Source organism: Nonomuraea sp. NBC_00507 (assembly GCF_036013525.1).
Taxonomy (GTDB): Bacteria; Actinomycetota; Actinomycetes; order Streptosporangiales; family Streptosporangiaceae; genus Nonomuraea.
Genome location: NZ_CP107853.1, coordinates 11,268,288 through 11,383,630 on the forward strand (window position 1 = coordinate 11,268,288; position 115,343 = coordinate 11,383,630).

The following is a 115,343-nucleotide window of genomic DNA, read 5'->3' on the forward strand; positions in this document are numbered from 1 at the left end:
GGTGACCCCGACGACCAAGGACAGGGCGAGGTACGCGTACGGCTCGTAGACGTGGCCGAGCCATTCGGGTCCGCGGCCGGAGATGAGCATGCCGACGAGGCCGACCAGCAACCCTCCTGAGAAGGCCGCGACCAGATGGCGTTCGATGCAGCGCAGCCGACGGTCGTATTCGGCGAAGTCGGCGTACTCGATGGCGGTGTTGTTCATCTCCATTCCCTGGTCAAACCCTCCCCTGGCGACTTATAGGGATGACCGGGTTCAGATTATGCGACCGTACAGAAAAGGCAAATTTCGGTCATTACTTTACCAGAACAAGCAATCGCTTGGTTAGCATGTGTCCGTGTCGCTTCCCGATGAGCTCGGCGCCGTTGTCCGCGACTACCTCGCCGGCCGTCCCGGCGCGTCCTGGCCGGAGTTCGCGCGGGATGTGGGCGTCGCGGGGCTGATCGTGGCCGCGGAGCACGGAGGCGCGGGATGCGGGCCGGCCGAAATGGCGGCCGTGGCCGAGGAGCTGGGCCGGGTCCTGTCGCCGCATCCGTTCCTGCAGTCGGCGGTGATGGCCGTCGCGGCGGCCGCCGGGTGCGGGGCGTCCGACCTGCTGGAGGTGCTGGCCGAAGGGGCCGCGACCGCGACCGTGGTGCTGCCGGGTGACGGCGAGCTGCGACTGGAGGGGGAGCTGCTCACGGGGACGGTGCCGTACGCGCTGGAGGGCGAGCTGGTGCTGCTCTACGTCGACGGGCTGCTGGTCGAGGGGGTGCCCACGCGGCGGGAGCCGTACCCGACGATGGACGAGAGCCGGCCGTTGGCGCGGCTGGTCTTCGACGGCGTGCCGGTACGACGGCTCGGCGACGGCTCGGCGTGGACCCGCGTGCGGGACCTGGGCATCGCGGCGCTGGCCGCCGAACAGGTGGGCGGGGCGCAGCGCTGCCTGGAGATGGCGGTCGAGCACGCCAAGCGGCGGCACCAGTTCGGGCGGCCGATCGGGTCGTTTCAGGCGATCAAGCACAAGCTTGCCGACGTGCTGCTGCTCGTGGAGTCGGCCAGGTCGGCGGCCTCGGCGGCGGCGCGGGACGGGGTGTTCGCGGCGATCGCGGGGTCGTACTGCACGGAGGCCTATCTGGCGGCGGCGGGCGAGAACATCCAGGTCCACGGTGGGATCGGGATCACGTGGGAGCATCCGGCGCACCGCTACCTCAAGCGGGCCACGTCCGACGCGCAGCTCTTCTGCCCGCCCCAGGCCCACCGCGCCCGGCTGGCGGCGCACCTCTTCGGGCCACCCGCCTGATCCCGGCCACCGGCCTGAGCGGGTCAGCCGCCCAGGAGTTCCTCCCAAGGGTGGCGGGTGTTGGTGCGGCGGGTCGTGTCGAGGGCCTCGGCCAGGCGCCAGAAGCCCGGCCGGGAGCGTACGGTGGCCCGGCCCATCGGGTCGATCGCGCGCAACTCGAACAGCACGCCCATCACGTCGAGCACGGCCGAGCCGCCGCTGCCCGGACCCGCCTCGGTGACGAGCGAGCCCTCGTAGTCGGGGTCCCGCACCTGCTCGGCCAGGAGTAAGGCCACCTCCGACGCGTAGGGCCCGTCGCGCCACTCGATGTGCCAGCTGTGATCGGACCCCCGCCACCAGGTCAGGTCGCGGCACGACTCGATGAAGTCCGCCTCGCTGGCCAGAGCGGCCATCACCCGGCCGAACGCCTCATACCGGCGGGCACTCGTGAGCGAGAGGCTGTCGTCGCCGTGATCGGGGACCGCCGCGTCCTTCGGCCGCCTCAGCGCGTGCTTTCGCTTCACAGGCATCCACTCTGATCGCGCCCGCGCCCTTCCCGCAAGTGTTCGCTGCTGATACGCTCTACCAAGCGAGCGCTTGGTTTCCTACTGTGCCGGAGGCGCGATGACGTCCCTACGGATCAGCCTGGGGTACGAACTGGAGGTCCGCGGGCGCACCCGCGAAGTCGAGCAACAGGCGTTCCACAACGTGGTCGACCAGGTCGTTCTGGGCGACCGCCTGGGCTTCGACACCGCCTGGTTCGTCGAGCATCACTTCACCAGGGGCTTCTCCCACTCCTCCGCTCCCGACCTGGTCCTGGCCGCCATCTCCCAGCGGACCGAGCGCATCCACCTCGGGCTCGGGGTGGTGCTGCTGCCGTTCCAGTCCCCGATCCGCACGGCCGAGCGCGTCGCCACGCTGGACGTGCTGAGCGGCGGCCGGGTGGAGTTCGGGACCGGGCGCGGGGCCTCGCCGCTGGAGTACCAGGCGTTCCAGCGGCCGTTCGAGAAGTCCCGTCAGATCTGGGAGGACACGCTGGAGGCCACGCTGGCCATCTGGCGGGCCGACGGCGAGCCGATCAGCCGGTCGAACGAGTTCTTCGAGATCCCCGACGTGGCCGTCTACCCGCGGCCGGTCCAGGAGCCCCATCCGCCGGTGTGGGTGGCGTCCACCTCGCTGGAGGGGTATCTGGCGGCGGCCAAGCACGGATACAACCTGCTCGGCATGACGATGCTCAAGGGCATCGACGACGTCGCCGCCGACATCACGAAATATCGGGAATGTCTCGCCGAGCAGGGCTTCGACCCGTCGAGCCGCCGCGTCGCCCTGATGATCCCCTGGTTCGTCGCGCCCACGCGGGACGAGGCCAACGCCACGGCCGCCGACGCCGTCCTGTGGTACATCCGCCGCCAGGTCAACCTCGTCACCCCGCCCGACTACTACGACGCCCGCCACGCCACGCACCGCGTGCTCGGCCAGCTCGCGGCCGGGCTGCCGCCCGATGAGGCCATGGCCACGCTGCGGGAGCACCTGATGGTGGTGGTCGACGACGTGGAGGGCTCACGCAAGGCCCTGGCCAGGATCGCCGAGGCCGGCGCCACGGATCTCATCATCCAGGCCCAGGTCGGCGGGCTGGCGCACGAGCGGGTGTGCGAGTCGATGACGCTGTTCATGACCGAGGTGGTGCGCTGATGGCCCGCTGGCTGACCCGCGACGATCTCGGGGCCGGCGCACGTGCCGCCGAAGGGCTCCTGCTCGTCTCCCCCGACGTGTCGAGCGCCTTCCCGCTGAGCCAGGACGACCGCGCGGCCGCCGCCGGGCTGACCGTGGCGGCGCTGCGGGCGGCCGGGGTCGGTGAGCGCGACCGGGTCGCGGTGGCGCTCGCCGAACCGGCGGGCGCGCTGTGGAGCGCCGCCGCGGCCGACGTGGCGCAGGCCGCCGCCGACGTGGGGCCGCGCGGCCGGATGCGGCTGCACCACGCGCTGTCCGCGCTGCGCGCCACCACGCTGGTGGCCACCCCGACGGGCGCGATGGACTTCCTGGCCCGCCTGCACCTGGAGTTCCTCCTGGACCCGCTGGACCTCGGCCTCAGGAACATCGTGCTGACCGGCGAGATCGCCTCCAAACGGACGATCGGCCACTTGGCGGGCGAGTTCGGGGCGAGGGTCACCGAGGTGTACGCCAGCCCCTTCGGCGGCACGCCTCTGGCCTGGCGGGCGGCGGAGGAGGACCCGCTCACGCCGCTCGCGGACGGCATGCTCGACCTGGCCGCCTTGGCCAAGGACGAGGCCCCCGCCCCTGGGTCCGGGCTGGCCGAGCTGGTCGTCACCCCGCACGGGCACTCCACGCTCGGCGACGCCGTGCTCCGCACCGGGCAGGTGGCCAGGCCCGGCGGCGCGGGCATCCCCGCGCCGGACCACACCGTGGGCGAGCACGTGCTGGTCAGGGGCGTGTGGCTGGCGCTGCCCCGGATCGAGAAGGCGCTGTCGAAGATCGATGGCGTGGCCGGCTGGGACCTCGCGATCAGCCGGCAGGGGACGCTGGACGCGGCCGTCCTCACCGTGACGTTCAACCGGGAGAGCCTGGTCGGCAACCCCATGTGGCGCTCGCGGATCCAGCAGGCCGTTCAGGCGCTGACCCCCGTGTCGATCGGCGTGGAGATCGCCCGGGACGTCTCCGACACACCCCGCCCCGGCACGGTGAACGACCTGCGCGGCCACCACCTCGGCCGGGATCGAGCTCTCATCACCTGAGGGGGGACCGATGACGCCGGACTGGGGGACGCTCCCCCGCATGCTGCGCGATCAGGCGGCGCACCACCCCGACGCCACGGTGATCGCCGAGGGCGGCACCCGGGTGACGCTGCCGGAGCTGCGGGCGAAGGCCGCCGAGGTCGCCCGCGGCCTCATCGCCCTCGGCGTCGAGCCCGGCGACCGGGTGGCGATGTGGGGGCTGAACTCGGCGTACTGGGTGGCGCACGCGTTCGGGATCTGGGACGCGGGCGCAGTCGTCGTGCCGCTGTCGTCACGGTTCAAGGGCATCGAGGCCGCCCAGGTCATCGAGAAGACCGGTGCGAAGGTGCTGATCACCGGCGGGGGGCCCACGGCGGTCCCGCTCGCCGAATTGCTCCCGCCGCTGCCTGGCCTGCGCCACACGATCGTTCCTCCGGCGTCGGAGTTACGCGCCCTCGCCGTGCGGGTCTCCGCGCGGGAGGCCGAGGACCGGGCGCTCGCCGTCGGTCCCGGAGACCTGTGCGAGATCATGTCCACGTCGGGCACCACCGGCACGCCCAAAGGCGTCATGCTGGATCATGCCCAGGTCCTGCGCGGCTACTGGGACTGGTCGGAGATCGTCACGCTGAACGAGGACGACCGATATCCGGTCATCGCCCCGTTCAGCCACGGCTTCGGGCTCAACGCCGGGCTCATCGCCTGTGTCATGCGGCGGGCCACGATGGTGCCGATCCCGATCTTCACCCCGGACGCTCTCATGTCACTCATCTCGGCCGAGCGCGTCACCATCCTGGCCGGGCCGCCCACGTTGTTCCACCGGATCCTCGACGAGCTGGACCGCGGCCCGTGGGACGTGTCGTCGCTGCGCGTGGCCATCTGCGGGGCCGCCGCCGTGCCGGCGACGCTGATCACACGGCTGGTCGAGCGGGTCGGCCTGGAGCGGATGATCAACGCGTACGGGCTGATGGAAGGCACGGTCGTCTCCATGACCAGAGCCGGCGACCCCATCGAGGTCGTCGCCAACACCACCGGCAGGCCCGTGCCCGGCATCGAGGTCAAGATCGTCGATGACGACGGCAAGGAGGTCGCGACCGGCGAGCGCGGCGAGATCCTCCAGCGCGGATACGGCGTGATGCGCGGCTACTGGAACGAGCCCGCGCGGACGGCCGAGGCCGTGGACGCCGGCGGCTGGCTGCACACGGGGGACGTCGGCGTGCTGGACGAGCGGGGCAACCTCGCGATCGTCGACCGCAAGAAGGAGCTCTACATCGTCAACGGCTTCAACGTCTCGCCCGCCGAGGTGGAGTCGCTCCTGCTGCGTGAGGGGTCGCTCGCCCAGGCCGCGGTCGTCGGCGTGCCCGACTCGGCCACCGGCGAGGCCGGTGTGGCGTACGTGGTCCCGCGGCCGGGCGCGAGCGTCGACCCCGGCGGCCTGATCGCGTGGGCGCGGGCCCACATGTCCAACTACAAGGTCCCCAAGCGGGTCGTCGTGGTGGACGCCCTGCCGGTCAACGTGAACGGCAAGATCGACAAGCTGGCTCTCCGTGATCGGGCGAAGCAGGCGCCGGGCGAGTAGGTTGGAAGTGCGCCCACTGCCCCAGGAGCTGCCATGTTGCGCCTGCTGGCCGGGGCGGCCGCACGTACATTCGGGGCGCGCGCGGCCGTCGTCACCGGCGCCACGACGCTGACCTTCGCCGACCTCGACCGGTTCTCCGATCAGGTGGCCGCCGGCCTCGCCCATCGCGGTGCCCGCGTCGGCGACGTCGTGGCCCTGGCGCTCCCCGACGGGCCCGAGTTCGTGATCTGCTACGTCGCCGCCGCGAAGATCGGGGCGGTGACCGCGGGCATCGGGACCGATCGTGTGGAGCTGCTGACCCTGCTGGATCCAGCGATCGTCATCACCGTTCCGCGGGTGCTGCCGCCGCTGGCCGGGCTCGACGTGGTGACGCTGCCCGCCGAGCGCGGCGAGCGCGGACGGGACCCCTACGACCCGGCGCGGCTCGGCGAGCTGTGCCGGGCGGAGCCGCCCCCGCCGCCGCTCCCGCCCGACCCCGGCCGTCCCGTGGTGATCACGTTTACCTCGGGGCGGACCGGGCCGCCCAAGGCCGTGCTGTTCGGCAACCGCCAGCTCGAGGCTATCCGCGCCCACGGGGCCGGTGATCGATGGGCCACCGGTGAGGACGCCCGGCTGGTGCCGCATCCACTCGGGCGGCTCGGGTTCGCCACCCGGTTGCCGATATTCCTCCAGACCGGGCGGACCTGCCACGTCCTGCCCGCGTGGAGCGAGGACGCCGCGATGCGGGTGCTGCGCGAGCACCGGATCGGCGTGTTGCAGGGCAGCCCGGTCCAGCTCTCGCACATCCTGGCCTGCGGCGGTGATCTGCCCGACCTGACCCTCATTCTGTCCAGCGGCGCGCCCGCCCCGCCCGAACTGATCAGGCAGCTGCGCAGCAGGTACGGTGTGCCGGTCTGCAACCGGTACATCTGCACCGAGGCCGGGCTCGGGCTCGGCACACGGCCCGACGACCCGCCCGAGGACGCGGAGGTGAGCGTCGGCAGGCCGCGCGGCGGAGTGGACGTGTCCATCCGGGACGAGGACGGCCGTCTGCTGCCCCATGACGCGGAAGGTGAGGTGCTTCTCCGCTCGGACGCGGTCATGAGCGGCTACGTTGGCAACAGCACCGGGCAATCGGTTTTCGCCAAGGACGGGTTCGTGCGCACGGGCGACCGGGGATACATCGATCGCACCGGCCGGTTGCATCTGGTGGGACGCGTGTCTTAGGAGGCGGCGTGGCGTTGCGTGTGGCGGTCATCGGGTCGGGCCCCGCCGGGATCTACACGGCCGAGGCTCTGGTCAAGCAGTCCGCGGAGGCCGTGCGGGTCGATGTGCTCGAACGGCTGCCGACCCCGTACGGGCTGGTCCGGTATGGCGTCGCGCCCGACCACACGTCGATCAAGTCCATCGCCAACTACCTGCGGAAGGTGCTGGAGCTGCCGGAGGTCCGCTTCCTCGGCGGCGTCACGCTCGGCCCGCACGTGTCCGTGGAGGACCTGCTCGGCCGCTACGACGCGGTGGTCTACTGCACGGGGGCGATGGTCGACAGGAAGCTCGGCATCCCCGGCGAGGACCTGCCGGGGAGCGTGGCGGCGACCGACTTCGTCAACTGGTACTGCGGGCACCCCGACGTCGACCCCGGCATGTTCACGCTCGACACCTCCGAGATCGCGGTGATCGGTGTCGGGAACGTGGCCGTGGACGTCGTCCGCGTCCTGGCCAAGACCGCCGACGAGCTGCGCTCCACCGACGTGCCGCACGACGTGCTCCAGCGCCTGTCGGAAAGCCAGGTGAAGGCCATTCACATGGTGGGCCGGCGAGGCCCCGAGCACGCCAAGTTCACCCTCAAGGAGCTGCGCGAGCTGGGCGATCTGGCCAACGCCGACGTCTGCGTACGCCCGGACGAGGCCGTGGTGCTCGGCGGCGATTTCCCGCGCCAGGTCCAGGGCAACATCAAGGTTCTGCAGTCGTGGGCCGCGCGCGAGCCGGTCGGCCGGGCGCGCCGCCTCGACGTGCGGTTCTGGCTGCGGCCCGTGGAGATCCTCGGCACCGAGCGGGTGGAGGGGCTCAAGCTCGAACGCACCCGGCTGTCGGAGGAGGGCCGCGTGGTGGGCACGGGCGAGTTCGAGACACTGCCGGTCGGGATGGTGTTGCGGTCGGTCGGCTACCAGAGCGTGCCGCTGCCCGGGGTGCCGTTCTCCGAGCAGACCATGACCGTGCCGAACGAGGCCGGGCGGGTACGCGACCGCGAATACGTGGCAGGCTGGCTCAAACGCGGGCCCACCGGGGTGATCGGCACCAACAAGTCCGACGCCGCGGAAACGGTCCGTACACTGCTTGCCGATCTGGAAGGGCGCGAACGTGTTGATGGCGGCGAGTCGATCGACGTGCTACTGGCGGAGCGGGGGATACGACCGGTGACCTACCAGGAGTGGCTGGCGATCGAGGCGGCCGAAGCCGAGCTGGCCAGGTCACTCGGCCGCGGCGAGCGGGTCAAGCTCGTCGGGCTGGAGGCCATGCTCCGGGCGTGCCGTGTCTGACGAGCGTACGAGTGCGGGTGCCGTGCCACCCGGATTCACGGAGGCCTACCGGGCTCAGCAGGCCCGGTTCCCGATGCCGGAGCCGGGGTGGCAGCCGGTCCACACGGTCTACGTGCCCGCCGACCGGTTCTCCGCCCGCACCGTGGCCGACTGGCGCGATCAGGCGTTGTCCCTGGTCAAGGCGCATCTGGGCGGCCCTGACGAGCTGGCTGAGGTATTCGGCGTGCCCGGGCGGCTCGCCGCCTCCGTACAGGAGCTGGTCCTCCGTAAGCTCGCGCACGAGCCGATCGAGGACCTGCGCGTCGACTTCGAGGACGGCTACGGCGTGCGGCCCGACCCGGTCGAGGACGAGCACGTGGAGCAGGCCGCCGAGGCGGTGGCCGCGCTGCACGCCACCGGGGCGTTGCCGCGGCGGTGGGGGCCGCGGGTGAAGTCGTTCGCGGACGGGGATCCCGGCCGGTCGGTGCGCACGCTCCGCGGGTTCGTCACGGGGGTGGTCGCGCGGGCCGGGGAGTTGCCCGCCGGGTTCACGGTGACGTTCCCGAAGGTGCTGATGGAGGAATACCTGTCGCAGTTCGCGGGCGTGCTGGAGCGGCTGGAGGCCGAGGCCGGCGGGCCGCTCCGGTTCGAGATGCAGGTGGAGGCTCCGCAAACGCTGCCGTTCCTGCGTGCCGAACTGGCCGAGTCCCTGGGCGGGCGGCTGGCGGCGGCGCATTTCGGCGTGTTCGACTACACGGCCGCGCTCGGGCTGCCGCCGCACGAGCAGCGGCTGGACCATCCGGCCTGCGACCACGCCCGGCACGTCATGCAGACCGCGTTCGCCGGCACGGGCGTGGAGCTGTCCGACGGCTCGCTCGCCGCCTCCCCCGCCTCCGACCGCGTGGCCGACGTGCACGCGTTGTGGCGGCGGCACGCCGAGCTCGTACGCCACTCGCTGCGGCATGGCTTCTACCAGGGCTGGGACATGCATCCGTCGCACCTGGTGAGCCGGTTCGCCACCCTCTACGCCTTCCACCTGGCCAACTACGACTCCTACCGGGAGCGGGTGAGCGCGTGGGAGGAGCAGCGGGACGCGGGCGGCGGTGTCATGGACGAGCCCGCCACGATCCGCACCCTCGCCGCCGCGCTCCGGCGCGCCGATGCCGCCCTGCCCGAGTAGGTCAGTCGCGTTCGACCATCGCCCGCCATTGGCGTACCAGGCGCCACTCGACCGGGTCCGACCAACTGGCCCGGACCGCGGATCCCACGTGGAAGGCCCGGACGCCGTAGTCGAGCAGCACGGGCACGTGTGCCGGCCGCAGGCCGCCCCCGGCCAGGATGATCGAGCCGTCACCCGCCTCGGCCCGGGCTTTTAACACCGGCAGGCCGTCACCGACGCCGGTGGGTGATCCGGACGTGAGCACGGTGGCGAGGTTGGGCAGCAGGCGCACGGCGCGCCAGGACGCCTGGACGTCGGCGGCGTGATCGACGGCTCGGTGGAAGGTCCACGGCAGGGGGGACACGGCGTGGATCAGCGCTTCGGTGGCCGCGAGATCGACGGCTCCCGCGCTGTCGAGAAATCCGAACACGAACCCTGCCGCCCCGGCCTGCGCCAGCGCCTTGGCGTCGCGACCCAGCCGCGTCAAGACGTCGGGGTCGGCCGCGAAGTTGGCGTCGCAGCGGAGCATCACCATCTGGGGAAGCGGGCATTCCGCGGCGATCGCGGCCACCGTCTCCGGGGAGGGGGTCAGCCCGTCGGCCGCCATGTCGGCGACGACCTCCAGCCGGTCGGCTCCGCCCTGTTCGGCGGCCACGGCGTCGCGCACGTTGAGCGCGATCACCTCGAGCAGGGATCCGGTCATGCAGGAGAGGCTATATGGTGCTCTGCACCTTTCCGCCGCGAAAACCCCAAAGGCACCAACCCCCTCCGCGGGGCATCGGGGGAGAGCGCCTGGCGCGGGCTGAGGTCCTTCGAGCGGAGCGTCCGGCGACGGCAGGCATCGGGCTATGGTCGCCGAGGGGCTCGCCTCTGCGACCGGCTGAGGGCGCTTGAGGGCAGGTCCGACCAGGCGGCGGGCAGGTCAGGGAGCGGCGGGCAGGCGAAAGGGGGCCCGGCCTCCCTGAGAGTTGGAGGCCGGGCCCTGTCGAAGGTTAGGCGGTGATCAGTTCCGCGATGGTCAGGTCGCGGAAGGCCGTCGTGGAAAGGTCCTCCGAGGGGCGCTGAAAGAGGGCGCCGGAGGAGCGATGGGGCAGGTCAACCGTGCGGACGTGGCGGAAGCCGCGGGCACGGTAGTACGACTGCAGGCGCGGGTTCGCCTTGGCACAGTCGAGCCGGAGCCACGGCAACCCCGAGGCGAACGCCGAGGCGCCGGCCCAGGCGAGGAGGGCGTCCCCGAGCCCGCTGCCGGACCACGGCCGGGCCACGGCCAGCTTGTGGATGTAGAGGGCGGCACCCGGGTCGTCGCCCGGAGTCCAGAATTCGGGATCGGCGTGGTCGTCGAGGGCTATGGTGGCGACCGGCGGCGCAGACTCGTCGGGGTCGAGGTATCGAAGCTCGTCGTCGAGTACGAACAGCACCCGCTCCTCAATGAGCGGCTCGATCCGCTCGGGGCCGAACCCGTTGCGGGGCCACTGCCGCACCCCTTGCGCATAGAGCCACTCGGCGGTGTCCGCGAGCAGCGTCAGTACGCCGGGAAGGTCGTGAGGTTCCGCCCGGCGGAGCGCGAGCGGATGAAGCAGGGTGTTTGTGTGCATAAGACAACTCCCGTTGCGTTGGGTTCCTACACGAGCGCACAGCGTAATGACGCGATGTCGCGTAGGGGCGAAATGGGGCCTTAACCCGATATACATGGATAAATGGCGATTTGGGGGAGTATGCACGACTCCCCCAGGCCAGCGAGGCGGCTATTTCTCGCTGCACCCGGCCGGCGGGATCACCCCTTCATCCGAGCCCTCAACGGCTATCGAGCTCGTATCTGATCAAATGTTTGTCGGCGGGCAGTACCGACACAGCGACACGCACTGGCATGTCGGCCCCGTCGAAACCAACTCGGACATACACCATGACTGGCGTGCCGAGCTCGAGCTGGAGGCGCTCGGCCTCCTCTTGGTTGGGCATGCGGGCCCAGATGTCGTCGACGACGCGCACCTGCGCATGACCCAATTCCTCCAGCACCCGGTTCGCCCCTCGCGCGATGTCTCCGGGCCTGGCGATCTCGGAATCGGCAACCAGATCACGTGGGAAGTAGGAATCGTTGGTGTTGTACGGCTGGCCGTCCACGAACCGCAGACGGCGTCTCACCACCGCCAATTCCCCATCCGCCAACTCCAGCCTGCTGGCGATCTCCTCGACCGGAGACACGGTCAGCACCTCGATGTACTGGCTTGGCGCACGGCCTTCCTGTGCCACGGCGTAGGCGAAAGCCTCGCGCAGCTCCCCACGGGGTTGCTTCTCCAGCTCACGTTGGGGATAGATGAGCAGCGGCCGGCGGTCTCTGACCACGGTCCCGCGCCGCGGCGTGCGCGTGACGAGCCCTTCATTGACGAGCTCTCCGAGGGCCAGCCGTACGGTGTTTCTGCTCACCCCATGGTCTTCCATAAGCTGTGCCTCGGTCGGCAGCTGTGCCCCGGGGCCGAGGACACCCGAGTAGATGGCACGACGCAATTCCGCAGCCACCTGCTGATACAGCACCGACCTTGCCACTTTCACCCCTTTTGTTCCAACAATTTAGACGATCTGGTTCTAGCAGGCCACAACCCCTTGACCGAACCGCCTCCAGCGGCCCATCATCCATTCGTTGGTACAAATCCATCTAAAGGCCGGTGAGGGGGTGAAGGCCAGTGTTGCCGGTCCGCACGGGTACGCCGTACCTGCCCTGGCATAACCCTGGTGAAGCAACACGTTTACTGCGTTACGCGTTGACGCGCCAGGGGTTCACCCACACCTACCAGAGCAATCGGCATGGCACGCCCATGCAATCGGTGTCGACAGAGCTGACCGTGCGGTGCAATGACGGATCCTTTGTCTGGAACGAGGAGGGTGGCGCCCCCGTCACGCACCCCATTGATGACCCGGTTGGTGCAGCTCAACGCATCGCCGCACGTTACCGGCAGCAGGAGCTTTCACACTCCCCCATCGACTCCGTGTGCGATCACACGGCCTAGGACTCCATCCCTCGCCGGAGTCCTGGCGCCGCCGCTCACGGGGCAGGAAGCGCGTCCTGGCGGGTCCCCCACGCCCGCCAGGGCGCGCTTTCCTCCGAGGGACCAGCCGATGGATCTCTTCCTTCTTCCGCCCGCCCGGCGGCCCGCGTGGCCGCGGCCCGGCGAGCACGAACGTCTGGACGGCAGGCATGATCGTCAGCCATGGCCGCGTGGCCACGCCGGTCACCCAGTCCATTCCGCTCACGTCCGCCGCCAAGATCCAGCCGTCCGCGTTGACGTCTACTGCCTCATCATCAACCCTCGGAGCCCGAACTGGGGGCCGCTTCGCCATGGTGGGACTGATGGGGTTCGTGGGTACGAATCCATTTCCCGGACCAAGGTCGACTAGCGGAAGGATGTGCGCTGGTGCGGATGAGGATCCAGGCTCCCGGCCGGCGTCCAGTTCACCAGCGTCAGGGTCTCATCGATCCGGTCAAAGGACGCCCGCACCCGCTCGCCCGGCTCGGGGGGCCGCTCCCCGTGCCAGTTCCCGTACACCAGGCATCCCGGCACCGCCGCCAGCCGCACCATCACGACCACGTAGGGCTGCCGCCGGCCTGGCACGAACGCCTGATGATTCACGATCCAGCTCTCGACCCGCCCCTCGGGCTCCACGTCCTGCCAGTGCCACGCCTCGCTCCGGCACGCCGGGCAGAACGCCCTGGCAGGGAAACGCGTCGTCCCGCAGATGTCGCATCGCTGCACGGCGAACTCGTGCCTGGCGATCCGCTCCCACCACTCCCGCGAGTCCCGGTCGGGCTCGGGCCGATAAGCCATCACGACCTCCTGAGGATCAGCGCGGAGGTCGCCGGCAGGATGTAGCCGGGCTGGGCCGTGGACAGCGCCACCTCGGCGCCCGGCACCTGGCGGTCCCCCGCGTCGCCCCTGAGCTGGGACACCGCCTCCGCGATGTGGTTGACGCCGTGGACGTAGCCTTCCGACAGGAAACCCCCGTGGGTGTTGACCGGCAGCGGGCCGTCCAGAGCCGTGGCGCCCGAGGCCACGTACGGGCCGCCCTCGCCCTTGGCGCAGAACCCGTAGTCCTCCAGCTGGACGATCACCGAGTACGTGAAGCAGTCGTAGATCTCGGCCACGTCGACGTCCTCAGGACCGAGCCCGGCCTGCGCGTACAGGCGCGGGGCCAGGGCGGCGGCCGCGGTCACGGTCGGGTCGGCGTCAGGAGCCGACAGGTGGGACGTGCCGCCGCCCCACGCCGCGGCCGAGATCAGCACCGGCGGGCGGCGCAGCGAGCGGGCGCGTTCCGCCGTGGTGACGACCACGGCGCAGGCCCCGTCGGTCTCCAGGCAGCAGTCCAGGAGGCGGAAGGGCTCGGCGATCCACCGGCTGGCCAGGTAGTCGTCCAGCGTGATCGGCGTACGCATGAGCGCCCGCGGGTTCTTGGCCGCGTTGGCGCGCTGGGTGACCGCCAGGTGCCCGAAGTGCTCGGCCTTGGTGCCGTACTTCAGCATGTGGGCGCGGGCGTACATCGCGTACTGCTGCGGCGGCGCGACGTACCCGTACGGCGCCTGGTACTGCACCTCCGGACTCGCCGGCACCCCCCGGCCGGTGCCGCCCATGCGGAACTCGGAGCGGGCGTTGATGGCCCGGTAGCAGACGACCGTCTCGGCCAGCCCGGCCGCGACCGCCAGTGCGGCCTGGCCGACCACGGCGTGGGAGACGCTGCCGCCGCCGAACTGGTCCAGGTGCCAGGCCAGGTCCGTCAGCCCCAGCGCCGGGCCGACCAAGGTGGGCGGGGCGGAGTCACCGACGCGATGCGTGGCCAGGCCGTCCACGTCGTCCGCCGTCAGTCCGGCGTCCTCCAGGGCGGCCAGCACGGCGCGGCAGGCCAGCGTCAGGGTGCTGACGCCGGAGTCCTTGGTGAAGGGGGTGTATCCGACGCCGGCGATCGCCGTCATGTCCCGAAAATCAAGCAAGCGCTTGGCCACACCGATAACGCTATGCCGGGCATTTCGCCCATGTCAACGCATGTGCGGCGGCACAGGTCCGCACCGTGCGCGACACCAACCTGTGCGGCATTCGACTTGACATGTTTCCCCGGCCCCCCTAGCGTCCAAGCAAGCGCTTGGTAAGATAGGGCGCAGCCGGTGGACTAGGAGGCGGACCCATGAGCACACACGCTGCCCGGCTCGTCGCGCCGGACGGCTGCCGCAGCCTTCCGGCGCCGCATCAGCGCAGGATTCGCAACGGAGCCGCCATGCCGACGGGCCCTTCCCCACAAAGCGCCAACGGCCATCTGGACAGCCGGCGCTTCCGGCAGGTGCTCGGCAGGTTCGCGACGGGCGTGGTGGCGATCACGGCGCTCGATCCGCTGAACGGCGAGCCCTGCGGCCTGGCCGCGAACTCCTTCACCTCGGTCTCGCTCGACCCGCCCCTCGTGGCGTTCTGCGTGGCGCACACCAGCACCAGCTGGCCCAGGGTACGCGGCGCGAAGATCGTCACGGTGAACGTGCTGGCCGAGCACCAGCAGGCGGTGTGCGCCCAGATGGCGACCAGAGGCGGCGACAAGTTCGCGGGCCTGGAGTGGACCGGCTCCCCCGGCGGCAACCCCGTGCTGGAAGGCGCGCTGGCCTGGATCGACTGCGCGGTCGAGGCCGAGCACGCGGCGGGCGACCACATGATCGTGGTGGCCCGGGTGCTGCAGCTCGACACGCACGCCGAGGGCGGGCCGCTGGTGTTCTTCCGCGGCGGCTACGGGGGGTTCGTTGACGCTTCCTGAGCTCGGCGAGACCCCCGGCTTCCGCGAGGAAGCCAGGGGCTGGCTGGAGGAGGCGCTCAGCGGCGAGTTCGCCCCGGCCAGGGGCCTCGGCGGCCCTGGGCGCGAGCACGAAGGGCACGAGCTGCGACTGGCCTGGGAGCGCCATCTCGGCAAGAACGGCTGGACCTGCCTCGGCTGGCCGGAGCGGTACGGCGGGCGCGCCGCCTCGCTGGAGGACCAAGTCGCCTTCTACGAGGAGTACGCCAGGGCCGACGCCCCGGCCCGGGTCGGCCACATCGGCGAGGGCCTGATCGGGCCCACCATTCTCGACTTCGGCACCGACGAGCAGAAGGCCCGGTTCCTGCCGCCGATCCAGCGGGGCGAGGAGCTGTGGTGCCAGGGGTACTCCGAGCCCGAGGCCGGCTCCGACCTGGCCGGCGTCCAGACCAAGGCACATCTGGAAGACGGCCATTGGGTGATCACCGGCCAGAAGGTTTGGACCTCGCTGGCCCACGTGGCCGACTGGTGTTTCGTCTTGTGCCGCACCGAGCCGGGCTCGCAGCGGCACCGCGGGCTGTCGTACCTGCTGGTGCCCATGCGGCAGCCAGGTGTCACCGTGCGGCCGATCGTGCAGCTGACCGGGACGTCGGAGTTCAACGAGGTGTTCTTCGACGGCGCGCGCACGGCGGCGGACAACGTGCTGGGCGCTCCCGGCGACGGCTGGCGGGTCGCGATGGCCACGCTCGGCTACGAGCGCGGCGCGTCCACGCTCGGGCAGCAGATCGGCTTCCGGCGCGAGCTGGCCAGGGTGATCGAGACGGCGAAGCGGACCGGCGCGGCCGATGACCCGGTGCTGCGTGACCGCCTCGTGCGGGCGTGGCTGGAGCTGGAGATCATGCGGCTCAACGCGCTCAGGATGGTGCGCCCCGACCCGGGGCCGGAGGTGTCGATCGCCAAGCTCTACTGGTCGGAGTGGCATCGCCGGCTCGGCGAGCTGGCGCAGGCCGTCCAGGGAAAGGCCGGGCTGGTGGGCGAGCTCAACGACCTGCAGCGGCTCTACCTGTTCAGCCGGGCCGACACGATCTATGCCGGTTCCAGCGAGATCCAGCGCAACATCATCGCCGAGCGCACCCTGGGACTGCCACGGTGAGGGGAGAGGCGATGACCCCGGCGTACCCCAAGGCACACGGACTGCTCGACGGCAAGGTGACGCTGGTGACGGCGGCCGCCGGCGCCGGCATCGGCTATGCGACCGCCCGCCGGTGCGCCGAGGAAGGCGCCACGATCGTGGTCTCGGACCGGCACGAGCGCCGCCTGGCCGCCGCCGCCGACACCCTGACCGAGCTCACCGGCGTCAAGCCGCTCGCCGTCCCGTGCGACGTGACGTCCGAGGCGCAGGTGCTGGCGCTCTTCGACGCGGTGGTCGAGGCGCACGGCCGGCTCGACGTGGTGATCAACAACGCCGGACTCGGCGGTACGGCGCCGCTGGCCGAGATGTCCGACGACCAGTGGCACGCGGTCATCGACGTCACCCTGAACGGCACCATGCGCTGCACCCGGGCCGCGCTCCGCCACATGATCGATCAGGGCTCCGGCGTCATCGTGAACAACGCCTCGGTGATCGGCTGGCGGGCGCAGCGCGGGCAGGCCCACTACGCCGCCGCCAAGGCCGGCGTGATGGCGCTGACCAGGTGCGTGGCGCTGGAGGCGGCCGAGCACGGCGTGCGGGTGAACGCGGTGGCGCCGTCGCTGGCCGTGCATCCGTTCCTGGCGAAGGTGACCAGCGAGGAGTTGCTGGCGGAGCTGGCGGCCAAGGAGGCGTTCGGGCGGTCGGCGGAGCCATGGGAGGTGGCGAACGTGATCGTCTTTCTGGCCAGCGACTACTCGTCGTACATGACGGGCGAGGTGGTCTCGGTCTCCTCCCAGCACCCCTGACCGGCCCCTGTCAGGGAAAGATCAGGCTAGGCGGCAAGAGGTTCCGGATCTACTGTCCGGATTATGGGCCCACGCTCTTCCTTCCTGCTCGATGTCCTCATGACGGAGTTCGGCGAGTCGATCAAGCAAGACCCCGCCGCATTTAGGCGGAAATTTCGGAAAATGGCGGCCTCCCCCTTCGCCTTCTACCGCGGCAGCGCGTCCCTCTTCTACGCGGATATGACCGGCACGTACGCCGATGACGCCTACCTCGACGCCCCCACCAGCCGCGTCTGGATCCATGGCGACCTGCACGCGGAGAACTTCGGCACGTACATGAGCGCCTCCGGGGTGCTCGTCTTCAACGTCAACGACTTCGACGAGGCGTACGTGGGGCCCTACATCTGGGACCTCAAGCGCTTCGCCGCCAGCGTGGCGCTGCTCGGGTACGCCAAGGCGCTGTCCGACGACACGATCGGCGCGCTGGTGACCGACTTCGCCAGGGCGTACCTGGACGAGCTGGGCGGCATCGCGGCCGGCGGGGACGACGCGATCGGCTCGCTCACCCTGGACACCACCACGGGCGTGCTGCACCACGTGCTGCAGACGGCGCGGCTCAACACGCGGGTGGCGCTGCTCGACGTGGAGACCGTGATCGACGACTACGACCGGCGCTTCGCGCTCATGGAAGGGCGGACGGCGGTGGACGCGGCGACCAGGGACGCCGTGCTGGCCGCGTTCGAGGAATACCTGACCACGCTGCCCACGCAGGCGAACCCGGTCGAGCACGTGATCAAGGATGTGGCGCTGCGCAAGGGCGTGGGCATCGGGTCGGCGGGGCTGCCGTCGTACAACCTGCTGCTCGAAGGGCGCTCACAGGCGCTGGAGAACGACGTCATCCTCTACATGAAGCAGGCGGCGGTGCCGGCCGTGGCCCGGCACGTGACCGACGAGAAGGTGGTCTCCTACTTCCTGCACCAGGGGCATCGCACGGCGGAGTCGCAGCGGGCGCTGCAGGCCTACGCGGATCCCTGGCTGGGCTACACGACGCTCGGCGGGGTCGGGCAGCTCGTGGCGGAGGTGTCGCCGTACTCCGCCGATCTGGACTGGGACGACGTGAACGAGCCGGACGAGCTGCGCTCGATCATGCAGGACCTGGGGCGGGCGGTGGCGCGCATGCACTCGGTTGCCGACGACGAGTCCAGCCACGACCTCGTCGACTTCTCGACGGAGGAGGCGATCATGGCGGTGATCGACGGCGACAGGTCCGGATTTATCGGGGTTTTGGTGGATTTTGCTCACCGTTATGGGGCACAGGCCCGGGAAGACCACCAACGGTTCGTCGATCTGTTCCGCAACGGCCGCCTACCCGGCGTCTGACCCGCGGGCGGGAGCGGAGGAACCCCCGTGCGACATCTGATCGGGCTGCTGCTGGGGACCGAGGAGGACTGGCCGTCGGCGTTCGAGACCCTGTTACGGCGGCTCGGGCCGATCAAGGGGGTGGGCGAGTTCGACGTGGAGCGCGTCACGATCGAGCCGTTCGACCTGCGCGCGAAACCGCGGCACGCGCTGGTGATCGACCGGCTGGCGTACTGGTATTACCACCCGCGCGAGTGGCTCAAGAAGATCTCCATGATGGACGACGTCTACCTGCTCAACAGCCCGTTCACGTTCCAGTCGATGGAGAAGCACGCCGCCTACTGCGCGATGATGCGGCTCGGGCTGAAGGTGCCGGAGACGGTGCTGGTGCCGTACAAGAACCCGCCCGACAACACCAGGTACGCCTACACCGCGGCCCGCTACAACCGGCCCTTCGACCTGGACGAGGTGGCCGAGCGGATCGGCTACCCGCTGTTCATGAAGCCGTACGACGGCGGTGCCTGGCGCGGCGTGTCCCTGGTGCGCGACCGGGACGAGCTGCACCGGGCCTATGACGCCAGTGGCGAGATGCTCATGCACCTCCAGCAGGCCGTCCAGGGGTACGACGCGTTCGCCAGGTCGCTGTCGATCGGGCCCGAGACGATGGTGATGCGCTTCAGGCCCGAGGAGCCGATGCACGCGCGGTACGCCGTCGACCACGAGTTCCTGTCACCGGCCGCCGGCGAGGAGGTCGTGACGATCGGGAAGCTCGTCAACGCGTTCTTCCGGTGGGAGTTCAACTCCTGCGAGACCCTGGTCAAGGGCTCGGATGTGCACCCCATCGACTACGCCAACGCCTGCCCCGACGTGGCGCTGACGAGCCTGCACTACTACTTCCCCTGGGCGATCAAGACGCTGGTGAAGTGGTGTGTGTTCTGCGTGGCCACCCGGCGCAGGCCGCGGATCGACCTGGAGACGCACGACTACTTCGCGGTGACCGGGACGTACGAGGAACGGCTGGCGGAGTATCGAAGGCTGGCGGACCGCTATTTCGACACCGAGCGTTACCACGAGTTCTGCCGGACCCATCTGGGGCACCTCGACGAGGTGGTGCTGGAGTGGGTGGCCGCGCCGGAGTTCGACCGGCTGCTGGTGGACACGGTGAAGGCCACGTATCCGGCACACGAGCACGACAGGTTCGTCGAGCACTTCAGGGGGCTGCTGCGGCTCTGGGTGAAGGACCAAGGCTAGCGCGGAGGGTGCGAGCCAGGCCGGGATCCCGGCCTGGCTCGCCGGAGGGGGCTCGAGGACCAATCAGTCGACGATGTCGTCGATGCTCGCGCGGCTGCCGTAGCTCGCCGTGACGGCGTTGCCGTTGACGTTGTTGACGCTGCTCGCGCCGTGGCCGTTCACGTTGACGTTGACGACGTTGCCGAAGTTGTTTCCGGACTGGGACGAGGACCTGTTGGAGCTGGAGTTGCCCGCGTTGACGTCCGCGTACGCGGCGGCGGGCAGGAGCCCGGCGCCGGCCGCGGCCGCGGCGATGAGGCCGGTCGCGCAGAGCTTCTTCACCATGTCGATGTCCTTTCGGTCAGCCGAAGATGTATGTCACCGTGATGCCGCCGTGCGTGGCGGTCGAGGCGATGCCGTTGACGTTGTTGACGTTGGTCGAGGCGCCCTCACCGCGGTTGGCGGCCGAGACGTCGCCGAAGTTGTTTCCCGACTGGGACGAGCCGCTGCTGCCGCTCCAGTTGTAGGACCAGGAACGGTCGCCACAACGGTCGGACCAGCCGTCAGCGCGCGCGGGGACAGCAGGGAGCGCGCCACTCGCGACCGCTGCCACCATGGCCGCGGCGGCGCACACTCTTCGGATCACTTCTGCTCCTTCGCCCTCAGGGCCTTTGACCTTTCCTTGGCCCTTGGAGATCAAGGTCGATGCGAGCCTATAACTCTGCGTTGTCAATTGATAGCTCAAAGTAATCAGAATATTGTTCGGCGCATACGCTGACGCAGGATGTCAGCGACCCGGGCCTATCGTCCCCGCATGATCTACGAGCTGCGGCAGTACACGTTGCGCCCGGGGCGGCGCGACACACTCATCGAGCTGTTCGAGCGGGAGTTCGTCGAGACGCAGGAGGCGGCGGGCATGCGGGTCGCCGGGACCTTCCGCAACCCGGACGCGCCCGACACGTTCCCCTGGCTGCGCGCCTTCCCTGACATGCCGGCCAGGAAGGCGGCACTGGAGACCTTCTACGGCGGGCCCGTGTGGCAGGCCAACCGCGACGCGGCCAACGCCACGATGATCGACTCCGACGACGTGCTGCTCCTGCGCGCCCTCGCGGAGCCGCCCGCATGGGAGCGGCCGCCTGTCGGCGCGGCCGAGCTCCCGCCGTCGATGTACGTGGCCACGATCTGCCACGTCGAGGACGGCTTCGCCGGCTTCTTCGACTCGGAGGTCGCTCCGGTGCTGGCCGAGGCCGGGGTGCCGGTGGTGGCCCGGTTCGAGACCGAGCACGCGGAGAACACCTTTCCGCGCCTGCCGGTCCGTACCGGGGAGACGGTGTTCGTGTGGTTCGCCCGCTTCGACACGCCGGAGGACGAGCGGGAGGTGGACCTGCCGATGCTGAAGACACGCCTGACCGCGGCCCCGCAGCGGCTCCGCCTGCGTCCCACCGCCCGGTCCGCCATGCGCTGAGCACGCCCAGGGGCCACCCCCTGACCAAGGGGCGGGCGAAAGCTGGGGTTTTCCCTAGGAGGCACCCTGAGTCTGCGGGTACGCCGGACATCTACGCTCCAAAGGCGGTAGATCTCAGCGGAGGGCCATGGATGGACGTGCATGAGATCAGAAGACGGCACGAGGACGAGCTCCTCGCCATCCCCAACGTCACCGGCGTCTCCACCGGCAAGGGCGACGCGGACGAGGACGTGATCGTCGTCTACGTGACCCACATGGTCTCGTCAGGAATCCCGGCCGAGCTCGACGGCGTACCCGTCAAGGTCATGGAGATCGGGACCCCCACGGCCCAGTGAGCATCACCGCACCCGGAACTCCTTCCAGGTAGGAGGTGGTTGGCGTGAGCCAGCCGGAACTGATGCGCGGATCCCAGGGCTATCGCCTGTCCGACGCCGCCAAGGAGCAGGCTGCCCACACACTGATGGATCCTGCGACGCGGCCGAGCAATGTCGTGGGGTTCGGCCAGGGCGTCAAGTGGACGCACGGGGAGCCGACCGGCGAGCCGGCGCTGCTCGTCTTCGTGTCGCAGAAACTCCCGCCCACCATGCTCAGGGAGCAGGATCTGCTGCCCCGGCGCATGGACGACGGGACGACCGTCGACGTGGTCAGGGTGGGCCACGTCGTCGCCGAGCGGCTGATGGGCTCTCCCCAGGCGGTGAGCGCCCCCGCCGCCCAGTTCATGGGCGCACCCGCTCCCGCGATTCCGCGCGGCGACGGCGCGCCGGCCGACACCGGCGTACAGGTGCTCACCCGGCGCCTGCGGCCCTGCCCGTCCGGCTTCTCCATCGGCAACGTGCAGGTCACGGCGGGCACGATGGGCAGCGTCGTCTACGACTTCCTGCCCGGCGCCACCATCGACCCGCCCGCGCCCGGGCTGGGCATCCCCTCCCGGTTCTACGTGCTCAGCAACAACCACGTCCTGGCCGACTCCAACCGCGCCCCCGTGGGCAGCGCGATCGTGCAGCCGGGCCGCTTCGACGGCGGTGTCGATCCGCAGGACCGGATCGCCGTCCTGTCCAGGTTCATCCCGATCGACCTCACCCCGGCCATCCCGCTGACGAGCCACAACAACATCGTGGACGCCGCGATCGGCGAGGTGCAGTTCCAGGAGGCCACCAGGGAGACCTACTTCAACGGCGCGCCCAGGGGCTGGCGCCGCAAGGCCAACGTGTCCGTCGGCGACCTGGTGAAGAAGACGGGGCGGACGACGAACCTGACAGTGGGCCGCATCATCGCGGTGGACGCCACGATCGACGTGAGCTACGGGTTCGGCATCGGCCGCTTCCGCGACCAGATCGTCACGACCGCGATGTCGGCGGGCGGCGACTCGGGCTCCCTCGTCACGAGCCTGGACAACGTGGCCATGGGCCTGCTTTTCGCCGGGTCGGTCCAGGTCACCATCGTCAACCACATCGAGCACGTCCGTAGCCTGCTCCGCGTCGAGATCGCCGAGACGCTGGCGTAACCCGCTGAGACGCCGCAGCGGTGCGGCATCGGAGGAGAGAAGCACCATGCCTCAGTCAACCAAGGCGCCCGACCGGACCTTTTACGACGCCACCGGAGGGCAGGCCAAGTCCTTCGCGGAGTCCGTCGCCGCGCAGAAGAGCGCCACCATCAACGCCTACGTGGAGCTGCGCAACGGGTCGGCGATCTTCGTCATCGACCTCGAGATCGACCCGAACACCTATCCGTTCCAGGTCGTCAGCGGCACCATCAAGTCGGGGATCTGCGGCGCGCCGTGGGCCGTCACCAGCGGCCACCTGGGTGAGCAGCTCCTGCTGAACGCCACCAGGAAGGGCCAGGGCAGCTGCGCCGGCACCATCACCGTGGTGGGAGAGCAGCAGGATCCGCTGTCGTGGCGGGGGACGTACGGGTTCGACGGCACCGCCTCGTCGTTCCGGCACACGACGATCTTCCACGCCTGGTCGCTCAGCCCGTGAGGTCACCGGCCAGGTGGCGCCAGTAGGGGATCTCGCCGCCGCCGTCCACCCGTACCTCCGCGCCCGTCACATAGGCGGGCGCGGACAACCACAGGCACGCGCCGGCCACGTCCTCGGGCGTGGCCGGCCGGCCGGCCGGGATCGCCGCGCCCATCCGGCCGTCCCCATGCTCGCCGTAGTGGCCCGCCGCGCTCTCGGTGGCGGCCAGGCCCACGACGACCGTGTTGACCCGCACGTCGGGAGCCCACTCGGCGGCCAGGCAGCGGGCCAGGTGGTGCAGTCCGGCCTTGGCGGCGCCGTACGCGGAGGTGCCGGGCGAGGGACGGGCGCCGCTGGAGCTGCCGATCATCACGATGGCCCCGCGGGCGGCGGCGAGCAGCGGGTAGGCGTACTGCGCGACCAGCAGCGGGGCCGTCAGGTTGAGCTCGATGACGCGGGCGTGCAGGCGCGGCGAGGTGCCTTCCAGCGGCGCGTACGGCGAGCCGCCCGCGTTGTTGACCACCACGTCGAGCCGGTCGAACCCGGCCACGAGCCGCTCGACGTCTTCGGGGACCCGCACGTCCGCCCGCACGAACCGGAACTCCTTGCCCGGGGGCGGCGTGCGAGCACAGACGGTCACCTCGGCTCCCGCCTCATGGAAGGCCCGCGCGATGCCCGCGCCGATGCCCTTGGTCCCGCCCGTCACCAGGACCGACTTGCCCGAGTAGTCGTAAGTCAGGGTCACGGATGCTAACGTACCAAGCAAGCGTTAGGTGAACCAGGGAGCGAGATGGGGATCACGCTGCGGGCCGGGCCGATCGCCGAGGTCGTCGTCGATGTGCCGCCGGTGAACGCGTTGACCGTGCGGGGCTGGGAGGAGCTGGCCGAGGCCGTGCGGGCGGCCGGAGACGACCCGGGGACCAGGGTGGTCGTGTTGCGGGCCGAGGGGCGCGGGTTCAACGCCGGGGTCGACATCAAGGAGCTGCGGGACGCCGTGGGACACGAGGCCCTGGTCGGGGTCAACCGGGCCTGCTACGCGGCGTTCGCGGCCGTCTACGAGTGCGCGGTGCCGGTCGTGGCGGCGGTGCACGGGCACTGCCTGGGCGGCGGCGTCGGGCTCGCCGGGAACGCCGACATCGTGGTGGCCGCCGACGACGCCTACTTCGGGCTGCCCGAGGTGGACCGGGGCGCGCTGGGCGCGGCCACGCACCTGGCCAGGCTGGTGCCGCAGCACCTGATGCGGGCCATGGTCTACACCTGCAGAAATGTTTCCGCGGCCGAGTTGCACGCGTTCGGGTCGGTGCTGGAGGTCGCGCCGCGCGACAAGCTGCGGGACGTGGCGATGGAGGTGGCCGGGCAGATCGCCGCCAAGGACCCGTACGTCATCCGGCGCGCCAAGGAGTCGCTCAACGGCATCGACCCCGTGGACGTCAAGCGCAGCTACCGCTTCGAGCAGGGCTTCACCTTCGAGCTGAACCTCATGGGGGCGGGCGACCGGCACAGGGAGCGATTCACGTGACGGCGGTTCGCGACAACAAGGTGATGTCCGCCGAGCAGGTCGCGGGCGCGCTGGAGAGCGGGATGACGGTCGGGATCGGCGGCTGGGGCTCGCGGCGCAAGCCCATGGCCCTGGTGTCGGCGATCCTCCGCTCCCCCGTCCGTGATCTCACGATCGTCTCCTACGGCGGCCCGGACGTCGGCATGTTGTGCGCGGCCGGGAAGGTGCGCAAGGTCGTGGCCCCGTTCGTCACGCTCGACACCATCCCGCTCGAGCCCCATTTCCGGCGGGCCAGGCAGGCGGGGGAGATCGAGTTCACCGAGTACGACGAGGGGATGTTCATGTTCGGGCTGCTGGCCGCGGCACACCGGCTGCCGTTCCTGCCGACGCGGGCGGGGATGGGGTCGGACGTGATGCGGGTCAACCCGGGGCTGCGGACGGTGCGGTCGCCGTACGAGGACGGGGAGGAGCTGGTCGCGGTCCCGGCGCTGACCATGGACGTGGCCTTGGTGCACATGAACCGGGCCGACGCCCGGGGCAACGCCCAATACCTGGGGCCGGACCCGTACTTCGACGACCTCTACGCGAAGGCGGCGGCGCGCTGCTACGTCTCGTGCGAACGCCTCGTGGACACCGCCGACCTGCTGAAGGAAGGGCCGGTGCAGTCGCTGCTGATCAGCCGGTCGATGGTGACCGGCGTGGTGGAGGCGCCCGGCGGGGCCGGGTTCACCTCGTGCGAGCCGGACTACGGACGCGATGAGGAGCGGCAGCGGCGTTACGCGGAGACGGGTGTCGATGAGCAGCAGGGCTGATATCTGCGTGGTGGCGTGCGCGGAGGCGTTCAGGGGTGACGGGGAGATCCTGGCGGCCGGGATCGGCGGGGCGGTCACGGTGCTGGGGGCACGGCTGGCGCGGCTGACGTTCGAGCCTGACCTGCTCACGAACGACGGCGTCTGCCTGCTCACCGGGGACGTGCCCGCGCTGGGCCGCGCGCCCGAGGTGGTCGAAGGCTGGCTGCCGTTCAGGGAGCACCTGTGGCTGGTGCTGAACGGGCGGCGGCACGTCATGCTCGGCGCGAGCCAGATCGACCGGTACGGCAACACGAACATCTCCTGCATCGGCGACTGGGCACGGCCCAAGACGCAGTTGCTGGGGGTGCGGGGCGCGCCGGGTAACACCCGGTGCGGCCCGACGAGCTACTGGATCCCCCGTCACAGCCCCCGGGTCTTCGTCCCGAAGGTGGACATGGTGAGCGGTATCGGGACCGACCGCGGGGCCTTCGAGCTGCGCCGCGTCGTGACGAACCTGGCCGTGCTGGACTTCCGCACCCCTGACGGGTCGATGCGGCTCGCGTCCGTGCATCCGGGGGTCACGGTCGACGACGTGGTGGCGGCGACCGGCTTCGACCTCGTGATCGACGCGGATGTCCCCGTGACGCGGGAGCCGGAGCCCGAGGAGCTGCGGGTCCTGGACCTGCTCGACCCCTCCCGGAGCCGCGACCGCGAGGCGGCGGCGTGAGGACCGCGCTGACGTCCCTGGTCGGCTGCCGGTATCCGATCGTGCAGACCGGAATGGGGTACGTCGCGGGCGCGCGGCTGGCTGCGGCCGCCTCGCAGGCGGGCGGTCTGGGGGTGATCGGCGCCGCCACCATGTCGGTCACCGAGATGACCGAGGCCATCCGGCGGGTGAAGGAGCGCACGGACGCGCCGTTCGGGGTCAACATCCGCTCCGACGCCGACGACGCGCCCGAGCGGGTCGAGGTGATGGTGCGGGAGGGCGTGCGGGTGGCGTCGTTCGCCCAGGCGCCCAGGCGGGACCTGATCGCCCGCCTCAAGGATGCCGGGGTGGTGACGATCCCCTCCGTGGGAGCTCGCCGGCATGCGGAGAAGGTGGCCGCATGGGGCGTGGACGCGGTCATCGTGCAGGGTGGCGAGGGCGGCGGCCACACCGGCCCGGTCGCCACCACCCTGCTGCTCCCCCAGGTCGTGGACGCGGTGGACATCCCGGTGATCGCGGCCGGCGGCTTCTTCGACGGGCGGGGGCTGGTGGCGGCGCTGGCGTACGGGGCCTGCGGGATCGCCATGGGCACCCGGTTCCTGCTGACCAGCGACTCGCCGGTGCCCGACGAGGTGAAGAAGGTCTACCTGGCGGCGCGGGAGACCGTGGTGACGACCAAGGTGGACGGGGTGCCGCATCGGGTGCTGAGCACCCCGTTCGTGGCCTCGCTCGAACGCTCCCGTCTGGCCAGGGCCGTGGTGAACGGGGCCAGGTTCAAGCGGCTGTCCGGGTTGTCGTGGGCGGCGCTGATCCGCGAGGGCCGCCGGATGCGGCGCGGGCGGGAGCTGACCTGGGCCCAGGTGCTGCAGGCGGCGAACACGCCGGTGCTGCTGCGGGCGGCCATGGTGGACGGGCGGGCGGATCTGGGCGTGATGGCGTCGGGCCAGGTCGTGGGCGTGATCGACGATCTACCCTCATGCCGGGAGCTGATCGAGCGCATCATGGCGGAGGCCGACGCCGTCCTGTCCCGCCTCGATCGCCGCTAGCCGGACGCGGCAGGCGGCTCCACCGCTCTACCCCGGCCAGACCCCCACGATGTCCTCCGGCCCCCAATGCACGTCAACAGGCCCAACTCCGGCGGCCATCCCCGAACGGGAGACGACCACGGTCCCGGTCCGTCCGGGAACCACCCCAGGAACCTGAGCCGAGGCTTCGAACATCGCACGCAGCGCGTGTCCATCGAACTCGCCGTCGAGCCATTTCACCGACCCGGTGAAGAACACCTGCCGAGCCACCGGCCCGCGATCGGCGCCGACCAGGTCCACCTCAGGGTTGAACGACCGGTTCCACCAGCCGCCCACCACTGCGGTCTCGGGCCAGGGAAGCTCGTCCGCGGCCATCGCCAGCGAGTCGCGGATCAACGGCTCCACGGCCCGCCCCCGCCAGGCCGACCATCGTCGTTCCACACCCCGGAAGCCCACCTCGGGCCTGCCCCTGCGGCTCTCTTCCTGCGTCTGACGCAAAGCCGCCAGGTAGAGCCGGAGGTTGGAGTCCGCAACATGGTAGAGGGCGGGCTTGCCCGGCCTGGTCGACAGTGGCTCGTTCATCGCCACGACGCGCTTGTCGTGCGTGAGCTTGTGCAGGATTGGCGAGAGAGTGCCCGAGACGAGCGCGCCGCCCGGGCCGCCGGCGGTCGCCGCGATGTTCGCCTGCGTCCGGTCTCCGCTGCCGATGGCTTCCAGGACACGGTGCGCGATGTCCGGCGAGGGGAACTCCGCCATGAGTGTGGCCTCAGGAACGGCGAACAGCGGCGAGACAGGCTCGGCCGACTCCTGACGGATGAAGTCCAGCGCGGGCATGCCGTGCGGCCAGCCGCGCAGGATCCCTGGCAGACCGCCGCTCACCAACTGGGCGTCGATCGCGTCGGCACCGCTCAGTCCGGTCGCCCGCGCGGTCTCAGCGGGATTCAACGGCCCGAGGATCATCGGATCCGCCCTGCCGTAGAAGGGCCGGTCGTACGAGGTGAGGCGCTCCATCATGTGCAGATCGCTACCGAGCAGCAGCAGGACGACAGGGCGCCTGGACAGCAGCCGATCCCACGCCACCTGCAGCGACCCATCGAAGGTCGGATCCTGCTCGGCCAGCCAGGGCAGCTCATCCAACACCACGATCGACGGCGTGGCAGGCAGAACGGACGCCAGGATCTTGAACGCCTCGAACCAATTCCCTGACTCGAGCAATGAGACCAGTCCGGGGTCCTCGGGAAGGGATGATTCGGCCAGCTCCCGGCAGAACCGGCTCACGGAGTCGACCGGCGCGGCCCCCTTGATCGCCGAGAAGAAGAGGTATGGCACGGCCGCCTCGTCACAGAACTCTTGAACCAGCCGGGATTTCCCCACCTGCCTCCGACCCCGGATGGCCAGCGCGGTCCCATGGACCTCCCTCATCGCCTGGTCCAGCCGCTTGTGGAGGAAAGCCAGCTCAACGGACCTGCCTACGAAGCCGAACCCTGCCACCTCGACATCTCCTATGTAGATTGAATCTATATAGATTACATCTACCAATGACGCCGGCGTCGCTGAACCGGGTCCGCATCCCGCCACCGCCCGGCACCGCACACCCATCCCTGACGTGATCAGCTACGGCTGAAGCGCGGAGCGCCGCTAGGTGACCGGCAGGTTGCGCAGCGCTTCGCGGCGGCTCAGGCCCGTGATGCCCTTGGCCTTCACGTAGCGGACGACCTCGCCCGGATTGGTCTTGGCGTATTCGCGTAACGCCCACCCGATCGCCTTGCGGGCGAAGAAGTCGTTGTCCGACAGGCTCGGCTCGATACACGCGTACAGCAGGGCCGTGTCCGTGCGGCCCTTGAACCGGTTTTGGCACAGGATCGCGGTGCGCCGCTTCCACAGGTCCGCGTCGTGCGCCCACTCCAGCATGAGCGGCCGCATCGAGTCAGGGTAGGCGGCCAGCAGCCCGCCCATCCGGTGCGTGGCCAGCTCATCCACCAGATCCCACCAGGCGCCGGTGACGATCATCTCCTCGTACATCGGCACCGTGTAGAGGGTCTGGAAGCTCCGGTAGAGGTGGTATCCGGACAGTTCGATCGCGGCGTAGCGCTCCTCGCGGTATTCGGCCTCGCGCCACAGCGATAACACGGCCCGCCGCCAATCCGGCGCGCTCTCGAGGCGGTGGTCGGCGAACACCCGCTTGAGCGCGGCCCGCCGGGGCACCGCCTGGACGCCCAGGAACGGCATGGCGGACTTCATGTAGGCGCGCATCGCCTCCGCCTTGTCCGGTTCGGCCACGGCCTGCAGCGCCAGCCGGACCGCCTTGCCCAGGCTCATCCCCGGCGCTGCGTCGTGCGCTCGCCCGTGGCGAGTCCGTCGAACAGCACGGTGATGTAGTGCTCGGCCAGCCCGCCCGTGTTGAGCCTGCCGCCGGGGCGGAACCAGCGGACCGCCACCCAGATCGTGTCGCGGATCATGCGGTAGGTCAGCTTGGGGTCGACGTCGGAGCGGAACTGCCCGGCGAGCTGGCCCGCCTTGATCTGCGCCACCCAGATCTGCTCGACCTCGTCCTCGGCCTTGACGAGGTAGTTGAAGCGTTCGAACTGCCGCAGGTAGTTCCAGTCGTTCTGCATGACGGTGATCGCGGCCCGGTGCGGCTCCAGCGTGCCGAAGCCGATGCGGACCATCTCCGACAACACGGTGCGCGGGTCGGAGCTGGTCTCGACCGCGGCGCGGTAGCGGGCGATGAGGTCGTCGAGGAAGGTGGACAGCACCTCGTCGACGATCGTCTCCTTGGAGTCGAAGTGGTGGTAGAGACTTCCGGAGAGGATGCCCGCCTCGTCGGCGATCTCCCGTACTGTCGTGGCCTGGAAGCCCTTGCGCGCGAAGAGCTCCGCGGCGAGCTTGACGAGGTGGTCGCGGCGCTCGGACGCCGACCCGGTGGAGGTCGCGCGCTGGCGCTTCGCCGGTGCGGCGGTGCCGGAGTTCTTTCGCGTGGTCACGTCACCATTATGAGCCCACGGACAATCGCTTGCTCACCTAACCGGCCCAGCTCATCGGGCATTCCAGGTTAGACCAAGCGCTTGCTACGATGCGTAGATGAGCGAGGCGTACATCGTCGGCGCCGTCCGCACCCCCGTCGGGCGCAGGAACGGCGGCCTGGCCAGGATCCACCCCGCCGATCTCGGGGCGCACGTGCTCAGGGAGCTGATGGACGGCACGGGCGCCGACCCGTCGGCCGTGGAGGACGTGATCTTCGGCTGCGTGGACACGATCGGGCCGCAGGCCGGCGACGTCGCCCGCACCTGCTGGCTGGCCGCCGGGCTGCCCGAGGAGGTGCCCGGTGTCACGGTCGACCGCCAGTGCGGCTCCTCCCAGCAGGCGCTGCACTTCGCCGCACAGGCCGTGTTGTCGGGCACCAGCGACCTGGTGGTCGCGGGCGGTCTGCAGAACATGAGCATGATCCCCATCTCGTCCGCGATGCTGGCCGGGCGCGCGCTCGGGCACGAGACCCCCTTCGGGGGCTCGAAGGGCTGGGTCGAGCGGTACGGCACCCAGGAGGTCTCCCAGTTCACCGGCGCCGAGCGGATCGCCGCGCACTGGGACATCTCGCGGGAGGAGATGGAGCGGTACGCGTACGAGTCGCACCGGCGTGCCCTGCACGCCATCGACGCCGAATATTTCCGGCGGGAGATCGTTCCCTGCGAAGGTGTCGCCGTGGACGAGGGCCCGCGCAGGGACACCACGCTCGACAAGATGGCCGCGCTCCAACCCCTGGTCGAGGACGGCCGGCTGACGGCCGCGCTGGCCTCGCAGATCTCCGACGGCGCCGCCGCCCTGCTCATCGCCTCGCCCAGGGCCGTACGCGAGCACGGCCTGACTCCGCGTGCCCGCGTGCACCACCTGTCGGCCCGCGGCGCGGACCCGATCACGATGCTCGACGCCCCGATCCCCGCCACCGTCCACGCGCTCGGCATGACCGGCATGTCGATCGACGACTTCGACGCCATCGAGATCAACGAGGCCTTCGCCTCCGTCGTGCTGGCCTGGCTGAAGGAGACCGGCGCCGACCCGGCCAGGGTCAACCCGAACGGCGGCGCGATCGCCCTCGGCCACCCACTCGGCGCGACCGGCGCCGTGCTGGCCGTCAAGCTGCTGCACGAGCTGGAGCGGACCGGCGGCCGATACGGTCTGCAGACCATGTGCGAGGGCGGCGGACAGGCGAACGTCACCGTCATCGAACGGCTCGGTGCGTCACCATGACGGTATGGCAAACCCGTTCACCCTGGGTGTCGCCTCCGGCGAGCCGATGCCCGACGGCGTGGTCCTCTGGACCCGCTTAGCCGTCGATCCACTCAACGCCGACCCTCTGCGGCCCGGCGGCATGGCTCCGCGGGCCGTCGAGGTCCGCTGGCAACTCGCCGAGGACGAACGGTTCACCCAGGGCCTGCGCCAGGGGACGCTCCAGGCGCTGCCGACCTGGGCGCACAGCGTGCACGTCAGGGTGGCCGGGCTCAAGCCGGGCGCCGACTACTTCTACCGGTTCCGGGCGGGCGGCAACCTGAGCCCCGTCGGGCGCACCAGGACCGCGGACGACCCGGCCGCGGCGCGGCCCGTGCGGTTCGCGATCGCCAACTGCCAGCGGTATGAGCACGGCTTCTACACCGCGTACCGGCATCTGGCCGAGGAGCGGCCCGACGTCGTCTTCCACGTCGGCGACTACATCTACGAGTCGCGCCAGGCCGCCACCGTCGTGCGGCCGCTGGGGCCGGTGCCCGGTGAGATCAGCAGGTTGCACGAGTATCGCCTGCGCTACGCCCGCTACCGGACCGACCCCGACCTGCAGGCCGCCCACGCCGCCGCGCCCTGGGTGCCGACCTGGGATGATCATGAGGTGCTCGACAACTACCGGGGCAGGGGCGACGGATCGGCCGCGTTCCTGCGCCGCAGGGGCGCCGCCTACCAGGCCTACTACGAGAACCAGCCGCTCAGGGTGCGGCCGCAGGACGGGCATCTGCAGATGTACCGGCGGCGGACGTACGGGCTGGTCGCCGACTTCATGGTCCTGGACGTCCGCCAGCATCGCGACGCCGGCAGCATGCTCGGCGCCGCACAGGAGCAATGGCTGATGTCCCGGCTGCTCACCAGTCCGGTCAGGTGGCGGGTGCTGGTGCAGCCGCTGTTCTTCGCCCGCCGCTTCGTCCCAGGCCCGCCGCCAAACCTGCGCCCGGACTCCTGGGACGGTCACCAGGCCGAGCGCGCCCGCATCCTGGCCGCGACCGCGTCCGGGCTGGTCGTGTTCAGCGGGGACGTGCACAACTTCTGGGCGGGAGAGCTCAAGACGGACTTCCTCGATCCGGCTTCGGCCACGGTGGGGGTGGAGTTCGTGGGCAGCTCGATCAGCAGCCGACCGCCGCAGACCGACGGCCCCGCCGTGCTGGCCGCGAACCCCCACTTGAAGTTCTTCGACGACCGCCGGGGCTATCTGTCCTGCGTCGCCGGCCCCGACGAGCTGCGGGTGGCGGTGCGTGCGGTGGACTTCGTGGACAGGAGAGGAGCACCCATACGGACCGTGGCGGAGTTCCTCACCAAGGGAGATGGGTTGACGTCAGAAAATACCCCTAGCAAATAGGAAACTTTCCTATTAGATTGCGGGCATGCCCCAGAGCGGTGACCTGCTTCGCCTCGCCGACGCCGTCCTCTTCCCCGGTTTCGCGGGACGGACGCCCCCCGACTGGCTCCGTCGCAGACTCGGCGACGGGCTGGCGGGCGTGGTGCTGTTCTCCCGCAACATCGCCGGCCCCGGCCAGGTGGCCCGGCTGACCGCCGAGCTGCGTGCCGAGAACCCCTCGGTGCTCGTCGGCACGGACGAGGAGTCCGGCGAGGTCACCAGACTGGAGGTGGCCACCGGCAGCAGCCGCCCCGGTGGGTACGCGCTCGGCGTCGTGGACGACGTGGCCCTGACCGAGGCCCTCGCCCGGGACCTCGGCGGCGACCTGGCAAACGCGGGCATCACGATCGACTTCGCCCCCTCGGCCGATGTGAACTCCAACCCGGACAACCCGGTCATCGGCCTGCGGGCGTTCGGCGCCGACCCGGTCCTGGTGGCCCGGCACACCCGGGCGTTCGTCCGCGGCCTGCAGTCGGCCGGCGTCGCCGCCTGCGCCAAGCACTTCCCCGGGCACGGGGACACCTCCATCGACTCCCACCACGGCGTGCCCGTGGTGGCCGGCGACGGGATCGAGGCCGCGCTGGTCCCTTTTCGCGAGGCGATCAAGGAGGGCGTCAAGGCCGTCATGACCGGCCACCTCCTGGTGCCCTCGTACGACGCCGAGTTGCCCGCCACGCTCAGCCCCAAGGTTCTCACGGGGCTGCTCCGTGAGGAGCTGGGCTACGACGGGATGATCATCACGGACGGCATCGAGATGGCCGCGGTGTCGGGGGTGTACGGGATCGGGGGCGCCTCCGCCCGCGCCATCGCCGCCGGAGCCGACGCGATCTGCATCGGCGGCGAGCGGGCCGACGAGGCCGTCGCCGTCGAGGTCCGCGACGCCATCGCCGCCGCCGTGACCGAAGGACTGCTGCCCGAGGAGCGGCTGGCCGACGCCGCTCGCCGGGTCCGCGAGCTGGCCGCCTGGGCCGCCTCCTCGGGCAGCCAGGCACAGGGGCACGAGAACGGCTACTTCGGCCTCACGGCCGCCCGCCGCGCCATCCGCATCACCCGCCGCTCCACGGCCCCGATCCTGCCCCTGCCCTCGGCCCCGTACGTGGTCGAACTGGCCCCGGAGATGAACCTGGCCATCGACAAGGGCACCCCCTGGGGCGTCGGCGAGCCCCTCACCCGCCTGCTGCCCGGCACCACGGTCACCCGCCTCGCGGTCGGCGAGGCGACCGGCGCCGCGCTGGAGCGCCTGATCGGCGAGGCCGTCTTCCGCCCTCTGGTGATCGTGGTCCGCGACGCGCACCGCTACGCCTGGCAGGCCGAGGCCCTGCGGCACCTCCTCAGCGCCCGCCCGGACGGGGTCGTGGTCGAGATGGGCCTGCCCGCCCGCTCGGACCTGGGCGCCGTCCACATCGCCACGTACGGCTCCGCACGGGTCTGCGGGCAGGCGGCGGCCGAGGTTCTGACCGGTAGTGTGTGACACCGTGAATTTCGACGGCGAGGACCTCTCACGCAAAGCGCTGGCCGACCGCCTACCGCCGGACGAGCCGCACGTCTTTCGCGACTGCGACCTCACCGAGACCGACCTGTGGGGCGCCTCGCTGGCCGGGGCCCGGTTCGAGTCCTGTGTTCTGGAGCAGACCGACTTCCGCAAGGCCGACCTGGATGGGGCGGTGTTCACGGGCGGTGGCGGGATGCGGACCCGGTTCAGCGACGCCGACCTCATCGACGTCACGTTCACGGACGTGGACCTGTCGTCGGCGCAGTTCGGCGGGGCGCTGCTGACGGACGTCTCGTTCACCGGGTGCCGCATGATCGGCGCCTCCCTGACGGCGTCCCGTGGCACCGGCTTCAAGATCGCCCGCTCCAACCTGACCCTGGCCAATCTGGGCGGTTGCTCGCTGCGCGGTGAGGCCATCGAGGGCGTGCGTTTCGACGACGCCGACCTGTCGGGGTGCGACTTCACCGAGGCCACGTTCAGCGACTGCCGCTTCATCGGGACGCGCCTGCTGAACACGAAGTTCACGAAGGCCGATCTGCGGGGAGCCGATCTGGGGCAGCCGGACGACGCCAAGCTGCGGGCCTTCGCCGGCGCCATCATCAACCAGACCCAGGCCAACGCCATCCTCGCCGCCCGCGGCATCACCGTCCTCTGACCGTCGCCGTCACCTGGTCCACAACGCGTCCTGCACCGCCTGGACCAGGGCCATCAGCTCCGGCGTGACCCGGTCCTTCGACCAGGCCAGCGCGTACGTGATCCGCAGGTCGCCCGCGTCCAGCGGCACGAACCGCACGTCGTCCCGCCTGATGCTCCTGACCAGCAGCTGCGGGATGGGCAGCAGGCCCGCGCCGGCGGCCACCAGGTCGAGTGCCGCGGCGAAGTCGTCGTCGGCCACCATGCGGGAGCGGCCTGGCAGGCCGGTCCACGGGCGGGTGCCCGGTGTGAGGAGCACCTGGCCGGCCAGGTCGGCCGCGCCCGCCTTCTGGGCGGAGGCCAGCCGGTGGCCGGCGGGGACGGCGAGGTGGTCGACGGTCACGTGGAACCTGGCCGCCGTGACGAAATGGGCCGGTGCCGGGGTGGCCAGGATGGCGGCCGAGACCTGGCCGTCCGTGAGCGCTTGGGCCGCCGCCCCCCGGCCCGCGACCGTGAGCTCCACGCCGATCGGCGGGTTGCGTCCCGCGAGACGTCTGACGATCCGCGCCGCCAGCGTGCCCACCAGTGGTGGATAAGCAAGGTGAATGGTCGGGCGGGCGAGCCTGGCCGCTTCGGCGGTGAACGCCCGGGCCGATTCGAGCATTTGCTCCGCGTACGGCAGCAGCGCCTTGCCCTCGGCGGTGAGCCGCACCTCGCGGGCGGTGCGGTCGAAGAGCTTGACGCCGGCGGCGCGCTCGAGGCGGGTGATGGCCTGGCTCATGGCGGGCTGCGACATGCCCAGGTCCGCGGCGGCGGCGGAGAAGCTGAGTCGCGCCGCGACCCGCGTGAAGCAGTGGATCTCCCTGAGCATAAGCAGCATCAATACATGGTGCACGACTGTCCGGGTACTCGGCACGATCACAACGATCTGTCGTCCGACGTCACAGGGAGTTGAGAAGATGTCGCCGTTCCCCAAGTCCACCGTGCTGGGTTACCCGAGGATCGGGCCGCGGAGGGAGCTGAAGCGGGCGCTGGAGTCTTACTGGGATGGGCGCTCGAGCCGGGCGGAGCTCGACCGGGTGGGCGCCGGGATCCGGGAGCGCACCTGGCGCAGGCTGGCCGAGCTCGGCCTGGAGGGGCTGCCGTCGAACACGTTCTCGCTGTATGACCAGGTGCTGGACACGGCCGTGCTGCTCGGCGCGGTGCCCGAGCGGTATCGCGCGGCCGAGGACCCCTACTTCGCGATGGCCCGCGGCACCGAGGGGCTGGCGCCGCTGCGGATGACGAAGTGGTTCGACACGAACTACCACTACATCGTGCCGGAGATCGGTCCTGACACCGTGTTCAAACTGGACGCGAGCAAGCCGCTGGGCGAGGTGCGGGAGGCGCGCGCGCTCGGCTACGAGACGCGGCCGGTGGTGATCGGACCGGTGACGTTCCTGCTGCTGGCCGGTGCGCTGGAGCGGCTGGACGACGTGCTGGGCTGCTACGAGGAGCTGCTCGGCGCGCTGGCCGCCCAGGGCGTCGCGTGGGTCCAGCTGGACGAGCCGGCGCTGGTGGCGGACCGGACATCGGAAGAGCTGGCCGCGGTGCGGACCGCCTACGAGCGGCTGGGGGCGGTGGGCTCGCGGCCCGGGTTGTTCGTGGCGTCCTACTTCGGGGATCTCGGGGAGACCCTGCCGGTGCTGGCCGGCACGCCGGTGGAGGCCATCGGGATCGACCTGGTGCGGGGCGGGGTCCCCGTCATCGATCTGACCGGGAAGACCGTGGTCGCCGGTGTCGTGTCCGGGCGGGACGTGTGGCGGACCTCGCCCGAGCGGGCGCTGGCCGCGCTCGGCTCCGTGCGGGCCTCGCAGGTGACGGTGAGCACCTCGTGCTCGCTCCTGCACGTGCCCTACGACGTGGAGGCCGAGCCGGAGCTGGATGCGACGCTGAGGTCGCGGCTGGCGTTCGCGGAGCAGAAGGTGGCCGAGGTGGTGGCACTCGCGGCCGCCGACTTCACCGGGCCTGCGCCGGCCGTGCCCTCGGTGCCGCTGGCGGAGCCGGTGGTCGCGGAGGGACGCGGCCCGTACGCGGTGCGGGCCGCGGCGCAGGCCGCGCACCTGCGGTTGCCGCCGCTGCCGATCACCACGATCGGCTCGTTCCCGCAGACCGGCGAGCTGCGCGCGGCCCGGGCGGCGGTGACGGCGGGGACGCTGACGCAGGCGGAGTACGAGCGGCGGGTCGAGGCCGAGATCGAGCACGTCATCCGGGTGCAGGAGCGGCTCGGCCTCGACGTCCTCGTGCACGGCGAGCCGGAGCGCAACGACATGGTGCAGTACTTCGCCGAGCACCTCGACGGCTTCGCGGTCACCAGGAACGGCTGGGTCCAGTCGTACGGCTCGCGCTGCACCCGGCCGCCGATCCTGCACGGCGACGTCGCCCGGCCTGAGCCGATCACGGTGCGGTGGGCCACATATGCGCAGTCGCTTACCGACAAACCCGTCAAGGGCATGCTCACCGGGCCGGTCACGATCGTGGCCTGGTCGTTCGTCCGCGACGACCTGCCGCTGCGGGACGTGGTCTTCCAGGTGGCGGACGCGGTGCGGGAGGAGGTCCGTGACCTGGAGGCGGCCGGGGTGTCGATCGTCCAGGTGGACGAGCCGGCGCTGCGTGAGCTGCTGCCGCTGCGACGGGCCGCCCAGGACGAGTACCTGGAGTGGGCGGTGGCCGCGTACCGGCGGGCCACCTCGGGGGCCGGCGATCGCACACAGATCCACACCCACCTGTGCTACTCCGACGCCGACCAGATCCTGGCCGCCATCGACGGGCTGGACGCGGACGTGACCACGATCGAGTCCGCCCGGTCGGGGGCGCGGATCCTGGGAGCGGTGGAGTCGTTCGGGCGCGGGCTCGGGCCGGGCGTGTACGACATCCACTCGCCGCGGGTGCCGGGGGCCGCGGAGGTCGAGGACCTGCTGCGCCGGACGGTGCGGGCGCTGCCGCTCGAGCGGGTCTGGGTCAATCCGGACTGCGGGCTGAAGACGCGGACGTACGAGCAGGTGGAGGCGGCCCTGGCGAACGTGGTCACCGCCACCCGCAGGCTACGTGCCGAGCTTCAGGCGTAGCGCTCGGTGAACTCCTCGATCGTCATTCCGAACAGCACCTCGTCGTCATAGTGACCGGCGTGGTAGTGGCTCCTGCGCCGGCGGCCTTCCTCGACGAAGCCCAGCCGCCGGTGCAGGGCCAGCGACGCGTCGTTGGAGGCGTAGACCCACGCCTCGGCCTTCTGGAAGCGGCGCTCGAAGAACATGTAGCGCAGCAGGATCACGATGGCGTCGCCGGCGTAGCCCTTGCGCTGGTGTGGGGTGCCGACGCTGATCCCGTAGGCGAAGGTGCCGTGCTCGCGGGCGGCCTGGTGCGTGTTGAGCGTCCCGACCGGGACGTTGCCGTCCCTGGTGGCGATCACCAGTCTGAATTCGTCGAGATCCTTTTCCCGCTCGGCCTCCTCCGCTGCCCACTTCCTGGCGTAGGCGGCCGAGATGGGCGGATGGAGCCGCCAGCCGTTCCTGACCGCGTCGGAGTCCTCGTTGAAGGCGTGGAACGCCTCCCAGTCCTCGGGCTCCATGGCGCGCAGGCGAACGCGCTCTCCCACCCATGCCGATCTCATGGGACGAAGGAAAGCAGATCACCGCCAGGGATCGCGAGCCATTTTCGCGTCGGCCCGCTCCTGGTGCCGGTGCCCCCCGGCCAGGTCGACCCACACCTTGGCGGCGCGGGCATAGCTTCCTCTGGCGGTCTCTTGGTAACACCCATCATCGGTACGGCGCCGGACGAAGAATTCGGCGCCTTCTGAGCACAGGATGTATTCCTCGCAGCAGGATGCCTCGACCACCGCTGGGAGTCGGCTCCTAGGGGCGTGCGGTCTCCAGTCGCACATGGAGGCCCACCACGAAGAGAAGCTGTCCGGATGCCTGAGCACGATCAACGACCCACCTCCCGAAATGCGTCCATAACTATTCCGGCAGATGTGACGTTGCCTCAAGGTAGCAGTGCGGTTGCGCTGCGTTATTTCAGGGCTCCAGATGTCAGGCCTGACTGGATCTGGCGCTGGAAGACCGTGTAGACGACCAGCATGGGGAGGATGGCCAGGGTCAGGGCGGCGAACAGGGCCGACCAGTCCTGGTCATATCCGGCGGCGGTGGAGATGTCGGCGATGCCCTGGGTCAGCACCCACTTGTCCCGTTCCTGGAGCAGCACCAGCGGGAGCTGGTACTGGTTCCACTGGCCCAGGATGTTGAAGATCGTGATGCTGATGATGCCGGGCCGGGCCATCGGCAGCATGATCTGGAAGAACACCCGCGTGTGCGACGCGCCGTCCACCATCGCCGCCTCCCCCACCGCGGTCGGCAGCGTGCGGAAGAAGGCCGACAGAAAGAAGACGGTGAACGGCATCGAGTACGCGATGTAGACCAGGACCAGCCCCGCGTGCGTGTTCAGGCCGATGAACGGGCCGACGAGCGGCACGTTGCCCATGTTCTGCACGACGAAGAACAGCGGGGTCAGTGCCAGATAGACCGGGAACGCCAGGCCCGAGACGAACAGCAGGTAGACCGCGCGGTTGCCGCGAAAGGGGTAGCGGGCCAGCACGTAGGCGGCCATCGAGCCGATGAGCATGGTGCCGAACGTGCTGAACGACACCACGATGACGCTGTTGAGCATGTACTGGCCGATGTGCGCCTGCTCCCACGCCCTGGCGAAGTTGTCCCAGCGCAGTGCGGCGGGCAGCGACCAGGCGTCGCCGAAGATCTCATCCTCGCTCTTGACCGAGGCCAGGAACGTCCACAAGATCGGCACCACCGTCAGCAGCGTCCACACCAGCAGCGCCAGGTGCGTGAGCACGCCCAGCGGCCCGAGGCGCCGCCTGCGCTCCTGGCGGGCGAGCTTGCGGGAGTTCGCCACCGTCCACGAGGTCATCGTTGTCATCAGTACTCGATTCGTTCGCGTCGGGACAGGCGCAGCGAGAGGATCGCGAAGCCGACGGTGAAGAAGAACATCACGACGCCGAGAGCCGAGGCGTAGCCGAACCGGAAATACTGGAACGCGTTGCGGTAGATCTCGGCCGCCATGACCGTGGTCGAGAAGTCGGGGCCGCCGTGCTGGTCGGTCATCACCCAGACGATCGCGAACACGTCCAGGGCGAGGATGCCCAGGTAGACCCAGGCCACCTGGACGGTGTCCCAGAGCAGCGGCAGCGTGATGCGGAAGAAGAGGCTGAGGCGGCCCGCTCCGTCGATCTGCGCGGCCTCGAACATGTCCCTGGGGATGGAGGCCAGGCCGGCGGAGAAGAGCACGACGTAGAAGCCGACCGCCTGCCACACCATGACGCCCAGCACCGACCAGAACGCCACGTCCGGGTCGGACAGGAAGCCGATCGGCGAGATGCCCAGCGCCATCATCGGGCCGTTCAGCATGCCGCTGCCGTCCGGCCGGAACACCTGCTGGAACAGCACCGCCACCACCGCGACGGCCAGGACCTGCGGGAAGAAGAACACCACCCGGTAGAACTTCGACCCGCGGATCCCCGTCAGGCCCTGCGGTCCGCCCACGTTGAGCAGGAAGGCGAAGAACAGGGCGATGACGATCGTGATCAGCGGCAACAGGAGCAGCAACGCGCCGTTGTGGCTGACGGCCTTCCAGAACGTCCCGTCGCCGAGCAGCCGCTCGAAGTTGTCCAGGCCGATGAAGCGCGGCGTGGCCGTCACGCCGCGCCAGTCGGTCATCGCGATGTAGAACGCCTGGATGTACGGCGAGATGACGTAAACCAGGTAGAGAATCACCGGGGCTGCCAGGAACGAGGTGATGAACAGCCCACGGCGATACCTATTGAAGATCATTAGCGCTTGTACTTCTTGATCGAGGAGTCGTTCTTGATCTCGTCGGCCTTCTTCTGGATGCGCTCCAGGTACTTGTCGGGCGTCAGGCCGCCCGACATGAGCTGGCCGGTGGCGGCGATGGCCTCGTCCTTGAGCGGGCCGTACCAGTTGAACCAGCGGTAGTAGACGGTGTTGGCACCTGCGTCGGTGACGGCCTTGGAGGCGCTGGTGACGCCCGGAGAGATGTCCTTGCCCTCGGTGGCGCCCTTGACCACGGTCAGGGTGCGCACCAGCCCGCTGAAGTCGCCGGCCGCCTTCTTCGACAGCATGCCCCGCAGATACTCCATGCCCGCCTGCGGGTGCGGGCTCTTGGCGGAGACGATGAAGTTCTCGCCCGGCTGGGTGTGCAGGGTGCCATAGGGCATTTTGTCGGACCCGGTGACGTCGGGAATCGGGAACATGCCGTACTCGAAGTCGGGCGGTGTGGTGGTCTTCTGCTCGTTCTCCAGCCAGGAACCGGAGGGCAGCATGGCGACCTTGTACTTGTTCTGCGCGGTCTGCGTCTGGACGTGGTCGAGGCCGGTGGTGCCCTCCATGAGATACTTGGCGCCGACCTCGGCCCAGGCGGTGGCCGCGGACTTCATGGCCTCAGTGGTCCAGGCGCCGTCCTCGAGGTTGTCGATGTTGACCAGCACCTCCTTGCCACCGATCTTGGCGGCCATCGTGAGCAGCGGCTCGTACAGGTACTGCGGGAACTTGCCGGCGTAGGTGAAGGGCGCCATCTTGCCGGACTTCTTGATCGTCTCGCAGAGCGCGATGAACTCGTCCCAGGTCTTCGGGATCTGCCAGCCGTTGTCCCTGAACACCTTCTGCGAGTACCAGATGCCGTGGATGTAGTTGACGTAGCCCAGCACGCTGAACTTGCCGTCGTAGGTTCCGATCTCGATGACCGACGGGTCGATGGTGTCCCTGACCTTGGTGTTCGGGTCGTCCCACGAGGGCGCGTCGAGCAGCGGGGTCAGGTCCTGGAGCTGGCCGTCCTGGGAGAGGGCGCCGAAGTCGATGAAGTTGGCGCCCGAGTTGTCGATCACCTCGGGCGGGTTGCCACCGGCGAAGCGCGGCTGCAGGACCTTGGTGATCTCCTTGGTCGCGTTGTGCTTGATCTCGACGTTCGGGTATTTGGTCTTGAACAGCGGCTGGTGGATGTTCTTGGCGTAGTCCTGGCCGAAGCCGCCGTCGAAGATCCACACCTCCAGCGGCTTGTCGGCCGCCACGCCGAACGGGTTGGCCGCGCTGGTCGCGGCCGGTGCCGAGGAGGCCGTGGCGGTGGGCTGGGAGGCGGGTGTGGCACACGCGGCCAGCGCCCCTGCCACCGGCACGAGGGCGGCGCCGCGAAGAAGCTCGCGCCTGCTGATGCGGGGGGTGGTGGACATATCGACTACTCCTGACTTTTCATGATCCACGTCTGATTCGACCTGCGTAGCGGCTCTCGAGGGCCCTGTTGTGCTCGTCACCGCCCGTCACGTTCGCCGACAGGTAGATGGGAGGTGTCTCCCCCATCGCCACCAGCTCGTCCACCGCCTCGGTGACCACCATCTGCGCCAGCAACGCGGACGTGATCGTGGACACGGCACCATAACTGCCGCCGCCGGGCAGGTCGAGGATGGCGTCCCCGTACGGCGCGCCGTTGTCCAGCACGACGTCGGCCAGGTCGAGCAGCTTGCCGCCCGACGGGTGGCGCGAGGTCATCCGGCTGCTGTGCCTGACCGAGGTCAGCGCGATCAGCGGGTGGCCGCGGTCCTTGACGATCGTGGCCAGCTCGACGACCGTGCCGTTCACGCCGGAGCTGGAGATCAGCACGAACACGTCCTGCGGCGCCACCGGCGCCAGGCCGTAGATCTCATGGGCGATGGCCGGGTCCCGCTCCAGCTCCGGGGTCAGCACGCTCGGCGGGCGGCCACCGTACAGGACGAGGTCCCTGGGTGTGAGGCGGTTGCTGGGCACGAGGCCGCCGGCCCGTCCGGCGATCTCCATGGCGATGGCCTCGGAATGCCCGGAACCGAAAGCGTTTACAACGCCCCCGGCCCGGATCGAGGCCACGATCAGCCCGGCCGCCTGCTTGACCGGCTCGGCCTGGCTCTCCGCGACCTGATGGGCCAGGTCGAGGACCTTGGATGCGTACGTCATTCAGCCTCTTTCCACCCTATGGCTCTCCACGGCGCTGATCGTGCGCTCGAACGCCTCGTTGGTGCGCTCGTAGGTGCGTTGCGCGACCGCCACATAGACGGCGTCCAGCACGAACAGCTGCGAATGGACGGCGGCCAGCCCGCCGAGCCGGAACGTGGTCTCCCTGCTGGCGGTGGTCAGCACCAGGTCGGCCAGGTCGGCCAGCGGGGAGCGGGCGAAGGAGGTGACCGCGACCGTCAGCGCGCCGTGGCTGCCCGCCTCGGCCAGCGCCTCCATGACCTCGCGGGTACGGCCCCGGTGGCTGATGCCGATGGCCACGTCGCCCTGCTTGAGCAGCGCCGCCTCCGACAAGGCCACGTGCGCGTCGCCCGCGCTCCAGCCCGGGATGCCGATGCGGCGTAACCTGCCTTCGAACATGGTGGCCACGTTCCCGCTGGTGGAGACGCCAACCAGGAGCACCCGAGGGGCCGCCACGATGGCGTCGGCCACCCGGGCCACCAGGTCGAGGTCGAGCCCCGCGGCAGTGTCCTGGATGAGCCGGGCATCGGCGGCGGCCATGACCTCCACGGCCTTGTCGAGCGGGTCCTCCGGACCGATCTCGTGGCCGACGCCCGCGCCCCAGCCCGCCTGGGCGGCCCGGCCCGTCTCGGTGGCGAGCGCGACGCGCAACTCGGCGTAGCCGGAGAAGCCGAACGCCCGGCAGAACCTGGTCACGGTGGCGGGCGAGCTGCCCGCCCGCTCGGCCAGCGCGATGATGGTCGAGCGCGCGGCCTCGGCCGGGTCATCGAGAATCACCTCGCCGACCCTGCGCAACGCCTCCGGCAAACCGGGTAGTTCCGTTTCGACGCGCCCGAGCGCTCCTGAAGTCACGAATATTCCTTCCGAACACCCGGTCTTCTGGCGAAAATTATTCTTGCTTCTCGGTCACGTCAACCCCCAGACTCAGACCGTGACGCAATCGCTAGTGGTCGGCGTCGATGCCGGGGCCACGTCCACGCGGGTCTCCGTCCACGCGCTCGACGGGAGCCGGGTGGGATACGCGCGAGCCGGCGCGGGCAATCCCACTGCTCACGGGCTGGACAAGGCGGTGGCGGCGATCACGGACGCGCTGGGGGCGGCCCTCGGGCCGCACGACGGCGGCCGGGTGGTCGCCTCCCTGGCCGGGGTCGCCGGGCAGGTGGCCGAAATGGTGCCCGCACTGGCGAAGGTCTGGGCCGATCACGGGATCGCCAAGGGGCCGCGGTTCATGGGCGACGTGCCGATCGCCTACGCGGCGGGGTCCGCCGAGCCCGACGGCTCACTGCTGCTCTCCGGCACGGGCGCGGTCGCGGCCAGGATCAAGGGCTACCAGCTCGACGTGATCGCCGACGGGCTAGGGTGGCTCCTGGGGGACGCGGGATCCGGTTTCTGGATCGGGCGTGCGGCGGCCAAGGCGGTCGTGGACGCCTTCGACCGAGGGCTCCCCGTCGAAGCCATCGACACAGCCGGGACAAACGCCCAGGCCATCGACACCGCCAGGACAGACGTTCAGGCCATCGACACAGCCGCGACGGAGGTGCCGTACGGACCTTCGGACGCGGCGAGGGCTCCCGGTCCCGTCGGCGGCCTGCTGACGGCCCTGGTCGCCCGGCACTTCCTCGGCGACGAGCGGCCGGCCACACCGCGCGGCGTGGCGGACCGCATCGTCCGGCTGGCACAAGCCGACCACATGCGCCTGGCCGCTTTGTCCTCACTTGTCAACCAGGCCGCAGCGGCAGGCGACCCCGTCGCGCTCAAGATCACAGAGGAGGCCGCCGAGCGCCTGGTCGCCACGCTCAGGCGGGTGCACGTGTCCGGCCCGGTGGTGCTCGCCGGGAGCGTGCTCACCAGCGAAGGCCCGGTGCGGCAGGCTGTAACGGAGCTGCTAGCCGGCGAGACGGTCACGACGGCACGCGACGCGGCGGGCGCGGCGGCCTGGCTGGCGGCCCGCGCCCTGCTGCCGGAGGCCGACGCGAAGGCCCGGCACACCGCCTTCACCGCCCCGCCGGTGGCCGCTTAGTCGTCCATGTGCGCGGGCTTGGGACCGCCGTAGATGGGGTTCTTAGGCAGGCGGTCCTTGGTCACCAGCAGGCGGACGACGTCTGCCTGCGCGGCGTACGCCTCCCAGACGATCCAGTCGTCGCCGACCTCGGCCGCCCGCCAGCCTTCCGGCTCCAGCCCGTAACCCCCGCTGCGAGGATCCGGGCGCACGATCTGGAAGACCGCTTCCAGGCCACGTCGGCGCAGCTCAGTACGGACCTCGCCGACGGTCTTCTCGTCCGCCCGAAAGCCCTCCAACATTTCGCCCCGGCCCGTGGCCGGAAGGAGGTTGCGGTACCTCTCGCCGGGCTCGGCCGTGCGACCCAGCTGGATCCGGGCCCAGCCTGACCAGTCGCGGGGAACGCTGACGGTCATCGCGCAGCCGTCTTGTCCGAGCGTGCAGCCTTCCGGCGCTCGGCCGGTGTCGAAGGAGAAGGACAGGCCGTTGCTCGCGAGCGGCCCGCTCATGCTCATCCCCGCGATCTTGCCTACCCGGCTCGGGGAGGCGGGCACCACCTCGAGGTTCACGTTCAGGCCGACCGCCTTGAATCCCTCCGTGTACTTCGCGTGGTCGGCGAACGGGTCCTTGATCGTGGCGACGTACGTGTCACCGCGTAGCTCGATGTCGATGGCCGAGTTGGCGTACGAGGTGGCCGGGCCGCGCTCGCCGAGAACGGTCGGTCCGACCACGGCCGCCGCCGCGAGCCCTCCCAGCGCTACGGCTCCGACGACGAGACGGCGCAGGCGCCGAGTCCTATGCCGGGCGTGCTCCGGCACCGGCTCCTCGGCGAGGATCGCGGCGAGGAGCGCCCGGGCCCCCGCGCTGGACGCCTGCCCCGCGAGATCCTCGTCGTGGACCCTGGCGAGTCGCTTCAGCTCGTTCATGCGGACTCCATGACCACGTGGTTGACGGAGACACCGGCCAGGGCCAGCGCCTTGGACAAACGCTTGCGCGCGCGGTGCAGCCGGATGCGTACGGCGTTGCGTGAGCAGCCGAGCACCGAGGCGATCTGGGCCCGGTCCAGGCCCTCCCACGCCACCAGCGAGATCAGCTCCCGGTCGTCCTCGGACAGCTCGCGTAACGCCCGCGTGATCGTGCTCAGCTCGATGTCGCTCTCGGGTGAGCGGGCGTAGAGGTCGGCGATGTCGGCGTCGAGCGCCACGTGCCGAGCCTGCCGCCGGTGCTGGCCACGACGGTGGTTGGCCAGCACGTTCCTGGCGATCCCGTACAGCCAGAGCCTGGCCTCGCCGCCGCTCGGCAGCGCGTCGACGCGGCGCCAGGCGATGGCGAACGTCTCGGCGACCACGTCGGCCGCGTCCTCGGGGGAGTCGCAGCGGCGCATGGCGTACCCGAGTATGTGCTCGTATGTCTGCGTGTATACGGCCTCGAACCGGTCTTTCCGGTCGTCATCCACGGGCGGTCCCCATGGTCGGCCTCCTTGGTATCAGGGGTAGGGCACCCCGTACATGTCCGAGGCATCTTCAGCATTTCCGCTGATTTTTCAGCTCTTGAGCGCCCCGGCCGTCATCCCCGTGCCCACGCGGCGCTGCAGGAACAGGAAGAGCAGCAACGCGGGCAGCGTCCGCTTGTTCTGATCCTTGATGATCAGCACGTTCACGAACGCCCGCTTCCCCGCCACCGCAGCGCTCGCTGAGGCAGTTCAACAGCTTCTCGCCTAACGATGGACAGGAATCACGACGGGGAACCATGAAGACTGATGCAGCACCCTTTCGGCGCGCAACTTGAGCAGTCGTCAGCGGTCCAGGTTCGCCGTATGGCCACCGCTCTCCTACAGCGGTGCCTCGATAGAAGCCGCCACGCCGTTTCGGATGCTCTCGCCCAACAGTCCCGCGACCAACAGCGCCGTTCCCGCGACGATATGCGCGTCAGCTGTCGAGGGGATCGCCGCTGCGGCGTTTCATCGTTGGGCCTTGCCACTTGACGACCGGACAGCCCGGGATGGTCCCCGCGCGTAGGCACGAGTCCGGACCTACCACTGCCGAACACGCAACCCTGGCTGCCGTCGTGGACTGTGGTACGCATCATCGGAACTGCTCCGATCGGTCGGCGGCGCGAGATCTCGCTTACGTACAAGACTTAATTAAGTCAACATTGCGGGCTAAAGTCGATCGCCTCGTCGGAGAAGCTCCGTTCGTGCGTGGGTTGACCCGGCCGATCTCTTCGGGCCGGGTCAACCACTCAGCTGCGCCTGAAAACGCTGCCCAGATTGTGCGCGAGGCCCCGGCTGCACTTTCGTAGACGTTCGAACAAAGGAGATGCGTTCGTCCGAGCCTCCGGGCGACGTCACACGGCGGTTGCGTCCGCCGCCTCGCCCTCGGGGGACAGTGGTTCGGCGCTGTCCGTCGGACGGCCGTGGCCGAGGATCAATTCGCTCTGCAGGACGAGGACCGCCCCACCGACCGCCGCAGCGTCCGACCCGCTGACCGATGGCACGACCCGCACCCGGTGAGCCCGCCGCGCGAAGGTACGGCGGTCCACCTCCTCCTGGATCACCGACTGGTAGATAGAACCGGCGACCGCGAAACTCGGCCCGGCGAGGACGACCGTGTCGAGGTCGAACAGGGTGGCCATGGTGACCGCGGCACAACCCAGATATCGGGCCGACCGTTCGACCAAGCCTCGGGCGGCCGGGTCGCCTGCGTTCGCCGCGGCCGCGAGCCGCGCGAAGTCGGTGAGGAAGTCGTCTCCGGTCGGATCGAGCGCCAGCCTCTGGCCAAGCCCGGGCGTCGTCAGCGCCTGCCTGACCAACGCGGCCGGGCCAGCGTAGTTCTCCAGGCAACCGCGGTTGCCACAAGGACATTCGTCCCCGTTGACGTCGATGGAGATGTGGCCGATCTCCACGCTGTTCGAAGAGCTGCCGCGATATACCTCGCCTGCGATCACCACGCCACCGCCGATCCCAGTGGCCATGTAGATGCAGCCGTAGGTGCTGCGTGGCTCTACCGCCCCCATCCAGTACTCACCGATCGCGGCCGCCGCCGCGTCGTTGTCCAACAGGACCGGCAGACCGAGGCTCTCGGCGAGACGGTCCGCGATGGGGTAGCCGAACCACTCCTCGGTGGGCTGCGGGGTCAGCAACACACCAGTCCGCCGATCCTGCGGCCCATAGCTGACCAAGCCAACTCCCAGCACCTTGTCACGATCGACGGCCGCCGTGTCGAGCAGCGCGTTTACCTGCGTAGCCACCGACGGCAGACAGCGCTCCGGCGGCATCGACGACACTCCGCTGAACGACATCCTCGCGATCTGCCGACCGGCTAGATCGACCACAACGATCACGCACGTATTGCGTTCCAGTTGCACCCCGACGCTGTAGCGGGCTGAAGGATTGAGCTGGACGAGCATCGGTCGCTTGCCACCCGTCGACGCCCCCAGCCCCGCCTCGACGACCAGACCGTCGACCATGAGCTCACGCACGACCTCGGAGATCGTCGGTGCCGTCAAACCGGTCGCCCCCACGAGCTCCACCCGGCTGATCGCCCGTGCCGCCCGGATCAAGTCGAGCACCATTCCGCGGGTCTTCGTCCGAGTTGCCCAGATGGGGCTCGTCACCGTGCCACCTCCCACACCTGATGTACGAAAGCTACCTTATTTTCACCCACCGCTGGGACGAGCAGCTCCACCTCCAAGCCCTTGAGCTGGGGTCCTATCCCGACCTCTAGGCGCCGTTCTTCGTGGATATACCTTCGCAATTGACTTTCATAACTTTGCTAATTAAGCATGCTGGAGCAGCTGTCCGCATCTATCTCGAACAGAGGGATCAGATGAAACATCGTCATGCGCTGCTCACGTTCGGCGCCGTCGGAGTCCTGGCATTAGGCAGCATGGCAGCGACCACGCTCCCCTCGTCGGCTGCCACCACTGGCTGCTCCGTCACGTACACCGTCCAGAGCCAGTGGCCCAGCGGATTCACCGCCAACGTGGCCATCACCAACCTCGGCTCCGCCGCCACGGGGTGGACCCTAACGTTCGACTTCCCCAACGCCGACCAGAAGATCACCCAAGGCTGGAGCGCCACCTGGACGCAGTCCGGTGCTCACGTATCCGCCGCCAGCCTGAATTGGAACGGGTCACTGGACACCGGCGCGTCCACTTCCATCGGCTTCGCCGGAGCATGGAAGGGCGCCAACCCGGTACCCACCTCGTTCGCGCTCAACGGCACAATCTGCACCGGCTCGGTGACCACGCCGACCCCCACCACAACCACCAGTCCCTCCCCCAGCCCCAGTGGTCCAGCACCACGCCTGCGAGTGTCCGGCAACAAGATCGTCACGTCGGACGGCAAGCCTTACCGTCTGCTCGGCGTGGACCGCTCAAGCGGCGAATACGCCTGCGTGCAAGGCAAAGGCCAATGGGACGCCGGCCCGGTCGACCAAGCCTCGGTCGATGCCATGAAGAGCTGGAACATCCACGCCGTGCGCCTGCCGTTGAACGAAGAATGCTGGCTCGGCGTCAACGGCTCGCCCAGCGGCGCCACCTACCAGCAGGGCGTGAAGGCCTACGTCAACCTGCTGGTCGCCAATGGCATCACCCCGATCCTCGACCTGCACTGGACCTCGGGCGCCTACAGCAACGGGCCGGACTGGCACTGCAAGGACGCCACCGCGACGTGCCAGAAGCCGATGCCGGACGCGCAGTACGCCCCCCAGTTCTGGACCGGCGTCGCGAACACCTTCAAAGGCAACGACTCTGTCGTCTTCGATCTGTTCAACGAGCCGTACCCGGAGATCGGCAGCGACTGGAACAAGACTTTGGGCTGGCAGTGCCTGCGCGACGGCGGCACCTGCGCCGGCATTCCCTATGAGGTGGCCGGCATGCAGGACCTGGTCGACGCGGTCCGGGCAACCGGCGCGACCAACGTCCTCATGGTGGGCGGCCTGGAGTGGGCTAACGACATGCGGGAGTGGCTGGCATACAAGCCGAACGACCCGCTGAACAACATCGCCGCGTCCTGGCACGCGTACAGCTTCAACGCCTGCGCCACCGCGTCCTGCTGGGACACCCAAATCGCCCCGCTCGCCCAGCAGGTACCTGTAGTGCTCGGCGAGTTCGGCCAGGACAACTGCGGCTACGACTACATGGACACGCTGATGGACTGGGCCACCGCACACGGCCTGTCCCACCTGGCATGGACCTGGAACCCGTGGGGCTGCAGCACCGGCGCCGTCCTTATCAAGGACTGGAACGGTACCCCCGAACCCGGCGTCGGCGAAGGCTACAAGGCCCACTTGCTCACCCAAAACCCCTACACAACCCCGTAACCAACCCGCCCCAGGCAGCTGCCCAAAGCCGCGTACGACGCCGCCTCGACCGGATGTCCAATGCCAGGGCTGTCGAAATGCTGTGAGCAGAACACGAATCTGTGGTGGCCACCGCACAGCACCACCGATCCGGCGAAGCCCACAGCTTTCCCCTGATCGCCTACCGTTCGTGGGCTCGCCGCGGGCCCTCAGCCATGCGCATCTGGATCCCCGAGGCGTCCTGACCTCGCGAATTCGCCAGGGAGGCGTTCTGCCGCTGCCCGATCATGGACTGTGAATGCGCGCCAGGTTTCGAGGGCCGGTTCACCTCGTCAGCAGTGCCGCGCTCCCGAAACTGCCGCCGAACCCCGTCACCAGGGCCACCTCGTGCTCCCCCGTCCGCAGCTCCCGCACGGCCTGGGCCACGTTGTTCAGGCCGTGCACGTAGCCCTCCGAGAGCAGGCCGCCGTGCGGGTTGACCCACGCGTGGCGGCGCTCCAGCAGGTACGCCCCCAGGTCCGCGCGCTCGACCAGCCCGAAGTCCTCCAACTGCCGGGGCACCAGCCAGGAGTAGGCGTCGTACGGCAACGCCACCTCCACGTCGGACGGCCGCATGCCGGACGCCTCCCAGAGCATGGGCGCCACGTAGGCGGAGAAGATCGCGCTCACGTCGGGTGAGCGGTCCATGGAGGAGCAGCCGGGCCCTCCGGCCCGTACCACCGCCTGGACGCGCGGCCCGTCGAGCACGCCGCTGACGACGAGCGCGCAGGCCCCGTCGGTCTCCTGGCAGCAGTCGACGGTGCGCAGCGGGGTGCACACGTACGGCCTGGCGAGATAGTCGGCGAGTTCCAGTGGCTCGCGGCGCAGCGCCCGGGGGTTGGTCTTGGCGTTGTCCCTGGACTGGGCGACGACGGCGTGCAGGTGTTCCTCGGTCAGTCCCGTGTCGTGCAGATAGCGGGTCGCGGCCAGGGCGAACAGCGGGATCGGACCCGCCAGGCCGTACGTGAAACGTTCCTGGGGGCCGGTGGAGACGGTGTTCATGCGTTTGCCCGAGCGGCCGTTGAGCGCCCGAAATATCAAGATATTTCGGGCCAAGCCGGCGTGCACGAGCATCGCCGCGTCGCCCAGGATCGACGCCGCCTGCGTGCCGCCGCCGGCGATGTCGTTGTGCCAGCCAAGGTGCTCGATCCCCAGGGCCCTGGCGACCTGCACGACGGGCGCGGAGTCGTTCATGTGGTAACTGAGCATCGTGTCCACATCGCGCGGGCCGATGCCGGCGTCGGCGCAGGCCGCCCGGCATGCCTCGACCGCGAGCTCCAGCTCCGTGCGCCCGGATTGCCTGCTCAGCGCCGTCATCCCGATCCCGGCCACGGCCGCCCGGCCGGCGAAGGGCTGCATGCTCGCCACGCTAACACAGCCAAGCGCTTGTTAGGTTGGCGGGCCGGGGTGACAATGTGTCTTCACGAGAACTGCCTGGGCTTGTAATACGGAGGTGCGATCTACCGATAGCCGATCATCATCACCCCGAGGTGAGCGATGGATTTACGCTACGTCAGATACGCCATGGCGATCGCACGGGCCGGCAGCCTGCGCCGGGCCGCCGCCGCGCTGCACATCGCCCAGCCCACGCTGTCCGAGCAGCTGAAGGCGCTGGAGAAGGAGATCGGGGTCGAGCTGTTCAGCCGCTCGTCCAGCGGGGTGCAGCTCACCGAGGCAGGTGAGGCGTTCCTGGCCCAGGCCACCGTCGCCGTAGACGCCTTCGAGCGGGCCGTGGCCGCGGCGAGGAGCAAGGGCGCCACCTCGCGCCTGGGCGTGGCGGACGGGCTGGCGGATGTGGCCGCCCGGTTGCTCTCCCAGCTGCAGAACCTGCGGCTGCGGGTGGTCCCCATGGGTACGGCCGAGCAGATCGTCTCCATTGTGGACGGCACCCTGCAGGCCGGGCTGGGTTACGCGCCCGGCTCGCTGCCGAGGGGCGTGGCCAGGATGCTCATTCACCGGTTCCCCGTACGGGCGCTGGTCCACCGCGATCATCCCTTGGCGGCCTCCGAGACGGTGTCACTGGCGGAGCTGACCGCGGAGCCGCTGGTCATGCCGGAGTCCGACGCGGTGGCGGGCGCCCGCCGCTTCCTGGAGGGCTTCGTCCGCCACCGGCTCCACCCCCGGCTCGGTCCGGCGGCGGCCACGCACGACCTGGCGATCACCATGGTGGAGCGGGGCGCGGGCTACACGCTCAGCGTGCACGAGGGCACGCCGGTGCCGGAGGCCCTGGCCTTCGTCCCCATCAAGGAAGACGTCCCTCCGATCGAGGTAGTCTTCCTCTGGAACCGCCAGGCCGACGTGCCGGAGCTGGTCAGCGCCGCCCGCCACGTCGTCCGCTCTGGATAGCGCTATTATCTAGCGATGCGCATCTCCGAACTCAGCGCCCGGTCCGGGGTGGCCCTCCCGACGATCAAGTACTACCTACGCGAGAACCTGCTGCACCAGGGCGAGCAGATAGCCGCGACCCGGGCCGAGTACGACGAGTCGCATCTCCGCAGGCTCCGCCTGATCCGGGCGCTGCTGGAGGTGGGCAAGCTCCCGGTGGCCTCGATCAAGCAGATCATCGCCGCCGTCGACGACGAGTCGCTGCCCATGCACGAGATGCTCGGCACCGCGCACTACGCGCTCGGGCCCACCGTCGAGCCGGAGCCAGGCGAGGAATGGCAGGCCGCCCGCGCCCAGGTCGACCGCCTTGTCGCGGACCTGGGCTGGAGCGTGCATCCCGAGGCCCCGACCCGGGACGAGCTCGCCCAGACGCTGATCAGGATGCGCCAGCTCGGCGTGCCCGTCGACCTGGGTCCGTATGTGGAGGCGGCGCAGAAGCTGGTGTCCGAGGTGGAGATGGACACCATCCCGTTCCAGGGGCCGCGCGACGCCGCCGTGGAGGCCATGGTGCTGGGCTCGGTCCTGTACGGCAAGGCGTTCGACGCGCTGCGCCGCATGGCCCAGGAGTCGGAGTCCGCCCGCCGCCTCACTGACGCCGCGCTAAACGACGCCGTTCGCCCGTAGGACCTGGACGGCGTGCACGGTGATCGCCCCACGCCAGTCGAGCGACCCGGCAGGCGAGATGCGCGCGTAGTCCACGGTCCATCCGCCGTCGTCCTGCTGGCCGCCGGCCAGCCGCATGAGGTCGGCCGCGATCACCTCGGCATCGAACAGGTCGCGGACCGGCCGGCCGGGCAGCGGTGCGAAGTCCAGCGGCCGCAGCGCCTCGTTCGCGGTGCCGCCCTCGACCGGCACCCGCCCGTCGTCCGGGATGTAGGCGCCGAGCCGCTTGAGCTGGTCGGCGGCTCGCGGCTGGGTGTCGTACACGGCGTCGAGGAAATGTACGGCGAACGACAAGATGTACGCGTGCGGCCGCTCCCTCAGTTCCTGGATGGCGTCGAGGCAGTACCGCGTGGCCTTCTCCAGCCAGGGGTGCGTGGCGACGGCGGGATCGCAGGCGGCGACGCGGTGGGCGGCGGCCGCGGACACGGCGGTGATCTGCAGTGACGAGGCAGCCGTGTCGGCGCCGGCCCACCAGGGGGCGGTGCCGTGGGAGACGGTGACCGGCAAGGCGAACGGCAGGCCGCCGTCGGGCAGCGAGATCGCGTCCAGATAGCCGCACAGCTCGGCGGCCCGCGGGGACGTCTCCGGCGCGATGTCCTGGAACACCTCGAAGGCGTGCAGGGCCGCGCCTGGCTGGCTCTCGGGGGAACGTAGGTCGGGCTCAAGGCCCCAGCCGTATCCCCCGTCGGGATTGCGGTAGGCCTCCAGGGCCGCCAGCACGCCTGCCGCGTCACCGTCGCCCATGATCAGGTCGTAGCGGCGGCGGTCGAGCACGCGGGCGTGGGTGGCCAGGAAGCCGGGGATCGCCGAAAGGTTCACGTTCATGGGGCAATCGTGCCCGGGGCGCTCGCATGCAGTCTTGTAGGTTCCGGACATCCTGGCCCGGACATACTGACGGGGTGGACGACGGCATGGCCCGCACGAGATTCGCCCACGCACGTGTGGCCCGGCTCGGCACCGCGGGCGGCGGCGGGGCGCCACACCTGGCGCCGATCGTGTTCGCCGTGGTCGCCGAGACGGTCGTCACCGCCGTCGACCACAAGCCCAAGACCACCACGAACCTCCGCAGGCTTCGCAACATTCGGGAGAATCCCCAGGTCAGCCTGCTGGTCGACCACTATGAGGACGATTGGGCGCAGTTGTGGTGGGTGCGGGCCGACGGCCTGGCCCGCATCGTGGAGGGCGGGACCGAGCGTGAGGCGGCACTCGACGCGCTGGCGGCCAAATACCCCCAGTATCGCGAGCGCCGCCCCGCAGGCCCGGTGATCGTCGTGACCGTGACCCGCTGGACCGGGTGGTCGGCTATTCCCTGATCGTGACCGGCCGCTTCAGCAGCCAGAGCGCTGCGCGCTGGAGCAGCGTCCGGTGGACCTCGTTGTCGTACGACCTGGTGTCGTGGCCGAGCGCGTCGTAGAACACCCGGCCCCGCCGGACCGGCCGGGCCCAGATCAGCGGCTGGCCGTTGGACGAGGCCAGCGGCTCCACGTCCGGCAGGATGTCGAGGTCGCTGTAGACCTCGTCCACCACGTCGAAGTCCCGCAGGCCGTCCACCACCGGGTGCTTGCCGTGCACGCGCACGCTCGTCCACCCCAGCGGTGGGTGGTGGGACTTGGGCCAGGTCCAGCAGCCGCCCAGCACCCGTGGCCAACCCTGCCAATCGTCGAAGCAGATCGACGCCGAGTGCATGCACAACAGGCCGCCACCTCGGTCCAGGTGGTCGAGGAGTGTCGTGCGGGCCTCGGCCGGTAAGCCGAAGCGCCACTCGGCACGCAGGTCGACGAACCGGTCCTGGGTCATCTGCCAGCGCAGCGCGTTGACGGTGATGAGCTGGACCTCCGACGGTTCGCTGAGCGCGCCCGCGATGTCCTCGGTGATCTCGGACTCGACCCCCACTTCGGCGAGCACCTGCGCGAGTGCGTCCGATGTGGCGGCGAAGTCGTGGAACAGTCCTCCTGACAGGATCAGATTTCTCGCCACTTGCCCAGCTCATCATGGTTAACGCGGCATTTCCAGCCGTGAGCCCGTCACAGAGGAGGCATGATTCCTGCCGTGGACTTCGAGGAGTACCGCCCGCTGTTGCTCGGGCTCGCCTACCGCCTGCTCGGCAGCATGTGGGACGCCGAAGACGTCGTTCAGGAGGCGTGGCTGCGCTGGCAGGGCACCGATCAGAGTCAGATCAGGGAGCCGCGGGCCTTCCTGGTGACGGTGGTCTCGCGGCTGGCGCTCGACCAGTTGCGCTCGGCCAGGGTGAAGCGGGAGGCGTACACCGGGCCCTGGTTGCCCGAGCCGGTGCTGACCGCGGAGGCGGGGCCGCTGGACACGGCCGAGCTGCGCGACACCGTCTCGTACGCGACCCTGCACATGATGGAGCGGCTCGCGCCGCCGGAGCGGGCGGTGTTCGTGTTGCGGGAGGCGTTCGAGCTGCCGTACGAGCAGATCGCGGAGATCGTCGGCTCGTCGGTCGCCAACGCCAGGCAGATGCACCACCGGGCCGCCGCGCGGGTGACCGAGGGGCGCGACAAGTTCCAGCCGTCGTCGGAGGACCACGCCGAGCTGCTGCGGAAGTTCATGGACGCGGCGGCGGGCGGTGACCTGGACGCGCTCACCGAGCTGTTCCACGAGGACGTCGTGTCCTGGAACGACGGTGGCGGCAAGGTCAGGGCGGCGCTGCGGCCGATCGCCGGCAGGCAGAAGGTGCTGGCGTTCCTGGGCGGGCTGCTGTCGCGCTACGACTTCTCGGACACGCGGCTACTGGACGTCAACGGCCAGCAGGCGATCTGGACGAATGTCGCGGGCGACCGGCAGCTCACCATGATCGCTGTCCACGAGGGCCGGATCAAGGAGATCTACGTGGTGCGGAACCCGGACAAGCTCGGCCACGTGCACCTCGCCTGAGCGCGGTCGCTCTATAGTCGCCCCTATGGATCTCGGCATCTCGGGCAAGGTCGCCCTCGTCACCGGAGGCAGCGCGGGCATCGGACTGGCCGCGGCCAAGAGTCTGGCGCGGGAAGGGTGCGACGTGTGCGTCACCGCCCGCAACCCGGAGCGGCTCGCGGACGCGGTGGTGGAACTGCAGGAGTTCGGCAAGGTCGTGCACGCGATCCTGGCGGACGTGGAGGATCCGGCCGCCGCGCGGCGAGTCGTCGAGGAGACGCGTGGCGTGCTCGGCCCGGTGGACATCCTCGTCGCCAACGCGGGCGGCCCGCCGGCCGGGCGTTTCGACGAGACGACCCTGGCCGACTGGGACGTCGCCGTGCAGCGCAACCTGCTCGGCACGGTACGGCTGATCCACGCGGTGCTGCCCGAGATGCGCTCACGTGGCTGGGGCCGGATCGTGACGATCACCAGCCGGTCGGCCCGCGAGGCGCTGGACGGCCTGGCGCTGTCCAACGCCACCCGCTCGGCCGTGGCAGGGGTCGTGCGCACCCTGGCCAGGGAGGTCGCCGGCGACGGCGTGCTGGTCAACAACGTGATGCCGGGGCCCATCGACACCGAGCGGCTGCGCGAGCTGTCCGGGGGCGAGGAGGTGCTGGCCGAGCGGGGCAAGGCGGTGCCGGTCGGCCGCATCGGGCGCGCGGAGGAGGTGGGGGACGTGGTGGCGTTCCTGGCCAGCGAACGCGCCTCCTACGTGAACGGGATCTCGATGCTGGTGGACGGCGGCGAGAGCCGCGTCATCGCCTGACGAGGACGGCGACGACGCCGGCCGCCCAGGTCCGGGTGTCGTCGGGCAGGTCCACGAAGTGGGACAGGTTCGCCCGGTGGAAGCAGGCGCCCATCAGCATGGCGGCGGCGGCCTGCGCGTCCATGTCCGCGTCGATCCTGCCGCCGCGCTGCTCGGCCTTGATGATCTCGGCCAGGGCCAGGACCGGCAGGTGCGGGCCCGCGCCGGTCTTGGCCAGCATGGCCCTGAAGCCCGCCATGAGCGGGGGATCGGCCAGCGCGCCCGAGGCGATGCTCGCCGCCTTGGTGTAGAACTCCACGGCCGCGACCGCGAAGCCGGTGAGGCCGGCGGCCAGGTCGCCCTGGCCCACGCTGAGCCGCAACCGGGTCAGGGCGTGGGCGAGCGAGGGCTGCCGCTCCAGGAGCACCGCGAGGAGCAACGCTTCCTTGCCGGGGAAGTGCTTGTAGAGGAGGGCCTCGGAGCAGCCCGCCTGGCGCGCGATCCGCTTGGTCGTGGCGCCCACGATGCCGTGCTCGCGCAGGGCCTGCTCGGCGGCGTCGAGGATACGGTCGCGGGTGCTCATCCGGTCATGATACGAGCGCGTACTCTCCCACTTGGCGACGCATGACATGCTTCCAAATAGGGACCACTGGGAGAAGGTAGGGGCATGGACAAGCCGGTCATCGTGACGGTGGACGACGACCCAGGCGTCTCGCGGGCGGTCGCCCGTGACCTGAGACGCCGCTATGGCCAGGAATACCGGATTGTTCGCGCTGAGACGGCCAGGGACGGCATCGAGGCGGTCAGGGAGATGCGGCTGCGCGGGGACGACGTGGCGGCCATCCTGGCCGACTACCGCATGCCGCAGATGAACGGGGTGCAGTTCCTCGAGGCCGCCATGGACATGTATCCGTACGCGCGACGCGTGCTGCTGACCGCCTACGCCGACACGGACGCGGCGATCCAGGCGATCAATGTGGTGGATTTGGACCATTATTTGCTGAAGCCGTGGGATCCGCCGGAGGAGAAGTTCTATCCGGTGATCGACGGGCAGCTGGACGCGTGGCTGCGTACCGACCGGATCGAGCGGTCGGAGCTGCGCGTGGTGGGCGACCGGTGGTCGGCGCGGTCCTACCAGGTGCGCGACTTCCTGGCGCGCAACCACGTGCCGTACCAGTGGATGTTGGCTGAGGACCCGGAGGGCGCGCAGTTGGTGAAAGCGGCGGGCGAAAACTGCCATCTGCCGCTGGTGGTGACGGCCGACGGCACCACGCTGGAGTCGCCCGACCAGGCCACGCTGGCCACGGCGGTGGGCCTGTCGACGACCCCGGCCACTGACTTCTACGACCTGATCGTGGTGGGCGGCGGCCCGGCCGGGCTCGGCGCGGCCGTCTACGGCGCCTCGGAGGGGCTCAACACCGTGCTGGTCGAGGCCTACTCGTCAGGCGGCCAGGCGGGGCAGAGCTCCAGGATCGAAAACTACCTGGGCTTCCCCGACGGGGTCTCCGGCCAGCAGCTGGCCGACCGGGCGCGCAGGCAGGCGCTGAAGTTCGGGGCCGAGCTGCTGACCGCGCGCAAGGTGACCAAGCTGGAGGCGCGCGGGCAGGCACGCGTGATCGGGTTCAAGGACGGCGGGGAGATCGCCGCGCATGCGGTGATCCTGGCGACCGGCGTCTCCTACCGCCGCCTGGAGGCGCCGGGGCTTGAGGAGTTCGTCGGGCGTGGCGTCTTCTACGGCGCGGCGCTGACCGAGGCGCCGGCGTGCAGGGACGCCGAGGTGCACATCGTCGGCGCGGCCAACTCGGCCGGGCAGGCGGCCGTCTACCTGGCGGGATTCGCGAGCAAGGTCCACTTGTTGGTGAGGAGTGATGGTTTGGAGAAGTCCATGTCTCACTACCTCATCGAGCAGATCGCCGCGCTCCCCAACGTCGAGGTGCACCTCCAGACGGAGGTCGTCGGTGGTGGCGGCACGGGTCATCTGGAGCGGCTGACGCTGTCGACCAAGGGCGAGGAGAGTACGGTCGACGCCCAGTGGCTGTTCGTGTTCATCGGCGCGGAGCCGTACACGTCGTGGCTGGGCGAGACGATCGAGCGGGACGCGAAGGGGTTCGTCCTGACCGGGCCCGACCTGGTCCAGGGTGGGCAGCGGCCGCGTAACTGGCCGTTGCGGCGCGAGCCGTACTACCTGGAGACCAACGTGCCGGGGGTGCTGGCCGCGGGCGACGTCCGCGCGGAATCGATCAAGAGGGTGGCCTCCGCCGTCGGAGAAGGCGCGATGGCCGTCGCGCTCGTGCACCGTTACCTGGAGAAGCAATGACCACGAGCACCATCGACATCGACGAACTGCGCAAACTCTTCCTGTTCGAGCGGCTGACCGACGAGCAGCTCACCAAGCTGGCCAACAGCGGGCAGGTGAAGACGTTCGCGGCCGGCGAGGACATCGTCTGCCAGGGCGCGCCGGCCGAGTGCTTCGCGGTGCTGATCGAGGGCGAGGTGCAGATGCTCAACGAGACGGTGAGCGCCGGCACCGTCGCGATGCCTCGCTCGTCCCAGCCCGGCGTCTACGGCGGCGCCACCTCCGCTTACCTGGGCGACCGGGCGCCGCAGACCTACCAGCACACGCTGCGCGCGACCGCGCCGTCGCGGATCTTCCTGCTGCCGGCCAAGAAGTTCGCCTACATCGTGGCCGAATGGTTCCCGATGGCCATGCACCTGCTCGACGGCCTGCTGTCGGGCGGCCGCATGCAGCGGGAGATGATCGACCGGCGGCAGCGGCTGACCGCGCTCGGCACGATCACCGCGGGGCTCACCCACGAGCTGAACAACCCGGCCGCCGCCGCGGTGCGGGCAGTGGGCGAGCTGCGCACCCTGCTCAAGGACTCCCGTCTCCACCTCGCCCAGCTGGCTGAGGCCGGCATCCCGCCGGAGAAGCTGCGGACGCTCATCGAGGCGCAGGAGGCGTGCACGAGCAAGCTGGGCAACCTGCCGCCGCGCTCGCCGCTGGAGATCTCCGATGCCGAGGACGAGCTGGGCGAGGCGCTGGACGAGCTGGGCGTGCAGGACGCATGGGACCTAGCGCCCGCCCTGGTCAATGCCGGCTTCTCCGGCAAGGACCTGGAGAAGATCCGCACCAAGGTGGGCGAGCAGCACGCTCCGGGCGCGGTGCGCTGGCTGGCCGAGGCGATCGAGATCTCGCAGATGCTGAGCGAGGTGACCGAGGCGACCGAGCGCATCACCTCACTGATCCGCTCGGCCAAGCAATACTCCCAAATGGACCGCGCCCCGTTCCAGGAACTGGACGTGCACGACCTGCTCGACAGCACGGTCGCGATCTTCCGTGGCAAAATCCGGCCGGGCATCACCGTGGTCACCGACTACGACCGCACCTTGCCGCTCATCCCCTGCTACGGCGGCGAGCTCAACCAGGTCTGGACGAACCTCATCCACAACGCGCTCGACGCGATGGGTGAGTCGGGCACGCTGACCATCCGCACGGCGCACGACGAGGACGAGGCGATCATCGAGATCGGCGACACCGGCCCCGGCGTCCCGGACGCCATCAAGGACCGGATCTTCGAGCCGTTCTTCACCACGAAGAGCGTGGGCGAGGGCACGGGCCTCGGCCTCGACATCTCCTATCGGATCGTGGCAGGGCGGCACGGCGGCGAGATCAAGGTCCGCTCGGTGCCCGGCGACACCTGGTTCGAGGTACGCCTGCCGCTGAGGGAGGCTGTCCCGGCCGCCTGAGGCCCGGATGTGCGAGAAGCCGACTTGTCAGGAACGGTCATGAGCCCATGTAATGGATGACCATAATCCCGAAAGGAGGCGGGCCGGTGAGCACGTGGCGGCGGCTCGGCACGATCCTGGTCGTGCTCATCCCGCTCGGGGCGCCCGTTCCGTAGGTCCCTTGGAAGGATTCCCGTGTTGATCACCGACTGGACCCGGCGGGCCCTCCCTGCCATGCTCGACGACCTCAAGGCCGTGGTGGAGCTGGAAACCCACAGCTTCGACAAGGCCATGCTGGTCAAGGGGCTGCGCTCGATCCGCGCCCGGGCCGTCGATCTGCTCGGGATGCCGGATGAGGAGGTCCTGCACGACTGCGGCCAGTACGGCGACGTCCTGGAGCTGACCTATCAGGGCACCGCGCCGGGAACCGTGCTCATGCTGAGCCACTACGACACGGTCTGGCCCACGGGAACGCTGGCGGGATGGCCGTTCGCGGTGGTGGACGACAAGATCACGGGGCCCGGCGTGTTCGACATGAAGGCAGGGCTGGTGCAGTCGATCTGGGCCCTGCACGGGCTGCGCGAGCTGGGACTGCCGCATCCGAGCGTGCGGTTCCTGTTCAACGGGGACGAGGAGATCGGCAGCCCGGCCTCGCGCGAGCACATCGAGGCGGCCAGCGCGGATGTGCTCGCCAGCCTGGTGTTCGAGGCGTCGCTGAACGGAGCGCTCAAGACGGCCCGCAAAGGGGTGGGGCTGTTCAATGTGCGGGTGACCGGGGTGGAGGCGCACGCGGGGCTCGACCCGTACGCGGGGGCGAGCGCCATTCACGCGCTCGCCGAGATCGTCACCACTTTGGCCGGGGCCGCCTCCCGGGCCCGCGGCACCACCATGAACGTCGGCCTGATCAGCGGCGGCACCGGGCGGAACGTGGCGGCCGGGCACGCCAGCTGCGGTGTGGACGTGCGGGTGACCGAACCGTCGGAGATGGGACGGATCGACAACGTCTTCGCCGACCTGCGTGCCTCCGATCCGCGCGTCACCATCTCCGTGACCGGCGAATGGAACCGGCCGCCCATGATCCCGAACCCGGCCTCGCAGCGGCTGTTCAAGGAGGCGCAGGAGGTGGCGGCGGAGTTCGGGTGGCTGCTGGACGAGGCGTCGGTGGGCGGCGCCAGCGACGGCAACTTCATCTCAGCGCTGGGCAGGGGGGTGCTGGACGGAATGGGCGCGGTGGGCGACGGGGCACACGCCCGCCACGAACACGTCCTGATCGACCAGATCCATGAACGTACGGCCCTGACGATCGGCCTCGTCACCGCCCTCGCTTAGCCCCTCCCCATCGGCGCCGCCGCCCTCCAAGTCCCCTCGCCCCGGCCCCGCCCTCGCAGCGGCGTTCGTCTGCCATCCGTCCTCGGCCTCGGACCGCTGGGGCGATCGCGGCAAGCCGGCGGCACAAAGGGACTGGGACTGACGAGCGGCGGGCCGGCGGGCGAGCGAGCGGATGCTCGGCGTCAGCCTCAGCCGAAGACGCGGCCGCGGGTCAGGTCGAGGGCCGTGAGGACGGCGCCCTGGAGGACGGCATTGCCCGTGACCGTGCTCACGCGAACCTCCGTCGGAGCCGGTGACCGCTCGCGCAGCCGCTCGGACACCAGGGCGGCCAGTTCGTCACCACCGTCGTGTCCCGTCTTGCCGCCGACCACGATGAGTCCCGGGTCGAGCAGCGCGACGAAGGCGAAGGCACCCTTGGCGATCCGCCCTGCCAGCTCCGCCCGGCCGAGCCCGCGGACGACGCCGGGCTCCACCTGGTCGCAGTACGGCGCCCCGTCCACCTCCAGGAACCCGATCTCCCCCGCGCCGCCGGACACCCCGCGCCGCAGCCGCCCGTCGAGCACCACGGCCGCGCCCACGCCGTCGTCCAGCCAGAGCAGCACGAAGTCCTCGCTCCCCCGCGCCGCGCCGATCCGCAGCTCGGCGATGGCGGCGAGGTTCACCTCGTTCTCCAGGACGACGGGCACGCCCAGGCGCTCGCCTACGGCACCCATCAGGCCGCGCCGCCACCCCGGCACATCGTTGTCCGACACCACCTCGCCGTCACGCGGATCCACCAGGCCCGGCGCGCCGATTATCACCGTGTCCAGCTCCCGCCCTGCGGCGGCCTCCAGGATCACGTCCTCGATCAGCGTCTCCAGCGATCCGTCGATGGCGCGGGTGGCCGAGCCGACGACCTGCCCGGTGATGTCGGCGATCGTGACGTGGACGGCGACACGTCGTACGTCCACGCCGGCCACGTGGGCCCGATCCGCCACCAACCCGTAGAGCCGCGCGTTCGGCCCGCGCCGATCCTCGCCGTATTCCCCCGTGATCTCGATCAGCCCCGCCTCTCTGAGCCGCTCGATCAGGTCGGACACGGTGGGTCTGGACAGTCCGGTCAGCGTACGGAGCTGAGGAGCGGTCAGGGGTCCGCGCTCGAGCAGCAGGTCGAGGGCCAGCCGGTCGTTGATGGCGCGGGCCATGGCCGGGGTCGCGGTCTTCACGGTCACCATAATAAGCAGGGTCCCTGCCTGAAACCGCTTTTCATCAGGAAGCCTGCCTGTTAATTTCTTGGGCATGAGACTGAGTCCTCATCACGCGATCGCCGCCGTATTCGCCGCGCACGGCGCCGTCGCCGGGAGCCTGTTCACCCGCATCCCGTGGATCCAGGACGTGCTGGGCCTCAGCCCCGCCACCCTCGGCCTCGTGCTCCTGTGCCCGCCCATCGGCGCCTTCATCGGCATGCCGACGGCCAGCCGCCTGGCTTACCGCTTCGGGAGCCGGGCCGCCACCCGCGTCCTGCTCGCACTGTGGTGCGCAGGACTGGCCTTCCCTGCGCTCGCGCCGTCGCAGGCGTGGCTGTTCGTGGTGTTCCTGCTGTTCGGGGCGGCCGCGGGCATGTCGGATGTGGTGATGAACGCTCATGCCGTCGTCCTCGAACGACACCTGGGCCGCTCGATCATGTCCGGATTGCACGGCATGTGGTCCGTCGGGAGCCTGGCCGTCGGCGGCGTCAGCGCCGTGGCGGCCAGCGCGGGCATCGATGCCAGACTGCACCTCGGAGCCGTGTCGGTCGCCTTGCTCGCCCTCGGCGCGGCAGCCGGCCGCGGCCTCGTCCCCGACCACGCGACCGCCCCCGGCCCACTGCCTCAGCACGACACACCACCACCGCCACCACGGCGCTTCGCCCTCCCCACGCGCGGGATCCTGGCCATCGGCCTGATCGGTTTCTGCGCGACCTTCGCCGAGGGCGCCAGCTCGAACTGGTCCGCCGTCTACCTCACCGAGGTCACGGAGGCCGGTCCCGGGCTGGCCGCCGCCGGCTACACCGTCTTCATGCTCTGTATGGCGGTCATGCGGCTGACGGGCGACCGCCTCATCCGGCGGCTCGGTCCCGTGGCGGCGGTCAGGACCAGCGGGATCGTGGGGGCCGCCGGCGGCATCGTCGTGGTCACGGCAAGCACACCCACGCTCGTCATCGCCGGGTTCGCGCTGATCGGGCTGGGCCTGGCGGTGATCGTACCGCTGGTGTTCGCGACGGCAGGAAACGTGGGAACGACCCCGGGCGAGGGGGTGGCCGGGGTGGCGACGATCACGTACCTGTCCGGCATGATCGCCCCGGCCGTGACGGGATGGCTCGCCGACACGCTCGGCTACCCCACGGCCTTCGCCCTGATCACCGGCGTGGTCGCACTCCTCATCCTGCTTGCCCCCGCCCTACGACGCCGCGCCAAGAACGTCCCCTCCCCCGAGAAACGAGAGGACCCTGTCGAAAGCCCCCTCCCAGCGTGACGCTGCGCCGCACCCTTTACGACGCGTCACCCGGCTTCGGTGGTGCGTCCTCCGGCCGCCTGGCCGAGAGCGGGCCCGGACCTTTCGTACGAGGTCCGGGCCGGCGCTTGCTACGCGCACCTGCCAGGTGTTCGTAGTACGAGTCGACGGCGGGCTGGCCTGTGTAGTTGGGTCCTGCCTGGTCGTCGGCGCCCAGAAAGCGATAGGGCAGGTCGACGGACGCGCGGCCGGAACGGCTGATCCTCCTGTTACGGCCGTCGTACGCCAGACCCGCCGCCCGCAGCGCGGCCGTCAGGGACCGTCCGGCGGGGGCGCCGTCCTCGCGCCGGATGCTTCTGACGTCGAAGTTGGCGACGAAGAGGCCGTCGTCCGCGAGCCAGCCGGCCGCACTGGCGAGGAGGCCGAGCTTGTCTCCCACGTAGTGGACGCCGTGCACGCAGGTGATGAGGTCGAAGCGGGTGTCGGGACGCCAGGTGGCCACGGAGGCGGTGATGAGACGCAGGCGCGGAGGCGTAGGTGAGCAGTCGAAGAAGCCGACCAGGTCGACCCCGACGATCTCGACCTCGTCCCCGAGCAGGACTGCGGCCTCGCCGAGGGCGTTCGCCGATCCGCAGCACAGGTCCAGCCAGCGAGCGGGCCTGGACGGCACGGCGCGAAGGATCTTGACGATGTCGATCCCCAGCTCGCGATCGTAACTGCGGAGGCGGCGGTCCCTGTTCATGAGGGAGTTGGCGACAACCGGGGAGTTTTCGAGCTCGTCGTCCGTGATCAGAGACATGATCGTGTGCGTTCTACCGCTGTCCGGCCAGCCATTCCTCGAAAGTCGTCGGCGCGATGCGGGCATCCTTGCCGGGCAGCAGCACGTCACCGGCCACCTCCGGGCCGAGCGGTCCCGACCACGTCGGCACCAGCTTCACCATCCGGCCGCGTGCCTCGTTGGTGCGCCGGGCCATGTCGACCAAGTCCTGCGGCTCGGGCCCGGCCACGTCGATCAGGCGCCTCTGGGGCTCACCGGCAGCGACCTCGGCGAGGACGTCGGCCACATCCGCTGGCGCGATCGGCTGTACGAGCAGCGGCGGAACGGTGGCGACTCCGTCGTGCTCGGTCCAGCCCACCACCATCGCCGCGAAGTCGTGGAACTGCGTGGCCCGGACGATCGTCCACGGCACCGGGCCGACGGTCACCAGGCGTTCCTGCTCCCGCTTGCCGGCATAGTGCGCGTTGCCCTCAACACGATCGATCCCGACGATGGAAAGCAGTACGTGGTGGCGGACGCCGGCCCGCTGCTCGGCGGCCAGCAGGTTGCCGGTCGCGGTTCCGAAGTACGCCACCGCCTCTGCCGGATCGGTCGCCGGCGCGTTGGTGGCGTCCACGACCGCGTCGACGCCGGCGAGAGCGCCGTCGAGTCCGTCACCGGTCGACAGGTCCACACCGAGGGATCGGCTGATAGATACGACGTCGTGCCCGTCCCGCTCGAGGGCGGCAACAGTGAGGGACCCGATGTTCCCGGTCGCACCTGCGACTGCGATCCGCATGATGTCGTTCCTTCCCGCTACAAGCCTTCGACATCTCGGACTAAATAGATCCGAGATATCGACAATACACTAGAGGCATGAAGTTGCCCGCGAGCACGGAATGGGTGCTGCACTGCGCCACGACACTGGCGCAGCTCGAGCCGGGAACCACCACATCTGCGGCCCAGCTCGCGGAGTATTACGACCTCGCGGCGCCCTATCTCGCCAAGCAGCTGCAGTCGCTCGTCAGAGCCGGCGTGCTGGCCGCCACGACAGGCCCGCGGGGCGGCTTCCGGCTCGCCCGCCCGGCTTCCGAGATCACGCTGCTGCACATCGTCGAGGCGGTCGACGGCACGTCCTCGCCGTACGAGTGCCGCGAGATCCGCCAGCAGGGCCGGGGAGCATTGCGACCAGAGGATTGCCTGCGCACCTGCGTCCTCGCCGAGAAGATGGCCGAGGCACACGACGCGTGGCGGCGCAGCCTCGCCGCGGTCTCGCTCGCCGACATCCTCGCCTCGCTGCCCGCATCGGCGCCGGCCCGCACCCGGTCACGCCTAGAGAGCCTGCGCTGACAACGGTCTACTGGCGGGTCGTGGAGACAGGATTCCGCGTTCCACCGCCTGGCCGCCGCAGGTCTGCGGCGGCCAGGCGGTGGTTCTACCGATTCACGGAGCTGCAACCCCCCTTCCGAGGGGTGGATGCCGGGCTCGGTCAGGCGGGCAAGATCGAGCCGCTCCATTGCGCACTGGCGGCGGAGTAGACCTGCGCCAGTTCGCCATCGAAGTATGGAGAAAGGCTCGTGTCGTAACGCAGATTGCCATCGGTGTCGGCGACGCTGATGGTGATGCCGTTGAGGTGCCCCCTGCCGCTGCTCTTGTCATACCGCAAGACCCAGGAGGAGCCGAGGGAGCCTTCACCAGTGAACGGGGAATCGACGGCGGCGAGTTCCTCGGCCTTCAAGCTGGGAACCATGGCGGAGGTTGTGCGACCGCTGGACGATTCGAGGGTCTCACCCGTGTAAGGCCGCTTGCCGTCGGGATGAGCGCCGGCAGGGTAGCCGAAGACGTCGACCAAGGAGTCCCGCGGCTGGTTCCAGGCCAGCCCCTGTCCACCGACGTTGTCGACCAGCCTTCCGAAATTGGTCAATCCACCAGAGTTTGAGGAGACGACGCCGCTGTAGACGTTGACGAAGGCGTAGTCGCGGTCGTAGTCCCCGTACGTGGGAAAGTCGTAATGGCCGTAAACCTGCCGTCCGACATACAAACCCCATGGAGCCGTGCCGTCTGAGTAGCCGGGAACGAAGACCCACTTGTCCAGGGTGGCGTCAAACCGCTGGGTGTCGTACACGCAGTGTCCTGCGGTTGCCACGAGATTGCGATATTGCGCTTGTACGGCGGTGCCTGTGCACCAGTGCGGCTGACCGTCGGCGCCGACGAAGAACACCTTGCCCCAGGTGGTGGGCGTGTCGGCGCCCCCTTCGCCAGGGTTGAGCGGGGGCATCGGCGTGCTGTTGCCGGGCTTGGTATCGGGGGTGGTGCCGCCGCCAGTGGGGGCGACATTGTCGACGGCGACCTGGACGTTGTACGGAGTGGCGTTGGCCAGGTTGGCGCCGCCATCCGCAAGCCAGAACGTCGCGACCTCAACAGCGGTCGCTTGAGATGAGGCCAGCGGGTCGGTCGTCACGCTGGAGGCCCCGGCCGGTGCGGCCACGAGACCAGCGGTCAGCAGGCCGACGGCAAGTACACCTAATGAACGCTTCATATCGTCGTCTCCAGATCCATCCGCGAACATAATTCGAACATATGATCGTCTTTGAGGCGAGACGCTACCTGCCCGCCTCGCAATGATCAACGGTTTTGTTAGGTTTTCTGTAGATCTGTCCCCGGGACGGCCGAATCGCGGGCGCCTACGGTGGTGCCGCCGTCGAGGTGGCCGCCTCCGCGCCGACGAGGGCAGCGTCGAGCCGATCGCGGATCACAGGTCTTAAGCCCAGGGGACGGCTGAGCCGCACGAGCGCTCGCCCCGCACGCGCTCATACCTCACGAGCCCGCGCTGGCACCACGACATGCCGGATGGCCGCAGCGGCGATTCACTTACCGATCTGGCCTGGTGGGGTACTCGCTTGTTCCTTCGCGGGCTCCTGCGGTGATTTACCGGCTTGCCCTGGTGGTTCTCGTGTCTGGCCGGGTGGCATGCGTTGATCACGCATTTCCGGAGATGTGCTGAGCGAGGCCGGCCGGGTTGCGCTTGCAGCCGGGCGGAGAGCAGGGTTCGTCGACTCGGAGATCCCAGGTGGCGCGGCCGCGGACACCGGCTTGTGCCGAATGGGCGTTGTCCGGACGGCGACGGGTTGGGGTGTGGCCCGGCGCGGGTGCGCGGTGGGGGCCGGGGTGCTGGTCAGGATGCTCGTCGGCGTGGCGGCGACCGCGTCGACAGGGTGTTGGCGCGGGGTCGGCCCGGCCGGGGCGGTGGTGAGGCGCATGGCAAGGGCGCCCAGGGACGCTGCGATGGTGTTGCCTTCGGGAGTCGGCAGGGGGTCGAGGGTGGGGGAACTGGCGGGGATGCCGATCAAGAGGGCGGCGAGGGCGAGATGGAGGAGGCCAGCCAGGAGCGTGGCGATAAGTATCGTCTGACCGCGTCCGTGCCGTTGCACCGTGGCCGCCTGGTGAGGGTGGGTCGTCACCGGGTGAGCGTTCCGGCCGCTGGCATGAGGGTGTCCTCCCGGGGTTCGAGGCGGGCAAACCGTTTCGATCAAGACATGGATGGCGGCGAAGGTCAAGAGGGTGTCGCGTGGGTCGCTGCCCGATTCCGGCATTTCCGCATGTCATGGGCTGTCAGATCTGATTTGCCGCACTGTGTCCGTTTCTGTGAGTTTGCTGGGAGTTGACTGCCGGGTGCGCTGAGGGTGTTCTGGGCGACCTGGGTATTTGACTCTCCGTTACATCTCTTGGAGACCGGCTGGGATCCCACTTCGGGTGGATCTTTCCAGCTTGATGGGCTCACGGCATTCCATTCAACAGTGCGTTCGACTCTTCGGGTAAGTCACCTTCCGTGGACCTTGACCGAATGTGCCGGTTTGTGGCTTGATGCGGGTGTTTTTGCTCCGGGATCTTTAAATCCTGCTTATCTGCGGCCCCTGGTGGGTCGCGTGAGTCGTGGAGTGTGCCCGTGTCGCAGTTACCCCTCAGACGCCCACAACCCCGATCCCGACGTCACACACGGTTACGTCGATCCGTCGCCCTGATCACCACCCTCGCCCTGATCGCCTCGCTGGCCGCGGCGCCACCCGCCGCCGCGCAGACCAGCACCGTGCTTGCGGGTGAGCCGAACCTGATCACCCGGGTCACGTCCTGGGTGGGCAGCACAGTGGCCGGCTGGTTCACCGCCGATCCCAAGGGCGAGATGCGCCCCAGCAATCAGAAGATCACCCTCCCAGGCCGCGACACCAGCCCGGCCCAGCCGCGGCCGGCCGCGCCGCCGGGCAAACGGGTCAAGGAACTGCCGGGCAAGGCCTCCCGGTTCACCACCGTGTACGAGCTGGACGACGGCCGGCGGCAGGCCGAGGTGTCCTCGCGCCCGCTCCGCTACCGGGACAAGAACGGCTCCTGGCATCCCATCGACACTCGGATCGAACAGCTGGCGGAGGACGGCTTCACGCACGGCAACGACAAGACGGGCTTCTCTACCCGCTTCGGCGACAAGTCCGACAAGCTGGTGCGGGTCAAGACCGGCGAGCAGCAGCTCACCCTGGGCGTGCCGGGCCAGGCGCGGCAGATCACGCCGAAGGTCGAGGGGGCCGCGGTCACCTATCCGGGCGTGTGGGACGGCGTCGATGTGGTCTATCGGCTGACCTCGGAGGGGGTGAAGGAGTACCTGGTCCTGACCAAGCCTCCAGCGGCGGGCGCGTCGTATGCGTTCACCGTCAAGACCGGCGGGATGCAGGCTCAGGCGCGGCCGGACGGGTCGATCGCGTTCCTGGGGCCGGACGGCACGGCGGCGTTCACGATCCCCAAGCCCTTCATGATCGACTCTGAGAAGGACGCCACCTCGCCGTACGGGTGGCGCTCGTCGGAGGCGGTGCGGCAGGAGGTCAGCCAGCAGGGTAGCGAGGCGACGATCACTATCACCCCGGATGCGGGCTGGCTGGCCGCGAGCGAGCGCAAGTGGCCGGTGGTCATCGACCCGACGATCCGGCTGCAGCCGGACTGGTTCCGGGCCGAGGACACCTACGTGAACTCGGCGGCGCCGGCCGCCAACTACGCCGACGGATGGCGGCTGCCGGTGGGCCGCACCAGCGCGGGTGCGATCAACCGGTCGCTGATCAACATCCCGGTGCTGGACGCGCTGCCGGACGGGAATGTACAGGTCGACCAGGCGCGGTTCGAGGTGTATTTCGATCAGGCGCTGGGTGAGACCGGGCCGGTGACGATCGGCGCGCACGAAATCACCTCCGACTGGTCGATTTACGACGTGGCCTGGAGCTCCCAGCCCTCCTTCAACGCCACCGCGGCTTCGACGGTGACCCGGCAGAGCGGCGAGTTGTCGCGCTGGCACTCCTTCGATGTCACCCCGGTGGTGCAGGGCTGGCTGGGCCAGGAGTTCACCTCCTATGGGCTGATGCTGAAGGCGGCCGACGAATCGGCGACCGCGAAGGTGGGCGGCCCGGTGTATGAGGCGGCCACGGAAAGCGTCTACGGCGGCGACGGTTATGGGGCCGAGACGGTCAACACGCCGAAACTGGTGATCACCTACGGCCTGCCGAGCGTGACGATCAAGCCGGTGACCACCGCCACCTCGGTGGGCGCCTCGGTGGCGTGGACCGCCTATGCCGACCCCACCCCGCAGGACGCCTCCGACAACCTGGTCGGCTACGAGCTGCACCGTAGCTGCCCGTCGGGGTGCGAACGCCCCGGAGGCGTGACAGCCCAGACCAGCGGCGAATCGCTGGTGGCCACGCTGCCACCGGATGTGACCGCGCACACCGACACCGCCAGCGGCGGCGACCCCGCAGCGGTGGCCGACCCCGAATACGTTCACGAGATCACCTACTGGGTGGTGGCGGTGCTGGCCAACGGGCAGCGTTCGCCATCGCAGGAGCTGACCGTGATCGCGCCCCGGCCGGGACAGGTCGCCACCACCCTGTACGCCGACGCCGACACCATGCTGTCCTCGGGCGAGCCCGCGGCCGGGCACGATCAGGCGCGGCTGCCGGTCGGCAACACCACCGGCGTTCTGGGCAACACCCGCGCCGTGGTGTCGTTCAGCGCTTTCGCCGATGCCGTGCCGGCCGATGCCGAGATCAGCGAGGCCGCCCTGTCGCTGTGGGGTGCTTCCTCCACAGGGTCCGGCGCCACGCTGGCCGCGCACCGGCTGAGCACCGCCTTCACCGAGGCGGCCACCTGGACCAGCCCCTGGACGACGGCGGGCGGCGACTTCGCCACCCCGGCGCTCGGCAGCGCGCCCGCAGGGAACACCGCGCCGGGGTGGCGGCGGCTGACGGTCACCGATGCGGCCAAGGTCTGGATCTCCGACCCGGCCGCCAACAAGGGGCTGCTGGTGAAGGTGGCCGACGAGGCCGGCACCGCCAAGCAGGCCGTCTCCTTCCTGTCCAGCGAGGCCGAAGAGCCGGTCTTGCGTCCACGGCTGCGCGTCGTCTACCGGGAGAAGGCCACCGGAGCCTCGACGTTCTACGTGCCGGGCACGCCGGAGCGGCTGGACTCCGGCGCCACGACCGAACTGCCGGTGGTGGTCACCAACACCACCACCGAGACCTGGCCGGCCACCACCACCGCGGTCTCCTACCACTGGAAGCTGCCCGACGGCACCGACATCTCCACCCCCGCCAACCAGGGCAAGACCACGCTGGGCGCGCCGCTGGCCCCGGGTGAGACGACGGTCGTCACCGTCCCGGTCAAGGCGCCGACCCTGACCGGCGCGGGCACGAACCTGGCCGAGGGCGCTCAGGTGGTGTGGGACGTGCAAGACACCGTCACCAACAACTGGAAATCGGCCACCCACCACCTGCCCGAGCTGCCGCAGCAGATCCGCATCGACTCCCCCACCAGCGACCTGCTCGGTTTGGAGAAGTTCTACTCCTATACCGGCAAAAACACCGGCGCCGGCGGCACCGCGCTGGTCAACCCGTACGCCGGCAACGTGGTGTGGAACTACAACGCCTTCTCCAACCCCTCCCGCGGGCCGCAGACCTTCGCCCGCATGACCTACAACAGCCTGGACACATCAACGGCCTCACTCGGCTACGGCTGGTCGCTGCAAACGTCCACGCTGTCCAAGCTGGGTTCGCAACTGAAGTTCCACCCATCCGGCCAGAACTGGCCGGAGCAGGTGCGGCTGACCGACGGGGATGGCACCACGCACGTGTGGACGCTGCCCGAAGGCATCGACCCGAACACCTGCACCCCCGCCACCTGTGGTTACAAGAACCCGCGCGGCGTGCACCTGTATCTGCAGCGCGTCGCTGACGACCGCTATCCCGACTATCCCACCGACGACCCGCTGCGGCAGTGGGTGTTCACCAAGCCCGACCGCACCCAGTTCTTCTTCGACGATGAGGGCTTCCAGTCCGCGATCGTGGACAAGAACGGCAACACCATGTCCTTCACCTACGAGCGGCGCAGGTCGAACAACAAGCCGACCAAGTTCCTGCAGTACATCACCGACGCCGCCGGGCGTAAGACGCTGACCTTCGACTACTACGCCAAGGGTCAGGACTACACCTACATCGAGGACGTGAACTGGCAGCCGGTCGAGGCCACCAAGCTGACCAACCCGCACATCATCGACAACGTCGAGTCGATCACCGACATCGCCGGCCGCAAGGTCACCTTCGCCTACACCGACAAGGGCCTGCTCGCCCGAATGATCGACGGCGCCGGAGACGAGCAGGCCAAGACGTTCGCCTTCCACTATGACGCCACCCAGGGCAACAAGAACGTCAAACTCGTCAAGGTCATCGACCCGCGCTCCCACACCGAAACCCCGCAGGGCTCGCAGAAGTACGCCACCGAGCTGGACTACTACGACGCCACCGAAGACCCGGAAGATCTGTGGAAGGTCCAGACCCTCACTGACCGGCTGGACGGGGTCACCACATTCGACTACGTCGACCCCGACGGCCCGGATGAGGCGAAGATCCACGCCACCGTCACCGACCCGCTCCAGCATCAGACGAAGTACGAGCTGGACGCCTTGGGCCGCCCCGAGAAGATCATCAATGATAAGGACGAGACCACCCGGCTGGTGTGGGACCCCGATCACAACGTCACCGACCTGATCGAGGCCAGCGGGCAGCCCAACCAGGCGGTCACCAGCTGGACGTATGACCCCAAGACTGGCTACCCGCTGACCATCACCGACGCCGAGGCCAACAATGCTGAGGTCACCAAGGCGACGGTGCTGGACTACTACAGCGGCCTGGGCGGCTACGTCGCCGATCTGAAGACCAAGACCAGCCCGGAAGGGCGCACGTGGGCCCTCAGCTATGACGACCGCGGCAATCTGAAGACGGTCACCGACCCGCTCGGCGTCACGACGCCGGACGCGACGGACTACACCACCTTCTATGAGTACGATCCCGTCGGTCAGCTGGCCAAGGTCATCGACGCCAGAGACAACCCCACCACGTTCACCGACTACCACGCCTCCGGCTTCCCGGAGAAGATCACCGACGCCTACAACCAGGTCACCACCACCGGCTATGACGTGCGCGGCAATGTGCTGTCGGTGACCGACGCGCTGGGCAAGAAGACCAGCCAGACCTACGACATCTTCAAACGCCCGCTGGAGTCCAAGGTCCCCAAGGACCAGGACGCCTCCCCGCCGGTGTTCATCACCACGCCCGCCCCGGTCTACGACCGCAACGACAACATCACCACGACCACCGCCCCCAACGGCGCCGTCGCCACCGCCACCTACGACAAGGCCGACCAACTGGTCGCATCGATCCTGCCCAAGGACACCGAGACCGGGCCCGAACGCAAGGCCACCTTCACCTGGGACCTGGCAGGCAACCTGAAAACCCAGACCGAACCCAAGGGCAACCTGACCGGCGCCAGCGCGGCCCACTACACCACGACCTACACCTACGACCCGATCTACCAGCTGACCGAAGTCCTCAACACCGACGTCGCCAACGGCAACCGCCAGAACAAGATCTCATACGAGTACGACAACGTCGGCAACACCATCAAGGCCATCGACCCGCGCAAGAACGCCACCACCGACACCGCCGACTACACCGCGTTCTACACCTACGACCTCAACCACCGCGTCAAGACCGTCAAGGACGCCGCCGGCTTCCAGACCTCGGTGGACTACGACCTGGACGGCCTGGTCGTCGGCCAGACCGACCAGGCCAACAACAAGACGATCATCGCCTACAACGCACGCGGCGACGTCACCGAGACCAAGGTGCCGCACTCGGTGACCGGCGGCGTCATCAAGTATGTCACCACCCAGTTCGCCTACGACGAGGTCGGCAACAAGACCAAGACCATCACCCCGCGCGGCGTGGAGACCACCGACGACCCCGGCGACTTCATCGCCGAAACCGTCTACGACAAGCTGAACCGCCCCGCCGAGGAGATCTACCCCTACGACACCGACGATCCGGTCTACAACACCCCCGACAAGGTGCTCTACACCTACGACCCGGTCTCCCGGCTCAAGACGATCTCCCACCCACCCTCGCACGGCCAGACCATCCGCAACATCTCGACGATGACCTACTGGGACAACGGCTGGTCCAAGACCACCAGCGACCCGTGGGACATCAAGACCACCTACGACTACAACGAGCTCGGCCTGCAGACCAACCGCACCGTCACCAGTGCGGGCGGCTCCAGCCAGCGGGCCCTGGACTGGACGTACTACCCCGACGGCAAACTCAAGACCCACTCCGACAACGGCGTCCCGCTCGGCCTCGACGTCGTCATGAACGACAACTCCGACACCGGCCAGGTCACCACCACCGGCACCTGGACAACGGGCACGGGCGGCAGCTCGGCCTCCAACATCGTCGGCCCGCAATCCACCGCTGAGGGCTTCGTCGGCTACGACTATGCCACCGCCCCGGCGGGCACCGGGCAGTCGTCGTTCACCTGGAACCTGACCACCCCATCGGATGGCACCTACAAGGTTCAGGTCCAGTACCCGACCGGCGCCACGGCCACCAACGCCAGATACACGGTCAAGCACCAGGGCGGCGAGGCCGGCGTCACCGTCGACCAGACCCAGAATGCCGGCACCTGGGTCGAGCTGGGCAGCTACACCTTCACCGCCGGCACCGCCCATAGCGTCACCCTCACCGATGCCGCGAACGGCACGGTGGCGGCCGATGCGGTCAAGCTGGTCCGCGACAACACCGGCGAGACGGACGCCGAGAAGAAGGACTTCTCCTACACCTACGACCCCAACGCCAACCTCACGAAGATCGAGGACAGGTCTCCGGCCGCGAAGATCGACGTGTGGGATGTCGCCTACACCAACCTCAACCAGATCGACACCATCAAGGAGTTCCTCAACGACGCGCTGAAGAACACCACCGGCTACGCCTACAACGAAAACAGCGCCGTCACCACCCGCACCCACGACAAGACCATCGCCACCTACGGCTACGACGTCCGCGACCTGGTCAACGAGGTCGTCAACAAGAAGTCCGCCACCGACACCGCGCCGAAGACGACCCGCTACAGCTACACCTCACGCGGCGAGCGCTTTAGCGAGACGAAGGCCAACGGCAACACCGTCACCTACGACTACTTCCTGTCTGGCGTTCTCCGCCACAGCCTGGAGAAGAAGCCCAACGCCACCGTCGTCTCCGAGCACACCATCGGTTACCAGGGCAACCTGCACCGCTCAAGCGACCACGCCAAGATCCAGAACGCCGACAACCCCGGCGCCTACCTCGACCACACCTACGCCTACACCTACGACCCCCGCGACCGCATCGCCAAAACCGTCAAAACCCCCACCAGCGGCGGCACGGCCGAGACCGAAACCTACTCCCACGACGCCAACAGCAACGTCTGGGAAGAAGAGGTCCTCGGCAAGAAGACCACCTTCACCTACGACCGCAACCGCCTGATGACCTCCGTCACCAACGGAGCCACCAGCACCTACACCTACGACCCCTACGGCCGCCTGCGCACCATCCAGGGCGGCGGCAAGACGCTCGAGAAGTACACCCACGACGGCTTCGACCACGTCACCAAGCACGAAAAACTCGGCGGCGACGGCGTCACCTCCACGGTGACCAGCTACACCTACGACCCGCTCGACCGGACCACGTCGAAGACTGAAAAGGAAGGCACCGCCAACGCCAAGACCACTACCTACTCCTACCTCGGCCTCTCGGCGGAGGTGCTCGACGAGGAGGTGGCCGGCAAACTCACCAAGTCCTTCCAATACAGCCCATGGGGCGAGCGCCTGTCGCAGGTCAAGGTCAACGCCGACAGCACCGAGGAATCGTCGTACTACGGCTACAACCCCCACGCCGACGTCGAACAGATCACCAGCGAGACCGGTGACACCCGCGCCACCTACGGCTACACCGCCTACGGCAAGAACGACGACAAACTCTTCACCGGCGTCGACAAACCGGACCCCGTCGACCCCACCGCCAAAGAGGAGTACAACCCCTACCGCTTCAACGCCAAACGCTGGGACAACTCCACCGGCATGTACGACATGGGGTTCCGCGACTACAACCCCGGCCTCAACCGCTTCCTCAACCTCGACACCTACAACGGCGCCCTCGACGACCTCTCCCTCGGCCTCGACCCCTGGACCAGCAACCGCTACGCCTTCACCGGCGGCAACCCCATCACCAACATCGAACTCGACGGCCATGAACCACGCCCCGGCCACTGCCACAGTACCTGCCCCACCTCTCAAGCCAAGATAGACAAGGCAAACGCCGAAAACCGTACTGGGCACGAGAGGATGCTCAAAAACTTCACGATTCGGAAACACAACCAGGCTTTCGACGCACTTATCCAGGACAAGAAGAATCCCACTCCGATCACGCTCTGGAGGAACTGGCAGAGGTATGGCTGGCCGTGTCCAGCACAGCCCTGCGCCAGGGGCGAAGCCTCCGATGCCGGCGTCATAGGGGAAGGCGATGGTGTAATCGAGGAACTCCTCTGGGATAGGCTCTTCAAGAAGAAAGGCGGGCCCGGAAGGAAAGCCGGTAAGGGACGGACCAGTATCGACGACGACGACTGGATGACCTTCTATCATGGCTCGGATGTGCCGTCTCTTCTCGACATTCTCAATAATGGCCTCGACCCCGCCAAGGCGACAGGACAGCGTAAGGAGAGTCCTGAAGCTGGATTTTACCTTGCGACAGAATATGTAGACGCGCTCGACTTCGTGGGATACTACCATCAGGGAGGAATAATCGATGTCAAGATGTCGGGCAAAGCCTTCAAACAGTTAATATTCGCCGGCGCACAGCTTCGCCCCATCCCACGAGGGCCCAAGTCTCCAGACTATAAGGGTCTCGAGTTCTTTATTCCGAAGTCCGCCTTCGGTCTGTTTAACCGCCTTCGAGAAGGGAATGAGATAGTGGTCGCCCCTTCGAAGGGAGATTCTTGACCGTGGCAAGTCACGAATACTCTGCCGACGACATACAAATCGTCGATGCAATAGATTCCGTTCGGGCACGACCGGCTATGTATTTCAAGGGAGGCGTATACGACCCAATAGAGATCGCCACATGGATCGCGGGAGAAGCGCTTATGCTCGGCGCACAATCGGTGCGAATAGAATTCAAAGAGGGATGGTTTCTCATCATAGCCGACCATGACTGGCTCGCAGGTCGAGAATCCCAAGCTTTCACGACGCTGGCACACATTCCCGAGGTTGGCCAAAATAGCCGTTACGGCGAAATCCTAGCAGTAGCATTTTGCCGGAACGTCGCGACTTCAACCCCTCATGGGATAAGATCAATAAAGGGTGAGGACATCGGTCCTCTAGCATCCTTCGCCGCCTCGCAGGAAAGGATCGTGGCCTTCGACGCCGCTCCGGAATAGCGATGCTTATCGTCCTGCGGCAGATCCATAGCCAGCGCGCTGTTGAGCATGCTACGGGTCGCCCGGGGGGATCTCACCCCCGGGCTGCTCCCGATCAAAGCCGCTCGCCGCGGCACGCTCCGGCAACTGCACTTGACCTTCGACCTGATCCGGGTTCTTCACCATGACCATGTCCGAGGCGGGGCCTGCCCGCCTCGGCTACATCAAGAAGCGGTACGGCACGCCGTGTCGCGCGTGGGGGCATTTCCAATCCCACCGTTGGTACTGGGCCAAACCTCAGACTTGCCTGAATCTTGTGGCAAGAGCAGGCCATGGGCTCGACGGGCGGGGCAATCCCGTCCCAGCGAGCCGGCCGTTTATCCGCAACGATCACACAAACACCTGTCCTTCGCGTGTCGCGATGTGTGACCCACGGTGACGGCGCGTAATAGGAATCGTGCTAGAGGACACGTCGCGGAGCCCTCCGGGCCGCCCAGCAGGATTGGGCGGAGCAGGATCCCGGGGGGCCGGGCGGACCCGCCACGTCCGAGCCACGGACGCGGACGAGCAGGGCGCACGGAACGTCGGTGCGCCTGTCCGCACGCGACCCGACAGCAAGGATCGTCTTGGACAGCCCCGCGCATTCAGCGGCACACTGATCTTCGTCACCGTATTCACCGCCTTCGGCGTCACGACAACCGCTTGGGCGGAGTCGGCGCCATCGGTCCGGATCGGGACCTGGACGACGTCAACGGAACCCGATATCCCGGCTATCCGGCCCGAGAGCAGGAACAAGAGGATCGCTCTGGACCACGTCGTCCAGCGATCGTGGAACCTTCAGGAGTTCCGCTGCCTGGACAACCTCTGGACCAGGGAGAGCAACTGGAACCACCGCGCACGCAACCGCTCATCGGGCGCGTACGGAATCCCGCAGGCGCTGCCAGCGGGGAAGATGAGCGGCGCCGGCCACGATTGGAGGCACAACCCCGAGACACAGATCCGGTGGGGCCTGGCCTACATCAAGGGCAGGTACGGCAAGCCGTGCGGCGCCTGGGGCCACTTCAGATCACACAACTGGTACTGAGCACTCACCGGCTGCGCGCTGAGTGCGCCACCATCGCCTGGATCAGCAGCTCGAGCCCGAACTCGAACTCTGCCTCGTGGTCGCACTCGTCCAGCAGCGGCGCCAGCGAACTGACCTCGGGGAACAGAGCGGCATCGACACTGTCGGCCTTGATCGTCCTGGTGTGGACGGGAGCGAACGTCGGCGTCACCCCGACCTCGCGCAGCAGCGAGCCCACGATGTAGGCGATGAACATCCGCAAGGTCCTGACCGCGTCCGCCCCGCCGAACCCGGCGCTGCGCAACGTGGCGAGCGCCCGCTCGACGGGCAGCGGCGGGAAGCGCCGATGCACTTATGGCAGTTGGACCTGGTCGGCGGTATCTACCTGGCCGACGGCCGCGAGTGCAAGATGCTCACCGGCATCGACGACCACTCCCGGTTCGTGGTCATCGCGACCGTGCTGGCTGTGCCGTCCGGACGCGCGGTGGCTGAGGCGTTCGTCGAGGCGATGCGGACCTACGGAGTGCCGGCCGAGGTGCTCACCGACAATGGCAAGCAGTTCACCGGCCGCTTCACCAAGCCACGACCCGCCGAGGTGCTCTTTGAACGGGTCTGCCAGGAGAACGGCTTCACCGCCAAGCTGACCAAGCCCTACTCGCCGACCACCACGGGGAAGATCGAGCGGTGGCACAAGACCTTGCGCCGCGAACTGCTGGATCCCTCCGGGCCCTTCGCTGACCTGCCCGCAGCCCAGGCCGCGATCATCGCATGGGTTCATGCCTATAACCACCAGCGTCCCCACCAGGCCCTCGATATGGCCACCCCGGCGAGCTTGTTCCGGCCAGGCACCCCACCCGAGCCGCTCACGGTCACCCCGCAACCACGCTTAGAAACCCCGGACACCCTGGAGGCCCAGCCAGCCCAGGACCTTCCTGCCCGTGCACAGCTGCTGACCTCAAGCGCGGGCGCCGTGGAGTTCAGCACCGTCATCGCCGCCAGCGGCCAGCTCAACGTCCTGCCCCGGGTCCAGCGCATCCGGCTGGGCGAGGCCTTCGCCGGACGGCAGGCGCACGTGTGGGCCGACGAACACAACGTGCACGTCCTCATCGACGGCGAGCTCGTCAAGACGGTGCCCTCCAACCTGGACGCCGACGACCTGCACGAGCTCACCTTGCGGGGAGCCCACCCCGCCGGACCGCCACCGGCCGTCACCGCCGTCCAGCAGCTCGACGACCTGCCCGCCGGGGCTGTGATCGAGCTCGACCGCCGCCTGGACGGCGAGGGCAACGCCACCCTGCGCGGACGCCGTGTCAAGATCGGCGCCGAGCTGGCCGGCAAGTACGTCACCCTTCGGTTCGACGGGCATCTGCTGCACGTCGTCCACGACGGCGTCCTGGCCAAGACGCTGCCCTCGCCGGTCCTCAGCGAGGAGCGGACGCGCTTGCAGGGCGCTCGCATCGCCGACACCCAGCTGCCACCGCCAGCTCCCGGCCCGATCAGCGTGGAACGCAAGGTGCCGCGCGACGGCGTGGTCATGGTCACCCGACAGCGGCTCCGGGTTGGCCGGACCTACGCCGGGAAGATCGTCACCATCTTCGTCGAAGACACCCACTTCCGGGTAACGCTCGACGGCGCCGAACTGTCGCTGCATCCCCGCAAGGAGCAACGGCCCGTCAGCAGGTGGAAGGCCAAGATCCACACGCCGAAGCTCTGACCCGTCACCATTTTCCCCGGCTCCGTCGGCTGCTCGATCTTGCACGGGTGCGGGCGGGTCAAGGATCGGCCGCAGGCCGACCGCGCAGCGGCGCGACAGCGTCCTTGACACGCCCGTGGCCGTGCGACCCAATCGAGCGGCGGAGGCGGGGACGGCCGTCCAACATGTCCTGCGACTGTCAACCAGAAGGTGAGGCAGAAGTGTCAAGCAACTCTTGAGACCTCACACCACAGTCGTCAACAAGAAATCGGCCACCGACACCGCGCCGAAGACGACCCGCTACAGCTACACCTCACGCGGCGAGCGCTTTAGCGAGACGAAGGCCAACGGCAACACCGTCACCTACGACTACTTCCTGTCCGGCGTTCTCCGCCACAGCCTGGAGAAGAAGCCCAACGCCACCGTCGTCTCCGAGCACACCATCGGTTACCAGGGCAACCTGCACCGCTCAAGCGACCACGCCAAGATCCAGAACGCCGACAACCCCGGCGCCTACCTCGACCACACCTACGCCTACACCTACGACCCCCGCGACCGCATCGCCAAAACCGTCAAAACCCCCACCAGCGGCGGCACGGCCGAGACCGAAACCTACTCCCACGACGCCAACAGCAACGTCTGGGAAGAAGAGGTCCTCGGCAAGAAGACCACCTTCACCTACGACCGCAACCGCCTGATGACCTCCGTCACCAACGGAGCCACCAGCACCTACACCTACGACCCCTACGGCCGCCTGCGCACCATCCAGGGCGGCGGCAAGACGCTCGAGAAGTACACCCACGACGGCTTCGACCACGTCACCAAGCACGAAAAACTCGGCGGCGACGGCGTCACCTCCACGGTGACCAGCTACACCTACGACCCGCTCGACCGGACCACGTCGAAGACTGAAAAGGAAGGCACCGCCAACGCCAAGACCACCACCTACTCCTACCTCGGCCTCTCGGCGGAGGTGCTCGACGAGGAGGTGGCCGGCAAACTCACCAAGTCCTTCCAATACAGCCCATGGGGCGAGCGCCTGTCGCAGGTCAAGGTCAACGCCGACAGCACCGAGGAATCGTCGTACTACGGCTACAACCCCCACGCCGACGTCGAACAGATCACCAGCGAGACCGGTGACACCCGCGCCACCTACGGCTACACCGCCTACGGCAAGAACGACGACAAACTCTTCACCGGCGTCGACAAACCGGACCCCGTCGACCCCACCGCCAAAGAGGAGTACAACCCCTACCGCTTCAACGCCAAACGCTGGGACAACTCCACCGGCATGTACGACATGGGGTTCCGCGACTACAACCCCGGCCTCAACCGCTTCCTCAACCTCGACACCTACAACGGCGCCCTCAGCGACCTGAGCCTGGGTCTCGACCCCTGGACCGCCAACCGCTACGCCTTTACTGGCGGCAACCCTATTAGCAATGTCGAGCTCGACGGCCACGAACCGCGTCCCTGGCACAATCCCAAGTTCGAGCCAGAAAAGTTCGACTACGCAAGGTATCACGCATGCGAGAAGAGCCCCGGAAGCTGCGGAAATACGGGAACTCAGCCGAAAGCTAGCTCTCAGCCAGAAGGGGACAACTGGTGGTCGGGCTGGATGACCGGCCTCTTTTATACAACATACCCGTTCTCGGGCTTCGTTAACGATCCTTGCGGTCGAGACGTCACTCAATGTGATGCGAAATACGAGGCGGACAGGACCACCGCGTCCTACAGAGAAGGTCTGTCTTGGTGGGACTGGGCATCGCTTTCATGCGATGAAGGCATGTCGTGCGGGGTAGCGTTCCCAACATTCAACTTTAGGTTCAGGGACAAGTCCTGCGCACTCTGCCAGCCCTCTCTCGGGACATCGGTTCCGACGCGAGGACCAGCTCGAGTCGGAACCTCTACAAGCGATGACTATCGGAGCACTTTCTTCAAGGCCACGGGCCTGAAGGAGGATGATTACGTCGTTCACCACGCAATCGAGCAGCAGATCCTAGACAGATATCCCGGACTATTCACCAAGAGCGAGATTCATTCGCTCGAGAATCTCAGGGGCAGCGTGAATTCAGAAGTTCACCTAAGCATGATCCGAAAGCTCTGGAACAATTTCTATGACACGAACAGCAACCCGACAAGACAGCAGGTGCTAAACTACGCAACCAAGATCGACGACATGCTCGGTCATTGGTTCGCACCACGGGTCCGCTGATCCGCTTCAGGGTGCAACCAAGTTGCGCTCGGGTCCCCGCCATAGGGTATTCAAGCACCCTGAGGGCGGGGACCCTGCTTCACATTTAGTGTCGCCAATGCGGAGCCAGAAAACGCCCAAACCTCGAGGCGGAAGCACGCCCGGATCATGTAAGATACCAACAAGAGTGTCGTCGAGATCGTAGACGTTTGGGGCAGCAATATGTGGCGCGAACTAGTCAGCGATATTCTTCCAGAAGCCCGGTTCGCGCCGGCGGTCACGCCTGAGTCCATAGAGAGAGCACAAGAAGCACTTGGCTCCGCCCTCCCAGCCGACCTTATCGCCTTGCTGGAGGAGACTAATGGAATACGTGGACGCTACGGAATGCGTCCCATCTGGACGATAGAGGACATACTGACCGTTAATATCGATTTTAGAATGCGGCCCGACTTCGACGAACTGTATATGCCCTTTGATCCACTTCTATTTTTCGGCGACAACGGATCCGGAGACCAGTTCGCATTTATCTGCAAGCCGAAGCGGCCTGACGTATTTGTGTGGGATCACGAGACGGACGGCAGATGGTGGGTCGCCAATAATCTCGAGGACTATCTGGTCCGGTACCTTAGAGCGGGAGGAAGCGACGATTGGTACAAGAGGCGCTAAGCGCAAACTCACGATCCTATTCATGAGGGAGCAAAGACGCATCCAAGCTTGATAGAAGGTGTTATCAGGGAAAGGACCACCGTGTTCGATTCGGATGGAGGCGGCAGCCTTTTGCTCTGAACGGTGCCGCTGATCGGGTCTACCGCCTCACCGGTGTTCCTGGGTCGACTCCACCTACGAAGTGGAGGAGTGCGGACTGCAGATCATCTCGGCTAGCTTTGAGGTTTTCTGGAGTATTTGAAGGGCGAGCTGACTCAGCCTGAATCCACAGCGTGATTCCGCCTGATCATTTTCCGGCCCAATTCCTCCACGAGGACCGGTTCCGCAGGTGGAGGCACTGTTTTCGGGTGTCAAGTGTAGTAATGATGGCTCACGCAACCGGAGGTCCGTTCGCGGAAGCTTGAATTCCGTGATCCGACTGCAATATGAGATGGGTTGAACCTGGCGAGGACTTATAATACTGCTACGCTCAATTAGCGGTCATGATCCGACGGGAACACGCAGTTGTCGCCGCACCTCGCACTTGACGGGGGTGCGGCGACAGGTGCATTCGCCATTAACCAGAAATGGTTATCTGATGCGATGAAGGAGCGGGCCTGGCCAGGAATAACGGATGACCAAATCGAATACGTCATTCCGAAAGAACTCTTCCATGAATTCAACCGATTCCCCCGAACGCCCTGGACTCCAGGAGCGCCATAGTGACTGATTCAGTGCCACTGAGATATTCGATCGTGGACTGTGTGGTAGTTGGTCACCAGCCCTACGGCCTGATTGTCCAATCAGGTACGGGGGTCCGGGGGTTCATTGACCGCATGGATATATCCGATATTCCTGCGGCAGAAGATGAGTGGCCTGCGTTGGGAACACAAGTTCACGGAGTCGTACTCGGACATGCTCGAGACGGCCGCCTGCGGCTGAGTGCGCGCAGAATGGACAAAGAACTCCTCGAGACGCTCGCCGATCCTGTACGTGTACTACGAGAGTGGGAGGCGGTAAAACAGGCAAGTTCCTCTGACGTCACGATTACGGAAGGGTTATACAAGTCATCCGATGGGCGTGCCGTATTGCGATGGGCGCTCAAGCATCCATCGCATTCGGCGGAGCACATGGCGGCCTTGGATATACTCGCAACAGCACCCATGGATATCCTGCGCGATGTGTTGGGCAATCCTCCAACGGAGCACTCGCGATAGCGATAGGCATTTGCCCGTGAGGCCAGGCTCTCGGACTATCTCACAGGTCCGAGAGCCAGCTTCAGTGAGCGCTTTCCGTGCGCCCAGCAGAACGGAGGTGTGGGTTTCCCCTCGTATCGTTGAGGCATCGCCTTAAGAGGAGGGGCGATGGCAGAGACACGACGGAGGTTCGATCCGGATTTCCGGGACGGTGCGGTCCGGATCGTGGAGGAGACCGGCAAGTCGGCGGAGTCTCGCGGTCAACTGGTGCGCGGTCGACCACGGGCGGCGTCCGGATGGTTGACGGCGAGAACGCAGACAACGGGAGGGTCGAGATCGAGGATCTCGGTTCTCGTCTCTGCGAAGCCGGCGTCCTGGAGCAGGTCGGTGATGGTGCGGGCGGCCTCGAGTGAGGTGCTCCTTGTGGCTCCTGGGCAGCGAGGTTGGGAGGCGATGGCGATGCGTCCGCCGGGGCTGAGTCGCCGGCGCAGCTCGTCGAGCCGCTCAACCGGCGCCGTCCAGAACCCGAGGGAGTTGACGGCCAGGACGGCGTCGAAGGGCCCGTCGAGGGCGGGCGGCAGTTGATCGACCGTGCCCAGGATGAGCGTGACGCGCCCGGCCTGAATGGCTGCGGCGTTGCGCTTGGTCGCCTGCCGGAGCATCACGTCGGAGTGGTCGATGCCGTAGACATGCCCCAAGGGACCGACTCGGCGGCCCAGCTCGGCGATGGCAAGGCCGGGGCCGAAGCCGATCTCCAGGACCCGGTCGGTGGGCTGTACATCGAGCAGAGCGGCGACCCAGCTGTTGCGCCGGCGGTTGGAGGCGCGATGTGCCATCACCCAGCCGGCCACGTTCCCGGCCGCGCCCCGGGGGTGATGGAACTGGCGGACTATGGCCGCGAGGATGGACCGCTTCACACTCATGGCCCGCTCACCTCGGCGCTCCGGGCTTGTGGGGCATGGTTGTCTTCTCGCGTCATCGGGCACGGATGTGGGACGACGGGCCTCCTCGTCGTCCGCCGGGTTTCTGTCTTCACGGCGGACAGTCAACGCCTTCAAGCCGGCTTGAAGTCAACCGCCCCTCTGCCGGCTGTGTTGTCGCGGCCGTTACGAGCTCCGGTTGCGCTCCTCGCGGATGGAGACCGAATGGGCGTGCGCCGGAAAGCCCTCGTGCTCCGCCAACGTGCGGATCGTGGGGGCGAGCCGCCAGAACTCCTCCTCCCCCAGCCTGGCGACCGCTATGCGCGTCAGGTACGTGTGAACGGAGACACCGCTGACCGCTTTCGCGAACCCAGTGGTGGGGAGCGTCGCCGGGGTGCCGATCGCGAAGTTGGAGGCAGCCATCGTGGTCCACTGGCCGAGCAGGACCGTGCCCGCATGCCGTACCAGCGCAAGCCAGGCCTCCGGATCGGCCACGGCGAGCTGGAGGTGCTCGGGTGCGTAGGTGTTGGCGATGTCCATCGCCTCCTGCGGCGACCCGGCGAGCACGATGCCGCCGTTGTGGTGGATCGAGGCCCGCGCGTAGTCACGCCGAGGGGCGGGCAGTGCCGCAATCTGCTTGGCGACCTCCTCGGCGGCCCGTCTCAGCACGCCGAGGTCGGTGCCCACGAGGACTGCGGAGGAGTCGGAGCCGTGCTCGGCCTCGTTGACCAGATCCGCTGCCAGCAGCACAGGATCGGCTTGCGCGTCGCCGACGATCAGCGAGTCTGTCGGGCCGTAACCGACTTCGACCACGCAGCCCAGGCGCTGGACTTCCGTCATGGCGGCGCTCACGGCCGGGCTGCCAGGGCCGACGATCTTCCGGACTGCGGCGATCGTCTCGGTCCCACAGGCGAGGGCGGCGATCCCGGCAGGGCCGTTGCAGCGATAGATCTCCATGATCCCCAAAGCGTCGGCCGCGGCGAGCACAGCAGGATCGACGCGGCCACCGGTGCCAGGAGTCGGTGGTACGACCAGAGCGATGCGCTGCACTCCCGCTACCACCGCGGGCGTCGCCACCATGATCGCCACTGAGGGGAACGATCCCTTGCCCGCCGGCACGTACAGACCGGTGCTTTCCACCGGTTTGACGAGCTCACCAAGCTGGATGCCGCCTATTTCGTCACGCCACTCCGCTCGGGCCAGCGCCGCCTCGTTGAACGCCCGGACCTGCGCGACAGCAACCTTGATCGCCTCGATCGTCCGGGTGGGCAGCGAAGCGACGGCCTGCCGAACCTCCTGCTCGCTCACCCGCAGGCCCACAGGGTCGACGTCGACGCCGTCGAACCGCGCCAGCGCCTCCACCAGCGCCTTGTCGCCTTCGGACCGCACGCGCTCGACCAGCTCAGCGATGGCTCGGGCGAGCTCCCCGCGCGGGCCGAGGCGGTCAGCCACGCCACCCCGGCTGAGCAGCCTGTGGCGCTCGGCATCGTCGGCCTCTCGCCAGTCGATGACGGCGGGGGACGTGATGGAGGTCATGACTGGACTCCCGTCGCTCGGCGCATGTTTGAACGAGTGTGCAAATTAACTCAGCTCGCGTCAATCTTCCACACGCGAACGTCATGCGCCATGATGGCCGTGTGAACGCACGCAGCCGATCGGATCACCGCCGCGCGGAGATGGTCGCGGCCGCCCATGAAACGATCTCCGAGTTCGGCCTCTCTGCGCTCTCCATCAGGGGAATCGCAGCCAAGATCGGCATGTCACCGGGTTCCGTGCTCTACCATTACCCGGACATCGCCGACCTGTTGTACGACGTGCATCGCACGCTGGTCGACCGCTACGCGACCCGCCGCGTGCACACCACGGCGGCCATCCCAGAGCCGCCGCGAAAGATTGTGCATGCGTTCAGATCAGGACTCCCCTCCGGGCCCGACGACGAGGTGTGCAAGGTCCTTTACGAGCTGCATGACCTCGGCTCCCGCCACGACCGCCACGCCGCCCTGATGACGTCCCTGTGGGATCGGGAGAAGCTGCTCTTCGAGTCCATCGTGGTGGCCGGGATCGCCTCCGGCGATTTCCACCCCCGCAGGTCTCCGGGCGAGCTGGCGGCCTCGTTCCTGGCCATGGAGGACGGGCTTGGCCTGCACATCGTCAGCCAAAACGCCTCGCTGTCCGTCCCGATGGCGCTCGATCTGCTCGTCTCGTTCGCCTCGGCGGAGCTGGGCCTGGATCTGCCCCGCCCCGCGCTGCGATGACCGGTCATGGTCGCATCAGGGACGGCCCAGCGCGCGATACTCCCAGCCCGCCGAACGCCAGACGTCCGCGTCGAGCGCGTGACGGCCGTCCACGATCCGGGTGCGCCGGACCACCTGGGCCAGCACCGTGGGGTCGATCTGGCGGAACTCGGCCCACTCGGTGAGCAGAACCACGACGTCCGCGTCCCTGGCCACGTCCATCGCGCTCGTGCCGTACCTGAGTTCCGGATACATGCGGCGGGCGTTGTCCAGCGCGGCCGGGTCGTACACCCGGACGGTGGCGCCCAGCCCGTGCATGGTCCTCGCCACGTCCAGAGCCGGCGCGTCCCTGATGTCGTCGGAATTGGGCTTGAAGGCCGCGCCCAGGCACGCGATGCGCGCGCCGTCGAGACGGCCGCCAAGCAGTTCCCTTACCAGGTCGATGGTCCGGGAACGGCGGCGCCGGTTGATCGCGTCGACCTCGCGGAGGAACGACACGGCCTGTCCGACGCCGATCTCCTCCGCCCGGTGCGCGAAGGCGCGGATGTCCTTGGGCAGGCAGCCGCCGCCGAAGCCCAGACCCGGCTGGAGGAACCGGCCACCGATCCTGTCGTCGTAGGCGAGGGCCTGGGCCAGGTCGCGGACGTCGGCTCCGGTGGCCTCGCAGACCTCCGCCATCGCGTTGATGTAGGAGATCTTGGTGGCCAGGAAGGAGTTGGCGGCCATCTTGACCAGCTCGGCGGTGGCCAGGTCGGTGACCACGGTCGGGGTGCCGAGGTCGAGAATCGGCTGGAACGCCGCGGTCAGCCGCTCGCGTGCCCACTCGGAGGTGACGCCGAAGACCAGCCGGTCGGGACGCAGCGTGTCATCGACCGCGAAGCCTTCCCGCAGGAATTCCGGATTCCAGGCCAGCTCCACCTCCTCCCCGGCGGGGGCCAGCTCACGCAGGAGGCCGAGCAGGTGGGGGGCGGTGCCGACGGGCACGGTGGACTTGCCGGCCACCAGACAGCGGCGGGTCAGGTGCGGAGCCAGGCCGCGCACGGCCGCCTCGACGTAGCTGAGGTCGCAGGCGTCCAGACCGGGCTGCTGCGGGGTGCCCACGCAGATGAAGTGGACGTCCCCGTGCTCGGCCGCCTCCGCGTAGGAGGTGGTGAAGCGGAGCCGGCCTGACTCCAGGGTCTTGGCCAGCAGCTCGGGCAGGCCCGGCTCGAAGAACGGCACCTCTCCCGACCGCAGTTTCTGGATCTTGCGGTTGTCCACGTCGAGGCCGACCACGTCATAGCCCAGTGAGGCCATGCAGATGGCGTGCGTCGCCCCGAGATAGCCGGTTCCGATCACAGTCAGCCGGGGGAGTTCGGCCTGGCTCATATCGGTGTCTTCCTTTCGCGTGTGGCAGGGGTTCCGTGTTCAGGAACAGCCGGCCTTCTTGGTGAGCGGGCCGCCGGTGACCTTGTTGTCGCAGGAGATCGTGTTTCCTCCCGCTGTGTCGTTGACGCCGACGCCGCCCGAGTTGCCGAGGTGCATGACGTTGGCCCGGAACACGTTGCGGGTGCCCCAGCCGTCCACGATCTCGTGGGTCTGGAAGCCGTCGGCGTTGGTGTTACTGCCGGTGTTGCCCTCGATGAGGTAGCCGTTGCCCTTGACGTCGACCCATGAGTCGTTGTGCTTGGAGCCCGCCAGGGTGGAGCCGTCGAAGATGTTGCCGATGATCCGGCCGTCGGAGGTGCCTTCCTTGATGTCGATCGCCTCGGCGGTGGCCCGGATGACGTTGCCGCGCACGATGTTGCGGTCGCTGCGGTCCATCTGCCCTCCGGAGAAGCTGTCCCAGTTGCTCTCGGCGGTCCCGAGGTAGACGCCCTCGCCGAACTTCTCCCGGCGCAGGCCGGTCGCGTAGATCATGCAGAACTGCACGGTGTTGTCGCTGCTGAAGTTGCGCAGGTGAACGGCCTCGTCCCCAATGTGGTGGACGGTCAGGCCCTGGATGATCGTGTTGCTGGTCCGGTCGGCCATGACGCCCTTTTGGCTGTTGCGCACGGTGAAGCCGACGAGCCGCCAGTGGCTGACCTCCTTCAGGTGGAAGGCATAGCCCTTCTTGACGCCGCCGCCGTCGATGATCGCCTCGGGCGGGCCGCAGACGAAGATCGGCTCAGCCTCCGTCCCCGCGGTCGCGGCCACGAACCTGCCCGCGTAGACACCCGGCTCCAGCTTGATCACCGCACCCGGCTCGACACCCTCCAGCGCCCGGGCCAGCTCCGCGGCGTCGCGAACCGTCACCGTGGCCTCGGGACAGTCGATCTTGTCCGCCCCCGTGGGGATCGCGATTGCGGGCGGCTCCTGCGACGGGGTGAACGCCTGGGCCTCCGCCTCTCCGTCGTCCTCCACCTGGGACTGCTCTCCCTCGTCCTCCGGCTGGGACGCACCGCGCGAGTCCGACGTGCCCGTGCTCTTCGGCCGGATGTCCTCGATCGCGGTGCCCGGACCGTCGCCGCCGCCGAACAAGCCGCGGAGCAGCACCACGATCACCACCGTGATCGCCGCTCCGGCCACCATCCCCATCAGTGTCTTCCGGTCGATGTCCAGGCGCATCGCTCAACTCCTCCCAGCCGGGGTCTCGGAGCCGGCGGTGCGCAGAACCCAGGTCGGCCGCTCCTCCAGCACCATCTGCTTCTCGTACGGGTTGACGAGACGTTGGCCGACCCGCGGACCGTCGCCCCGGAGCGCCCGGAGCGCCGCGATCACGATCAGGAGGATGACTCCGAACCAGATCAGGTTCATCGGCTTGGCGATCCGCTTGACCATCGTCCAGAAGCCGGCTGTGTTCTGCCAGCCGACCGTGTTGTTCTGCGTGACGGCCAGTTTTCCCTTGGCCCGTGCGGTGTCGAGCGCGCTACGGCCGGCGCCGCCGAGGGTGTTGCCCGTGATCGCGGTGCCATCGGCCGCGCCGAGCACGGAGACCGCATGCAGCGACGCCGACTGCACCGTGTTGGCCGAAATGGTGGCCTTGGCATCTCGGACATAGATGGCGGTCTGGGTATCCCGCACGATGTTGCCGCTGACCCGGGCCGACAGCACCCCGTCGCGGAGCGCGATGCCCTGGCTGCGCTGGCCCCTGAGGCGGTTGCCGGAGATCTGGACGTCGGTCGCGTCTTTGCTCACCACGATGCCCATCTCCCCGCCGACGACCTCGGTGGTCTGCACGACGGGTTTGACGCCACCCTGAATCTCCACCCCATAGCGGCCGTTGTCCCGTGCCGTGCTGCTGATCAACGAGCTGCCGCCGAAGCTCCGCAGCGACTCGCCGGACGCCGACGGCCCCCGGGCCAGCGGCAGGCCGCTGATGGTGAAACCGTTGCCGATGTTGCGCTCGGCCCGCGATCCGGTGATCGTGACGTTCTGCGTGCCCCGGGACAGCACGAACCCGTCGCCCCTGCTGCCGGTCACGGTGGTGTTCTCGACGGAGGCGTTGCGCGCGAAGCGGTGCAGCAGCACGCCGTGGACCAGGCTTTCGGTGACCGACACGCTGGCGATCCTGGTCTCGTCAGAGGCCGTGATGAAGATCCCGTACGCGTTGCCGGTGATCTTGGTGTCGGTGATCACGCCGGTGACCAGGTTCGCCTCGGGGAGCCGATAGGCGACCTTTCTGGCGCCCGTACCATCCGTGATCTCGATCTCGTCGTCGCCGCCGCGGCTGGGCACGAGCAGCCCGTTCGGCAGCAGCATCCGCTGCCTGCTGGGCTCCGCCGACGCCTGCTCGTCGGGGACGACCTGATCCGCGGTCCGCGTCGGACGGTCGCTGCCGGTCAGCGCCACCCCGCCGGTCGGGCCGCTCCAGAAGCCGAGGTGCTCCACCAGCGCGTGGCTCATCTTCAGCTCCCCGCCGACGGCGCGCAGGTAGGCCCGCCCGTCGGAGACCCTCGTGTCCGCCGTCCTGGCCTGAGCGTCCCAACTGGTGATCCGCACCGGGTTCTGTGCCGAGCCGTTGATCCTGATGCTCGCGCCGAAGCCCACGATCGAGACGAACGCGCCGGGCTCGCTGCGCATCCGGATCACCAGGGGGCCGGTCGCGTTCTGCAGCACCAGTTTCGCGCCCGGACCGAGGAACAGGTTGATGCCGAGCACGTAGGACTCGTCCGACTGCTTCTGGAACTGCTCCTGGCCCAGCCGTTCCAGGTCGGCGATCCGGTACGGCTCGCGACGCTGCGGCAGAACCAGCGTCCGGCCGTTGGCCGAGCTGGAGATGTGCGGCACGCGCGCCTGCGCGGCGGCCGGTCCGCCCCTCGCCAGTGCGGACGACAGCGTCGCGCGGGTCTGCATGATCCGCAGCTCCTCCTGGTCGACCAGCGTCGACTGCTGCTGGGCGTTCGACTGGGACACCTGGTTGACACCCGGGAGCGGGGCGGGGCGATCGGTGAAGGACAGGTACGCCCAGGTGCCGCCGGCGGCCAGACACAGCACCAGCACGACCAGGGACGTACGGCTCTTCCGGCGCCGTGAGCCGCTCATGCCCTGCCTCCTGCCGTGGAGGTGGGAACCACGTGCGCGGGCAGGGACGGCTGACGGTGCCAACCGTTCTGGTCACGCGCCGCGCGGCCTGGCTCGTGCGCGGCGGCGGGGCGCAGTTCCATGACGGGCCGCTGCTCCATCGCCCGCTGGAGGTCGTAGGGATTGTGGATCCCGTTACGGCTTCGCTGCCGTTCTACGGCGGCGCGGGACCGGAGCGCCGACACGATCACCAGGAGGATGACTCCCGCCCAGATCAGGTTCATGGGCTTGACGTAGCGCCTGGCCTTGACCCAGAACGAGGAGGTGTCCCGCCACCGCTCCTCGTCGTTGTTGTGCTTGTTCACCTTGCCGTCGGCCCGCGCGACGCTGATCGCGCTGGTCCCCGCGCCGACGATGGTGTTACGGGTGATCTCGGTGTCGCCGGCGGCGCCGATCACCGTGATGCCATGGGCGTTGGGCTTGGGCAGTGTCGTGATCTGATTGCCGACGATCCTGCCGTTGGAGCCACGCAGGTAAATTCCGGTGAGGGTACCGGTGATCGTGTTGCCCGCCACATGCGCGCCAGTGGCCCCGTCGCGCAGCGCGATCGCCTGGCGGCGCTGGTTCGCCAGTCTGTTGCCGGAGATCTGCACGCCGCTGGCGCCCCCACGCACCACGATGCCCATGTCACCGCCGACGACCTCGCTGGTGTGCACGGCCAGCCGGGTGCCGCCGAGCACCTCGATGCCGTACCTGCCGTTGTCGCGGGCCACGCTGTCGTTGACCGAGCTGTCGCCGTAGACGGCCAGCGACTCGCCACTCGCGGACGGGCCCTGGGCGAGCGCCCGGCCGTTGAGCGTGAAGCCGTTGCGCCCGTTCCGCTCCGCGACGCACCTGGTGATCCGTACTTTCTCGGTCGCCCTCGACAGGACGAATCCGTCGCCGCCGCTGCCGATCACCTTGGTCCCGTCGATGACCGCGTTCTTCGCGAACCGGTGCATGAACACGCCGTGCACCAGGCTGCCGACGATCCGGTTGCCGATGATCCGCGTCTGGTTGGATCCGGAGACGAACAGCCCGTAGGCGGCGCCGGTGATGACACTGTTCTGGATCGATCCAGACACCAGTTCGTCGGCGAGCACGTGAGTGGCGGTGCCGGGCCCGATCGGGCTGGTCTCCACGTCGCCGAAGTTGTTCCCGCCCCGGTCCGTCCCGACGTCGGCGAGGCGTTCCCGCTTGTCGCGGTGGCGCTGTTCCTTGGTCCGGTGGCGATAGACACTGGCCGGCCGCTCGGTGCCGGTGAGCGCGATGCCTCCCGTGCGTCCGCTCCAGAATCCCAGGTGGGAGACGCGGGCGTAGTCCATCTCGAAGTTGCCGCCGACTGCCCGGATGTAGGCGCGGCCGTCGGTCGTGGTCAGGTCGGGTTTCCGGGTCCGCACGTCCCAGCTGGTGATCTGCACCGGCTGCTTGGCCGTGCCCTTGATCTTGATGTCGCCGCCGAAGGCGATGATCGAGCTGAACGAGCCGGGCAGGCTGCCCATCCGCAGCGTCAGCGGCCCCTGCAACTGCAGGGTGGCCCCGTCGGCCACGTAGACGTGGACACCGAGCAGGTAGGAGCCGTCCTTCAGCTTCCGCAGGTACCGGCCGTTCTCGACGGCCGCCAGGTCCTTGACCGTGTACGGCGCACTGGTGCTGCGCGCGGGCAGCACCAGCGTCCTGCCGTGTGCCGAGACGAAGACCTGGGGTCGCTTGCGCTGCGCGGCCGCCACGCCACCGGCCTGCATCAGGGCCGTGAGGGCGGCCCGGACCTGCACGATCCGCTGATCCTCGACGTCGACCAGCAGCGCCTGCGCCTCGGCGTCGACCGCCGACATCACGCCGGCCTTCAGGGTCTCGTCGTCCGCCATGACCGCGTCCTCCAGCGGAGCCGGGTCGGCGTCCGGCACCTCGCTCGTCTCCGGATCCGGGCCGCCGGTCGGGGTGGGCTGGGCCTTCGGGGTCGCGCTCCTCTTCGGGCTCACGCTGGGCTTTGGGGTCGCGCTGGGTTTCGCACTGGCCTTCGGCGTCGCCGTGGGCTTGCGCGTGGGAGTGGCCGTCGAGGTCGGTTCCTCCTTCGGAGACTCGCTCTCCGTCGGGGTCGGATCGTCCAGAAAGGGGTTGCTCTCCGTCGGGCTCGGGTCGCCCCCGGATTCCGGCGCGGTCGTGGGGTCCACCAGAGACGCCGACGCCGCCGACGGGGCGGTCACGGCCGCCAGAGCGGTCCCCGCCCCTAACGCCAGTGCCAGGGCGGCCAGGAGCAGCCGGATGCCCTTCGTCATGTCAGCCCACGCCCTTGAGGGTGGCGGCGGTCTGGCCCGCACCGCCCATCTGGTCGGCGGAGCGGGTCAGCCAGCCCTGCTTGTTCATCGTCACGAACGCCCACAGCTTGATGGGCAGCGCGATCATGATGACCACCAGGGTGAGCAGCGGCAGCAGGAGGATCTCGCCGGGGTGGCGGCGCAGGTGCGACCAGCCGCGGACGCCCCTGCCGAGGAGCACCCAGCCGACGGCCAGCCCGATGCCCTGCGGGGTGAGCTCCAGCCTGCTGAAGAACAGGTAGGCGAGCGTGATCCCCATGGTCACCGGGGTGAGCAGGATCTGCAGCACGGTCACCTTCGTGACCAGAGGGGTCTTCCACAGCCATCCCTTCCACAGCGCGGTCAGGTAGCAGCGGTAGGAGTTGCGGCTCCACCGGACGCGTTGCTTGACGAAGGCGCGGAAGGAGTCAGGGAACATCGAGATGGCACGGGCCGTGGACTGGTGCACGGTCTTGTACCCCGAGGCGAGAACGAGCCAGGTCAGCCGGCCGTCGTCACCGGCGATGCACCGGCGGCCGAGGAAGAACTCGTTTTCCAGATGGTGGACGACCGGCAGGATGGCAGAGCGCCGATAGGCAGAGGTCCGGCCGGACAGGCAGGCCACTCCGCCCCTGCTGCCCATCGCCGGCACGTAGTCGTAGTAGCGGAGGTTGACCAGCCAGTCCGCGATCCGCCGCCAGACGCTGGTGGTGCGCTGGAACACGTTCTGCTGGGTGCCGACCCCGCCCACCATCGGGTCTTCGAAGGGCATCTGCACGGCCTCCAGCAGACCGGGCTGCCACCATGTGTCGGAGTCGGCGAAGACCACCAGCTCACCGCTGGCGGCCCGGATGCCCACTCCCAAGGCGGAGCGCTTACCCGCGTGCTCGTACACCATGACGCGCAACCGGCTGTCGGTCACCTCGCGAAGCCTGGCGTGGCATTCGGTGTCACCGACGTCCACGACGATGATCACTTCGTACGGATCCTGGGACAGCCAGCTGGCCAGGCAGCGCACGAGGATCTCGGGATCCTCCCGGTAGGACGGAACGACCACGGACACACTGGCCCGAAAGCCGTTCACCACCGGCTTGGCCAGCCTGGACAACACGACCCGATAGAGCCACAGTCCCCAGACGAGCAGTCCGGCCAAGCCCAGGGGGATCAGATCTCGCCATGAGCCGTTGGCGGTGGAGCGAACGGCCCATTCGTAGGCGGCGTCGAACCAGTTGGAATCAGACACGGGGAGCCTCCTGGGCGCGCCTGTGTCTGACCCTTAGTGATCATCTCTAACAGGCGGTAATGCGGTTTCTGCAGGGACATCTGATCGGACCGTTCCAATCGTTACGATTTGGGCGAAACTGTCACGTGGGGTGACTGGGGCTGTTGAGGCGACGCCGGACTGGGGCAGTCCCGGGCGGGCGTGATACGCTCCCAAGCGAGCGCTTGGTTTACCGTCAAAGGGGCCGCCGCATGAAGTTCTCGACCTTCCACCTCTTCCACCGTTTCGACGGGCAGAGCTTCAAGGACGTCTACGACTACCACCTGGAGCTCGTCGAGCTGGCCGAGGAGCTGGGGTTCGACGGGGTACGGCTGGCCGAGCACCACTTCCGCGACTACGGCGTCGTCCCGAACCTGTTCACCATGCTGGCCCACGCGGCCGCCCGGACCTCGCGCATCAGGTTGGGCACCGGCATCGTGGTGCTGCCGCTGCACAATCCGATCCATGTCGCCGAGGAAGCGGCACAGGTGGATGTGCTGTCCGGCGGGCGGTTGGATCTGGGGATCGGGCGGGGCTATCAGAGCTTCGAGTTCGAGGGGTTCGGGATCGATCTGGCAGAGGCGCGGGATCGGTTCAACGAGGCGCTGGAGGTCATCGTCGGGCTCTGGACGCAGGAGGCGTACCAGCACGAAGGGAAGTTCTACAAGACCGGCGCCGAGGTTTCGCTCGTCCCGCGGCCCTTGCAGACCCCGCACCCGCCGCTGCACGTGGCGGCCGTCTCCCCCGAGACCGTGACCATGTACGCCGAGCGCGGCCTGCCCATCCTCGCCGACCCCGCGGCCACCTTCCGGAAGGTCGTCAAGGCGGCCGAAACCTGGCGGGAGACGGCGGCGCAGGCGGGGCATCCGGACGGGAGCGACCTGGTGGTGGCGCGCAGCGTCTACGTCGCCCCGACCCTGGAGCAGGCCCGCGAGGACCAGGCGCGGTTCGAGGCGTCGTTCGACCGGTCGCGCATCTTCAACGAGAAGAGCGCGCCCATCGATCCCAAGACCGGCCGGGCCGCCCAGGGCTTCGAGTACTACCAGGACCGCTACCTCAAGGGCGGCGCGGTGTCGGCCGACTTCCGGTGGGAGCAGCTGGAGGTCATCGGGGATCCGGACCGCGTGGTCGAGCAGATCTCGCTGCTCAAAGACGCCGGCTTCACGAACCTCCTGTGCGACTTCGGCAGCACCAGGCCGATGCCGCTGGAGGAGATGAAGCGGGTCATGCGCTTCTTCGCGACCGAAGTCATGCCGGCCTTTGGAGACTGAAGATGATCCACAGCCTGTCCCTCTCAGACGTCCTCGCCGAACACGCCCGCAGCCGTCCCCAGGTGAGCGCGGTGGTGGACGGGGACGTCCGGCTCACGTACCCGGAGCTGGACGCCCGGGTGACCCGGCTGGCCTCCGCCCTCGCCGACCAGGGGGTCTCCGCGGGCGATCGGGTTGTGTGGCTCGGGCAGAACGCGCACGCGGTGCTGGAGTTGCTGCTGGCCTGTTCCCGGCTGGGCGCGATCTTCTCCCCGGCCAACTGGCGGCAGTCGGAGGACGAGCTGCGGTTCGTCCTCACCGACCTGACCCCGGCCGCGGTCATCTGGGAGCCGTCGGACGCCACGACTTCCCTGCACGCTCAGAGCACCGCCGCGCCGGCGTCGTCCGAAGGGAGCGGTGAGGGCCAGGCTCCCTCGGGCGCCGGTGCGGCGGAGGGCGGCACGACGGTGTGGGTGCGGGCGGGTGAGGACTACGAGGAACTGGTGGCGGGCGGGTCCATCAGGGAGTTCCCGCAGGTCGCCGATACGGAGCCGGTGCTCGCCCTCTACACCGCCGCCTTCGCGGGGCGCCCCAACGCGGCCCTGCTCAGCAGCGCCGCGCTGGTCGCCCACAGCACGTCGCTCCTCGTCGTCCGCCAGATGGAGCCGGCCTTCACCTTCCTCAACAACGGGCCGCTCTTCCACGTCGGCACGATGATGTTCTGCCTGGCCACCCTCCAGATCGGCGGCACGAACGTCTTCATGCCCGCCTTCGACGCCGAAGAGGTCTGCCGGCTGATCGACGCCGAGCGGGTGACGCAGGCGTTCCTGTTCGGGCCGATGATCGACGCGGTGGTGAAGGCGAACGCGGGCGGCAAGTACGACCTGTCGTCGCTCAGGTTCGTCTCCCATTCGGCCGAGTGGGACGAGATGATCACGGTGGACGACTCGCCGTGGTGCCGGTCCAAGATGGGCGGGTACGGGCAGACGGAGGTGGGCGGCATGCTCACCTTCCTCGGGCTGGCGGAGGGCGGAGCCGGGTTCGCGGGACGGCCGTCGCCGCTGGTCCAGGTACGCATCCTGGGCCCGGATGACAGCGAAATGCCGCCCGGCGAGGTGGGCGAGATCTGCGCGCGCGGCAAGTCCCTCTTTTCCGGATATTTCGCCCGGCCCGACTTAAATGCGGCCAAGGCGCGGAACGGCTGGCATCACACCGGAGACCTCGGCCGACGCGAGCCCGACGGCACGATCACGTTCATCGGCCCCAAGCTTCGCATGATCAAGTCCGGGGCGGAGAACATCTACCCGGCCGAGGTGGAACGCGCGCTCAAGTCCCACTCCGCCGTCGCCGACGCCGCGGTGATCGGGGTACCGGACCCGACCTGGCACCAGGCGGTCAAGGCCGTAGTGGCGCTCAAGGCAGAGGACGTCGCGACCGCCGACGAGCTGATCGAGCACGTCAAGAAGCAGGTGGCGTCGTACAAGAAGCCACGGGAGGTGGCGTTCGTGGATTCGATTCCCAAGCGCGGGTTCACCCCGGACTACGACGCTCTGGACGCCGACCATGGTGGAGGGAATTACCCCGGCATGTAGGGGTGCGGGCGCCGCGCAGTGTGATGCGTCCTGATCATGCGCAGGAGAGGAGCCTCTGAGAGCCTCGACCTGGCGTGGTTCGGCCGACTACGGTCAGCGTCAGACACGGGTCTGCGAGTACGGCGACCCCTTCGGCCCATGCCGGCGCCGAAGAACCGGGCCCGGGCTGGGAGGGGCGGCGTGCCACGCTGGGGCAAGGTCACGATCGCCGCGGTCCTGCCGCTCATGGCAGGAGTGGTGGCGTGGTGGTTGTGCGCGGCCCAGGGCTTGGACCTGGATACCACCGGTATCGTGATCGGCCTCGTCGTCCTGCTGCCCGCGACGCCGCTGGCCATTTGGGCGGGCCAGCCCACCCCTGCCGGGTCAGCCCAGTCCAACCCGGCCGAGCCCGGATCGCTGCGTGAAAACGGCTCGCCGCCGGCTTCCGGAGCGTCGGCTTCCAGGGTGATCGGCGAGATGCCACACGCGCGGCCCGTGCCGGCGGTGATCGGGGACGTCCCGCGCGAGCCGAAGGCGTTCCAGCCGCGGCCGCCCCTGCGTGAGCGCGTAGAGAGCCTGATGGCGGCAGAGGGCGGCACGGCGGTGTGCGCGCTGGCAGGGGCGCGAGGGGTGGGCAAGACACAGCTGGCCGCCCACTATGCCAGGCGGTGCCTGGATCAGGGCGTGCAGGTGGCCTGGCTGCACGCCGAGACCAGCGAGCAGCTCTCGCGCTCGCTCGACGTGCTGGCGACGGAACTGGGGCTGCGCAGCGAGACCGACGACTCCACGGCCCTGGCGCGCAAGGTCAAGAGATGGCTTCAGGACAGGCGTGAGCCTTACCTGGTCGTGTTCGACAACGCGACCGACGTCGACGCGCTGGCCAGGCTGCTGCCCGCGCACGGGCGGGCACGGGTGCTGATCACGACGAACGACTGGGCGTTCGAGCGGGTGGCGGCGCTGGTGGAGGTGGAGCGCTTCAGCGACGAGGAGGCTCTGGCCTACCTCGCCGAGCGGGTGGGCCAGAATGCGGCAGCCGGACTGGTGGCCGAGGAACTGGATCACCTGCCGCTGGCTCTGTCGATCGCCTCCGCCGTGCTCGTGGGGCCGCCCCGCGTGTCGTACGAGGAGTATCTGGAACGGCTGCGGGCGACGCCGATCGACGTGTTACTGGCCCGACCGCGCGGCGAGCCGTACCCGCTGGGGGTGGCGCAGGCCATCCTGCTGTCGGTCTCGCAGTGCGGGCCACGGGCGGCGCGGCTGCTCGGCGAGTTGTCGGTGCTGTCGTCCTCGGGAGCGCGGCTGGATCTGCTCACGACGAAGCTCGATGATGCTCTGGCCGAGCTGGCGACCCGGTCGCTGGTGTCATTTGATCGCGACGGTTCGACGGCGCTGGTGCACCGCCTGGTACGCCGAGCAGTGCGCGACTCCTTCGAGCGCGAGGGCACGCTCGGGTCCCTGATCACGGATGTCGCCCGGCGCCTGCACGCTCTCGTGGAGGACATCGCCGACGAGGACACCTGGCGCGAGCTGCCGACCATCCTCGCGGTCGCGGAGCACGCCGCCGCGCTGTGGCTATGCCTGGAGCAGCTGCCCGACGGGGACGACGGGGCAGGAGAGATCATCCTGGCCGTCCGCCACGGCGTGGCTTCGCACCTGATCAATCTGAACGACGGCGCCAGAGCAGAGCCCATCGCAGAGGCCGTGGTCGAGGGACGGCGGCGGCTGCTGGGTGACGACCATCCCGACACGCTGGCAGCGGTGCATATGCTCGCCCACGCGATCGAGTACACCGACCGCCCTCTCGAAGCGGCCGCCCTCTATAGCCGGGTGGCGGCCGAGCGGGCCCGCGTCCTGGGCGACGAGCATGGCGACACACTGCGGTCGCGAGCGGCGGCAGGCATGGCGTACGCGATGGCCGGGGAGGCGCAGCGCGCGGTCACGCTGCTGGAGCAGGTGGTGGCTGATGCTCGCCAGCAGCTGGTGTCCGGCGATCCGCGACTGATGACGGCTCGGTACTTCCAGGCGTACGCCCTTGCGGAGGCGGATCGCCCTGGCGAGGCGGTGGAGCTGTTCGACGGCCTGGTGAGTGACTACGAGCGGGAATGCGGCCTGGTGCATCCCGAGACCCTGGTCGTCCGCGGCCGGCTGGCGTGGGCGCAGGTGGCCGCCGGGCACGCCGCTGCGGCCGCGGAGCTGTACGAGCGTGTCCTGGCGGATCAACGGCGGGTACTGGGAGTCGACCATCCTGACACGTTGATCACATGGCTCGGACTGGCCCGCGCCCAGGAGGCGGCGGGACAGGAAGCCGCGGCGCTGGCCGGGTTCGAGGAGGTGGCGGCGCGTTTCGAGGCCGTGCTGGGCCCGGAGCAGGGCTTGACGAGGGCCGCGGCCGACGACGCGGCCCGTCTCCGCCGCAAGTCACGCCAATAGACGCGGGGCCTCTCCGCCGCATGGCACGCCGGTAACGGCACGCGCTCATGTCCGACAGTTGTGCCGGGGGTCATAGGGGCAGACCGGCCTCCAGGTGCTCCATCGCGCGGTCGAACTCGGCCAACACGTCCATGTCCTGGTTCTTCGTCCAGTCGAACCAGAGCGCCATGAGCACCCCGACGATCGCCCCCGCGACGTCGCGGATCTCCGGGTCGCCGGGGTCCCGCCCCTCGCGGGCCGCCAGGATCTCGCGCACTGTCCCGATCATGCCGGTGAGGTTCTCCAGGCTCGCCGCCCACAGCTCAGGCACCGTGAGCACGAGCCTCTCCCGCTCGAGGCTGTCGGCGAACTCCTCTGCCGTCTGATCCTCCAGCGCCGTGCGCACGGCCGCGCGGACGGCCGGCACGGGCCCGACTCCTGCGGGCACCGCCCTGAGCGCCTCCATGACGGCGGGCAATTGGTCGACCACCACCAGGTCTTCCTTGGTGGAGAAGTAGCGGAAGACAGTGCTGGGCGCGACCTCCGCGGCCTCTGCAATCTGCTCGATCGTCGTCGCGGCGTACCCCTGCTCGCGGAACAGCCGCAGCGCCTCCTTCTGGATCAACGCCCTGGTCTTGGCCTTCTTCCGCTCTCGCAGGCCCGGTCGCTCGCTCATGACATCGCATTTTCCGAGCTCAACAACCCATTCACAAGAGATCACCATATTTTGCTAGTCAACTCCGATTTAAGAGTCTACTCTCAAATTTATGAGACTCCCCATCGAACGAGACCCGAAGTGCCCCTTCGACCCTCCGTCCGCGCTCAGAGCCCTGCCGCCGATGAGCCGCTTGGAGTTCGCCGATGGCCATCTGGGCTGGCTGGCCACGACGATGGAGGCGGCCCGCGCGGTGCTGGGGGATCCGCGGTTCAGCGCGCGCCCGGAGCTCAAACACGCCGCCGTGCGCTCCACGATGCCCAGCGGGCCCGGACGCCCGGCGCCGCCGGGATTCTTCGCCGCCACCGACCCGCCCGAGCACACGCGCTACCGCCGCCTGCTCACCGGCCAGTTCACTCTGCGCAGGATGCGCGTGCTGGAGCCGCGCATCGAGCGGATCACCGCCGACCACCTCGACGCCATGGCAGCGGCGGGGCCGCCGGCCGATCTCATGAGCGCGTACGCGCTACCGATCCCGTCGATGGTCATCTGCGAGCTGCTCGGCGTGCCGTACGAGGAGCACGACTTCTTCCAGGACCGTAGCCGCCAGATCGTCGGGGCCGGCGGCGACGTGGCCGGGGCGAGCGCCGACCTGGCCGGCTATCTGGGCGAGCTGGTGCATAGCAAGCGGGCCGAGCCCGGTGACGACCTGATCAGCGGCCTTGCCTGCGAGCTCACCGACGAGGAGCTCGTCAACGTCGCGATGATCCTGCTCGTCGCGGGCCACGAGACCACGGCGAACATGCTGGCGCTCGGCGTGTTCGCGCTGCTGGCGGAGGGGAGGCCGTATGAGGAGAGCATGGACGAGGAGCTGCTCCGCTGGCTGTCCGTCCTGCACCTCGGCGGGCCCAGCAGGGCCGCGCTGGAGGATGTCGAGGTGGCGGGCACGCCGGTCAGGAAGGGCGAGACGGTGGCACTGTCACTTCCGATGATCAACCGGGACCCGGCGGTGTTCGCGGATCCGGACGTGCTCGACCCCGGCCGCCCGGAGACGCGGCGGCATCTGTCCTTCGGGCACGGCGTGCACCAGTGCCTCGGGCAGCAGCTGGCCAGGATCGAGCTGCGGATCGGCTACCGGGCGCTGTTCGAGCGCTTCCCCGGGCTGCGGCTGGCCGTCCCCGCCACCGAGGTGCCGCTGAAGCACGACGCCGCGGTGTACGGGGTCGGCAGCCTGCCGGTCACTTGGACGTGATCCGCTCCAGCGTCTGGTCCCGGCAGCCGGTGGGCGCGTTCACCGGGTTGCAGCGGACCGTCGCGCCGCCCGGCAGCTCGGCCGTGTAGTCGCTGCCGTGCCTGGCCGACAGCCCGATCACCGGGAAGTCGGTGCTGATCATCTGCGCCCCGCTGTCCAGGGCCGCCTTCAGCCGGCCGGTGCTGCCCGACCTGGCCTCGGTGAAGGGCACATCGGACCGGGTGCGTACGTAGTAGCCCTTCCGTACGAGGTCCTGGATCTGCGCCGTGTTGGCGCCCTCCGGCTCGTTCCAGCCGACGAAGGCGGCGTCGGCGCGGCCGGGGCGGGAGTTCGTGAACAACACGCGGCCTTCCAGGCTGGGCCGGCCCGCCAGGTAGGGCTGCTGGATGGCGGTCGCCTGGTTGTCCATGAAGAACATGATCTTGCCGCGGGACGCGTTCAGCTCCGGCCAGCCGTGCTTGAGCACCGACTGCTCCAGGGTGAGGCCGGGCTTGCGGACGTCGTCCGGCGTGATGAGCCGGTCGTCGGGGAAGACCGAGCGGATCTCGGCGTCCAGGGCGTCCATGAGCGCGGTGTCCCAGGCCGGGCTCTTGGCCCCGCCCATGGCCTCCTTCTTCGGGTCGGTGCTCTTGAACTCGGTGAGGATGGTCAGCGGCACGTGGCCGGGGTTCTTGTCGGACCACTCGCGTACCTGGCGCAGGCAGGTGACCCAGGTCGAGCAGTTGGTGCCGTAGTCGTGGTCGGCCCAGTGCAGCACCTTGAAGCCGGGCTGGGCGAGCGCCGGGTCGTTCAGCGCCGGCAGGCCGGCGTCGCGGCGGACCAGCGGTTTGGTGTACAGGCCGCCCTTGGGGTCGGGGAAGACGTCCAGCTCGATGCCGCGCACCCGCTGGGCGCCGAACTGGTTGGGCAGGGCGGTGTGCGAGTACTGCAGGTTCCACCAGTTGGCGTCGGTCCTGCGCTGCACGTCTTTCTCGGCGTCGGTCAGCTCGCGGTGATAGCTGTTGTGGGTGGCGATGGTCTGGACGTGGTTGATCCGCAGGGTGCCGGAGCTCGCGCGGCCGGCCGTCGCAGCGTCGGCGCGAGCTCCGGCGGGGACGGCGGCGAGCGCGGCCACAGCGGTGGCGGCGATGAGGGCGAGGGGACGCATGGAACCGACCTTCGAGGAGGTGGTTTACGGATCTTCGCAAAATATCCAAACAGGTCGGGAAAAATGCGCGAATCTCAAAGAATGGCAAGCGGGGTGATCGGGCTCCCCGTGCCGCCCTCGATCCTGAGCGGCGCCGCCACGAACACGAACTCCGTCCGCCCGGCCGCCCCCAGATCCTCCAGCCAGAGCATCTCGATCAGGTGGATGCCGTGCCGGTGCAGCAGGAGGAGGTGCAGGTCGTCGGCCAGGCTCTCGTCGGCCAGCCCCCGGGCGTTGAGACCGCCGATCGCGGCGTTGTCGCAGGCCACCACGGACACGTCGTGCGCCGCCAGCCAACGGCCGGCGTCGGCCGACAGGCCGGGCTGGCCTGACCAGTAATCCTCCTTCGAGCGCTCCCACACCAGCGGCCATCCCGTACGGATCACCGCCACGTCCCCCGGGCGCGGCGTGGCGATGTCCTCCAGCACCTCGGGCGGGATGCGGAAATCGGCCGGCAGGTGGTCGAGGCCGAGCCGCCGCGGCACGTCGAACAGCACTCCCCTGGCCACTACGCCGCCCACCTGCTCGATCCCGCACCTGGTGGCACCGTACGAGCGCACCCGGGCCGCGGGGTGGCCGTTGTAGACCTGGTCGCCCGACCACATGTGGCACAACGCGTCCATGTGGGTCGTGGTGCCGTGCGGGGTGACGACCAGCGCGTCGTCGGCCACGCACAGGCCGTCGCCGATGGGCCGGGCGCCGGCCGCGTAGTCGCCGCCGTCCACGGACATGAAGTGTTGCGGCAGCGGGCGGCCACGCAGGTGCGGCACCGTCGTGGGGGCGGGCGAGGAGGTGGCGCCCCTGATGGGCATGGCCAGGCTGAGCACCTCGCCGGTCGCGGCGGTGCGCAGGGCGGCGAGGACCACGTCCGGCGTGAGGAGGTTCAGGGTGCCGCGCTGATCGTCTGGGCCGAATCGTCCCCAGTTGTTAGGCTCGTGAACCAAGTAAGCGCTTCCTTTCTTGCGGAGGTCTGATGCACTGCGATCCTCGGTTCTCCCGCGTACGGGAGGTGTTCGAGCGGCATTTCGCCGACGGCGAGGAGCTGGGTGCGGCCTTCGCCGTCTACCTGAACGGCGAGCTGGTCGTGGACCTGTGGGACGGGATCGCGGACCGGCACACGGGGCGGCGCTGGGAGCACGACACGCCGGCCTTCGCCTATTCCTGCACCAAGGCGATCACCGCTGCCGTCCTGCTGCGGCTGGCGGAGCAAGGGCTGGTCGACGTGAGCGCGCCGGTCGCCGACGTGTGGCCGGAGTTCGCCGCGCACGGCAAGGGGGCGATCACGGTCGAGCACCTGCTCACCCACCAGTGCGGGCTGCCGGTGCTGGAGGATCCCGTGCCGGTGGAGGAGTTCGAGGACCAGGCGGCGATCGCTGCCCGCCTCGCCGGTCAGGCGCCGCTGTGGGAGCCGGGGACGGCGCACGGCTACCACGCGCTGACGTACGGGTTCCTGGTGGGCGAGGTGATCAGGCGGGTGACCGGGAAGTCGGTGGGGGACCTGGTGGCCGCGGAGATCGCCGGGCCGCTGGACCTGGAGCTGTGGGTGGGTGCGCCGGACACGGTGATCGACCGCGCGGCCCGGCTCAAGGCCGCCGACCGCCCACAACCCCTCAATGCCACCGAGGCCGTCCCAGGCCAGGGCCCCGCCGTGGCCGTCCCGGGCCAGGGGCCCGCCGACGGCAGGACGGCCGGCCGGAGTCCGGATGCGCTGGCCGAGATGGCCAAGGCGGCGCTCGATCCTCAGAGCCTCATGAACCGGGCCCTCGGCAACCCCGGCATGCACCTGCTCAAAGGCGGCGCCAACCACCCGGTCATCCTGCGGGCCGGCTGGCCGGCGGCCGGGGTGGTCACCACGGCCAGGGGCCTGGCGGGCTTCTACCGCTCGCTGATCGCCGGCGACCTGCTCGGCCCCGGCACGCTGCGGGAGGCCATCCGCGCCCGCGTGAACGGGCCGGACCGGGTCTTGTTCCTGGACACCGCGTTCGGGCTCGGCTTCATGCGGCCGTCGCTCACGTTCCTGATGCCGTCGGAGACGGCGTTCGGCCACTCGGGCCTCGGCGGGTCCGTCGGGCTGGGCGACCCCGGGCGGGGCCTGGCCGTCGCGTACGTCATGAACAAGATGGCCAACGCGGTCTCCGGCAACCTGCGCGGCATCCGCCTGGTGGAGGCGGTCTACACGTCGCTCTGAGCCGTTCATCCGTGCATGGTGACGCCGCCGCTCACCGACAACGTCTGGCCGGTGATGTAGGCGGCGCGGTCCGTGCAGAGGTAGGCGACCAGCCCGGCCACGTCGGCCGGGGTGCCGAGGCGGCGCAGCGGGATGCTCCGTGCGATCTTGTCCACCAGCCCGGGCTCGGCCGCCGACACCCGCCGCAGCATGGGCGTGTCGGTCGGGCCAGGGCAGACCACGTTCGAGGTGACCTGGGCCTTGGCGGCCTCGCGGGCGAGCGTCTTGGCCAGCCCGAACAGTCCTGCCTTGGTGGCGGCGTAGGCGCCCTCGCCGCCCGACCCGGCCCTGGCGCCGTCGGAGGAGATGAACACCAGCCGCCCCCACCGCCTGGCCATCATGCCGGGCAGCAGCAGCTTGGTCAGCAACATCGGCCCGCGCAGGTTGACCTGCCACATGAGGTCCCAGCCCGCCGGATCGCTCGCGGTGAACGGCTCCACGATCGCCACCCCGGCGTTGTGCACCAGCACGTCGACGTCCCCCACGGCGCCGGCGAACGCCTCCACGGACGCCGGCGAGGCCAGGTCCACAGCCGCCGCCCGCGCTCCCGGCAGGCCGGCGGCCGCCTTCTCCGCGTTCGGCAGGTCCACATCGGCGAGCACCACCCGCGCGCCGAGCGCGGCCAGGTCCGCCGCGATGGCCACGCCGATCGCGCCCGCTCCCCCGGTGACGACGGCCACGCGCCCGTCCAGGCGCAGCCCGTCCATCATTTCCACATCTCGATCAGGTCCGCGGCCGTCGCGCGGGTGGCGAGCAGGCTGATGGTGTTTCTCAGTACGGCCCGCGCGTACTCCTCCGGGATGCCCGCCACCGCGTCCGTGACGACCGTCACCCGGTAGCCGAGGTTCACGGCCTCCAGCGCCAGCCCGGGGATGCCGAGGTTGAGCGAGACCCCGGCCGCCACCACGGAGGAGACGCCGAGCGAGCGCAACGTCATGTCGAGCGGGGTGCCGGTGAACGGCGAGAACCCGTGATACCGGCGGCTCTCCAGGTCGCCCGGCTCCCGCAGCTCGGGCAGCACCTCGACCGCGGCCGTGCCCTCCAGCATGTGCTCCGGGTCCTTGAGCAGGGAGATGATGAACGGGCAGTTGGCGGTGTGCGAGCCGGCCCGGTCCGGGCGGAAGGCGGCCGTGCAGTGGATCACCGGGAGCCCGGCCGCCCTGGCGGTGTGGAGGAGCCGGGCGGTGTTGGCCACGACGTCGTGCCGGTCGCAGGCGGCCACCAGGTCCGGAAATTTCGTGAGATCACCGACGACGCCCCGCTGCATCTCCATCACGAGCACGGCCACGCCCTCCACCGGCGCCTCCCGCCTTATTAGCCGAGCGCTTGCTTGGTACGGCGAGCATATCATTCACCACACAGGGTTATTCAGGGTTAACACAGGGCGAAATATGTTCACTCGTGACAACCCGAACCCCGGGTGAGACCGTCGAATCGGAAGACGGCTGCCTTTGGGGGTAGGACTTGGTCCCTGGTTACCGTGAAGTACGCCAGCTCGGCGCCGGCCACACCGGCCGCGTGTTCCTCGCCACCTACCAATCGACCGGCGCCTACGTGGCGATCAAGTACCTGAACGCCACCCTGCGCAGGGACACCGAGTTCATGGACCGCTTCCGGTCGGACACCCACCAGCTCGTGGAGATCGACGACCCGAACGTCGTCAGGTTCTACGAATACGTCGAGACCCCGACCCGGGCGGCCGTGGTCATGGAGCTGGTCGACGGCGTGTCGCTGCGCACCCTGCTGGCCGAACACGGCAGGACCAGCCCCGAAGCCGCCCTGGCCGTGCTCAAGAGCACGCTGCTGGCCCTGGCCGCGGCCCACGAGAAGGGCGTGCCGCACTGCGACGTCAAGCCGGAGAACGTCCTGGTCCAGGCGGACGGCACCACCAAGCTGGCCGACTTCGGCATCGTCGTGCATGCCGAGGAGCCCGGCGTGCCCGCGGGCACCCCCGCCTACATGTCGCCCGAGCTGTGGACACGGCACCAGGCCGGACCCTCCGCCGATCTGTACGCGGCCGCCTGCGTGCTGTTCGAGGCCGTCAAGGGACGGCCGCCCTTCCGCGCGTACAAGGAAGGCGAGGAGACGGAGCCCGACGTCCCGGCCATCCGGGACAAGCACCTCGTGGAGCCGGTGCCGCTGGAGGTCGTACCGGACACGCTGCGCGACCTGCTGAGGCGGGGGATGGCCAAGGACCCGGCGGTCAGGTACGCCTCCGCCCGGCAGTTCGCGGCAGAGCTGGAGGAGGACGCGGTCGCCGGGTACGGCCCCGACTGGGAGAAACGCGGGCGGCGGCACCTGGCGGAGCTGGCCACATTGCTGGCCCTTCGCTTCCCCCTGGCCAGGACCGATCACGACAGCGGCACCGCCACGATCACCCTGCGCGAGCGGATCATGAGCATGCCCAGGCTGCCACCGCACCTGTGGGTGGCGGGCGCGACGGTCGTGGCCGTGGCGATCGCACTGGTGTTGTCGGGCGGGCGGCTGCCGCCGGGGCCGGGCGCGATCCTCATGCCGCCGCCCGAGGAGCAGAGCGAGCCGGCGCCCTCCCCTGCCGACGCCACCACCACGTCCGACACCACCACGTCCGGCCCCTCCAGGACGACGTCCCCCGCGCCACGGCGCACCACGGCCGCACCGCCGACGACCCAGGCGCCCCCGCCTCCCATCACCACCTCTCCCCCTCCGCCGCCACCCACCAACGGGCAGTCGGGGACCGGCGTGCCGGAGCTCGCGGCGCCCGCGGTGCAGGCGGCCAGCATCGTGCAGTGGAGCGGCACGAACGGCTCGATCAGGGTGGCGGCGAACGGCACGGGGCCGGTGCGGCTGCGGATCACGTATACGCGGCGGGACGGAGACGACGCGCCGGCCCGGACGGTCCGGCGGGAGAGCCGGACGCTGCGCGGCAACACGGTCTACACCAGCAGCGTCACGCACGTCCCGGGGGATGTGGCGTGCGGTCGTCGGGCGTATTTCGGGATTCTGGTGATGACGGAGCCGGCGTCGGGGAACGGACCGCAGGTGAGCGAGGCGGCCGTGGACGGCCCCGCCTGCCCTGCCCCTTCCCCGACCCGGTCCGCCACGCCGACGCCTGCGCCGACGGAGGAGCGGAGCACCTCCGCCATCGGCACCCCGACCCCGTCGGACCCGGAGCCGACGAACGGGCCGGTGGCCCGGCTCTCCACCGACCCCTCGGCGCAGCCGCCGGTGACCGCCACGGAAGAGCTTTCCCCTGACCCGGCCGACCCCTGAGGGGCGGACCCTTGCCCGGCAACCAAGCGTGCGCTAGCTTGGCAAGCGATGAGCGCCGACACCTCCGCCTACCTGGCCGCCTGCGCGCGCGGCGAGCTGGTCATCCAGCGCTGTACGGCCTGCGACCGGCGCGTCCACCTTCCCGAGGCGGCGTGTCCTTGGTGTGGCGGCGGCGAGCTCGTGTTCGAGCCGGTCTCCGGTGAGGGCGTGGTGCACACGTTCACGGTGGTGCATCGCTCGTTCGCGCCCGCCTACCGGGGACGGGAGCCGTACGTGATGGCCTGGGTCGACCTGCCGGAGGGTGCCCGCGCGTTCGGGCACGTGGTGGAGTGCGCGCCGGAAGACGTCCGCATCGGGATGCCGGTGCGGGTGACGTTCGTGGACGAATTACCGCATTGGAGGCCCGCGTGAAGCTCGGCAACGTGCTGATCCCCGTCGCCGACCTGGACGAGGCGATCGCCTTCTACGGGCTGCCGGTGAAGTTCAGGGACGGCGACAGGTTCGCGGCGCTGGACGGCGGCGGGGTCACCGTGGCGCTGGCCGGTCCCGCCGAGCACGTCACCGGGTCGGCGGCGCCGTCGTACAAGGTGGACGACGTGGCGGTGGCCGTGCGGGAAATGTCCGAGCGCGGCGCCGAGGTGGTGCGCGGGCCCGAGGCGGGGCCGCATGAGATGCGGGCCGTGCTGCGCGATCCCTCAGGAAACGTCTTCGTGCTCTATTCGCCCCTCTGAAAACTGGAGGCACCCCCCATGGCGCGATCACCCTACGGCAACTACGGCCACGCGATCTTGACCGCCGGCGCGATGCGCACGCCCGACCGGGTGGCGCTGACGTACTGCGGCGAGCAGAGCTTCACCTACGACGAGCTGAACAGGAACGTCAACCGGCGCGCCAACGCCCTCCTGGCCCAGGGGATCACGCCGGGGCAGCGGGTGGCGGCGCTGCTCAACGAGACGCTGCTGGTGGCCGAGGTCTACCTGGCGCAGGCCAAGATCGGGGCGGTCACGGCGGCGCTGAACCCGTACTGGCCGGTGGAGACGTTGCGTGACGTCGTGGCGGCCTCGGGGTGCACGGCGTTCGTCTATGACGCGACGGTCGAGCAGGTGGTGGAGCAGATCAAGGGGTCGCTGCCGGGTGTGACCAAGTGGATCAACGCGGCGGACCTGACGGGGGCATCCGACGAGGAGCCGCCGACGGCGGGCTTCCACGACGACCCGCTCGCCCTCTACTACACCTCGGGAACGACCGGGCTGCCGAAGGCGGTCGTGCACACGCACGCGTCGTCGCTGGCGACCGCGCAGATCTGGCTGGACGTGCCGCGCGGCCCCGACTCGGTGTTCGGCACGGGCGCGATCATCTGGGGCATCGGCTTCCCCGCGATCGTCGGGCCCGCGCTCTACGCGGGGATGCGACTGGTGCTGGAGCAGGACTGGGGGCCGGCGAACTTTCTGCGGGTCGTCCCCCGCGAACGGGTCACGCATGTGTCCCAGATCCCGTCGTTCTACGCCGCCCTGCTGGGCTCGGCGGAGCACGAGGGCGTGGACCTGTCGTCGATCCAGGTGATCATGCTGGGCGGGGAGCCGCTGACCGCCACCATGCTGGACCGGATCAAGGCCAGGCTGCCGCAGGCGGGCGTGTTCTCGTACTACGGGCAGACCGAGGCCCCGTACACCTGCATGGGGCGGGTGGACGACGGCTCGACGCCGCTGGGGTCCTCCGGGCGGGCCCGTACCGGGAACGCCGTGCGGATCACGGACCCGCAGGGGAACCGGGTGGTCGACGAGGTCGGCGAGATCAACCTGGCCGGTCCGCATCGGATGACCGAGTACGACGGCCTCCCGGACAAGACCGCGGAGGTGCTGCGCGGCGAGTGGTACGTGGGCGGCGACCTCGGCACGCTCTCCGCCGACGGCGTGCTGCGCGTGCTGGGCCGGCGGGAGGACTCGATACTCAAGGGCGGCGTGTGGTCGCAGCCGGTCGCGATCGAGGAGGCCGCCTCCGCCCTGGACGGGGTGGCCGAGGCCGGCGCGGTCGGGGTGCCCGAGGGGGCGTCCGAGCAGCGGATCCTGCTGGCCGTCGTGCCGCGAGCCGGGCATTCGCTGGACGCCTCCAAGCTGGCGCTCGCCCTGGCCGACTCCCTCCCCGCCCATCAGCGGCCCGATCACATCGTGGTGGCCGAGGAACTGCCGCACTCGCAGGACGCCTCGGGCGGGCCGGGCAAGCTGCTGCGCCGGGAGATCCGCGAGCAGTACGGGCACCTGCCGGCGTGAGCGTCTACGAGCACGAGGTCTACGAACATGAGGTCAAGGCGCTGCTGAGCGAGGCCGGGGTGCCGGTGCCGCGCGGCGTCGTCATCCGTGACCTGGACGGCGCGACCGGCGGGGAGCCGGACATCCCGGCCGGCGGGGACCTGGACATCGCAGCGGGCGGGGACCTGGACTTCACGGCTGCCGCGGGGCTCGCCGAGCCGTTGGTGCTGAAGGCGTTCGGTCCTGGGCTGGTGCACAAGTCGGATGCCGGGGCCGTGGTGCTCGGCCTGCGCGCGGCGGACCTGCCGGCGGCGGCCATGGAGATGCGCTCCAGACTGCCCGGCGTCGCGGGCTTCCTCGTCGAGGAGCAGGCGGCCGCCGGGGTGGAGCTGATCGTGGGCGTGGTCAGGGACGTCGCGTTCGGCCCGGTGCTGCTGGCGGGGCTCGGCGGGATATGGACGGAGGCGTTGCGGGACACGGCGCTGGGGCTGTGCCCGGTCTCGGAGCGAGACGCGCGGCGCATGCTGGCCTCACTGCGGGGGGCTCCGCTCCTCCACGGCTTCCGCGGAACCCCGCCCGTGGACGTGGACGCCCTGGTCAAGCTGCTCATGACGGTCGGCGGTCCCGGTGGGCTGTGGGAGCGGCTGGAGCTGGGCGAGTTCGAGCTGAACCCGGTCATCGCGGGCCCGTCGGGCGTGGTGGCGGTCGACGCGCGCTACGTCCCCGCCGAGCCCGGGGAGCCGGCGGCCGCCCGGGACACCGCCGACTTCCTTCCGCTCTTCGAGCCGAAGGCGGTGGCCGTGGTCGGGGCCTCCACCACCAGGCCGAACTTCGGGAACATGTTCCTCGACTTCTACAAGGCCGCCGGAATCCCGCTGGTCGCCGTGCACCCTGAAGCGGATGAGGTGGCCGGGGTGCGGGCGGTGCCGTCGCTGGCGCACGCGGATGTCGATTACGCGCTCGTCGCCGTACCGGCCGAACGGTGCCCTGACGTGGTGCGGCAGGCCGCAGGCGTGCCGTTCGTGCAGGTGATGAGCGGCGGCTTCGCGGAGGCGGGCCGCGCCGGGCTGGAGGACGAGCTGGTCGAGGCCGCCCGCGCGGCCGGGACGCGCCTGCTCGGCCCCAACTGCATGGGGGTCTACTGCCCGCGCGGCCGGCAGACCTTCGTCGGCGGCGGGCTCGGCCCCGCCGGATCGGTCGCGCTGATCTCGCAGAGCGGCGGGCTCGCTGGGGAGGTGATCAAGGTCGGGGAACAGCGCGGGCTGGCGTTCAGCCGGGTCGTCACCGTGGGGAACGCGGCCGACGTCACCCCGGCCGAGCTGCTGCGCTGGCTCGCCACCGACCCGGAGACGGGAGCCGTCGGACTGTACCTGGAGGACCCGCGCGACGGCCGGGAGTTGTACGATGCGCTGCGCGCGAGCGACCTGCCCGTGGTGCTGCTGGTGGGCGGGCGCAGCGGGCAGGGGCAGCAGGCGGCCGCCTCGCACACCGGCGGCCTGGTCAGCGACCGGCGGATCTGGGAGACGGTGGCCGCGCAGGCCGGGGCCGCGCTGGTGTCCAGCCAGGACGACCTGATCGGGACGCTGGCGTTCTTCCAGGCGCACGGCTCCCGCGTCACCGAGGGTGACGGGGTGCTGGTGGTGGGACCGAGCGGGGGTGCGAGTGTGCTGGCGGCGGACGCGTTCGACGCGGCCGGGGTACGGCTGGACCCGCTGCCCGGCGACGTGCTGGAGGAGCTGCGCGGGCTCGGCGTGGCGGCGTCCGGCAACCCTCTGGAGGTGCCCGTGGGGCCGCTCGGGCGGGCCGGGCTGGTGCCGGAGGTGATCGACGCGATCGTCCGGCGACGGCCGTGCCGTGACGTCGTGGCCCATGTGAACGTTCAGGCGTTCTTCACGTACGGGACCGCGGCCGAGCCCCTGTACGCCTACACGCGGGCGCTGGCCGGGGCGCAGGACGCGCTGCCGCGCACTCGGGTCACCCTGGTCACCAGGAATGGCGAGTGCGCGCCCGCGGGTGTCGAGGACGAGGTGCGGCGGATCGCGGCGGAGGCCGGGATCCCCGTCTACCGGACCATGGAGGCGGCCTCAGCGGCCATCGCTGGGGCCATCGCGGCTGGAGGTCGTTATGGGGCTGCTTGACGGCAAGGTCGCGCTCATCACGGGCGGGGCGCGGGGTATGGGCGCGGCGCACGTGCGGCTGTTCCTCGCGGAAGGCGCGCGGGTGGTCTTCGGGGACGTGCTGGACGAGGACGGCAAGGCGCTGGCGGAGGAGACCGGCGCCACGTACGTCCACCACGACGTACGGAGCCCGGCCGAGTGGGAGCGCGCCGTGGCGACGGCTGTCGAGCTGCACGACAAGCTGGACGTGCTGGTCAACAACGCCGGAATCCTGAAATTTCGCCGGATCGCCGATATGTCGCTCGAGGACTTCGACCAGATCGTCGACGTCAACCTCAAGGGCACCTGGCTGGGGATCAAGTCGGTGATCGAGCCCATGAAGGCGGCCGGGCGGGGCGCGATCGTGAACATCTCGTCGATCGAGGGCTTCGTCGGCGCCGAGGGGTTGTCGGCGTACGCGGCCTCGAAGTTCGGGATCCGGGGCATCACCAAGTCGGCGGCCCGCGAGCTGGCCCGGTTCAAGATCCGAGTGAACTCGGTGCACCCGGGTGCGATCAACACCGCGATGGCCATGGACCCGGACATGGCAAAGGAAGTGGACGCGGAGGCGTTCGTCAAATCCATGGTCATCAAGCGCTTCGCCAAGCCGGTGGAGGTGTCGCATGTGGTGGCGTTCCTGGCCTCTGACCGGGCCAGTTACTGCACGGGGAGCGAGTTCACCGTGGACGGCGGCCTGCTGACCGGCGCGGGATACTGAGTTAGCACCTCAAGGTAGATCTTTTTGGGTTAAACCACCCCTGTCTGGACATTTCTGGCAGCATCCTGACCTGGGCTTACGTAGCTGACCAAGACGTGACCATCTCTTGGTGTGTGCTTGACCTGCACTTACGGCACGGTAGCCTCAGCTCGTCCCGACAGCGACAAGCCTCCGGTTTTGTCACACGTGTCCCTGGTTGCCCCCTTTACCCAAGGCTGCGTGGATAAAACCGGCATGCCCGGAAGGTTTCCCCACGCTTCCATGACGCCAGAGATGCAGAAGTTCATCGAGTTGCTCGAGGGCCAGCTCGGCTATGCCGAGAGGGCCAGCGGATACACCAAGTTCGGCGAGTGGTACGGCAAGAACGTCGAGTTCGACGCCGATTACAGCGGCGCCCCCTGGTGTGAGATGTACCTTTCGTGGGCCGCGCACAAGCTCGGCTACGAGGAGTGGGTCGGGCAGTTCGCGTGGACGGTG

At 69.1% G+C, this 115,343-nt stretch carries 100 protein-coding genes (2 of these 100 cut by a window edge); 55 read left to right on the forward strand and 45 right to left on the reverse strand.

The genetic code is table 11. The features are described 5' to 3' along the window. Window positions 1-207, reverse strand: partial view of a hypothetical protein gene (locus tag OHA25_RS53670; RefSeq protein ID WP_327584551.1) — the 5' portion only. The gene continues 465 nt to the left of window position 1, outside the view; only the first 207 of its 672 coding nucleotides appear in the window; it begins with the start codon at window positions 205-207; its stop codon lies beyond the left edge, outside the window. A gap of 133 nt (window positions 208-340) precedes the next feature. On the opposite strand from OHA25_RS53670, the gene OHA25_RS53675 reads away from it, so the two are divergent. Further along, window positions 341-1,285, forward strand: coding sequence for an acyl-CoA dehydrogenase family protein (locus OHA25_RS53675; protein WP_327584552.1), 945 nt, complete (start codon window positions 341-343; stop codon window positions 1,283-1,285). A 23-nt stretch (window positions 1,286-1,308) separates the two neighbouring features. On the opposite strand, the gene OHA25_RS53680 is transcribed toward OHA25_RS53675, so the two are convergent. Continuing rightward, a complete protein-coding gene (locus tag OHA25_RS53680) occupies window positions 1,309-1,794 on the reverse strand; it encodes a hypothetical protein (RefSeq protein WP_327584553.1) in 486 nt (161 codons plus the stop codon). Between the two features lie 94 nt (window positions 1,795-1,888). Between OHA25_RS53680 and OHA25_RS53685 the strand changes: the two genes are divergently transcribed. The 6 genes from OHA25_RS53685 to OHA25_RS53710 are packed head-to-tail and all read left to right on the forward strand — an operon-like array spanning window position 1,889 to window position 9,250. After that, entirely contained in the window at window positions 1,889-2,956 is a 1,068-nt protein-coding gene (locus OHA25_RS53685) for an LLM class flavin-dependent oxidoreductase (protein WP_327584554.1), read from the forward strand. After that, entirely contained in the window at window positions 2,956-4,017 is a 1,062-nt protein-coding gene (locus tag OHA25_RS53690; RefSeq protein WP_327584555.1) for a hypothetical protein, read from the forward strand. The genes OHA25_RS53685 and OHA25_RS53690 overlap by 1 nt, the downstream gene beginning before the upstream one ends. Before the next feature lie 10 nt (window positions 4,018-4,027). Further along, the gene (locus tag OHA25_RS53695; protein ID WP_327584556.1) at window positions 4,028-5,572 is read left to right on the forward strand and encodes an AMP-binding protein; all 1,545 of its coding nucleotides are present in this window, start codon (window positions 4,028-4,030) and stop codon (window positions 5,570-5,572) included. 33 nt (window positions 5,573-5,605) lie between these two features. Next, window positions 5,606-6,778, forward strand: coding sequence for a class I adenylate-forming enzyme family protein (locus OHA25_RS53700; RefSeq protein ID WP_327584557.1), 1,173 nt, complete (start codon window positions 5,606-5,608; stop codon window positions 6,776-6,778). An 8-nt stretch (window positions 6,779-6,786) separates the two neighbouring features. Next, window positions 6,787-8,091 (forward strand): FAD-dependent oxidoreductase, encoded by a 1,305-nt coding sequence (locus OHA25_RS53705; protein WP_327584558.1) that lies wholly within the window; start codon window positions 6,787-6,789, stop codon window positions 8,089-8,091. Between the two features lie 22 nt (window positions 8,092-8,113). After that, window positions 8,114-9,250 carry a DUF6986 family protein gene (locus tag OHA25_RS53710; protein ID WP_327584559.1) on the forward strand — a complete coding sequence of 379 codons (1,137 nt, stop codon included), beginning with the start codon at window positions 8,114-8,116 and terminating at the stop codon, window positions 9,248-9,250. A gap of 1 nt (window position 9,251) precedes the next feature. On the opposite strand, the gene OHA25_RS53715 is transcribed toward OHA25_RS53710, so the two are convergent. From OHA25_RS53715 to OHA25_RS53735, 5 genes are all read right to left on the reverse strand, one after another. Next, window positions 9,252-9,932: a copper homeostasis protein CutC gene (locus OHA25_RS53715; protein ID WP_305923048.1), complete on the reverse strand. Its 681-nt coding sequence runs from the start codon at window positions 9,930-9,932 to the stop codon at window positions 9,252-9,254. A 289-nt stretch (window positions 9,933-10,221) separates the two neighbouring features. Beyond that, the gene (locus OHA25_RS53720) at window positions 10,222-10,824 is read right to left on the reverse strand and encodes a GNAT family N-acetyltransferase (RefSeq protein WP_327584560.1); all 603 of its coding nucleotides are present in this window, start codon (window positions 10,822-10,824) and stop codon (window positions 10,222-10,224) included. A 199-nt stretch (window positions 10,825-11,023) separates the two neighbouring features. Further along, window positions 11,024-11,773 carry a GntR family transcriptional regulator gene (locus OHA25_RS53725; protein ID WP_327584561.1) on the reverse strand — a complete coding sequence of 250 codons (750 nt, stop codon included), beginning with the start codon at window positions 11,771-11,773 and terminating at the stop codon, window positions 11,024-11,026. Between the two features lie 845 nt (window positions 11,774-12,618). Next, entirely contained in the window at window positions 12,619-13,050 is a 432-nt protein-coding gene (locus tag OHA25_RS53730) for a Zn-ribbon domain-containing OB-fold protein (RefSeq protein WP_327584562.1), read from the reverse strand. Continuing rightward, complete coding sequence (locus OHA25_RS53735; protein ID WP_327584563.1) at window positions 13,050-14,189, reverse strand: thiolase C-terminal domain-containing protein; 1,140 nt, start codon at window positions 14,187-14,189, stop codon at window positions 13,050-13,052. Before OHA25_RS53735 ends, OHA25_RS53730 begins: the two co-directional genes overlap by 1 nt. 299 nt (window positions 14,190-14,488) lie before the next feature. On the opposite strand from OHA25_RS53735, the gene OHA25_RS53740 reads away from it, so the two are divergent. The 5 genes from OHA25_RS53740 (at window position 14,489) to OHA25_RS53760 (ending at window position 19,513) form a co-directional block, all read left to right on the forward strand. Then, on the forward strand, window positions 14,489-15,010 hold the full coding sequence (locus OHA25_RS53740; RefSeq protein ID WP_327591180.1) for a flavin reductase family protein: 522 nt from the start codon (window positions 14,489-14,491) through the stop codon (window positions 15,008-15,010). After that, complete coding sequence (locus tag OHA25_RS53745) at window positions 14,997-16,139, forward strand: acyl-CoA dehydrogenase family protein (RefSeq protein WP_327584564.1); 1,143 nt, start codon at window positions 14,997-14,999, stop codon at window positions 16,137-16,139. The genes OHA25_RS53740 and OHA25_RS53745 overlap by 14 nt, the downstream gene beginning before the upstream one ends. Window positions 16,140-16,150: 11 nt before the next feature. Continuing rightward, on the forward strand, window positions 16,151-16,924 hold the full coding sequence (locus tag OHA25_RS53750; RefSeq protein ID WP_327584565.1) for an SDR family oxidoreductase: 774 nt from the start codon (window positions 16,151-16,153) through the stop codon (window positions 16,922-16,924). A gap of 63 nt (window positions 16,925-16,987) precedes the next feature. Then, window positions 16,988-18,283: a DUF2252 domain-containing protein gene (locus tag OHA25_RS53755; RefSeq protein ID WP_327584566.1), complete on the forward strand. Its 1,296-nt coding sequence runs from the start codon at window positions 16,988-16,990 to the stop codon at window positions 18,281-18,283. A 27-nt stretch (window positions 18,284-18,310) separates the two neighbouring features. Then, a complete protein-coding gene (locus OHA25_RS53760; protein WP_305923056.1) occupies window positions 18,311-19,513 on the forward strand; it encodes an ATP-grasp domain-containing protein in 1,203 nt (400 codons plus the stop codon). A 63-nt stretch (window positions 19,514-19,576) separates the two neighbouring features. Here the strand turns inward: OHA25_RS53760 and OHA25_RS53765 are convergent, their stop codons facing one another. Next, window positions 19,577-19,837 (reverse strand): hypothetical protein, encoded by a 261-nt coding sequence (locus OHA25_RS53765; protein ID WP_327584567.1) that lies wholly within the window; start codon window positions 19,835-19,837, stop codon window positions 19,577-19,579. Between the two features lie 16 nt (window positions 19,838-19,853). Continuing rightward, window positions 19,854-20,138: a hypothetical protein gene (locus OHA25_RS53770; protein ID WP_305923058.1), complete on the reverse strand. Its 285-nt coding sequence runs from the start codon at window positions 20,136-20,138 to the stop codon at window positions 19,854-19,856. Between the two features lie 168 nt (window positions 20,139-20,306). Between OHA25_RS53770 and OHA25_RS53775 the strand changes: the two genes are divergently transcribed. The 4 genes from OHA25_RS53775 to OHA25_RS53790 all read left to right on the forward strand — a co-directional run bounded on the left by OHA25_RS53775 (window position 20,307) and on the right by OHA25_RS53790 (window position 22,936). Beyond that, window positions 20,307-20,957: an NIPSNAP family protein gene (locus OHA25_RS53775; RefSeq protein WP_327584568.1), complete on the forward strand. Its 651-nt coding sequence runs from the start codon at window positions 20,307-20,309 to the stop codon at window positions 20,955-20,957. A 131-nt stretch (window positions 20,958-21,088) separates the two neighbouring features. Then, window positions 21,089-21,292 (forward strand): hypothetical protein, encoded by a 204-nt coding sequence (locus OHA25_RS53780; protein ID WP_305923060.1) that lies wholly within the window; start codon window positions 21,089-21,091, stop codon window positions 21,290-21,292. A 44-nt stretch (window positions 21,293-21,336) separates the two neighbouring features. Beyond that, the gene (locus OHA25_RS53785; RefSeq protein WP_327584569.1) at window positions 21,337-22,461 is read left to right on the forward strand and encodes a hypothetical protein; all 1,125 of its coding nucleotides are present in this window, start codon (window positions 21,337-21,339) and stop codon (window positions 22,459-22,461) included. A 46-nt stretch (window positions 22,462-22,507) separates the two neighbouring features. Further along, window positions 22,508-22,936 carry a hypothetical protein gene (locus tag OHA25_RS53790; protein WP_327584570.1) on the forward strand — a complete coding sequence of 143 codons (429 nt, stop codon included), beginning with the start codon at window positions 22,508-22,510 and terminating at the stop codon, window positions 22,934-22,936. On the opposite strand, the gene OHA25_RS53795 is transcribed toward OHA25_RS53790, so the two are convergent. Beyond that, complete coding sequence (locus OHA25_RS53795; RefSeq protein ID WP_327584571.1) at window positions 22,926-23,660, reverse strand: SDR family oxidoreductase; 735 nt, start codon at window positions 23,658-23,660, stop codon at window positions 22,926-22,928. The two genes, OHA25_RS53790 and OHA25_RS53795, sit on opposite strands and share 11 nt — an antisense overlap. A 45-nt stretch (window positions 23,661-23,705) precedes the next feature. Here OHA25_RS53795 and OHA25_RS53800 point away from each other — a divergent pair, with 45 nt between their 5' ends. Genes OHA25_RS53800 through OHA25_RS53815 form a run of 4 tightly spaced genes read left to right on the forward strand, consistent with a single transcriptional unit; the run spans window position 23,706 to window position 26,956 of the window. Further along, window positions 23,706-24,434 carry an enoyl-CoA hydratase family protein gene (locus OHA25_RS53800; RefSeq protein WP_327584572.1) on the forward strand — a complete coding sequence of 243 codons (729 nt, stop codon included), beginning with the start codon at window positions 23,706-23,708 and terminating at the stop codon, window positions 24,432-24,434. A gap of 23 nt (window positions 24,435-24,457) precedes the next feature. Then, window positions 24,458-25,225, forward strand: coding sequence for a CoA transferase subunit A (locus tag OHA25_RS53805; protein ID WP_327591181.1), 768 nt, complete (start codon window positions 24,458-24,460; stop codon window positions 25,223-25,225). Next, complete coding sequence (locus OHA25_RS53810; RefSeq protein ID WP_327584573.1) at window positions 25,209-25,931, forward strand: CoA-transferase subunit beta; 723 nt, start codon at window positions 25,209-25,211, stop codon at window positions 25,929-25,931. The genes OHA25_RS53805 and OHA25_RS53810 overlap by 17 nt, the downstream gene beginning before the upstream one ends. Beyond that, window positions 25,928-26,956 carry an NAD(P)H-dependent flavin oxidoreductase gene (locus tag OHA25_RS53815; RefSeq protein WP_327584574.1) on the forward strand — a complete coding sequence of 343 codons (1,029 nt, stop codon included), beginning with the start codon at window positions 25,928-25,930 and terminating at the stop codon, window positions 26,954-26,956. Before OHA25_RS53810 ends, OHA25_RS53815 begins: the two co-directional genes overlap by 4 nt. Before the next feature lie 27 nt (window positions 26,957-26,983). Here the strand turns inward: OHA25_RS53815 and OHA25_RS53820 are convergent, their stop codons facing one another. The 3 genes from OHA25_RS53820 to OHA25_RS53830 all read right to left on the reverse strand — a co-directional run bounded on the left by OHA25_RS53820 (window position 26,984) and on the right by OHA25_RS53830 (window position 29,919). Continuing rightward, window positions 26,984-28,264: an AAA family ATPase gene (locus OHA25_RS53820; RefSeq protein WP_327584575.1), complete on the reverse strand. Its 1,281-nt coding sequence runs from the start codon at window positions 28,262-28,264 to the stop codon at window positions 26,984-26,986. Between the two features lie 309 nt (window positions 28,265-28,573). Further along, window positions 28,574-29,254 (reverse strand): DNA alkylation repair protein, encoded by a 681-nt coding sequence (locus OHA25_RS53825; protein ID WP_305923072.1) that lies wholly within the window; start codon window positions 29,252-29,254, stop codon window positions 28,574-28,576. Further along, window positions 29,251-29,919: a TetR/AcrR family transcriptional regulator gene (locus OHA25_RS53830; RefSeq protein WP_305923071.1), complete on the reverse strand. Its 669-nt coding sequence runs from the start codon at window positions 29,917-29,919 to the stop codon at window positions 29,251-29,253. Before OHA25_RS53830 ends, OHA25_RS53825 begins: the two co-directional genes overlap by 4 nt. A gap of 97 nt (window positions 29,920-30,016) precedes the next feature. Here OHA25_RS53830 and OHA25_RS53835 point away from each other — a divergent pair, with 97 nt between their 5' ends. Genes OHA25_RS53835 through OHA25_RS53850 form a run of 4 tightly spaced genes read left to right on the forward strand, consistent with a single transcriptional unit; the run spans window position 30,017 to window position 34,735 of the window. Beyond that, complete coding sequence (locus OHA25_RS53835; RefSeq protein ID WP_327584576.1) at window positions 30,017-31,180, forward strand: acetyl-CoA C-acetyltransferase; 1,164 nt, start codon at window positions 30,017-30,019, stop codon at window positions 31,178-31,180. 4 nt (window positions 31,181-31,184) lie between these two features. Then, the gene (locus OHA25_RS53840; protein ID WP_327584577.1) at window positions 31,185-32,549 is read left to right on the forward strand and encodes an alkaline phosphatase D family protein; all 1,365 of its coding nucleotides are present in this window, start codon (window positions 31,185-31,187) and stop codon (window positions 32,547-32,549) included. 25 nt (window positions 32,550-32,574) lie between these two features. Beyond that, entirely contained in the window at window positions 32,575-34,059 is a 1,485-nt protein-coding gene (locus OHA25_RS53845) for a glycoside hydrolase family 3 protein (protein WP_327584578.1), read from the forward strand. A 4-nt stretch (window positions 34,060-34,063) separates the two neighbouring features. Next, complete coding sequence (locus OHA25_RS53850) at window positions 34,064-34,735, forward strand: pentapeptide repeat-containing protein (RefSeq protein WP_327584579.1); 672 nt, start codon at window positions 34,064-34,066, stop codon at window positions 34,733-34,735. Between the two features lie 9 nt (window positions 34,736-34,744). On the opposite strand, the gene OHA25_RS53855 is transcribed toward OHA25_RS53850, so the two are convergent. Beyond that, window positions 34,745-35,593, reverse strand: coding sequence for a LysR family transcriptional regulator (locus OHA25_RS53855; protein ID WP_327584580.1), 849 nt, complete (start codon window positions 35,591-35,593; stop codon window positions 34,745-34,747). Between the two features lie 79 nt (window positions 35,594-35,672). Between OHA25_RS53855 and metE the strand changes: the two genes are divergently transcribed. Continuing rightward, window positions 35,673-37,820, forward strand: coding sequence for a 5-methyltetrahydropteroyltriglutamate--homocysteine S-methyltransferase (gene metE, locus OHA25_RS53860; RefSeq protein ID WP_327584581.1), 2,148 nt, complete (start codon window positions 35,673-35,675; stop codon window positions 37,818-37,820). On the opposite strand, the gene OHA25_RS53865 is transcribed toward metE, so the two are convergent. The 6 genes from OHA25_RS53865 to OHA25_RS53890 all read right to left on the reverse strand — a co-directional run bounded on the left by OHA25_RS53865 (window position 37,811) and on the right by OHA25_RS53890 (window position 43,625). After that, window positions 37,811-38,362: a GNAT family N-acetyltransferase gene (locus OHA25_RS53865; RefSeq protein ID WP_327584582.1), complete on the reverse strand. Its 552-nt coding sequence runs from the start codon at window positions 38,360-38,362 to the stop codon at window positions 37,811-37,813. The two genes, metE and OHA25_RS53865, sit on opposite strands and share 10 nt — an antisense overlap. A gap of 398 nt (window positions 38,363-38,760) precedes the next feature. Further along, entirely contained in the window at window positions 38,761-39,678 is a 918-nt protein-coding gene (locus OHA25_RS53870) for a carbohydrate ABC transporter permease (protein ID WP_327584583.1), read from the reverse strand. Beyond that, window positions 39,678-40,589: a carbohydrate ABC transporter permease gene (locus tag OHA25_RS53875; protein WP_327584584.1), complete on the reverse strand. Its 912-nt coding sequence runs from the start codon at window positions 40,587-40,589 to the stop codon at window positions 39,678-39,680. Before OHA25_RS53875 ends, OHA25_RS53870 begins: the two co-directional genes overlap by 1 nt. After that, the gene (gene ngcE, locus OHA25_RS53880; RefSeq protein WP_327584585.1) at window positions 40,589-42,001 is read right to left on the reverse strand and encodes an N-acetylglucosamine/diacetylchitobiose ABC transporter substrate-binding protein; all 1,413 of its coding nucleotides are present in this window, start codon (window positions 41,999-42,001) and stop codon (window positions 40,589-40,591) included. The genes OHA25_RS53875 and ngcE overlap by 1 nt, the downstream gene beginning before the upstream one ends. Before the next feature lie 19 nt (window positions 42,002-42,020). After that, on the reverse strand, window positions 42,021-42,755 hold the full coding sequence (locus tag OHA25_RS53885; protein ID WP_327584586.1) for an SIS domain-containing protein: 735 nt from the start codon (window positions 42,753-42,755) through the stop codon (window positions 42,021-42,023). Continuing rightward, a complete protein-coding gene (locus OHA25_RS53890; RefSeq protein WP_327584587.1) occupies window positions 42,756-43,625 on the reverse strand; it encodes a MurR/RpiR family transcriptional regulator in 870 nt (289 codons plus the stop codon). Between the two features lie 79 nt (window positions 43,626-43,704). Between OHA25_RS53890 and OHA25_RS53895 the strand changes: the two genes are divergently transcribed. After that, window positions 43,705-44,793, forward strand: a complete 1,089-nt coding sequence (locus OHA25_RS53895; RefSeq protein WP_327584588.1) for an N-acetylglucosamine kinase — start codon at window positions 43,705-43,707, stop codon at window positions 44,791-44,793. Here OHA25_RS53895 and OHA25_RS53900 read toward each other — a convergent pair. From OHA25_RS53900 to OHA25_RS53915, 4 genes are all read right to left on the reverse strand, one after another. After that, window positions 44,790-45,698, reverse strand: coding sequence for a hypothetical protein (locus OHA25_RS53900; protein ID WP_327584589.1), 909 nt, complete (start codon window positions 45,696-45,698; stop codon window positions 44,790-44,792). The genes OHA25_RS53895 and OHA25_RS53900 overlap by 4 nt on opposite strands. Continuing rightward, the gene (locus OHA25_RS53905) at window positions 45,695-46,228 is read right to left on the reverse strand and encodes an RNA polymerase sigma factor (protein ID WP_327584590.1); all 534 of its coding nucleotides are present in this window, start codon (window positions 46,226-46,228) and stop codon (window positions 45,695-45,697) included. The genes OHA25_RS53900 and OHA25_RS53905 overlap by 4 nt, the downstream gene beginning before the upstream one ends. Before the next feature lie 87 nt (window positions 46,229-46,315). Beyond that, window positions 46,316-46,453 carry a hypothetical protein gene (locus tag OHA25_RS53910; RefSeq protein WP_327584591.1) on the reverse strand — a complete coding sequence of 46 codons (138 nt, stop codon included), beginning with the start codon at window positions 46,451-46,453 and terminating at the stop codon, window positions 46,316-46,318. A 665-nt stretch (window positions 46,454-47,118) separates the two neighbouring features. Next, window positions 47,119-48,240: an ROK family protein gene (locus OHA25_RS53915; RefSeq protein ID WP_327584592.1), complete on the reverse strand. Its 1,122-nt coding sequence runs from the start codon at window positions 48,238-48,240 to the stop codon at window positions 47,119-47,121. A gap of 287 nt (window positions 48,241-48,527) precedes the next feature. Here OHA25_RS53915 and OHA25_RS53920 point away from each other — a divergent pair, with 287 nt between their 5' ends. Further along, a complete protein-coding gene (locus OHA25_RS53920; protein ID WP_327584593.1) occupies window positions 48,528-50,096 on the forward strand; it encodes a cellulase family glycosylhydrolase in 1,569 nt (522 codons plus the stop codon). A 303-nt stretch (window positions 50,097-50,399) separates the two neighbouring features. On the opposite strand, the gene OHA25_RS53925 is transcribed toward OHA25_RS53920, so the two are convergent. Further along, the gene (locus OHA25_RS53925; protein ID WP_327584594.1) at window positions 50,400-51,473 is read right to left on the reverse strand and encodes a thiolase C-terminal domain-containing protein; all 1,074 of its coding nucleotides are present in this window, start codon (window positions 51,471-51,473) and stop codon (window positions 50,400-50,402) included. 138 nt (window positions 51,474-51,611) lie between these two features. On the opposite strand from OHA25_RS53925, the gene OHA25_RS53930 reads away from it, so the two are divergent. Next, on the forward strand, window positions 51,612-52,460 hold the full coding sequence (locus tag OHA25_RS53930; protein ID WP_327584595.1) for a LysR family transcriptional regulator: 849 nt from the start codon (window positions 51,612-51,614) through the stop codon (window positions 52,458-52,460). Between the two features lie 15 nt (window positions 52,461-52,475). Further along, window positions 52,476-53,123 carry a MerR family transcriptional regulator gene (locus OHA25_RS53935; RefSeq protein ID WP_327584596.1) on the forward strand — a complete coding sequence of 216 codons (648 nt, stop codon included), beginning with the start codon at window positions 52,476-52,478 and terminating at the stop codon, window positions 53,121-53,123. On the opposite strand, the gene OHA25_RS53940 is transcribed toward OHA25_RS53935, so the two are convergent. After that, window positions 53,100-53,987 carry a hypothetical protein gene (locus tag OHA25_RS53940; RefSeq protein WP_327584597.1) on the reverse strand — a complete coding sequence of 296 codons (888 nt, stop codon included), beginning with the start codon at window positions 53,985-53,987 and terminating at the stop codon, window positions 53,100-53,102. The genes OHA25_RS53935 and OHA25_RS53940 overlap by 24 nt on opposite strands. Before the next feature lie 74 nt (window positions 53,988-54,061). Between OHA25_RS53940 and OHA25_RS53945 the strand changes: the two genes are divergently transcribed. Further along, window positions 54,062-54,475 (forward strand): TIGR03668 family PPOX class F420-dependent oxidoreductase, encoded by a 414-nt coding sequence (locus OHA25_RS53945; protein WP_327584598.1) that lies wholly within the window; start codon window positions 54,062-54,064, stop codon window positions 54,473-54,475. Here OHA25_RS53945 and OHA25_RS53950 read toward each other — a convergent pair. Continuing rightward, window positions 54,465-55,139: a ThuA domain-containing protein gene (locus OHA25_RS53950; RefSeq protein WP_327584599.1), complete on the reverse strand. Its 675-nt coding sequence runs from the start codon at window positions 55,137-55,139 to the stop codon at window positions 54,465-54,467. The genes OHA25_RS53945 and OHA25_RS53950 overlap by 11 nt on opposite strands. A gap of 60 nt (window positions 55,140-55,199) precedes the next feature. Here OHA25_RS53950 and OHA25_RS53955 point away from each other — a divergent pair, with 60 nt between their 5' ends. Both OHA25_RS53955 and OHA25_RS53960 read left to right on the forward strand, forming a co-directional pair. Next, window positions 55,200-56,057, forward strand: coding sequence for an RNA polymerase sigma-70 factor (locus OHA25_RS53955; RefSeq protein ID WP_327584600.1), 858 nt, complete (start codon window positions 55,200-55,202; stop codon window positions 56,055-56,057). Window positions 56,058-56,082: 25 nt separating this feature from the next. Further along, the gene (locus OHA25_RS53960) at window positions 56,083-56,844 is read left to right on the forward strand and encodes an SDR family oxidoreductase (protein WP_327584601.1); all 762 of its coding nucleotides are present in this window, start codon (window positions 56,083-56,085) and stop codon (window positions 56,842-56,844) included. Here the strand turns inward: OHA25_RS53960 and OHA25_RS53965 are convergent. Then, complete coding sequence (locus OHA25_RS53965) at window positions 56,834-57,406, reverse strand: TetR/AcrR family transcriptional regulator (RefSeq protein WP_327584602.1); 573 nt, start codon at window positions 57,404-57,406, stop codon at window positions 56,834-56,836. The genes OHA25_RS53960 and OHA25_RS53965 overlap by 11 nt on opposite strands. Window positions 57,407-57,490: 84 nt before the next feature. On the opposite strand from OHA25_RS53965, the gene OHA25_RS53970 reads away from it, so the two are divergent. The 3 genes from OHA25_RS53970 to OHA25_RS53980 all read left to right on the forward strand — a co-directional run bounded on the left by OHA25_RS53970 (window position 57,491) and on the right by OHA25_RS53980 (window position 61,878). Further along, a complete protein-coding gene (locus OHA25_RS53970) occupies window positions 57,491-59,140 on the forward strand; it encodes an FAD-dependent oxidoreductase (RefSeq protein WP_327584603.1) in 1,650 nt (549 codons plus the stop codon). After that, entirely contained in the window at window positions 59,137-60,570 is a 1,434-nt protein-coding gene (locus OHA25_RS53975; RefSeq protein ID WP_327584604.1) for an ATP-binding protein, read from the forward strand. Before OHA25_RS53970 ends, OHA25_RS53975 begins: the two co-directional genes overlap by 4 nt. 174 nt (window positions 60,571-60,744) lie before the next feature. Beyond that, window positions 60,745-61,878, forward strand: coding sequence for a M20 family metallopeptidase (locus tag OHA25_RS53980; RefSeq protein WP_327584605.1), 1,134 nt, complete (start codon window positions 60,745-60,747; stop codon window positions 61,876-61,878). Window positions 61,879-62,066: 188 nt separating this feature from the next. Here the strand turns inward: OHA25_RS53980 and OHA25_RS53985 are convergent, their stop codons facing one another. Continuing rightward, entirely contained in the window at window positions 62,067-63,083 is a 1,017-nt protein-coding gene (locus tag OHA25_RS53985; protein WP_327584606.1) for an ROK family transcriptional regulator, read from the reverse strand. 73 nt (window positions 63,084-63,156) lie between these two features. Between OHA25_RS53985 and OHA25_RS53990 the strand changes: the two genes are divergently transcribed. Further along, on the forward strand, window positions 63,157-64,371 hold the full coding sequence (locus OHA25_RS53990) for an MFS transporter (protein ID WP_327584607.1): 1,215 nt from the start codon (window positions 63,157-63,159) through the stop codon (window positions 64,369-64,371). Between the two features lie 16 nt (window positions 64,372-64,387). Here the strand turns inward: OHA25_RS53990 and OHA25_RS53995 are convergent, their stop codons facing one another. Both OHA25_RS53995 and OHA25_RS54000 read right to left on the reverse strand, forming a co-directional pair. Continuing rightward, on the reverse strand, window positions 64,388-65,149 hold the full coding sequence (locus tag OHA25_RS53995; protein WP_327584608.1) for a class I SAM-dependent methyltransferase: 762 nt from the start codon (window positions 65,147-65,149) through the stop codon (window positions 64,388-64,390). A gap of 13 nt (window positions 65,150-65,162) precedes the next feature. Further along, on the reverse strand, window positions 65,163-65,906 hold the full coding sequence (locus tag OHA25_RS54000; RefSeq protein WP_327584609.1) for an SDR family oxidoreductase: 744 nt from the start codon (window positions 65,904-65,906) through the stop codon (window positions 65,163-65,165). A 77-nt stretch (window positions 65,907-65,983) separates the two neighbouring features. Here OHA25_RS54000 and OHA25_RS54005 point away from each other — a divergent pair, with 77 nt between their 5' ends. After that, entirely contained in the window at window positions 65,984-66,457 is a 474-nt protein-coding gene (locus OHA25_RS54005) for an RrF2 family transcriptional regulator (protein ID WP_327584610.1), read from the forward strand. 139 nt (window positions 66,458-66,596) lie between these two features. Here the strand turns inward: OHA25_RS54005 and OHA25_RS54010 are convergent, their stop codons facing one another. After that, the gene (locus tag OHA25_RS54010; RefSeq protein ID WP_327584611.1) at window positions 66,597-67,646 is read right to left on the reverse strand and encodes a trypsin-like serine peptidase; all 1,050 of its coding nucleotides are present in this window, start codon (window positions 67,644-67,646) and stop codon (window positions 66,597-66,599) included. Window positions 67,647-69,053: 1,407 nt separating this feature from the next. Between OHA25_RS54010 and OHA25_RS54015 the strand changes: the two genes are divergently transcribed. Continuing rightward, complete coding sequence (locus OHA25_RS54015; RefSeq protein ID WP_327584612.1) at window positions 69,054-77,501, forward strand: DNRLRE domain-containing protein; 8,448 nt, start codon at window positions 69,054-69,056, stop codon at window positions 77,499-77,501. A 2-nt stretch (window positions 77,502-77,503) separates the two neighbouring features. Beyond that, window positions 77,504-77,938: a hypothetical protein gene (locus OHA25_RS54020; protein WP_327584613.1), complete on the forward strand. Its 435-nt coding sequence runs from the start codon at window positions 77,504-77,506 to the stop codon at window positions 77,936-77,938. 1,067 nt (window positions 77,939-79,005) lie between these two features. On the opposite strand, the gene OHA25_RS54025 is transcribed toward OHA25_RS54020, so the two are convergent. Beyond that, window positions 79,006-79,332, reverse strand: a complete 327-nt coding sequence (locus OHA25_RS54025; RefSeq protein ID WP_327584614.1) for a TetR/AcrR family transcriptional regulator C-terminal domain-containing protein — start codon at window positions 79,330-79,332, stop codon at window positions 79,006-79,008. Between OHA25_RS54025 and OHA25_RS54030 the strand changes: the two genes are divergently transcribed. The 3 genes from OHA25_RS54030 to OHA25_RS61720 all read left to right on the forward strand — a co-directional run bounded on the left by OHA25_RS54030 (window position 79,327) and on the right by OHA25_RS61720 (window position 83,533). Next, entirely contained in the window at window positions 79,327-80,694 is a 1,368-nt protein-coding gene (locus tag OHA25_RS54030) for an integrase core domain-containing protein (protein ID WP_327584615.1), read from the forward strand. The genes OHA25_RS54025 and OHA25_RS54030 overlap by 6 nt on opposite strands. A gap of 214 nt (window positions 80,695-80,908) precedes the next feature. Continuing rightward, a complete protein-coding gene (locus OHA25_RS54035; protein ID WP_327584616.1) occupies window positions 80,909-82,888 on the forward strand; it encodes an RHS repeat domain-containing protein in 1,980 nt (659 codons plus the stop codon). Window positions 82,889-83,089: 201 nt separating this feature from the next. Beyond that, window positions 83,090-83,533 (forward strand): SMI1/KNR4 family protein, encoded by a 444-nt coding sequence (locus OHA25_RS61720; protein ID WP_442942002.1) that lies wholly within the window; start codon window positions 83,090-83,092, stop codon window positions 83,531-83,533. 1,435 nt (window positions 83,534-84,968) lie between these two features. On the opposite strand, the gene OHA25_RS54040 is transcribed toward OHA25_RS61720, so the two are convergent. Both OHA25_RS54040 and hisD read right to left on the reverse strand, forming a co-directional pair. Further along, on the reverse strand, window positions 84,969-85,631 hold the full coding sequence (locus OHA25_RS54040) for a class I SAM-dependent methyltransferase (RefSeq protein ID WP_327584617.1): 663 nt from the start codon (window positions 85,629-85,631) through the stop codon (window positions 84,969-84,971). Between the two features lie 183 nt (window positions 85,632-85,814). After that, window positions 85,815-87,164, reverse strand: coding sequence for a histidinol dehydrogenase (hisD, locus tag OHA25_RS54045; protein ID WP_327584618.1), 1,350 nt, complete (start codon window positions 87,162-87,164; stop codon window positions 85,815-85,817). Window positions 87,165-87,265: 101 nt separating this feature from the next. On the opposite strand from hisD, the gene OHA25_RS54050 reads away from it, so the two are divergent. After that, entirely contained in the window at window positions 87,266-87,883 is a 618-nt protein-coding gene (locus tag OHA25_RS54050) for a TetR/AcrR family transcriptional regulator (protein ID WP_327584619.1), read from the forward strand. Between the two features lie 15 nt (window positions 87,884-87,898). Here the strand turns inward: OHA25_RS54050 and OHA25_RS54055 are convergent, their stop codons facing one another. The 5 genes from OHA25_RS54055 to OHA25_RS54075 are packed head-to-tail and all read right to left on the reverse strand — an operon-like array spanning window position 87,899 to window position 95,923. Continuing rightward, window positions 87,899-89,230 carry a UDP-glucose dehydrogenase family protein gene (locus OHA25_RS54055; protein WP_327584620.1) on the reverse strand — a complete coding sequence of 444 codons (1,332 nt, stop codon included), beginning with the start codon at window positions 89,228-89,230 and terminating at the stop codon, window positions 87,899-87,901. Between the two features lie 39 nt (window positions 89,231-89,269). Further along, window positions 89,270-90,448: a right-handed parallel beta-helix repeat-containing protein gene (locus OHA25_RS54060; RefSeq protein ID WP_327584621.1), complete on the reverse strand. Its 1,179-nt coding sequence runs from the start codon at window positions 90,446-90,448 to the stop codon at window positions 89,270-89,272. 3 nt (window positions 90,449-90,451) lie between these two features. Then, window positions 90,452-92,365: a right-handed parallel beta-helix repeat-containing protein gene (locus OHA25_RS54065; protein ID WP_327584622.1), complete on the reverse strand. Its 1,914-nt coding sequence runs from the start codon at window positions 92,363-92,365 to the stop codon at window positions 90,452-90,454. After that, window positions 92,362-94,662, reverse strand: a complete 2,301-nt coding sequence (locus OHA25_RS54070; RefSeq protein ID WP_327584623.1) for a right-handed parallel beta-helix repeat-containing protein — start codon at window positions 94,660-94,662, stop codon at window positions 92,362-92,364. The genes OHA25_RS54065 and OHA25_RS54070 overlap by 4 nt, the downstream gene beginning before the upstream one ends. 1 nt (window position 94,663) lies before the next feature. Beyond that, window positions 94,664-95,923: a glycosyltransferase family 2 protein gene (locus tag OHA25_RS54075; RefSeq protein WP_327584624.1), complete on the reverse strand. Its 1,260-nt coding sequence runs from the start codon at window positions 95,921-95,923 to the stop codon at window positions 94,664-94,666. A 230-nt stretch (window positions 95,924-96,153) separates the two neighbouring features. Here OHA25_RS54075 and OHA25_RS54080 point away from each other — a divergent pair, with 230 nt between their 5' ends. The 3 genes from OHA25_RS54080 (at window position 96,154) to OHA25_RS54090 (ending at window position 101,192) form a co-directional block, all read left to right on the forward strand. Then, window positions 96,154-97,212 carry an LLM class flavin-dependent oxidoreductase gene (locus tag OHA25_RS54080; protein WP_327584625.1) on the forward strand — a complete coding sequence of 353 codons (1,059 nt, stop codon included), beginning with the start codon at window positions 96,154-96,156 and terminating at the stop codon, window positions 97,210-97,212. Between the two features lie 2 nt (window positions 97,213-97,214). Then, window positions 97,215-98,783, forward strand: coding sequence for an AMP-binding protein (locus OHA25_RS54085; protein ID WP_327584626.1), 1,569 nt, complete (start codon window positions 97,215-97,217; stop codon window positions 98,781-98,783). 180 nt (window positions 98,784-98,963) lie between these two features. Further along, window positions 98,964-101,192 carry a tetratricopeptide repeat protein gene (locus OHA25_RS54090; protein ID WP_327584627.1) on the forward strand — a complete coding sequence of 743 codons (2,229 nt, stop codon included), beginning with the start codon at window positions 98,964-98,966 and terminating at the stop codon, window positions 101,190-101,192. A gap of 70 nt (window positions 101,193-101,262) precedes the next feature. On the opposite strand, the gene OHA25_RS54095 is transcribed toward OHA25_RS54090, so the two are convergent. Continuing rightward, entirely contained in the window at window positions 101,263-101,847 is a 585-nt protein-coding gene (locus tag OHA25_RS54095; protein ID WP_327584628.1) for a TetR/AcrR family transcriptional regulator, read from the reverse strand. A 91-nt stretch (window positions 101,848-101,938) separates the two neighbouring features. On the opposite strand from OHA25_RS54095, the gene OHA25_RS54100 reads away from it, so the two are divergent. Beyond that, window positions 101,939-103,078 carry a cytochrome P450 gene (locus OHA25_RS54100; protein ID WP_327584629.1) on the forward strand — a complete coding sequence of 380 codons (1,140 nt, stop codon included), beginning with the start codon at window positions 101,939-101,941 and terminating at the stop codon, window positions 103,076-103,078. On the opposite strand, the gene OHA25_RS54105 is transcribed toward OHA25_RS54100, so the two are convergent. Continuing rightward, window positions 103,065-104,225, reverse strand: a complete 1,161-nt coding sequence (locus OHA25_RS54105; protein WP_327584630.1) for a phosphatidylinositol-specific phospholipase C1-like protein — start codon at window positions 104,223-104,225, stop codon at window positions 103,065-103,067. The two genes, OHA25_RS54100 and OHA25_RS54105, sit on opposite strands and share 14 nt — an antisense overlap. Before the next feature lie 74 nt (window positions 104,226-104,299). Next, window positions 104,300-105,208, reverse strand: coding sequence for a cyclase family protein (locus tag OHA25_RS54110; protein WP_327584631.1), 909 nt, complete (start codon window positions 105,206-105,208; stop codon window positions 104,300-104,302). Window positions 105,209-105,237: 29 nt separating this feature from the next. Here OHA25_RS54110 and OHA25_RS54115 point away from each other — a divergent pair, with 29 nt between their 5' ends. Then, window positions 105,238-106,452, forward strand: coding sequence for a serine hydrolase domain-containing protein (locus OHA25_RS54115; RefSeq protein WP_327584632.1), 1,215 nt, complete (start codon window positions 105,238-105,240; stop codon window positions 106,450-106,452). Between the two features lie 5 nt (window positions 106,453-106,457). On the opposite strand, the gene OHA25_RS54120 is transcribed toward OHA25_RS54115, so the two are convergent. Both OHA25_RS54120 and OHA25_RS54125 read right to left on the reverse strand, forming a co-directional pair. Next, window positions 106,458-107,198, reverse strand: a complete 741-nt coding sequence (locus tag OHA25_RS54120) for an SDR family NAD(P)-dependent oxidoreductase (protein ID WP_327591182.1) — start codon at window positions 107,196-107,198, stop codon at window positions 106,458-106,460. After that, a complete protein-coding gene (locus tag OHA25_RS54125; RefSeq protein WP_327584633.1) occupies window positions 107,198-107,788 on the reverse strand; it encodes an isochorismatase family cysteine hydrolase in 591 nt (196 codons plus the stop codon). Before OHA25_RS54125 ends, OHA25_RS54120 begins: the two co-directional genes overlap by 1 nt. Before the next feature lie 167 nt (window positions 107,789-107,955). On the opposite strand from OHA25_RS54125, the gene OHA25_RS54130 reads away from it, so the two are divergent. The 7 genes from OHA25_RS54130 to OHA25_RS54160 form a co-directional block, all read left to right on the forward strand. Beyond that, entirely contained in the window at window positions 107,956-109,743 is a 1,788-nt protein-coding gene (locus OHA25_RS54130; protein ID WP_327584634.1) for a serine/threonine-protein kinase, read from the forward strand. A gap of 48 nt (window positions 109,744-109,791) precedes the next feature. Then, entirely contained in the window at window positions 109,792-110,154 is a 363-nt protein-coding gene (locus tag OHA25_RS54135; RefSeq protein ID WP_327584635.1) for a Zn-ribbon domain-containing OB-fold protein, read from the forward strand. Next, entirely contained in the window at window positions 110,151-110,474 is a 324-nt protein-coding gene (locus tag OHA25_RS54140; RefSeq protein WP_305923119.1) for a VOC family protein, read from the forward strand. The genes OHA25_RS54135 and OHA25_RS54140 overlap by 4 nt, the downstream gene beginning before the upstream one ends. Before the next feature lie 18 nt (window positions 110,475-110,492). After that, complete coding sequence (locus OHA25_RS54145; protein WP_305923120.1) at window positions 110,493-112,013, forward strand: class I adenylate-forming enzyme family protein; 1,521 nt, start codon at window positions 110,493-110,495, stop codon at window positions 112,011-112,013. Beyond that, window positions 112,010-114,130, forward strand: a complete 2,121-nt coding sequence (locus OHA25_RS54150) for an acetate--CoA ligase family protein (RefSeq protein ID WP_327584636.1) — start codon at window positions 112,010-112,012, stop codon at window positions 114,128-114,130. Before OHA25_RS54145 ends, OHA25_RS54150 begins: the two co-directional genes overlap by 4 nt. Beyond that, window positions 114,117-114,866 carry a glucose 1-dehydrogenase gene (locus tag OHA25_RS54155; RefSeq protein ID WP_327584637.1) on the forward strand — a complete coding sequence of 250 codons (750 nt, stop codon included), beginning with the start codon at window positions 114,117-114,119 and terminating at the stop codon, window positions 114,864-114,866. The genes OHA25_RS54150 and OHA25_RS54155 overlap by 14 nt, the downstream gene beginning before the upstream one ends. A gap of 273 nt (window positions 114,867-115,139) precedes the next feature. After that, on the forward strand, window positions 115,140-115,343 hold the beginning of the coding sequence (locus tag OHA25_RS54160; RefSeq protein ID WP_327584638.1) for a CHAP domain-containing protein. The gene runs 1,674 nt beyond the window's last position; only the first 204 of its 1,878 coding nucleotides appear in the window; it begins with the start codon at window positions 115,140-115,142; its stop codon lies beyond the right edge, outside the window.

Coding starts and splice junctions, on each gene's coding strand:
- OHA25_RS54060 (WP_327584621.1), bottom strand. CDS start 90,448: ATGCGCCTGGACATCGACCGGAAGACACTGATGGGGATGGTGGCCGGA.
- OHA25_RS53975 (WP_327584604.1), top strand. CDS start 59,137: ATGACCACGAGCACCATCGACATCGACGAACTGCGCAAACTCTTCCTG.
- OHA25_RS53685 (WP_327584554.1), top strand. CDS start 1,889: ATGACGTCCCTACGGATCAGCCTGGGGTACGAACTGGAGGTCCGCGGG.
- OHA25_RS54070 (WP_327584623.1), bottom strand. CDS start 94,662: ATGACGAAGGGCATCCGGCTGCTCCTGGCCGCCCTGGCACTGGCGTTA.
- OHA25_RS53940 (WP_327584597.1), bottom strand. CDS start 53,987: ATGAACGTGAACCTTTCGGCGATCCCCGGCTTCCTGGCCACCCACGCC.
- OHA25_RS54065 (WP_327584622.1), bottom strand. CDS start 92,365: ATGAGCGGCTCACGGCGCCGGAAGAGCCGTACGTCCCTGGTCGTGCTG.
- OHA25_RS53960 (WP_327584601.1), top strand. CDS start 56,083: ATGGATCTCGGCATCTCGGGCAAGGTCGCCCTCGTCACCGGAGGCAGC.
- OHA25_RS54115 (WP_327584632.1), top strand. CDS start 105,238: ATGCACTGCGATCCTCGGTTCTCCCGCGTACGGGAGGTGTTCGAGCGG.
- metE (WP_327584581.1), top strand. CDS start 35,673: ATGTCGCCGTTCCCCAAGTCCACCGTGCTGGGTTACCCGAGGATCGGG.
- OHA25_RS53755 (WP_327584566.1), top strand. CDS start 16,988: ATGGGCCCACGCTCTTCCTTCCTGCTCGATGTCCTCATGACGGAGTTC.
- OHA25_RS53825 (WP_305923072.1), bottom strand. CDS start 29,254: ATGAGCCTGGGCAAGGCGGTCCGGCTGGCGCTGCAGGCCGTGGCCGAA.
- OHA25_RS53800 (WP_327584572.1), top strand. CDS start 23,706: ATGGGGATCACGCTGCGGGCCGGGCCGATCGCCGAGGTCGTCGTCGAT.
- OHA25_RS53845 (WP_327584578.1), top strand. CDS start 32,575: ATGCCCCAGAGCGGTGACCTGCTTCGCCTCGCCGACGCCGTCCTCTTC.
- hisD (WP_327584618.1), bottom strand. CDS start 87,164: ATGACCTCCATCACGTCCCCCGCCGTCATCGACTGGCGAGAGGCCGAC.
- OHA25_RS54135 (WP_327584635.1), top strand. CDS start 109,792: ATGAGCGCCGACACCTCCGCCTACCTGGCCGCCTGCGCGCGCGGCGAG.
- OHA25_RS54145 (WP_305923120.1), top strand. CDS start 110,493: ATGGCGCGATCACCCTACGGCAACTACGGCCACGCGATCTTGACCGCC.
- OHA25_RS54155 (WP_327584637.1), top strand. CDS start 114,117: ATGGGGCTGCTTGACGGCAAGGTCGCGCTCATCACGGGCGGGGCGCGG.
- OHA25_RS53990 (WP_327584607.1), top strand. CDS start 63,157: ATGAGACTGAGTCCTCATCACGCGATCGCCGCCGTATTCGCCGCGCAC.
- OHA25_RS53995 (WP_327584608.1), bottom strand. CDS start 65,149: ATGTCTCTGATCACGGACGACGAGCTCGAAAACTCCCCGGTTGTCGCC.
- OHA25_RS53930 (WP_327584595.1), top strand. CDS start 51,612: ATGGATTTACGCTACGTCAGATACGCCATGGCGATCGCACGGGCCGGC.
- OHA25_RS53965 (WP_327584602.1), bottom strand. CDS start 57,406: ATGAGCACCCGCGACCGTATCCTCGACGCCGCCGAGCAGGCCCTGCGC.
- OHA25_RS53885 (WP_327584586.1), bottom strand. CDS start 42,755: ATGACGTACGCATCCAAGGTCCTCGACCTGGCCCATCAGGTCGCGGAG.
- OHA25_RS54105 (WP_327584630.1), bottom strand. CDS start 104,225: ATGCGTCCCCTCGCCCTCATCGCCGCCACCGCTGTGGCCGCGCTCGCC.
- OHA25_RS54010 (WP_327584611.1), bottom strand. CDS start 67,646: ATGAAGCGTTCATTAGGTGTACTTGCCGTCGGCCTGCTGACCGCTGGT.
- OHA25_RS53805 (WP_327591181.1), top strand. CDS start 24,458: ATGTCCGCCGAGCAGGTCGCGGGCGCGCTGGAGAGCGGGATGACGGTC.
- OHA25_RS53730 (WP_327584562.1), bottom strand. CDS start 13,050: ATGGCTTATCGGCCCGAGCCCGACCGGGACTCGCGGGAGTGGTGGGAG.
- OHA25_RS54040 (WP_327584617.1), bottom strand. CDS start 85,631: ATGAGTGTGAAGCGGTCCATCCTCGCGGCCATAGTCCGCCAGTTCCAT.
- OHA25_RS53735 (WP_327584563.1), bottom strand. CDS start 14,189: ATGACGGCGATCGCCGGCGTCGGATACACCCCCTTCACCAAGGACTCC.
- OHA25_RS54030 (WP_327584615.1), top strand. CDS start 79,327: ATGCACTTATGGCAGTTGGACCTGGTCGGCGGTATCTACCTGGCCGAC.
- OHA25_RS53870 (WP_327584583.1), bottom strand. CDS start 39,678: ATGACAACGATGACCTCGTGGACGGTGGCGAACTCCCGCAAGCTCGCC.
- OHA25_RS53750 (WP_327584565.1), top strand. CDS start 16,151: ATGACCCCGGCGTACCCCAAGGCACACGGACTGCTCGACGGCAAGGTG.
- OHA25_RS61720 (WP_442942002.1), top strand. CDS start 83,090: ATGTGGCGCGAACTAGTCAGCGATATTCTTCCAGAAGCCCGGTTCGCG.
- OHA25_RS53780 (WP_305923060.1), top strand. CDS start 21,089: ATGGACGTGCATGAGATCAGAAGACGGCACGAGGACGAGCTCCTCGCC.
- OHA25_RS54085 (WP_327584626.1), top strand. CDS start 97,215: ATGATCCACAGCCTGTCCCTCTCAGACGTCCTCGCCGAACACGCCCGC.
- OHA25_RS53695 (WP_327584556.1), top strand. CDS start 4,028: ATGACGCCGGACTGGGGGACGCTCCCCCGCATGCTGCGCGATCAGGCG.
- OHA25_RS54080 (WP_327584625.1), top strand. CDS start 96,154: ATGAAGTTCTCGACCTTCCACCTCTTCCACCGTTTCGACGGGCAGAGC.
- OHA25_RS53955 (WP_327584600.1), top strand. CDS start 55,200: ATGATTCCTGCCGTGGACTTCGAGGAGTACCGCCCGCTGTTGCTCGGG.
- OHA25_RS53935 (WP_327584596.1), top strand. CDS start 52,476: ATGCGCATCTCCGAACTCAGCGCCCGGTCCGGGGTGGCCCTCCCGACG.
- ngcE (WP_327584585.1), bottom strand. CDS start 42,001: ATGTCCACCACCCCCCGCATCAGCAGGCGCGAGCTTCTTCGCGGCGCC.
- OHA25_RS53835 (WP_327584576.1), top strand. CDS start 30,017: ATGAGCGAGGCGTACATCGTCGGCGCCGTCCGCACCCCCGTCGGGCGC.
- OHA25_RS53700 (WP_327584557.1), top strand. CDS start 5,606: ATGTTGCGCCTGCTGGCCGGGGCGGCCGCACGTACATTCGGGGCGCGC.
- OHA25_RS54120 (WP_327591182.1), bottom strand. CDS start 107,198: ATGGACGGGCTGCGCCTGGACGGGCGCGTGGCCGTCGTCACCGGGGGA.
- OHA25_RS53775 (WP_327584568.1), top strand. CDS start 20,307: ATGATCTACGAGCTGCGGCAGTACACGTTGCGCCCGGGGCGGCGCGAC.
- OHA25_RS53925 (WP_327584594.1), bottom strand. CDS start 51,473: ATGCAGCCCTTCGCCGGCCGGGCGGCCGTGGCCGGGATCGGGATGACG.
- OHA25_RS53855 (WP_327584580.1), bottom strand. CDS start 35,593: ATGCTGCTTATGCTCAGGGAGATCCACTGCTTCACGCGGGTCGCGGCG.
- OHA25_RS54005 (WP_327584610.1), top strand. CDS start 65,984: ATGAAGTTGCCCGCGAGCACGGAATGGGTGCTGCACTGCGCCACGACA.
- OHA25_RS53720 (WP_327584560.1), bottom strand. CDS start 10,824: ATGCACACAAACACCCTGCTTCATCCGCTCGCGCTCCGCCGGGCGGAA.
- OHA25_RS53915 (WP_327584592.1), bottom strand. CDS start 48,240: ATGGTCGACGGTCTGGTCGTCGAGGCGGGGCTGGGGGCGTCGACGGGT.
- OHA25_RS53680 (WP_327584553.1), bottom strand. CDS start 1,794: ATGCCTGTGAAGCGAAAGCACGCGCTGAGGCGGCCGAAGGACGCGGCG.
- OHA25_RS53840 (WP_327584577.1), top strand. CDS start 31,185: ATGGCAAACCCGTTCACCCTGGGTGTCGCCTCCGGCGAGCCGATGCCC.
- OHA25_RS54055 (WP_327584620.1), bottom strand. CDS start 89,230: ATGAGCCAGGCCGAACTCCCCCGGCTGACTGTGATCGGAACCGGCTAT.
- OHA25_RS53740 (WP_327591180.1), top strand. CDS start 14,489: ATGCCGACGGGCCCTTCCCCACAAAGCGCCAACGGCCATCTGGACAGC.
- OHA25_RS53865 (WP_327584582.1), bottom strand. CDS start 38,362: ATGAGATCGGCATGGGTGGGAGAGCGCGTTCGCCTGCGCGCCATGGAG.
- OHA25_RS53970 (WP_327584603.1), top strand. CDS start 57,491: ATGGACAAGCCGGTCATCGTGACGGTGGACGACGACCCAGGCGTCTCG.
- OHA25_RS54095 (WP_327584628.1), bottom strand. CDS start 101,847: ATGAGCGAGCGACCGGGCCTGCGAGAGCGGAAGAAGGCCAAGACCAGG.
- OHA25_RS53790 (WP_327584570.1), top strand. CDS start 22,508: ATGCCTCAGTCAACCAAGGCGCCCGACCGGACCTTTTACGACGCCACC.
- OHA25_RS53875 (WP_327584584.1), bottom strand. CDS start 40,589: ATGATCTTCAATAGGTATCGCCGTGGGCTGTTCATCACCTCGTTCCTG.
- OHA25_RS54000 (WP_327584609.1), bottom strand. CDS start 65,906: ATGCGGATCGCAGTCGCAGGTGCGACCGGGAACATCGGGTCCCTCACT.
- OHA25_RS54100 (WP_327584629.1), top strand. CDS start 101,939: ATGAGACTCCCCATCGAACGAGACCCGAAGTGCCCCTTCGACCCTCCG.
- OHA25_RS53690 (WP_327584555.1), top strand. CDS start 2,956: ATGGCCCGCTGGCTGACCCGCGACGATCTCGGGGCCGGCGCACGTGCC.
- OHA25_RS53900 (WP_327584589.1), bottom strand. CDS start 45,698: ATGAACGAGCTGAAGCGACTCGCCAGGGTCCACGACGAGGATCTCGCG.
- OHA25_RS53810 (WP_327584573.1), top strand. CDS start 25,209: ATGAGCAGCAGGGCTGATATCTGCGTGGTGGCGTGCGCGGAGGCGTTC.
- OHA25_RS53715 (WP_305923048.1), bottom strand. CDS start 9,932: ATGACCGGATCCCTGCTCGAGGTGATCGCGCTCAACGTGCGCGACGCC.
- OHA25_RS53765 (WP_327584567.1), bottom strand. CDS start 19,837: ATGGTGAAGAAGCTCTGCGCGACCGGCCTCATCGCCGCGGCCGCGGCC.